Annotated in this window: 75 protein-coding genes, 1 tRNA gene and 1 pseudogene (2 of these 77 cut by a window edge); 32 read left to right on the forward strand and 45 right to left on the reverse strand. The window is 68.4% G+C overall.

Features of this window, described 5'->3' with window-relative positions:
- Window positions 1–1,247, reverse strand: the 5' portion of a protein-coding gene (locus ACOQPE_RS15870) for an ATP-binding protein (RefSeq protein WP_420609836.1). It extends 25 nt beyond the left edge of the window; only the first 1,247 of its 1,272 coding nucleotides appear in the window; it begins with the start codon at window positions 1,245–1,247; its stop codon lies off the left edge, out of view.
- 341 nt (window positions 1,248–1,588) lie between these two features.
- Between ACOQPE_RS15870 and ACOQPE_RS15875 the strand changes: the two genes are divergently transcribed.
- The 3 genes from ACOQPE_RS15875 to ACOQPE_RS15885 all read left to right on the forward strand — a co-directional run bounded on the left by ACOQPE_RS15875 (window position 1,589) and on the right by ACOQPE_RS15885 (window position 4,063).
- A complete protein-coding gene (locus ACOQPE_RS15875) occupies window positions 1,589–2,818 on the forward strand; it encodes an acetyl-CoA C-acetyltransferase (protein WP_420609837.1) in 1,230 nt (409 codons plus the stop codon).
- Window positions 2,819–2,891: 73 nt separating this feature from the next.
- Window positions 2,892–3,611 (forward strand): ribulose-phosphate 3-epimerase, encoded by a 720-nt coding sequence (gene rpe / locus ACOQPE_RS15880; protein WP_420609838.1) that lies wholly within the window; start codon window positions 2,892–2,894, stop codon window positions 3,609–3,611.
- A gap of 5 nt (window positions 3,612–3,616) precedes the next feature.
- Window positions 3,617–4,063, forward strand: a complete 447-nt coding sequence (locus ACOQPE_RS15885; protein WP_420609839.1) for a hypothetical protein — start codon at window positions 3,617–3,619, stop codon at window positions 4,061–4,063.
- Between the two features lie 29 nt (window positions 4,064–4,092).
- On the opposite strand, the gene ACOQPE_RS15890 is transcribed toward ACOQPE_RS15885, so the two are convergent.
- From ACOQPE_RS15890 to ACOQPE_RS15920, 7 genes are all read right to left on the reverse strand, one after another.
- Window positions 4,093–4,713 carry an ATP-dependent Clp protease proteolytic subunit gene (locus tag ACOQPE_RS15890; protein WP_420609840.1) on the reverse strand — a complete coding sequence of 207 codons (621 nt, stop codon included), beginning with the start codon at window positions 4,711–4,713 and terminating at the stop codon, window positions 4,093–4,095.
- 80 nt (window positions 4,714–4,793) lie between these two features.
- Window positions 4,794–5,375, reverse strand: coding sequence for an RdgB/HAM1 family non-canonical purine NTP pyrophosphatase (gene rdgB, locus ACOQPE_RS15895; RefSeq protein WP_420609841.1), 582 nt, complete (start codon window positions 5,373–5,375; stop codon window positions 4,794–4,796).
- 44 nt (window positions 5,376–5,419) lie between these two features.
- On the reverse strand, window positions 5,420–6,148 hold the full coding sequence (rph, locus tag ACOQPE_RS15900; protein ID WP_420609842.1) for a ribonuclease PH: 729 nt from the start codon (window positions 6,146–6,148) through the stop codon (window positions 5,420–5,422).
- A gap of 34 nt (window positions 6,149–6,182) precedes the next feature.
- Window positions 6,183–6,932 carry an MBL fold metallo-hydrolase gene (locus tag ACOQPE_RS15905; protein ID WP_420609843.1) on the reverse strand — a complete coding sequence of 250 codons (750 nt, stop codon included), beginning with the start codon at window positions 6,930–6,932 and terminating at the stop codon, window positions 6,183–6,185.
- Between the two features lie 60 nt (window positions 6,933–6,992).
- On the reverse strand, window positions 6,993–7,778 hold the full coding sequence (locus ACOQPE_RS15910) for a hypothetical protein (RefSeq protein WP_420609844.1): 786 nt from the start codon (window positions 7,776–7,778) through the stop codon (window positions 6,993–6,995).
- A gap of 59 nt (window positions 7,779–7,837) precedes the next feature.
- The gene (locus tag ACOQPE_RS15915; RefSeq protein WP_420609845.1) at window positions 7,838–8,785 is read right to left on the reverse strand and encodes a PLP-dependent cysteine synthase family protein; all 948 of its coding nucleotides are present in this window, start codon (window positions 8,783–8,785) and stop codon (window positions 7,838–7,840) included.
- 42 nt (window positions 8,786–8,827) lie between these two features.
- Window positions 8,828–9,103 carry a ubiquitin-like small modifier protein 1 gene (locus tag ACOQPE_RS15920; protein WP_420609846.1) on the reverse strand — a complete coding sequence of 92 codons (276 nt, stop codon included), beginning with the start codon at window positions 9,101–9,103 and terminating at the stop codon, window positions 8,828–8,830.
- A 199-nt stretch (window positions 9,104–9,302) separates the two neighbouring features.
- On the opposite strand from ACOQPE_RS15920, the gene smpB reads away from it, so the two are divergent.
- The gene (gene smpB / locus ACOQPE_RS15925) at window positions 9,303–9,800 is read left to right on the forward strand and encodes an SsrA-binding protein SmpB (RefSeq protein ID WP_420609847.1); all 498 of its coding nucleotides are present in this window, start codon (window positions 9,303–9,305) and stop codon (window positions 9,798–9,800) included.
- Window positions 9,801–9,811: 11 nt separating this feature from the next.
- On the opposite strand, the gene ACOQPE_RS15930 is transcribed toward smpB, so the two are convergent.
- The 5 genes from ACOQPE_RS15930 to ACOQPE_RS15950 form a co-directional block, all read right to left on the reverse strand.
- Window positions 9,812–10,624 carry an alpha/beta fold hydrolase gene (locus ACOQPE_RS15930; RefSeq protein WP_420609848.1) on the reverse strand — a complete coding sequence of 271 codons (813 nt, stop codon included), beginning with the start codon at window positions 10,622–10,624 and terminating at the stop codon, window positions 9,812–9,814.
- On the reverse strand, window positions 10,621–11,916 hold the full coding sequence (locus ACOQPE_RS15935) for an LLM class flavin-dependent oxidoreductase (RefSeq protein WP_420609849.1): 1,296 nt from the start codon (window positions 11,914–11,916) through the stop codon (window positions 10,621–10,623). Before ACOQPE_RS15935 ends, ACOQPE_RS15930 begins: the two co-directional genes overlap by 4 nt.
- Before the next feature lie 171 nt (window positions 11,917–12,087).
- Window positions 12,088–13,653, reverse strand: coding sequence for a 4-hydroxyphenylacetate 3-hydroxylase family protein (locus ACOQPE_RS15940; protein ID WP_420609850.1), 1,566 nt, complete (start codon window positions 13,651–13,653; stop codon window positions 12,088–12,090).
- Window positions 13,654–13,694: 41 nt separating this feature from the next.
- The gene (locus ACOQPE_RS15945) at window positions 13,695–14,267 is read right to left on the reverse strand and encodes a VOC family protein (protein ID WP_420609851.1); all 573 of its coding nucleotides are present in this window, start codon (window positions 14,265–14,267) and stop codon (window positions 13,695–13,697) included.
- Between the two features lie 104 nt (window positions 14,268–14,371).
- Window positions 14,372–15,097: a hypothetical protein gene (locus ACOQPE_RS15950; RefSeq protein ID WP_420609852.1), complete on the reverse strand. Its 726-nt coding sequence runs from the start codon at window positions 15,095–15,097 to the stop codon at window positions 14,372–14,374.
- Window positions 15,098–15,327: 230 nt separating this feature from the next.
- Between ACOQPE_RS15950 and ACOQPE_RS15955 the strand changes: the two genes are divergently transcribed.
- Window positions 15,328–16,635, forward strand: a complete 1,308-nt coding sequence (locus tag ACOQPE_RS15955; protein ID WP_420609853.1) for an alkyl sulfatase dimerization domain-containing protein — start codon at window positions 15,328–15,330, stop codon at window positions 16,633–16,635.
- A 760-nt stretch (window positions 16,636–17,395) separates the two neighbouring features.
- On the opposite strand, the gene ACOQPE_RS15960 is transcribed toward ACOQPE_RS15955, so the two are convergent.
- Entirely contained in the window at window positions 17,396–18,265 is an 870-nt protein-coding gene (locus ACOQPE_RS15960) for an IS3 family transposase (RefSeq protein ID WP_420609180.1), read from the reverse strand.
- Window positions 18,262–18,570: a transposase gene (locus tag ACOQPE_RS15965; protein WP_420609181.1), complete on the reverse strand. Its 309-nt coding sequence runs from the start codon at window positions 18,568–18,570 to the stop codon at window positions 18,262–18,264. The genes ACOQPE_RS15960 and ACOQPE_RS15965 overlap by 4 nt, the downstream gene beginning before the upstream one ends.
- A gap of 67 nt (window positions 18,571–18,637) precedes the next feature.
- Here ACOQPE_RS15965 and ACOQPE_RS15970 point away from each other — a divergent pair, with 67 nt between their 5' ends.
- The 3 genes and pseudogenes from ACOQPE_RS15970 (at window position 18,638) to ACOQPE_RS15980 (ending at window position 21,801) form a co-directional block, all read left to right on the forward strand.
- Window positions 18,638–19,849, forward strand: coding sequence for a hypothetical protein (locus ACOQPE_RS15970; protein ID WP_420609854.1), 1,212 nt, complete (start codon window positions 18,638–18,640; stop codon window positions 19,847–19,849).
- Window positions 19,850–20,119: 270 nt separating this feature from the next.
- Complete coding sequence (locus ACOQPE_RS15975) at window positions 20,120–20,638, forward strand: hypothetical protein (RefSeq protein ID WP_420609855.1); 519 nt, start codon at window positions 20,120–20,122, stop codon at window positions 20,636–20,638.
- Between the two features lie 9 nt (window positions 20,639–20,647).
- A pseudogene (locus ACOQPE_RS15980) lies at window positions 20,648–21,801 on the forward strand (IS3 family transposase).
- Window positions 21,802–21,879: 78 nt separating this feature from the next.
- On the opposite strand, the gene ACOQPE_RS15985 reads toward ACOQPE_RS15980, so the two are convergent.
- Entirely contained in the window at window positions 21,880–22,074 is a 195-nt protein-coding gene (locus ACOQPE_RS15985; RefSeq protein WP_420609856.1) for a transposase, read from the reverse strand.
- 133 nt (window positions 22,075–22,207) lie between these two features.
- On the opposite strand from ACOQPE_RS15985, the gene ACOQPE_RS15990 reads away from it, so the two are divergent.
- The 3 genes from ACOQPE_RS15990 (at window position 22,208) to ACOQPE_RS16000 (ending at window position 24,731) form a co-directional block, all read left to right on the forward strand.
- Window positions 22,208–22,573 (forward strand): hypothetical protein, encoded by a 366-nt coding sequence (locus ACOQPE_RS15990; protein WP_420609857.1) that lies wholly within the window; start codon window positions 22,208–22,210, stop codon window positions 22,571–22,573.
- A gap of 174 nt (window positions 22,574–22,747) precedes the next feature.
- Window positions 22,748–23,680, forward strand: a complete 933-nt coding sequence (locus tag ACOQPE_RS15995) for a DMT family transporter (RefSeq protein WP_420609858.1) — start codon at window positions 22,748–22,750, stop codon at window positions 23,678–23,680.
- 220 nt (window positions 23,681–23,900) lie between these two features.
- Complete coding sequence (locus ACOQPE_RS16000; RefSeq protein WP_420609859.1) at window positions 23,901–24,731, forward strand: MT-A70 family methyltransferase; 831 nt, start codon at window positions 23,901–23,903, stop codon at window positions 24,729–24,731.
- 11 nt (window positions 24,732–24,742) lie between these two features.
- Here ACOQPE_RS16000 and ACOQPE_RS16005 read toward each other — a convergent pair whose 3' ends face one another.
- The 5 genes from ACOQPE_RS16005 to ACOQPE_RS16025 form a co-directional block, all read right to left on the reverse strand.
- Window positions 24,743–25,648 (reverse strand): BglII/BstYI family type II restriction endonuclease, encoded by a 906-nt coding sequence (locus ACOQPE_RS16005; RefSeq protein ID WP_420609860.1) that lies wholly within the window; start codon window positions 25,646–25,648, stop codon window positions 24,743–24,745.
- A 133-nt stretch (window positions 25,649–25,781) separates the two neighbouring features.
- Complete coding sequence (locus ACOQPE_RS16010) at window positions 25,782–27,284, reverse strand: amidase (RefSeq protein ID WP_420609861.1); 1,503 nt, start codon at window positions 27,282–27,284, stop codon at window positions 25,782–25,784.
- 106 nt (window positions 27,285–27,390) lie between these two features.
- The gene (locus tag ACOQPE_RS16015) at window positions 27,391–27,804 is read right to left on the reverse strand and encodes a type II toxin-antitoxin system VapC family toxin (RefSeq protein WP_420609862.1); all 414 of its coding nucleotides are present in this window, start codon (window positions 27,802–27,804) and stop codon (window positions 27,391–27,393) included.
- On the reverse strand, window positions 27,801–28,043 hold the full coding sequence (locus ACOQPE_RS16020; RefSeq protein ID WP_420609863.1) for a FitA-like ribbon-helix-helix domain-containing protein: 243 nt from the start codon (window positions 28,041–28,043) through the stop codon (window positions 27,801–27,803). Before ACOQPE_RS16020 ends, ACOQPE_RS16015 begins: the two co-directional genes overlap by 4 nt.
- 126 nt (window positions 28,044–28,169) lie before the next feature.
- Window positions 28,170–28,985 (reverse strand): enoyl-CoA hydratase-related protein, encoded by an 816-nt coding sequence (locus ACOQPE_RS16025; protein WP_420609864.1) that lies wholly within the window; start codon window positions 28,983–28,985, stop codon window positions 28,170–28,172.
- A gap of 151 nt (window positions 28,986–29,136) precedes the next feature.
- Between ACOQPE_RS16025 and ACOQPE_RS16030 the strand changes: the two genes are divergently transcribed.
- The 3 genes from ACOQPE_RS16030 to ACOQPE_RS16040 all read left to right on the forward strand — a co-directional run bounded on the left by ACOQPE_RS16030 (window position 29,137) and on the right by ACOQPE_RS16040 (window position 31,382).
- The gene (locus ACOQPE_RS16030; protein WP_420609865.1) at window positions 29,137–29,877 is read left to right on the forward strand and encodes a dienelactone hydrolase family protein; all 741 of its coding nucleotides are present in this window, start codon (window positions 29,137–29,139) and stop codon (window positions 29,875–29,877) included.
- A 109-nt stretch (window positions 29,878–29,986) separates the two neighbouring features.
- A complete protein-coding gene (locus tag ACOQPE_RS16035; RefSeq protein WP_420609866.1) occupies window positions 29,987–30,721 on the forward strand; it encodes an SCO6745 family protein in 735 nt (244 codons plus the stop codon).
- A gap of 7 nt (window positions 30,722–30,728) precedes the next feature.
- On the forward strand, window positions 30,729–31,382 hold the full coding sequence (locus tag ACOQPE_RS16040; protein ID WP_420609867.1) for a nitroreductase family protein: 654 nt from the start codon (window positions 30,729–30,731) through the stop codon (window positions 31,380–31,382).
- 7 nt (window positions 31,383–31,389) lie between these two features.
- Here ACOQPE_RS16040 and ACOQPE_RS16045 read toward each other — a convergent pair whose 3' ends face one another.
- From ACOQPE_RS16045 to egtB, 3 genes are read right to left on the reverse strand one after another with little or no spacing between them, the layout of a single operon-like run.
- Window positions 31,390–32,490: a zinc-binding dehydrogenase gene (locus ACOQPE_RS16045; protein ID WP_420609868.1), complete on the reverse strand. Its 1,101-nt coding sequence runs from the start codon at window positions 32,488–32,490 to the stop codon at window positions 31,390–31,392.
- Between the two features lie 54 nt (window positions 32,491–32,544).
- The gene (gene egtD, locus ACOQPE_RS16050; protein ID WP_420609869.1) at window positions 32,545–33,540 is read right to left on the reverse strand and encodes an L-histidine N(alpha)-methyltransferase; all 996 of its coding nucleotides are present in this window, start codon (window positions 33,538–33,540) and stop codon (window positions 32,545–32,547) included.
- Window positions 33,541–33,578: 38 nt separating this feature from the next.
- The gene (gene egtB / locus ACOQPE_RS16055; protein ID WP_420609870.1) at window positions 33,579–34,883 is read right to left on the reverse strand and encodes an ergothioneine biosynthesis protein EgtB; all 1,305 of its coding nucleotides are present in this window, start codon (window positions 34,881–34,883) and stop codon (window positions 33,579–33,581) included.
- Between the two features lie 248 nt (window positions 34,884–35,131).
- On the opposite strand from egtB, the gene ACOQPE_RS16060 reads away from it, so the two are divergent.
- Window positions 35,132–38,563 (forward strand): carboxyl transferase domain-containing protein, encoded by a 3,432-nt coding sequence (locus ACOQPE_RS16060; protein ID WP_420609871.1) that lies wholly within the window; start codon window positions 35,132–35,134, stop codon window positions 38,561–38,563.
- Between the two features lie 76 nt (window positions 38,564–38,639).
- Here ACOQPE_RS16060 and ACOQPE_RS16065 read toward each other — a convergent pair whose 3' ends face one another.
- From ACOQPE_RS16065 to ACOQPE_RS16075, 3 genes are all read right to left on the reverse strand, one after another.
- Complete coding sequence (locus tag ACOQPE_RS16065; RefSeq protein WP_420609872.1) at window positions 38,640–41,183, reverse strand: CaiB/BaiF CoA transferase family protein; 2,544 nt, start codon at window positions 41,181–41,183, stop codon at window positions 38,640–38,642.
- A 70-nt stretch (window positions 41,184–41,253) separates the two neighbouring features.
- Entirely contained in the window at window positions 41,254–43,791 is a 2,538-nt protein-coding gene (locus tag ACOQPE_RS16070; protein WP_420609873.1) for a CaiB/BaiF CoA transferase family protein, read from the reverse strand.
- A 99-nt stretch (window positions 43,792–43,890) separates the two neighbouring features.
- Entirely contained in the window at window positions 43,891–44,925 is a 1,035-nt protein-coding gene (locus tag ACOQPE_RS16075; protein ID WP_420609874.1) for a hypothetical protein, read from the reverse strand.
- 64 nt (window positions 44,926–44,989) lie between these two features.
- Between ACOQPE_RS16075 and ACOQPE_RS16080 the strand changes: the two genes are divergently transcribed.
- Window positions 44,990–47,023 (forward strand): polysaccharide deacetylase family protein, encoded by a 2,034-nt coding sequence (locus ACOQPE_RS16080; protein WP_420609875.1) that lies wholly within the window; start codon window positions 44,990–44,992, stop codon window positions 47,021–47,023.
- Between the two features lie 69 nt (window positions 47,024–47,092).
- Here the strand turns inward: ACOQPE_RS16080 and ACOQPE_RS16085 are convergent, their stop codons facing one another.
- Window positions 47,093–48,448 carry an LLM class flavin-dependent oxidoreductase gene (locus ACOQPE_RS16085; RefSeq protein WP_420609876.1) on the reverse strand — a complete coding sequence of 452 codons (1,356 nt, stop codon included), beginning with the start codon at window positions 48,446–48,448 and terminating at the stop codon, window positions 47,093–47,095.
- Window positions 48,449–48,574: 126 nt separating this feature from the next.
- Between ACOQPE_RS16085 and ACOQPE_RS16090 the strand changes: the two genes are divergently transcribed.
- Complete coding sequence (locus ACOQPE_RS16090) at window positions 48,575–49,366, forward strand: NUDIX hydrolase (RefSeq protein WP_420611410.1); 792 nt, start codon at window positions 48,575–48,577, stop codon at window positions 49,364–49,366.
- A gap of 145 nt (window positions 49,367–49,511) precedes the next feature.
- On the opposite strand, the gene ACOQPE_RS16095 is transcribed toward ACOQPE_RS16090, so the two are convergent.
- Together ACOQPE_RS16095 and ACOQPE_RS16100 are read right to left on the reverse strand one after the other, a co-directional pair.
- Window positions 49,512–50,822, reverse strand: a complete 1,311-nt coding sequence (locus ACOQPE_RS16095) for an NAD(P)/FAD-dependent oxidoreductase (RefSeq protein WP_420609877.1) — start codon at window positions 50,820–50,822, stop codon at window positions 49,512–49,514.
- Window positions 50,823–50,827: 5 nt separating this feature from the next.
- Entirely contained in the window at window positions 50,828–52,180 is a 1,353-nt protein-coding gene (locus ACOQPE_RS16100; protein WP_420609878.1) for an aminopeptidase P N-terminal domain-containing protein, read from the reverse strand.
- Window positions 52,181–52,239: 59 nt separating this feature from the next.
- Between ACOQPE_RS16100 and ACOQPE_RS16105 the strand changes: the two genes are divergently transcribed.
- The gene (locus tag ACOQPE_RS16105) at window positions 52,240–53,775 is read left to right on the forward strand and encodes an acyl-CoA carboxylase subunit beta (RefSeq protein WP_420609879.1); all 1,536 of its coding nucleotides are present in this window, start codon (window positions 52,240–52,242) and stop codon (window positions 53,773–53,775) included.
- Window positions 53,776–53,792: 17 nt separating this feature from the next.
- Here the strand turns inward: ACOQPE_RS16105 and ACOQPE_RS16110 are convergent, their stop codons facing one another.
- Genes ACOQPE_RS16110 through ACOQPE_RS16125 form a run of 4 tightly spaced genes read right to left on the reverse strand, consistent with a single transcriptional unit; the run spans window position 53,793 to window position 58,331 of the window.
- A complete protein-coding gene (locus tag ACOQPE_RS16110; protein ID WP_420609880.1) occupies window positions 53,793–54,881 on the reverse strand; it encodes a transglutaminase family protein in 1,089 nt (362 codons plus the stop codon).
- The gene (locus ACOQPE_RS16115; protein WP_420609881.1) at window positions 54,878–55,870 is read right to left on the reverse strand and encodes an alpha-E domain-containing protein; all 993 of its coding nucleotides are present in this window, start codon (window positions 55,868–55,870) and stop codon (window positions 54,878–54,880) included. The genes ACOQPE_RS16110 and ACOQPE_RS16115 overlap by 4 nt, the downstream gene beginning before the upstream one ends.
- Complete coding sequence (locus ACOQPE_RS16120; protein ID WP_420609882.1) at window positions 55,867–57,327, reverse strand: circularly permuted type 2 ATP-grasp protein; 1,461 nt, start codon at window positions 57,325–57,327, stop codon at window positions 55,867–55,869. The genes ACOQPE_RS16115 and ACOQPE_RS16120 overlap by 4 nt, the downstream gene beginning before the upstream one ends.
- A 59-nt stretch (window positions 57,328–57,386) precedes the next feature.
- The gene (locus ACOQPE_RS16125; protein WP_420609883.1) at window positions 57,387–58,331 is read right to left on the reverse strand and encodes a Gfo/Idh/MocA family oxidoreductase; all 945 of its coding nucleotides are present in this window, start codon (window positions 58,329–58,331) and stop codon (window positions 57,387–57,389) included.
- A gap of 60 nt (window positions 58,332–58,391) precedes the next feature.
- Between ACOQPE_RS16125 and ligA the strand changes: the two genes are divergently transcribed.
- The gene (gene ligA / locus ACOQPE_RS16130) at window positions 58,392–58,841 is read left to right on the forward strand and encodes a protocatechuate 4,5-dioxygenase subunit alpha (RefSeq protein ID WP_420609884.1); all 450 of its coding nucleotides are present in this window, start codon (window positions 58,392–58,394) and stop codon (window positions 58,839–58,841) included.
- Window positions 58,838–59,695: a class III extradiol dioxygenase subunit beta gene (locus ACOQPE_RS16135; RefSeq protein ID WP_420609885.1), complete on the forward strand. Its 858-nt coding sequence runs from the start codon at window positions 58,838–58,840 to the stop codon at window positions 59,693–59,695. The genes ligA and ACOQPE_RS16135 overlap by 4 nt, the downstream gene beginning before the upstream one ends.
- Window positions 59,696–59,784: 89 nt before the next feature.
- On the opposite strand, the gene pobA is transcribed toward ACOQPE_RS16135, so the two are convergent.
- From pobA to ACOQPE_RS16160, 5 genes are all read right to left on the reverse strand, one after another.
- Window positions 59,785–60,957 carry a 4-hydroxybenzoate 3-monooxygenase gene (gene pobA / locus ACOQPE_RS16140; protein ID WP_420609886.1) on the reverse strand — a complete coding sequence of 391 codons (1,173 nt, stop codon included), beginning with the start codon at window positions 60,955–60,957 and terminating at the stop codon, window positions 59,785–59,787.
- 91 nt (window positions 60,958–61,048) lie between these two features.
- Complete coding sequence (locus ACOQPE_RS16145; RefSeq protein ID WP_420609887.1) at window positions 61,049–61,924, reverse strand: amidohydrolase family protein; 876 nt, start codon at window positions 61,922–61,924, stop codon at window positions 61,049–61,051.
- A complete protein-coding gene (locus ACOQPE_RS16150; RefSeq protein ID WP_420611411.1) occupies window positions 61,921–63,006 on the reverse strand; it encodes a 4-oxalomesaconate tautomerase in 1,086 nt (361 codons plus the stop codon). The genes ACOQPE_RS16145 and ACOQPE_RS16150 overlap by 4 nt, the downstream gene beginning before the upstream one ends.
- Before the next feature lie 41 nt (window positions 63,007–63,047).
- Entirely contained in the window at window positions 63,048–63,731 is a 684-nt protein-coding gene (locus ACOQPE_RS16155) for a 4-carboxy-4-hydroxy-2-oxoadipate aldolase/oxaloacetate decarboxylase (RefSeq protein WP_420611412.1), read from the reverse strand.
- Window positions 63,731–64,786, reverse strand: a complete 1,056-nt coding sequence (locus tag ACOQPE_RS16160; RefSeq protein ID WP_420611413.1) for an amidohydrolase family protein — start codon at window positions 64,784–64,786, stop codon at window positions 63,731–63,733. The genes ACOQPE_RS16155 and ACOQPE_RS16160 overlap by 1 nt, the downstream gene beginning before the upstream one ends.
- Before the next feature lie 75 nt (window positions 64,787–64,861).
- Between ACOQPE_RS16160 and ACOQPE_RS16165 the strand changes: the two genes are divergently transcribed.
- Window positions 64,862–65,782: an alpha/beta fold hydrolase gene (locus ACOQPE_RS16165; protein ID WP_420609888.1), complete on the forward strand. Its 921-nt coding sequence runs from the start codon at window positions 64,862–64,864 to the stop codon at window positions 65,780–65,782.
- On the opposite strand, the gene ACOQPE_RS16170 is transcribed toward ACOQPE_RS16165, so the two are convergent.
- Window positions 65,756–65,829: transfer RNA gene (locus ACOQPE_RS16170), tRNA-Val, on the reverse strand. The two genes, ACOQPE_RS16165 and ACOQPE_RS16170, sit on opposite strands and share 27 nt — an antisense overlap.
- Window positions 65,830–65,909: 80 nt before the next feature.
- On the opposite strand from ACOQPE_RS16170, the gene ACOQPE_RS16175 reads away from it, so the two are divergent.
- The gene (locus tag ACOQPE_RS16175) at window positions 65,910–67,220 is read left to right on the forward strand and encodes a cytochrome P450 (RefSeq protein WP_420609889.1); all 1,311 of its coding nucleotides are present in this window, start codon (window positions 65,910–65,912) and stop codon (window positions 67,218–67,220) included.
- 34 nt (window positions 67,221–67,254) lie between these two features.
- Here the strand turns inward: ACOQPE_RS16175 and ACOQPE_RS16180 are convergent, their stop codons facing one another.
- Window positions 67,255–68,355 (reverse strand): 4-oxalomesaconate tautomerase, encoded by a 1,101-nt coding sequence (locus tag ACOQPE_RS16180; RefSeq protein ID WP_420609890.1) that lies wholly within the window; start codon window positions 68,353–68,355, stop codon window positions 67,255–67,257.
- A 75-nt stretch (window positions 68,356–68,430) separates the two neighbouring features.
- Entirely contained in the window at window positions 68,431–69,807 is a 1,377-nt protein-coding gene (locus ACOQPE_RS16185) for a TrpB-like pyridoxal phosphate-dependent enzyme (RefSeq protein ID WP_420609891.1), read from the reverse strand.
- Window positions 69,808–69,938: 131 nt separating this feature from the next.
- Between ACOQPE_RS16185 and ACOQPE_RS16190 the strand changes: the two genes are divergently transcribed.
- From ACOQPE_RS16190 to ACOQPE_RS16205, 4 genes are read left to right on the forward strand one after another with little or no spacing between them, the layout of a single operon-like run.
- Window positions 69,939–70,991, forward strand: coding sequence for an LLM class F420-dependent oxidoreductase (locus ACOQPE_RS16190; protein WP_420609892.1), 1,053 nt, complete (start codon window positions 69,939–69,941; stop codon window positions 70,989–70,991).
- Between the two features lie 13 nt (window positions 70,992–71,004).
- Entirely contained in the window at window positions 71,005–71,763 is a 759-nt protein-coding gene (locus ACOQPE_RS16195) for an SDR family NAD(P)-dependent oxidoreductase (protein WP_420609893.1), read from the forward strand.
- A gap of 55 nt (window positions 71,764–71,818) precedes the next feature.
- On the forward strand, window positions 71,819–73,444 hold the full coding sequence (locus ACOQPE_RS16200; RefSeq protein ID WP_420609894.1) for a sulfatase: 1,626 nt from the start codon (window positions 71,819–71,821) through the stop codon (window positions 73,442–73,444).
- Between the two features lie 11 nt (window positions 73,445–73,455).
- Window positions 73,456–74,301 (forward strand): VOC family protein, encoded by an 846-nt coding sequence (locus ACOQPE_RS16205; protein ID WP_420609895.1) that lies wholly within the window; start codon window positions 73,456–73,458, stop codon window positions 74,299–74,301.
- A 6-nt stretch (window positions 74,302–74,307) separates the two neighbouring features.
- Here the strand turns inward: ACOQPE_RS16205 and ACOQPE_RS16210 are convergent, their stop codons facing one another.
- Window positions 74,308–75,075 (reverse strand): J domain-containing protein, encoded by a 768-nt coding sequence (locus tag ACOQPE_RS16210; protein ID WP_420609896.1) that lies wholly within the window; start codon window positions 75,073–75,075, stop codon window positions 74,308–74,310.
- A 158-nt stretch (window positions 75,076–75,233) separates the two neighbouring features.
- Here ACOQPE_RS16210 and ACOQPE_RS16215 point away from each other — a divergent pair, with 158 nt between their 5' ends.
- The 6 genes from ACOQPE_RS16215 to ACOQPE_RS16240 all read left to right on the forward strand — a co-directional run bounded on the left by ACOQPE_RS16215 (window position 75,234) and on the right by ACOQPE_RS16240 (window position 84,576).
- Entirely contained in the window at window positions 75,234–76,712 is a 1,479-nt protein-coding gene (locus tag ACOQPE_RS16215) for a hypothetical protein (protein WP_420609897.1), read from the forward strand.
- A 197-nt stretch (window positions 76,713–76,909) separates the two neighbouring features.
- Window positions 76,910–79,012 (forward strand): polyphosphate kinase 1, encoded by a 2,103-nt coding sequence (gene ppk1 / locus ACOQPE_RS16220; protein ID WP_420609898.1) that lies wholly within the window; start codon window positions 76,910–76,912, stop codon window positions 79,010–79,012.
- Window positions 79,013–79,242: 230 nt separating this feature from the next.
- Window positions 79,243–80,970, forward strand: a complete 1,728-nt coding sequence (leuA, locus tag ACOQPE_RS16225; protein ID WP_420609899.1) for a 2-isopropylmalate synthase — start codon at window positions 79,243–79,245, stop codon at window positions 80,968–80,970.
- 8 nt (window positions 80,971–80,978) lie between these two features.
- Window positions 80,979–81,740 (forward strand): alpha/beta fold hydrolase, encoded by a 762-nt coding sequence (locus ACOQPE_RS16230; RefSeq protein WP_420609900.1) that lies wholly within the window; start codon window positions 80,979–80,981, stop codon window positions 81,738–81,740.
- 50 nt (window positions 81,741–81,790) lie between these two features.
- Window positions 81,791–83,422, forward strand: coding sequence for a Mur ligase family protein (locus ACOQPE_RS16235; protein WP_420609901.1), 1,632 nt, complete (start codon window positions 81,791–81,793; stop codon window positions 83,420–83,422).
- A gap of 29 nt (window positions 83,423–83,451) precedes the next feature.
- The gene (locus ACOQPE_RS16240) at window positions 83,452–84,576 is read left to right on the forward strand and encodes a D-alanine--D-alanine ligase family protein (protein WP_420609902.1); all 1,125 of its coding nucleotides are present in this window, start codon (window positions 83,452–83,454) and stop codon (window positions 84,574–84,576) included.
- Window positions 84,577–84,695: 119 nt separating this feature from the next.
- Here ACOQPE_RS16240 and ACOQPE_RS16245 read toward each other — a convergent pair whose 3' ends face one another.
- Together ACOQPE_RS16245 and ACOQPE_RS16250 are read right to left on the reverse strand one after the other, a co-directional pair.
- Window positions 84,696–85,010, reverse strand: coding sequence for a hypothetical protein (locus ACOQPE_RS16245; RefSeq protein ID WP_420609903.1), 315 nt, complete (start codon window positions 85,008–85,010; stop codon window positions 84,696–84,698).
- Window positions 85,011–85,225: 215 nt separating this feature from the next.
- On the reverse strand, window positions 85,226–115,343 hold the 3' portion of the coding sequence (locus ACOQPE_RS16250; protein ID WP_420611414.1) for a Calx-beta domain-containing protein. Its footprint extends 3,440 nt past the window's final position; 30,118 of the gene's 33,558 nt are visible here — the last part of the coding sequence; its start codon lies off the right edge, out of view; the stop codon is at window positions 85,226–85,228.

Raw genomic sequence — 115,343 nt, forward strand, 5'->3', positions numbered from 1 at the left:
AGGACTGTGGTGCCGTCGGGGCGGTCGTAGCCGTAGCCGGTGGCGGTGATGATGAGCAGCTTGGACGGCTCACCGACGCGTTCGGTGTCGACCTTGTTCTTGAGGCGGAGCAGGGACCGGGCGGCCTCTTCTATCCGCGCTTGGCCGCCGAGCTTGACTTCGACGGCTATCCATCGTCTGTCACGGGTCTCGATGATGGCGTCGGCCTCAAGCTCGTCGCTGTCGCGGTAGTGGTGGACGACGGCATCGCTGCTCTGGCCGTAGATGCGCAGATCACGCACCACCAGCGATTCGAACAGGAACCCGAAAGCTGTCAGCTCGGTGAACAGTCGGTCAGGAGTGGCACCAAGTGCTGCCGCCGCCAGAGAGGGATCGACAAAGTGCCGCTTGGGTGATTTCCTCAACGTCGCTTTCGATCGCAGGTGAACGGACCAGTGAGGCACTTGCTCTACCACGAAGAGGCGCTCCAACGCCCTCACGTACTCAGAGGCGGTTTCGCGGTCTACGCCCGTGTCGCCATCGATGTCTCTCGCCAGAGTTGCGAATGCCGCGGTGGTGGCCACGTTGCGCCCCAAGGACTCCAGCAACCGTCGCACCCTGATGGGGTCACGGGCCACTCCGTCAACTGCGGTGATGTCGGTTCGGCAGATCTCGTCGAGGTAGTCGTTCAGAAACCGCTGGCTGGTTCGCACGGATTCACCCAGCAGTCGAGGCCATCCGCCTCGGCAGACAGCATCGACGATGTCCCCGAAAGACACGTCGGGCCGAGCTACCGCAACCGGCTCCCCGGCAAGCAGGCTCCTAAGCGAAACCTCGCCAGCGGACTGCCCGGTCTCCAGCAGTGACATGGGGCGAAGCCGTACTCGCGAGACTCGACCCGCACCTGAGTGCCTCGTCGCATCATCGGGAGGGCTCGCTGAGCCGGTGAGGATGAATCTTCCGTTGCCGCGCCCCTCGTCGCTGGCGTGGCGCACCTGGTTCCAGACCTCGGGTGCGAGCTGCCACTCGTCGAGCAGACGAGGCTCCTCGCCTTGGAGGATCCGCCCCGGCGCGACCGACACCGAGGTTCGGGCATCTATGTCTTGGTCGAACAACACTTCGCTGCGGGCAAAGTGACGAGCAAGCCATGTCTTGCCGCAGCCTTTGGGTCCTTCGATCACCACCGTCGGCATGTACGACAGTGCTTCGCCGACCGCGCTCTCGGTGATGCGTGGCCGGTAACCAGCGGGTGTGAGAAAGCCAGACATTTCACAAGGAAATATACTGTAAAATCACGTTATTAGTATGACTCCGCAGATTGTGGAAGTATTGATCCGCAGTTTATGGAATAAATGGCCCGCAGATTATGCGACCAGCTCATCCGGCCGGAATCCGTTAGCCACGCTGTGGCTAGCGCGTTGGTCTTTCTTGCATGGACTACTCGAGGCGAGACTGGCGCAGGTGGTGGATGCGGGCGATGCGTGGCCGCTCGTCAGGCTCCGCTAGCAACTCAGCCAACAGCGGCGGCTATGACCTAGCCTCTGTGCTCGCACACGCAGCGTGACCGAGCCTGCAGACGGGTTCGGCGCGTCCTCAGAGGGGACACCACATGAGTACAGATGCAGCGACCGACCCAGTCATCGTCGCAACCACCCGCAGCCCGATCGGCCGTGCCTTCAAGGGCTCGCTGACCGAGATGCGGCCCGACGACATGACGGCGCAGATCGTCACCAAGCTGCTCGACAAGGTGCCCGAGCTGCCCCACGGCGAGATCGAGGATCTCATGCTGGGCTGCGGGCAGCCCGGCGGCGAGGCCGGCTTCAACATCGCACGCGCTTCAGCCATCCTGGCCGGCCTCGACGACGTGCCCGGCACCACGGTCAACCGCTACTGCTCGTCCTCGCTGCAGACCATCCGCATGGCCGCGCACGCCATCCGTGCCGGCGAGGGCGATGCCTTCATCGCCGCTGGCGTCGAGTGCGTCAGCCGCTACGACAAGGGCAACTCCGACAGCCTGCCCGGCACCACCAATCCGCAGTTCCGTGCGCCCGGCGAGCGGACCAAGGTGCGGTCCGAAGGCGGCCACGGCGACTGGGCTCCCGCACCCGGCCTGCCCGACCTGTACATCGCGATGGGCCAGACGGCCGAGAACGTCGCCGAGCACAAGGGCGTCAGCCGCCAGGCCATGGACGAGTACGGCGTGATGAGCCAGAACAAGGCCGAGGCTGCCATCGGTCGTGGTTTCTTCGAGATGGACATCACCCCGCTGGAACTGCCTGACGGCAGCGTGGTCAGCTCTGACGACGGGCCCCGCGCCGGTGTCACCTACGAAGCCGTCTCGCAGCTGAAGCCCGCGTTCCGCCCCGACGGCCGGGTGACCGCCGGCAATGCATGCCCGCTGAACGACGGCGCTGCTGCGGTCATGGTGATGAGCCGCAAGCGTGCCGAAGAGCTGGGCATCACGCCGCTGGCGCGCATCATTTCGTCGGCAGTATCTGCGCTGAACCCCGAGATCATGGGCCTCGGCCCGATCGAGGCGTGCAAGAAGGCGCTGGCACGTGCAGGCATGACGATGAGCGACATCGACATGGTCGAGATCAACGAGGCCTTCGCTGCCCAGGTGATCCCGTCGGCAGACGAACTGGGCATCGACATCGTCGACCAGCTGAACCTCAACGGCGGCGCCATCGCATTGGGCCACCCGTTCGGCATGACCGGTGCCCGCATCATGACGACGCTGCTGAACGGCCTCGCCGACCGTGACAAGACCTTCGGGCTCGAGTCGATGTGCGTCGGCGGCGGTCAGGGCATGGCCATGATCGTGGAGCGCCTCAACTAAATCGCTGCTTCAAACCAGCGGCTGAGCCGATAACTGCCGCGCTTCGGGGCGGCGCGTCGGCAACACTGGCCGGGTGAACACGTCCTCGCCGACGGCACCCGGGTCCATCCAGATCGTCCCGTCTGTCCTGCCTGCCGACTTTGCGCGCCTCGGAGACGAGTGCGCTGCCTTGGAGAAGGCAGGCGTCGACCGGATCCAGTGGGACGTCATGGACGGCGTGTTCGTGCCGAACCTGACATTCGGCCCCGACGTCATCGCTGCCTGCCGCCCGCACGCGGGCGTGATGTTCGAAGCACACCTCATGGTCGCCGACCCCGACCCGATGCTCGGCGCCTACGTCGACGCCGGGTGCGAGATGCTGATCGTGCACGCCGAATCGGTCACGCACCTGCACCGGACGCTCAGCCGGGTTGCCGAATTGGGCGCGCAACCTGCGGTGGCCATCAATCCCTCGACGCCGATCGACGCTGTGGCGCACGTGCTCGACCTGGTCGACATGGTGCTCGTCATGACCGTCAACCCGGGGTTCGGCGGTCAGGCCTACATCGCCGCGATGGAGCCCAAGATCGCTGCCCTGCGCCAGCTCATCTCGGGGAGCGGTGCAGCTGGGGCATCGGGCACGGGCATCGACATCGAGGTGGACGGCGGCATCTCGGCCGAGACCATCGGCGGTGCTGCTGCAGCGGGCGCCAACGTTCTCGTATCGGGCAGCGCGCTGTACCGCTATGACGAGGGGCTCGCGCACGGCGTCGCGGACCTGCGTTGCCGTGCGGAGGCTGCGTTCCGAGCGTGATGACCGTGACAGCTCGCCGGCGCTGGCTCCTCATCGCCGCCGCCGTCGTAGCGGTCGCTCTTGCCTTGCGACTCACGCTGTGGCGCGACAGCGGGGAACCCTCCGTCGAGGAGTTCTGCGCTGAGTTCGCCCACCTGCTGGTCGTGGATCAGCTCAGCCTGACGGTCAACCCGAACGATGACACGAGCACCCGTGAGGCAATGGATCGCACAGCCCGCCAGTTCGCAGATGCTGCGGCAGCGGCACCGGCGGATATCCGCCCCGACATGGTTCTGCTGGCCGACTTGACTGCGGCGCTCTCCGAAGCCGTCGCCGAGACAGCTTCACGCGAGACGTTCGACCGCGCCGCCGCGGTGATTGCGGCACAGGATCCGTTCCTCGAGACACAGGATGCCGCCACCCAGCGGGTTGTCGACTACGTCACCCGCCATTGCACTGCTGCGCCTGGCTAGACCAGGCGCACGAGCACTGCTGCGCCCGGCTAGATCATCTCGCCGCGCTTGACGATCACGTGATCGCACAAGCCGTAGGCCTTGGCCTCCTCAGCGGTAAACCAACGATCGCGTTCGGAGTCGAGCAGGATCTGCTCCACGTCCTGACCGCTGTGCAGCGCCGTGCGCTCGGCCATCAGGCGCTTGACGTAGGCCATCTGCTCGGCCTGGATGGCAATGTCCGATGCTTGGCCCCGCACGCCGCCCGACGGCTGGTGCATCATCACCCGAGCGTGCGGCAGGCAATAGCGCTTGCCCGGCGCCCCGGCGGTGAGCAGGAACTGCCCCATTGAGGCCCCCAGCCCCAAGCACACAGTTGCCACGTCGCAGGCCACGAACTGCATGGTGTCGTAGATGGCCATGCCGGCCGTGACGGAACCGCCTGGGCTGTTGATGTACAGCGAGATTTCGCGACCCCGATCCTGACCTTCCAGATACAGCATCTGCGCGCAGACAACGTTGGCGAGCTGATCGTCCACCTCGTCGCCCAGGAACACGATGCGGTCGTCGAGCAGCCGGTTCGAGATCTGGGTCCAGCCGGAGACGCCACTGGCGTCGAATGCTCGCTGTGCACCCGGCGCCGGGACGGAGATCGATGGAAGGTCGGTCATGCGCCGCAGGCTACCGACGACGCTTTCGAGCCCAGCCCGAGTGCAACCGCCGACTGCCGCCGGGCAGGGTTGAGACGAACTCAGAGTCGCACCGCCAGCGCGCGCAGGGCGCGACCGCGGTGGCTGATTTGGTTTTTCGCTTCGGCCGACATCTCGGCGAAGGTGAGCGGGGCTGCCTCGTCGGGGACAAACACGGGGTCGTAGCCAAAGCCGCCATCGCCGCGCGGCGCCGAAGCGATCGTGCCCTCGACAACGCCATCGGCCAGGATCTCGCTGCCGTCAGCCAGCACGACCGCTACCACGGTCCGGAAACGCGCTGTCCGCTGAGGTGGCGGTACCTCGCCCAGAGCAGCCATGAGCTTGGCCAGATTGGCCACCGGATCAGCTTCAGGCCCCGCATAGCGGGCGCTGTGCACTCCAGGGGCACCTCCCAGCGCATCCACTTCCAACCCGGTGTCATCGGCAATGGACGGCTCACCAGCCGCTGCGCACACGAACCTCGCCTTGATCAGCGCATTGTCCGCCAACGTCTCGCCGTCTTCAGCCACATCGCCGAGTGCTGACGGGCGCGGCACGATCTCGACTGCGGGCATCGCTTCGGCCAGCACCGCAGCGATCTCGACAGCCTTGTGCGGATTGGCCGAGGCCATCACCAGCCGCACTGCGTCAGGGCCTTCCCATCACAGACACCCTGGCGTGCCCGACGTCACGCCGGCGGCGTGGCCAGTGCCGCTCGCTGGAGATCGACGATCTCGCTGACGCCCGAGCGGGCCAGTGCCAGCATTGCGCCGAGCTGGGCGTCGTCGAACGGATCGCCCTCGGCGGTGCCCTGCACCTCAACGAAGCGACCCTGTCCCGTCATCACGACGTTCATGTCCACCTCTGCGCGCGAATCCTCCTCGTAGGGCAGATCCAGGCGGGCCTCGCCGTCGACAATCCCCACCGAAATGGCCGCGCACTCGTCGACGAGGGGATGCTGGCTGATGGCCCCGCTGCTGATCAGACGGGTGCATGCGTCGTGCAACGCCACATAGCCGCCGCAGATCGAAGCGGTACGGGTGCCCCCGTCGGCCTGCAGCACATCGCAGTCGACCGTGACCTCGCGCTCGCCCAGCGCCGCCATGTCGCACACGGCCCGCAACGCCCGCCCGATCAGGCGCTCGATCTCAAGCGTGCGGCCCTTCTGCTTGCCTCGCTTCGACTCCCGGCCGACACGCTCCCCACTCGAGCCGGGCAGCATCGCATACTCGGCAGTCACCCAACCGGTGCCGCGGCCGCGCATCCAGCGCGGCACGTCGTCGTCGATCGAGACGGTGCACAGCACCCTGGTGCGCCCGAAGGACACCAGCACCGAGCCCGGTGTCTGGTCGGTGAAGTCGCGTTCGAACGTGACGGGCCGCAGGTCGCCCGGCGCCCGGCCATCGGCGCGCGTCACGTCCGGCTCCTTGCATTCACAAAAGACACAGTGCTCACGCCCAGAAGGTTGCGCCGGTGCGTGCGACTGCCACGTCGCCGTTGAACACCTCGCCCGCCTCGGTCAGATGATCCTGCGGATCCGATCCGGGCGGTACATGGGTCACCACGAGCTGGCGCGCACCGACGTCGTTGGCGTCGGCTGCCAGCCAAGCTGCGCTGACATGCGGGATCTCGGGATTGTCGGTTGCGTGCAGCAGCGTGCCCTCACCCACCACGAGATCCGGCGACGGCCGGCCGACGTCACGGCTGAGCGCAGACAGTGCCCAGCCACGACCGGTGTCGGACGTATAGACGATCGACTTGCCGTCGCACTCGAAGCGCATCGCCAGCGTCTCCACCGGGTGATCGGTGCGGGAGAACAGCACGTCGATGTCGCCGACACGCGCCTCCGACGAGTCCTTCACCATCTCCCAGCCAAAGAGGTCCGAGCTGTCGCCGTACACCTCAGTGACCTCACGCACGCCTTCGGTGGCGAGCACCCGCATGTGCTCGATGCCCATGTACCACTTCGCTGCGTTGTAGATCACCGGCAGCTCCGCGCAGTGATCAGGGTGGTGGTGGCTCACCAGCAGCGCATCCACCGTTTCCAGCGGCACTTGGGATTGCAGGTTGGCGAAGGTGCCGGGCCCGCAGTCCACCCACAGGCTCGTGGCTTCGCTGCGCACGAGGTACCCGCTGCACGACTCGCCAGCGGCGGCGTAGCTGCCCGAACAACCCAACACCGTCACCGAGAGCTTGCTCACGGAGGCCGATACTACGCAGGTAGGCGAGGCTTCTCACATCGTGCCCAGCCCAACAGAACTTCAGCCGATCGGGCAGCGCGTTCCTGCTTCGAGCAACCGGAGGAGGCCGGCTTCGTCGAAGACGCCGACCAACCTCCCGCCGCTGGTTGCGAGCGATACCGAGGCCGGCTCACTGGCGGTTGCGGGGTGGAAGGTGGCCGCCGGGTACGCCTCCGCGACCTCGGCGCGCCCGGCACCGACACCGATCCCCTCGGCCGTTTGCAGCAGGTACGGGTCGGGTCCGAACGCTCCCAAGCGCCAGGTCATGAAGTGCTCGTCGCCGGCGTCGCGGTGCTGGTAGCCGTCTTCGGCATTCCCGAACAGAGCCAGGAGGCCGGGCCACTCCACGGCTCGCAGGCGGCTGCCGGGACAGTCTCCGTAGATGGAGAACGTGTCGGTCCAGCCGCTGTCGGCAACCGGCTGGCCGAGCGCGACGGTGAGCACGTCCAGGGCAGCCTGTGCGTCGGTGCCGAATGGCACGAGTCCGAGGCCGTCGCTCGCGAGCACGACGCCTTCGGGACGGGGCACTGCCGCCCCGCCCAGCCTTTCGGGCGCTGTGGTGGCGGACGCGGCGTCGGCGGATGTACCCGCATCGCCTCCCGCCGGAGCTGTCACCAGCACTGCCGCGGGACGTTCAGATGATGTTTGCGAGGGCAGCAGTGTCGTCGCTGTGATGTCGAGGGACAGAGCGCTGGTGGACGGCGGAGTCGGGGCCACCCGCAGCGGCGGACCCGTGCAGGCACCCGCAGCCACCGCCAGCACCACGGCCACCGCCGCCGCCCGGCATCGGGATCTGGCGCCCCTCATGCCGGCAACGGTACGACAGCGACTCGGGCGATCAACCGCCGAACTGCCTGCAGAGACGGTCAGAAGTAGATGACGTTCTCGGCCTGGGCAGCGGCAGCATCGAGGTCGTCGGTCCAGGCGCCGACCGACAGGTACTTCCAGCCATGGTCGCTCACGACGAACACGATGACGCCTTCGTCGATGCGGGCAGCCGCCTTGCGTGCTCCGGCCAGCGCCGCGCCGCCCGAGATGCCCGAGAACACCCCTTCGGCCGCCAGCATCCTCGTCGCCTCGATCGACTCCCGCGGGCGCACGATCATCTTGCGGTCGAGCAGATCGACGCCGCCCCACTGCTCGAAGATGGGCGGCACGTACCCGTCGTCGAGGCTGCGCAGGCCCTCCACCTGCTCGCCTGCCGGAGGCTCGACCGCCCACACCTGCACTGTCGGCGAGTGCTCCTTGAGGTACCGGCCGACGCCCAGCAGCGTGCCACTGGTGCCCAACCCCGCCACGAAGTGCGTGATGCCGGGAACGTCGGCGACGATCTCAGGACCGGTGGTGCGGTAGTGCACCTCGGGATTGGCCTCGTTCCCGTACTGGTAGAGCATCGTCCAGTCGGGGTTGGCCTCGGCCAGCTCCAATGCCATCCGCACAGCGCCGTTTGAGCCCTGTTCGGCCGGGCTGGCGATGATCTCGGCGCCGAAGATCTCGAGCATCTGCCGCCGTTCGGCCGTGACGTTGCCCGGCAGCACGATCTTGACCCGGTAGCCGCGGCGCTGCCCGAGCATGGCCAGCGCGATGCCGGTATTGCCCGACGAGGGCTCGATGATCACCGATCCGGGCGCGAGCTGGCCTTCGGCCTCAGCGCTGTCCAGCATCGCCAGCGCAACCCGGTCTTTGACCGAGCCGGTCGGGTTGTGCCCTTCCAGCTTGGCGTACAGCTCGACCGTCGGGTTGGGGCTGAGGCGGCTGACATCGAGGGTGGGCGTGGCACCGATCAGCTCGTCGACCGAGCGATAGACGGCCACGTGCCGGCTCAGCCGTAAGTGCTGGTGCGGGGCCGGACCGGCTCAGCCACCGGCGACGGCAGGCAGGATCGACAGCTCGTCGCCGTCGGACAGCGCAGTGTCCATCTGGGACAGGTAGCGCACGTCCTCGTCGTTGACATAGACGTTCACGAAGCGGTGCAGGCTGCCGTCTTCAGCGAGCAGATTGGGGGCGATGCCGGGGAACTCGCCGATCAGCCACGACATGGCCTCAGCCACGGTGCTGGCCTCGGCGTCAACCCGTGACTGCCCGTTGGCGTGGGGACGCAGGACGGTCGGCAAGCGGACGGTGACAGCCATCGGAGCTCCCGGTTCGGCGGCTAGCCATTTGCTGGCCAGGAACTTGCAAGCCGCCTCGGCGATTCCTGACCTGTTGACTCAGGATTCTACGGGCCGCGCCAGCCGTACCCTCGGGTCGATGGAGCAGAGGCTGAGCCGATAGGCGAAGCCGTGGCCCGAGCGGCCCGTGAGCGAAGCGAACAAGAGCGGGAGGTAACAGGTGACGCAACGAGGAGGCTCACCTTCGCTCGCGTCGTCGAGCGACCGGACCGTCGTGGCGTCAAATCGCCGTGCGCGCCGCAACTACGAGGTGCTCGACACCTTCGAGTGCGGCATGGTCCTGCGCGGCACGGAGGTCAAGTCGCTGCGTGCCGGGGGCGCCCAGATGGGCGACGCCTATGCCCGGGTGCGCGACGACGAGATGTGGTTGATGGGCCTGCACATCGCCCCGTGGACCCATGCATCGCCCACCTTGGGCCACGAGGTCGAACGCCCCCGCAAGCTGCTCATGCATCGTGCCGAGATCAACCGGCTGCGGGCGCGGTCTGAGCAGGACCGTCTGCAGCTCATCCCGCTCGAGATCTACTTCCGCGACGGGCGGGCCAAGCTGGAACTCGCCCTCGCCCGGGGCCGCCGGCTGTACGACAAGCGGCAGGCGATTCGCAAGCGAGAAACGGACCGCGAGGCCCGCCGGGCGCTGCGCGACCGATCTGTCTAGCTGCTGAGTTCTCAGGCGAAGGCAGCGGCGGCGATTCGGGCCACTTCGGCGGGCTGGTCGAAGTCGGCTTGGTGGCCAGCGTCGTCCAGCAGGTGCGTGCCGGCAACGTTCGGCAGTGCTTCGGCCCAACGCTCCAGGTATGACGCCGGGATGATTCGGTCCTTGGCGCCGTGCACCAGCGTCACGGGGTTGCGCACCCGGTGCAGTCGTTCGGCCAGTCCCCATTCGGGCAGCGGCCAGATCAGCTGCGCGGCGGCCGTGCGTGTGAGGTAGCGGTGCACGCCGTGCTCCACCACCATGTCAGCCGGCAGGTCGGCGGGGTCGTCGAAGAATGCCGCCGATGCCGCAGTGTCTTCGGTGAGCATCGCCCGCTGCACGCTCAACGTGGTGCCGAACGGGTCGGCCACCGGATCGCTGTCGTCCCAGAGGCCGAACGGTGCCACCAGCACCATCGAACCGAACGCCTCGGGCCGCACCGCCGCCAGCTCGAGCGCCAGCATTGCGCCCACGCTGGAGGCCACCAGCGGCGCACCGGCGAGCCCGGCCAGATCGACGACCTCGCTCGTCGCGACCACCCAATCGTGCAGGGTTCGCAGCCCCTCGGGTTCGCTGGAGCCGGTGAAGCCCGGCAGGCTCGGTGCCACCACGCGATGGCCCGTTGCGGCGAGCTCCTCGAGTACTGCGTGCACGCCGGGGTTGCCGAGCATCCCGTGCAGGTAACCCACGGTCGGGCCCTCGCCCAGCTCAACGATGCCGATATGGCCGTCCCGGTACGGCAGCGTGCCCGGTGCGAAATGGCCGGCCAGCGGTGCGCCTGCGTTCATTGGGCGCGGCTCCCGACAGGCGCGAGCTGGTGGTCGGTCTTCGGCCACCAGTGGTCCTCGTAGTCGTCCTCGAACAGGCCGGCAACCTCTGGCATCACCTTGGTGGCGTACATCTCGGTGTTCATCTTCACCAGCTCGGGATCCATGTTGCCGAAGTGGCTGAACACCATCAGGTGGCCGACATTCATAGTGGTGGCCAGCTCGTGCACCTGCTCGGTGACCTGGGTGGGATCGCCCAAGATGATGTAGCCCTTCTCCACCATGTCCTCGAAGGTCAGCTTCTTCGAGCCATAGGACGCCTTCGCGGCGCCCGCCTTGGCGGCATCGGCGGCGTTGGCCTCGCGCCGGGCGGTGGCTTCGCGCGCTGCACGCTCCACCATGCCCTCGACTCCTGCACGCACTGTGTTGGGCGTCTTGTAGCCGGGCGGGTCGGCGTAGCCGGCGTAGACGTGCAGGCAGGTGTTGAAGAAGTACTCGGCGGGCTCGCGGTACAGGTCCCAGGCCTCGGCCTCGGTGTCGGCCACGGCGATGAACTGGGCGAAGCCGCCCTGGAACGGGTTGGTTTCTTTGCCGAGTTCTTGAACCTTCTTCCAGAAGCCCTGCATGGTGCGCAGGCCGGCCTTGTAGCCGAAGTAGCTCAGGTAGCAGTACACGAGGTCTTCTGCAGCGCACCAGTCCCAGGTGTCCACCGAGCCGCCGCCGGGAATCCAGATGGGCGGGTGGGGCTGCTGCACCGGCCGGGGCCAGACGTTGACGTAGCGCAGCTTGTTGTAGTTGCCGTTGAAGCTGAACACCTCATCAGAGGTCCAGGCCTGCCGGATGAGATCGACACCCTCGTGGTAGCGCTCGCGCAGCGTGGCGGGGTTCTGGCCATAGGCGTAGATCGTGTCCATCGGCGAGCCCACCGGGAAGCCGGCGATCATGCGCCCGCCGGTGATCCCGTCGAGCATGGCGATCTCCTCGGCCACCCGCAACGGCGGGTTGTACAGCGCTACCGAGTCGCCCAGCACGACGATGTTGGTGTCGGGGCAGTTGCGTGACAGCGCTGCCGCGATGATGTTCGGGCTGGGCATGAGCCCGTAGCCGTTGGAGTGGTGCTCGTTGATGCCAACTGCGTCGAACCCGCACTCGGCCGCGAATTCGAGCTGGTCGAGGTACGCGTTGTAGGTCTGATGGCCGACCGTGGGGTCGTACAGCTTGGGGTCGATGTCGACCCAGACCGAGCGGTGCTGCTCGGGAAAATCCGGCGGGAGCTCCGGATAGGGCATCAGGTGGAAGAAGATCGACTTCACGGCGTGCTCCTTGCGGCTCGCCAGAAAATCTACTCCGCGTTCGACTCTGCGTAGTGATCGGGCGCGCCCGCTGCGGAGGCGCCAGAACCCTCTGCTCCCGCGATCCGGCAGGTCGCAACGTCGCAGAGTTTCCCGCCGCCTCCGCAGCTATGACGTCTGCGCTGCGCGTGCTCAGTCCCAGTCGTGGCCCACGAGAGAGACGTCGTCGGGGTTGAAGAAACCGGGAATCGTCCAGCCGTCGAGGTCATACTCGGACATGCACTGCTCGGCGAAACCCTCGAGCATCTCGGTGAGAGAAGGCTGACCGGGAGCAGCGACGTCGGCTGCCTGCAGATTCTCGTAGCGGATCTGCTCGTTGTTGCCGGCGTAGTTGCGCTCGTACAGCTCGTGGCGGCCGCCGAACTCGCTGCCCATCGCATCCCAGAGCAGCTTCATGATCTTCATCCGCTCCAACGCCGGCATGCCGTCCGATCCCCGCACGTAGCGCTCCAGGTAGGGCCGGATCTCGTCCGACGTGAAGTCGGCCGCATTCGAGTTCACGTAGATCAGGCCCGAGGCCACCACCTGCTCGACGATGTCCTTGATGCGGGGATAGAAGTACGGCGAGAACGTGCGGTAGGCCATGCCGTAGCTCCGTGACGGCTGCACGGCGCCGTTCTCCCACGGGTCGGGAGTGCGGCACATGGCGTCGCTGAGGCCCCACATCAGGTTGCGGATGGCAATCACCTCGCCCAGGTTGGCCTGCACGCCCCGGAAGTCCCGCGTGCCCGTCGCACGCACCGCCTTCGACAGCAAGCCAGCGATGAAGTCCAGCTTCACGCACAGGCGGGCCAGCCCGTGGAAGGTGAAACGCGGGAGAAAGCCGACCGAGTTGAGGAACCGGTTGGCCTTCGCCACGTCGCCGTAGAGGAACACGTTCTCCCACGGGATCAGCACCTCATCGAACACCAGGATCGAATCGTTCTCATCCAGCCGGCTCGACAGCGGATAGTCGAACACGCTGCCGGTGGCCGCCGCCTGCAGCTCGTAGGAGTTGCGGCAGATCAGCTTCACGCCGTCCGAGTTCATCGGCGTGGTGCAGACGATCGCGAACGCAGGGTCCTGAATGGGTATCGGGCCGTACTGGGCGATGAAGTTGTAGTGGGTCAGCGCCGAGCCGGTGGCAACCACCTTGGCGCCCGACACGACGAGGCCGTTGTCGGTCTCGCGCTCGACATGCATGCACACGTCGCGCACATGGTCCGGGCCCAGATGACGGTCAACCGGCGGATGCACGATGGCGTGGTTCCAGTACGACACTTCCTCCTGGCTGCGCTGGTACCAGTAGACGGCGTTGTCGCGGTAGTCGCCGTAGAACTCTGGCATCGCGCCGAGCGTCGCCAGGAACGAGGCCTTGTAGTCGGGGCTGCGGCCCATCCACCCGTAGGTCAGCCGCTGCCAGCCGACAATGGCGTCACGTGCGCCGATCAGATCGTCCACACTGCGCGGCACCCGGAAGAACTTGTGGGTCCGCCCGCCCGAGCCGGTGTCGGTCTCGCACGTCAGCACGTCTTGCTGGGCGGGGTCGCCGAGCGCGTCGTACAGCCGGGCGATCGACCGGACGCTGTTGCGGAACGCCGGGTGAGTGGTGACGTCACGCACCTTCTCGCCATGGAAGTACACCGTGCGACCGTCTCGCAGACTCTCGATGTACTCGTCGCCGGTCATCGGCGACCATGTCTCAACCGACTCGCTCATCTCATGTGCCCCCGTGCGCCTGCCCTCATCGGCCAGGCGGCTCAGGCTGGTGAGAAGTCGGTCTCGTAGTCGGTGTCGTCAACCAGCAGGTCTTCGGGAGGCAGCCGCTTGGCGTAGTTGAGGGCCCCGTTGATGTCGTGTTTCCAGACTTCCTCAGGCAGCTCGTACAGCACTTCCACGCCGTAGCCGTTGGGATCGTTGACGTAGACGCTGTGGGTCATGCCGTGATCGACACGGACGTTCATCGGCACTCCTCGCTCCTCGAGGAATTGCACCTGTTCGAGCCACGACTCGCGGTCGGGATAGGTGATCGCGATGTGGTTCACCGCGCACGCGCCTTCGACCATGCTCCATTTCTCGGGTGGCGCTGGCAGCTCCGGACGCTCCACGAGTGCGATGTCGTGGTGGTTCACGTCGTCGATGACGCCGCTGTAGAAGCGCATGTTCATGGCCGGCGGCTTGCCGCCACGCGGCTCGAGCTCGCCGACTTGCTGGAAGCCCAGCAGGTCGCACCAGAAGTGATGCGATTCCTCCATGTCGCGCACGTTCAGCACTAGGTGATTCAGGCCCCGCGGCGTGACTGCGCTCGTGCGCTTCTTGATCGCTTCGCTCATGGACTGACCGCCTTGTCGGATGTGTCGCCGGTGCCTCCAGCCGACCGCTGCTTCCTTCGCAGGAGCCTAGCCCCACCCGCATTTCGGCCTGTGGGCCGCCGAAGTCAGCCCTGGCGCTCGGCCAGCCACTCCTCGAACTCGGCACGACGATCCTTGGCGATGGGGAACGTGCCGATCGAGCTCTCACCGGCGGCGACCCGCTCGATGGCCCACTCCTCTTCGAGCTCCTGGGCGTAGGAGTCGTTGGCGATCTCCTCGGCGAGCAGCGCCGGGATGACCACGGCCCCCTCGCCGTCGCCCACGATGATGTCGCCCGGAAACACCGTGACGCCGGCGCAAGCGATGGGCACCTGGTGTTCGAGCGGCGTATGCACGCGGCCGAGGGTCGCCGCGTGGGATGACTGGTGATACACGGGCAGGCCGACATCGGCCACGGCCGGCGTGTCGCGCAGCGCGCCGTCGGTAACGAACCCGGAAGCGCCGAGGTGCTTGATGCGCATGGTGAAGATGTCGCCGATGGTGCCGGCATGCGGCTCTCCCCGGGCCTCCACGATGAGCACCTCTTCGGGCTCGATGGACTCCACGGCCCGGCGCTGCGCGTTCGGCCCCTGCAGCCGGCGTTCGAAGTCTTCGCGCTTGGGCACGAAGCGCAGCGTGTGGGCGTAGCCGACCATGCGCTGGCCCTCGTTGAGCGGTCGCAGGCCGTTGAGGAAGCTGTTCCGCATCCCCCGCCGCTGCATCTGGCCCGCAAGCGTCGCCGTGGACACCGCGTTGAACTTCATACGCATGTCGTCGGTGAGCGCCACTGGGCGGTGTTCTGCGTCGGCCATGGAATCCCCTTTTGCTGAGCCCGATCGCGCTGGGCTGTTCCAGCGTTGCGACGGGCCTCGCCAATGTAGCCAAGTCCCGTTTTCCGACAGCCGGTCTCACCTGCATGCTCCCGTCGCTGCTCGCTGGTGCTTCGCTCGGTGTCTCGGCGACAAGACTGGCAAAGCGGTGGCTGCCGTCGCCCGAGCGTCGGCGGAGCCGAGGTGTATTGCTCGAACCGGAAGGAAGCGTTGTGGCGCCTTCGAAGACAATCGACCCCATCGAGCTGTCGAGCCGGCTCATCGACACCGGCGTGGCCGATGAGCAGGTGGTGCGGGTCAACAACGCGCTGAGCGAGATCGACGACAACGTCGCAGTAGTCGAGGCGTTCAGCAACATGGTCGCCTTCGGCACCGACGACGGCCTGGTGTGTTTCGACGCCAGCGGCCCGTTCAGCGGCACAGCAGTGGTGGAGTCGCTGCGCGGCTGGTCCGCCGATCGGGTCAACACGCTGCTGTACACGCACGGCCACATCGACCATGTAGGCGGCAGCGGCGCGCTGGCGGCCGATGCGTCCGAGCGCGGCCAGCCGCTGCCCCAGGTGGTGGGCCACGACAACGTGGTCCCGCGATTCGAGCGCTACAACGCCACCAACGGCTACAACCTCATCATCAACCGGCGCCAGTTCGGCATCGGGCTGCGGCAGCGCGGGGTGGGCATCGCTTTCGACGACGATCGCTTCCTGCCGTCGGATGCACTCTGGCCGAGCCGCACCTTCAGGACGCACGACTCGCTGTCGGTCGGCGGGCTCGACCTCGAGCTTCACCACGACAAGGGCGAGACCGACGACCACACGTGGGCGTGGGTGCCCTCGCACCTCGCGATCTGCCCCGGCGACCTGGTGGCGTGGGTGTTTCCGAACGCGGGCAACCCCCAGAAGGTGCAGCGTTACCCGTTGGAGTGGGCCCGGGCGCTGCGCCACATGGACTCCCTCGAACCCGAGCTGCTGATCCCGGCGCACGGGCCGCCGGTGCGAGGCCGCGAGCGCATCGGCACCGTGCTGCTGTCGCTGGCCGAAGCGTTGGAATCCCTGGTGAGCCAGACGATCGAGCTCATGAACGCCGGAGCATCGCTGGATGAGATCCTCCAGGGCGTTTCGCTGCCCGCCGAATGGCTGGCGCGCCCGTGGATGCGGCCGGTCTATGACGAACCCGAGTTCGTCATCCGCAACATCTGGCGCCTGTATGGCGGATGGTGGGATCTGGACCCGTCGAACCTCAAGCCCTCCCCCAGAGCCGAGCTGGCCGGTGAGCTGGTGCGCATGGGCGGCGGTGCGGTGGCGTTCGCAACACGGGCGCAGGAGCTGGTTGAGGCAGGCGACCTCAAGCTGGCCTGCCACCTGATCGAGCTGGCCGTGGCGGCCGATCCGGCATCGACGAGCCTCCACGGCGTGCGAGCGGAAATCTACGAAACCCGGCGGACAGCGGAGCAGGGGCTCATGTCCATCGGCATCTTCAGCGCCGCTGCCGCCGAGTCGCGCGAGATCGCCGACGACAGCTAGGTGCCATGAATCCTGAATGCGTTTCGGTTTGACTTGTGAGGGGTCGGATCGGCTGCTTGGCCGGTCGGAATGGCTGCCGAAACGCTGTCGGGGAAAAGGCGATCCCGGGATTTCCTAGCCCCTGTTCGTTGTTCGGTTCCTACGCTCCTAGTGGTCTTGCTGTGCTGAGGATGCATCGAGCCGATTCGCCGCCGATGACGGATTCAACGCCCACGCCGCCAGCTACGGGCAGCGCAAGCGAACCCACTACCCCACCTGGCGGGAAGCATGCGTGCCGGCAGGCCTTCTCGCCGAATCTAGAATCGCACGGGGCAGCAGCCGAGGCGGGAATCTGCCAGCCAATTTGGGGGATTGCGCCTCGCCGAGAGGGTGCTGGGTCTCACCGCGGCTTGCTTCGACGTTTCCGTAGGCAGCTCTCGTCGCGCGGGTAGCGTCGCTATCGCCCTGACGGCTTGTCGGGCTGAGTCCTGCGGACGGAACTGACAGCACCGATGAGCACGAGCGACGAGACTCCAACTCGTGAAGGACGACTCAGGAGACTCATTCCCCGCAAGAAGTCGCTGACCGAGCCTCATGCGAGTGAGCGCGAGGGCGAAGTGGAGCGTTGGCGCGCCATCGACCCGAAGTGGAACGAATCGTCTTCAGTACCCGAAGGCGAGTGTGTCGACCTCCATTGCGTTTGGGGCGTCGAGTTCTACACGCCGTCGCATTTCGACGGCCTCGTATCTTTGGGCTTCCCCCCAAATTTAGGAGGGTTTGGTCAGTGGTTGTTGGCTTGTTCGTAGTCGGTCGGGCTGGTCATGTCGAGGGTGCTGTGGAGCCGTCGTGTGTTGTACCAGTCGGTGATCCATCTGGCGATGTCTCGGCGGGCTTGGCGTCGGGTGGCCCAGTGTCGCTTGTGGATGAGTTCGTGGGTGAGGGTGGAGAAGAACGATTCGGCGGCTGCGTTGTCCAGGGCGCAGCCGACCCGCCCCGTGGAGCGGGTGATGCCGAGCCTGTCGCAGGCCCGGGCGAAGTCGCCGGCGGTGTACTGGGTGCCTTTGTCGGTGTGGAAGATCACCCCGGTCACGTCGCCGCCTCGGGTGGCGACGGCCATGTCGACGGCGGCCTGGGCGAGCTGGGCTGTGGGATAGGAGTTCGAGGTCGCGAACCCCACGACGCGGCGGCTGAACAGGTCCATGACCGTGGCGAGGTGCACTTTGCCCTCGCCGGTGGGGATCTCTTTGAAGTCCCCGACCCAGCGCCGGTCGGCCGCGTCGGCGGTGAAGTCGCGTCCGATCAGGTCCTCGGGGGCGGCGTCGCGGTCGTCTGTGCGGGAGCGGCGGCGCTTGGTGGGGCGTGCGACCAGGCCCTGGCGGGCCATGGAGGCCTCCACGGACTTCTTCGACACAGCCCGGCCCGCTCGTCGCAGCTGCACCCGGATCCTGGGGGACCCGTAGGTCCCTTCTGAGTCCTCGAAGCAGGCCAGCACCGCAGCGTCGAGCTCCGCCCGGCGGGCCTCGATGCCCGACGGGGACCCGTGCCGCCACCGGTAGAACCACGACTCGCTGACGTCCAGCGCCCGGCACGCGACCGCGTGAGGGATGCCGTGATCGGTCCTCTGGGAAGCCACAAACCGCGCCAGGGTCACTTTGTCGCCTCGTTCACCCACAGGACCACGGATCGTTTGAGCACGTCGCGCTCCATCTCCAGCTCAGCGCAACGGCGCCGAAGCCGAACCAACTCGGCCCGCTCGTCCGCGTCCAGCGCCCCCTCGCCGGCACCGCGCTCGGCCTTCACCCAGTTGCCCAGCGTGCCCGCGTGAATCCCAAGATCGCGGGCGACCACAGCGATCGGCTTGCCCGTCTCTGTCACGATCCTCACCGCACCAGCGCGGAACTCCGGATCGAACCTTCTTCGTGTCTCTGGCACAGCTCCCCTTTCCTCAAAGAGCATGCCTCCCAGATTCCGGGGGAAGCCCACTTCATTCGAGCGGCTTGCTCGTGACATGCCGTGGCAAGGCGTGTCACGCCGCGATCCCGCTGACTGGCTGCGCAGTCTGCGCCCTTCGCGTTTCAGCGGCGGATGGCTCAACTTGGACCCCTTCGCTCCGACCGAGGAGATGATCTATGCCGTCGGCGCTCAGTACAGAGTGCCGATGCCAGAGCAGTTTCGGTACGCCAAAGCCATGATGCATTCGGTAAGCGCTTCGTTGACAGCGCTGGTAGTGGGATTCGTGCTCACCGACGAGCACTCGAAGTCCATTCACGAAGTACTGCAACAAGATCGTGAATCAAGCCTGATTCCGAAGGGTCTGGGCTACACCGTCTATGACCCGGCGAATCAGAAAAAGGATGATCTGAAACGGCTGAGAGATGAACACGCAGCGGCCATAACCGACTGGTTCGGGGACCAGTTTCCGGGAGTCTTCTCGTCGGGAACGCAGAACGGCAGAGTGCCGACCTGTGAACTCATCACGACACGTCAGGCTGTGCCGTTCCCGACCCAAGTTGAGCGTGAGGGTTCGATGGGCCACTTCATGGGGCTGCTAGGAATCGACATCGGCTGGTATGCGTGGAAGAGCGCGGGCACCGCTGGGCTTCGGTTCGGGACCATTTTCGGGTCCCGACATCACGCTGCCATAGCGATCCGAGACAACGAACCGACAGCCGCGATGGGTGAGGATCGAGAATCGAGCAGGTCCGCTCGCGTCCAGTACGTCCAGTTGGCGGCAGGAGAGGTCGTCTTGGCTTGGGCCATCACTGTGCTGATTGACGAATGCACGGCCCAACTAGTCAGGGCGCGCAACGCTCAATTGCAGGAAATCAAGTCACGGGATCGAGCCGTGGCTGCGCTCGATGACATCGAGAACGAAATGCTCGGCGCTGCCGACGTGGCCGCTGTCGCGGCTGAACTGGCCGAACATGCCGGTGCCCGGCGACTGTTCCGTGACAGCGTGCCCGAATTCATCCCCGTCGAGCCAAGGAAAGGCGAAGAGTCCGTCTCAATGGCTGATCGTCGTCACGAGGACATCCATGACAAGGCGTCTTGGCTCCAGCAATTCGAGCTAGCCACCCGAGAACGCGCCACGCAAATCGGCACCCTGATCGGCGCAAGCGAGAACGTACGGCTGCAGAAATCGATCAAGAGATTCACGATCGCAGTAGCAGCGATGACCGTTGTGACCGTAACCGTCGTGCTCATTCCCGTGGTGCGCTGGATTCTCGAAATATAGGCATGAAAACAGGCATGGAGTAGCCGTAGGTGCAAGACACCCGGCCTGCACACGCGATTTCGACAGTGCCGCGCGCTCGGTGAGCGGGGGTGTCCTCCCAGACGAGACCGAGGTCGTGCAGAACGACGCGCGGTGTCCACGCTTCGTTCTCCCTGCGCCGCGTCGGAACGTAGCGTCACAGGGCTTTCGGCGGCTCATCGGACGCGGGGACGATGAAGCATGCATCGCGTGACAGCGAAGATTCCGGCACGGCACAGCTAGCTTCGCGTGGTGCCCAGACCACGGCGGCGGCACTACATCAGCAAGTTCCTGATCAAGCGATGGGCCGACGATAACGGCGATGTCGGGGTGGTTTGCACGTACCACCGTGACAGCGCAATCGTGCCCGCCGACAAACTTCACCTGCTGCGCTTCCTGTCCTCAACAGAACAGGAAGACAAATGGGGCAATGACATCGAGAATCCGGCAAGCCTCGCCCTCGATGATCTGATGGACTCGCTCGGCCCGCAAGTGACGGACTTCGAGGTAGCACGAGATTTCCTGTCCGAATCAGAGAATCTCACGCCACTCATAGACCTAGCCCGGCTCCACTACGCACGCTCATTGGCAGTGCTCGCACAACGGTTCGCCGACTCGCGCAAAATGCCCAACAGCGCCGAAGCCGAAGCCATGATCCAAGAACGCTGGGACAGCACACACGACTACCGCGACTGCGGTGCGAAGATCACGGTTGGTGTTCCTTGGGTTGCGCGCGGGGGTGTTGCTGGATTCTGCTGTCATGAGCTGTGAGGAGGCTCTGTGGCACCGAGGGGATATCCGGCGGAGTTCAGGCGGCGTGTGATCGATCTGGTCGAGGCCGGCCGTCCGGTGGCGGCGGTCGCGGCCGAGCTGGGCATCAGCGGTCAGTCGATTTACACGTGGCGGCGCCAGGCGCGCATCGACGCCGGGATCGAGGCGGGCATGACGACTGCGGAGCACGTCGAGCTTGTGGCGTTGCGCAAGCGGGTGCGCGAGCTCGAGACCGAGCTGGCGATCCATCGTCGGGCGACTGAGCTGTTGAAGGGGGACGTCGGCCCAAAAGGAGGTTCGCGGCCATCAAGGTGATGGCCGCGGAAGGGCTGCCTGTCGAGCGGGCGTGTGCTCTGTTGGGTGTGTCGGTGTCGGGCTATTACGGCTGGGTGCGCCGTCCGCCTTCGGCTCGGTCGATCCGGCACGCCTGGCTGTCGGGCATCATCGGCGAGGTCCATGCCGGATCGCGCCAGACCTACGGCGCCAACCGGGTCCATGCCGAGCCGGTGCTGGGCCGGGGCATCGCGGTGTGCCGCCAGACCGTGGAGACCCTGATGCGACGGGCCGGGCTGCGAGGCGTCTCAGGACGGCCGAAGTTCCGCAGGGTCCCCAACGTGGCCACCGCAGCTGACCTCGTCGACCGGCACTTCGCCCGGGCCGAACCGGATCGGCTGTGGGTGACCGACATCACCGAGCACCCAACACGCGAGGGCAAGGTCTATTGCACCGTTGTGCTGGACACCTTCAGCCGGCGCGTCGTGGGCTGGTCCATCGACTCGCGGCCCGCCGCGTCGATGGTCACCAGCGCGTTGGGGATGGCGATCGACAATCGCAGCCCGGTCGCCGGCGAGACCGTGATCCACAGCGACCAGGGCACCCAGTTCACCTCCTGGGCGTTCACACAGCGAGCGGTCGACTCGGGGCTGCTTCCCTCGATGGGCTCGGTCGGGGACTGCTTCGACAATGCAATGGTCGAGTCGTTCTGGTCCCGGATGCAAGTCGAGCTGCTGGACCGAAAGCGGTGGCACACCCGCATCGAGCTCGCGAACGCGATCTTCGAATATCTCGAGATCTGGCACAACCGTCAGCGCCGCCACACCTCCCTTGGCATGCTCACACCCATCGAGTTCGAGACTCGACATCAACACCAACCCGCAGCATGAATCCAGAATCACGTCTCCACCAAAGTCAGGCACCCCAAGAGCCTGCGCAATAGTCGGTGAGGTTCAGTCCTTCGCTCGCTACCTGTACGGCATCGTCTTGTGCGCCGCGCCGGTCTGCACGTCATCGTGGCCGCAGTGCGGGCACGTCGGCCTGTCACCCCATCGCTGAGCGGCGAACCACGCCTCGGCGGTCTTGTCGTCGGGGAACTTGTCGAACAGTGCCGTCAGGGTCAGACCCTTGCGGTAGTGCTTGCCCGGAGCGCTCTTTGCCATGTGTCCATCGTGGCAGGGGGGTGTGACACGAATAGCGGCCTGACCTGCGGCTTGGCACTATCCCGCATAACCCCCCAGAGAAGACATCGCCACCGCCCGACAGCGCGCAACCCGTGGAGGCAGGCGCGCAGAAGTGCACGGCCGGGTCATCGCTGAGTTGAACTTCGGGTTCTGGCGCTACCTGTGCGAACCCCCGTACTTGACGTCTCTGTGGGTGCCCGCAGTCGCGTCGGCATTCCCGCTGCACCCCTCGACGCTCCACCCCGAACAAGTCCGAGTCGACGTGGCCGATCGCATGCAGCGCCTTCATTTCCTCCGGAATCGGATTGCCCACCATGAGCCGATCGATCGGCGCGACCTGTCCCGAGACCATGGGCAACTACTGGAACTGGTCGGTTGGATGTGCTCCGAATCTCGTTACTGGGTAGCTGCAACCAGCCGGACGCCAGAAGTGATCGCCGCCCGCCCCGAAGTGGCCAACGGCGAGGCAGGCCGCTAAGCCTCCGCCCGAGCGGTGGTTCTGAGCACGCTCAGTTCGAGGGGCTGGATGCGGGTCCGCAATCGCACTCGCCTGCTCGCCGGGGCGTAGTGTTCCCCGCAGCAATTCCTGGGTCGGCTCGGCATGCCCGCGGCCGTGACTTGCTAGCCGCAACGGCGGGGCTGGAGCACGCACATGGCCGACACTGGATCGGGCACGGCGCCCGGAGCGCCGTACGGCGGGCGCGGCGCACCTGCTCTGCCCGAACGTGCGCTCGGCGTGCCCGCCGCTGCCGTGGCGATGGTGGGATGGGCCGCTTCGGGCGTGATCGCCACGGGCATCTCCGAGCTGGGGCCGCTGGCGGTCGTGTTCTGGCGGATGTGGCTCTACACCGGGCTTGTCGCGCTGTTCCTGTGGGCCAACCGCACGCCGCTGCGGCTGTCGTCGATCAAGGTGTCGTTCTGGGGCGGGTTCTCGCTGGCGTTCGACATCATGCTGTTCTTCGTCGCGTTGCGGATGACCACGGTGGCCAACGCCACGGTGGTGGCTTCGCTGCAGCCGTTACTCATGCTGTTCCTGGCGCCCCGGCTCTTCGGCGAGCAGCCGGGCCGCCGCCATTGGGGACTGGCGCTGGTGGCGATTGCCGGCATCGCGATCGTCGTGTTCGGCTCGTCGGGGTTGACCGAGTGGAGCGTGTACGGCGATCTGCTGGCGTTCGGGGCATTGTTCGCCTGGACGGGCTACTTCGTCTTCTCGAAGCTCAGCACGCAGAAGATCGCGGCCGCGCAGTACACGGGGGGCAGCGCCTTGGTGTGCTCGCTGGTGGCCACGCCCTTCGCGCTCGCCTCGGGTCAGGTGTTCGACTGGCCGTCGGCGGGAGCATGGCTGTGGCTGGGCATCATGGCCGTCGGGCCCGGCGTCGCCAGTCACATGCTGATGAACTGGTCGCTGGTGCGCATCCCGTCGTGGCTGGGTTCCACGATGACACTGGCCATCCCCGTCACCAGCACGCTCATGGCCTGGGCATTCCTGGGCGATCGGGTGTCGCTGTGGCAGTTCGTCGGGATGGCGGTGGTGATGTTCGCGCTCTCACTCGTGGTGCTCGACCAGTCCCGCACCAAGCTGTAGCCGTCGCCGCGTCGGCCGGCAGCGGTGCCAGCCCTCAGGCGGCTGCGTGCCGTGCAGTCCGCGAAGCCCACCAGTTCTGATCACAACGGCGGTGCGAGGGACCGGTCGCCAGACGACGCAATGCCATTGGCGGGACTCGGTGTCACATCGAGAACGTATGTTCACAACTTGAAAGACACCCGATTCCGTAACACCTGTGTTACGTTCACGGAGGATTGACATGACTGATCTACTTGCTGAACTCGATGATGTGCGGAGACGCTCAGGCTTGTCCAAGGCCGATCTTGCACGACAGGCAGCCACGCAGCCAGCTTCGGTGCGCCGGCTGCTCGATGGGAGCCACCACAACCCGCAGATCTCTACCCTCACCCAGCTCGCTGACGTTCTCGGTCACGAATTGAAGCTCATTCCCAAGCAGCGAGAAGCCAAGGATCGCGGCTCGTGTGACGAGGCGATTGCAGACCTCCTAAGCGTGGCCGACCATCCGTACGCGACAGTCCTCGCCGACCCCCCATGGCGCTTCAACAACCGCACCGGCAAGGTTGCTCCCGAGCATCGTCGCCTTTCGCGCTACGACACGATGACAACGCGAGAAATCCAAGAACTGCCAGTTCAAGATGTCGTTGCTGAACACGCGCACCTCTATCTGTGGGTCCCCAATGCGCTGATAGCGGATGGCTTGCGGGTGATGGAGTCTTGGGGGTTCACCTACAAGTCGAATCTGGTCTGGGCCAAGCGTCGCAAAGACGGCGGACCGGATGGCCGAGGTGTCGGTTTCTACTTCCGCAACGTGACTGAGCTCGTCCTGTTCGGTGTCCGCGGAAGCATGCGGACGCTCCAGCCCGGTCGTCGGCAGGTCAACATCATTGAAACGCGAAAGCGTGAGCATTCCAGAAAGCCCGACGAGCTATACGACATCATCGAGAGTTGCTCACCAGGACCGTATCTGGAGATGTTTGCCCGCTACTCGCGCAGTGGATGGGCTTCTTGGGGCGTCGAAGCTGAAGAGGGCGTGGAGCCTCGCGGCAAGCGATATCCGACCTATGGCTAAGCGGCGCAGTCTCAGCGGCGGCGTTCGGCGCCAACCGGGGGCAGCGTGTCGAGCACTTGATTCCGGCGTTTCTTGAACTCTGCCTGTATTCGTTTCTTCGCCTCTGCCCGCTTCGAACTATCGGGAATCGCCGTCTTGGTGCAGCCGCCTAACGCCTCTCGTTCCTCTTCCTCGAGTCTCGCGAGTTCTTGACTCATCGCCTGAATGGTTTGAACACCATCAATCCGACCAGGCTCGATTCCGATTAGCAAGAGGGGGCACTCGCCGCCGCCGCCCAACGTCACCCTTGGCTCAAGCTTCGCCCAATGCGTCGACGACGGTCCGTACTTGAAGTTCCCCTGCCCGCTACGGATCGTCTTGGAGATCAGCTGCTGCAATGACGGGCCCCGAGTAACGATGACACCGACAGCGATCGCCCCCTCACGGTGCAGTGCCTGGAAGTTGATGAGGTCGCGGTCAAAGAAGGGGTCCTTGTTGTTCCACTCCATCTCAACCGCAATGCCGGGGAACGGTTGATCGAGAGAGCCAAGGCCGAACATGTCGATCTCATGGCCTCGAACGGTCGAAATGGGTTCGACGCGTTCACCGAAGCCCATCGCCTTGTCGATAGTGATGTTCTGCTTGCCCCACACAGACTGATCGTCTGGGCGTTGACTCCCAAGAGATTCGTCGAAGCGCTTGACGAATTCGGTTCTGCCCCCGCCTCCGGCACGCAACTCGTCCAACGTTGGCCGGAACGCACTCAGCGCAGCGCATACGTCGTCGAATCGTTCAGGAAAACCCTGCTGGAGGATGACGTCTGCATACCGCGTTACCCCGTAGCGGTAGCCGTCGGGTAATGAGGAGACGGTCGGAGGGCCGACACCACCGAGCGGTGCATCATCGGCTGGCAGCGCTGGTGGCTCTTCAAGTGTCATTGCATCACCGGGCATTCGCAATCCAGATCGCGGCTGCTTAGCTTCGCGCGCGTTGCCAGCTGCGACAGGGACTCTGCGTCGCCGGTCCTGACGAACTCGGCGACAAGCCGGCCCTACTTGGCAGGTCGCGCGCTCATTCGTCTGCATGCACGGGCGGGCGCCGCTGCGCCCATGGAGCTGCTTGTTCCATCTGCGCGGCGACTCGCAGCAGCACGTCCTCACGGCCGGGCGCTGCCACGAGCTGCACGCCGATGGGCAGGCCTTCGGGTGACATGCCTTCGGCTGTGCCCAGCGGCACCGAGATGGCGGGCTGCCCGCTGACGTTGAACTGCGGCAGGTACGGCGTCACCTTGGCCAGTCGCTTGGTGAGCGTCCGCTCGTCACCCTCGACGAGGTGGCCGACGCGTGGCGGCACAACACCGAGTGTGGGGGTGAGCAGCAGGTCGAAGCCGTCACCCTGTCCTGGCTCGGCGTTCCACCACGAGACCAACTTGCGGGTGAACAGGTGCAGGCGTTCCCGGCTGGCGAGCAGGTCTGATGCGCTGATCTTGGCGCCGCGCTGGTAGTTGATCCAGGCAACCGGCTCGACGTCGCCTTCGGCCCACGGGCGGCCGAGCACTCCTTCCAGGGATCTCAGCGTCGCCGTGGCGCTGGCACGCATGATCCGGACGTAGTCGTACATGTAGTCGTTGCGAGCCATGGGCTCGGGAAGCGCCTGGGTGACCCGGTGCCCAAGGCTGTCGAGCAGACCGGCTGCCGCTTCGGCCGCTTGCGTGCACAGCGGATCGGTTACCTCGAAGGGGATGGTCGAGCTCACGCCGATGCGCAGTTGGCCGGGGTGCTGGCCGACCTCAGCGACATAGCCGGCCGCAGGCGCAGGATGCGCCGGCACATACGGATCGCCGGGCTCGGGACCGGCAAGCACATCGAGTGCCAGCGCCGCGTCTCGCACGCTGAGTGCGACGGCGCCGTCGGTGGTGCCGCCTCCCCAGCCTTCGCCCGCCGGGGCGCTGGAGATGCGGCCACGCGAGGGCTTCAGGCCGACGAGGCCGTTGGCGCTGGCCGGGATGCGGATCGATCCGCCGCCGTCGCTGGCGTGGGCGATGCGCACGATGCCCGCAGCCACGGCGGCCGCCGCACCGCCGCTCGAACCGAGCACGGTGTGGTCGGTATTCCATGGATTGCGGCAGGGTCCGTACAGCGCCGTCTCCGCCGCTGCGGGACACTGCCCGCCGCCCAGCTCGGGACTGTGGGTGTGCCCGATGCTGATGGCACCAGCTTCGGCCAGCCGGCGAGCAACGGCGCCCGTCTCGGGATAGCGATGGTCGAGCTCAGCCAGCCGGCGGTTGCCCTGGTAGCCCGGCTCGCCCTCGGCCGGGCAGAAGAGGTCCTTCAGCGCAATCGGCACGCCGGCCAGCAGCCCTGTCGATGCTCCGTCGGCGTCGAGCCCGGCCGCTCGCCCTCGTGTTGCATCCCATTGCGCGGCTCGATGCCGCGCCATGTCATACGTTCGCTCGACGATCGCATTGATCGTCGGGTTCACCTGCTCGCAACGTGCAATGGCCTCCTCAACCGTCGTCACTGCGTCGGTCTCGCCAGCCCGCACGTGCTCAGCCAACGCCGTCGCGTCGCTCATCGTCACCCCTGTCACCGTCGGCCCCGGTGCTCAGGGCCCCGCCGTCAACGGCGCAGTCTCGCGCAGCCACCTGGCTGGTGGGCTGCTGACGACGGGCAGGCCCGCATCATTTGGCGGCCTCAGGGGGCGGATCGAACATCTCGATGTCGCAGCGAATGCCTGGAGCGCGGGCGAGGGGGGCATCGCTGGTGAGCAGTGTCGCTCCAGTCAGTTCGGCAAGCGCGACGTAGGAGGCGTCGTAGGGGGTCAGGTTCTCTTGCAGTTCCCAGCAGCGCTCGATCAGTGGGGTGTGGTCGACGCGTCTGATCCTGATTCGTGCCAAGTGGCGGAGGCCGCGGCGGACATTCGCATCCGACATCTCGCCGCGCCGGTGCATGCCGCGGAAGGCAGACGCGACCTCAAGGTCGAGCAGGTGTGGTGCCAGCGCCGGCTCTCGCAGGACACGATGCAAGGCTCGCTGAGAGCGCCCGCCGACTCCACCTAATGCGGGGACGGCAACGCTGGCGTCGACGACGATCAATGCGAGTCGCGATCTGCGCGGATGAGCTCGACGACCATGGCGGGATCGAGGTCGAGTTCGCCGTAGACGAGTGCCTCGACACGCTTGCGTGCCAGCAACTCCTCGGCCGCAGCGAGTTCGGCCTCCCGGCAGACGGCATCGAGCATGTGCTGCTGGAGCGATTGGCCTGCCGCCGCGGCGCGCTGCTGCAGCCGTTCATGCACATCGTCGGGCACGTTTCTGATCTGAATCGTGGCCATTCACGCAGTGTAGCGCTGGATAAGCGCTACTAGCGCTACTTCAGCGCAATAGATTTGTTACGCACCTGCGTAAACTTGCGCAGGTGCATGATCGGACGGCTGTAGCGCTCGCCGAGCGGGCGTCTGTCAGCGGCCTTGCCAGTTGGGCTGGCGCTTCTCGGCGAAGGCTCGGGGGCCTTCCTTTACGTCCTCGCTGGCCATCAGGCGGGCCACTGCCGGATACGGGTGGTGGAACGCCTCGCCCAGCGGCATGTCGAGCCCGCGCATCGCCGCCTGCTTGGTGGCCTGGATAGACAGCGGTGCGCACCGCATGATGTCGTCGATCAGACGGTCGGTTGCTGCGTCGAGTTCTTCGTAGGGCACCACGTCGTTGACGATGCCCAGCTCCAGCGCCCGCTGCGCGCTCATGGTGCGGGCCGTCAACAGGTACTCCATGGCCAGCTTCATGGGGATCTGGCGCGGCAAGCGGTGCACTCCCCCGCCGCCGGCATACAGGCCGCGCAACGGCTCGGTCAGACCGAACTGGGCATGATCGGCCGCCACCACCAGATCGCAGGCCATCGCCACCTCGAAACCGCCGCCGAGCGCCACACCGTTCACCTGGGCGATCAGCGGCTTGGGATAGTCGAAACGCTCGATCAGCCGGGTCACTTGGCCCATCAGCTCACGATCCGCGGCCTGGGTGGCCTCGTCGGACTGCCGGATCATCGACAGGTGCTTGAGATCGCGCCCGGCACAGAACGCCTGACGGCCCACTCCGGTGATGACCATGAGCCACACGTCGTCGTCAGCCGCAGCGTGGTCCAAGATGTCGGACCACTCCTTGTGCGCGGGTGTGTTGATGGCGTTGCGCACCTCGGGCCGGTTGATGGTGATGCGGGCCACACGCGGCCGGATCTCCTCGTAGACGAAGTACTGCGGTTCGAAGTCGAGTGCCTGCATGGCCCGGGATCGTATGCCGGTCACCGGCTGCGATCAGCGGAGGTCGCACCCAGAGCAGCACCGCCGCCCCGAAGGCATTACACAAGAGCCGGCGCACGTTGCCGCACGTTGGCAGGCGCGGCGCCGCCAACCGAGCTTCGAGGAGGCAGCAATGTTCGAAGACCACGTCTCGATCGACACCGGCGAGGGCGAGATGAGCACGTTCGTGGTACATCCCGAGCCGAGCGAGCGGCGTCCAGGGCCGTTTCCCACCGTGCTGTTCTTGATGGACGCGCCCGGCAAGCGCGAGGAACTGCACGACATGGCGCGCCGCATCGCCACCGTCGGGTACTACGTGCTGCTGCCGAACCTGTACTACCGCGACGTCCCCGGCTTCATCGTGCAACGTGACGACCCGGCCAGCCGGCAGTTCATGTTCGAGCTGATGACCAACCTGTCCAATGCGATGGTGTCGCGTGATGCCGCCGCCCTGATGCGATACGCCGACGCCGACCCGGCTGCCAGCATTGAACGGGTCGGCACCACCGGGTACTGCATGACCGGGCCGATGGCGATCTGGCTCGCCGCGGACTACCCCGACACCATCACCGCCGCCGCATCGATTCACGGCGTCCGGCTGGCGGTCGACGCCAGCGACTCGCCCCACCTGCGGGCGCCGGACATCCGTGGCGAAGTGCTGGTGATGTCGGCCGAGCACGACGACTACGTGGACCGGGCGCACTACGACCGGCTCTGCAAGGCCTTCGCCGACGCCGGGACCGACGCGCAGACCTACTGGGTAGATGGCACCCATCACGGCTTCGTGTTCCCGCAGCGTCCCGTGTACGACCAGCCGGCAGCAGAGCGCCACTGGGAGCTGCTGCTGGATATGTTCGGCCGCCGCCTGCACTGAGCGGCGAGGTCGCCGGCCCGCCCCGGTGCTGCCGGCCGAACACCCAATACCGCTGCCGCTGACCGCCTGCTCGGGCAGGGCCGACATGCCGATGCCACACTGTCGCCCCATGGAGACACGTGAACTCGTTCAAACGGTGTGCCCGCCCATCGCTGCGCTGGGCTCAAGGTTCTATTTCGACCCCGGAACGCTGGCCCGCGGCAAGGAAGCCGGCCTCGACGGCTTCCGCCTGTACGTGCTGGGCCGCGGCGGCGTGCTCGGCGATGTCGAGGCCACGGTGGTGCACAGCGCCTTCGGCTACTTCAACCCGGCTCTGGTCGCCAAGATCTGGAATTCGGCCAAGGAGACCATGGCGCCACGTGACGGAGGCCGTCTCTACATGGAGTGCGCGGGTGCGTTCGGCTCATCCAAGCTCAGCGATGTCGCAGGCCTCGACACGTTCAATGCCGCCGCCGACAAGGTGATCGACGCCGGACTCGTCGACAGTTCCGCACAGGCGCTCTTCGCAGCGATCGCGTCGGAGCCTCGCAGCGATGACGCCGCGGCCCGGGCGTTCCAGAACGTGGCCGTGCTGCGGGAGCTGCGTGGCAGCCTGCACCTCGTGGCCATCGTGGCTTCTGGACTGTCGACCGAGATGGCTCACCGGGTGCGTCGCCCCGACGACGTCGAGATGTTCGGTTGGACCAACGACGCGCAGGTCACTGACGAGCATCGTGCGAAATGGGAGACCGCCGAAGCGCTGACCGACGAGCTGATCGCGCCGATCTACGGCGTGCTCGACGGCGCCGAGGGCCAAGCACTCGCCGACGGCGTCGCCGCCATCGAAGCCGCGCTGGCCGAATAGCGCAGCCATGACACTGGCTCTCAGCGCCGACGAGGTGCTGGCCACCACCCGCGCAGTGCGGCGCCGGCTCGACTTCGATCGACCAGTCGACGACGCCACCCTGCGCGAATGCCTCGAGCTGGCGCTGCAGGCTCCCACCGGGTCGCTGCGCCAGGACTGGCACTTTGTCGTTTCGACCGATCCGGAACAGTGCCGTGCCGTCGGGACGATCTATCAAGAGATCTGGCTCGGCCGGATCGACGACAACTACCTGGCCAAGGCCGCAGCAGCCGAGAGCGACCCCACTGCTCGCGCCGACTGGCTGCGCATGATGGACTCAGCCCGGTACCTGGCAGAGAACTTCCCGCGCACGCCAGCGATCTTCGTGCCGTGCATCGAAGGCCGCCTCGACGGCGCTTCTGCGGGACTGCAGGCGCTGCGCTGGGGCTCGGTCATCCAGGCAGCGTGGAGCTTCAGTCTTGCCGCTCGCAATCGAGGTCTCGGCACCTGCTGGACCACCGTGCACCTAACCCGCGAGCAGGAAGTCGCCGAGATCCTCGGCATTCCCTTTGACGAGGTGCAGCAGGTGGCGCTGCTGCCCGTGGCTCACACCATCGGCACCGACTTCAAGCCAGGCCGCCGCAAGCCATTCGACCAGTTCGTCCACGTCAACGGCTGGTAGCCAGCGGTCAGTCGAACCTCAGGATCGAACGACCTGCGATCCTTCCATTCTCGAGGTCATCGACTGCCTGGCCGATGTCGTCAATCGGGTAGCTCTGCGTCACCAGCGAGTTGAGGTCGAGGTCTCCGTCGGCGTGCCACTGCAGGAAGCGGGGGAAATCGACGGCCGGCTCGCAGCTGCCGCCCAGGCTGGAGATGAACGCCCGCTCGCCGATGAACAGGTGCACGGTGTCGAGTTCGAGGTTGCGCTGGGGCACGCCCACGAGCACCGCTGTTCCGCCGCGGCTCTGGCCGAACTCGCCGGCATGAGTGGCCTCGTGGATCTGGGCCATCGTGCTCTGGTGCCCGATGCAGTCGAAGGCGAAGTCGACGCCGCGCAGCGGCTGACGCAGGATGTCGAAGCGGTGCTCGTCGGTCGTGAGCGCCCTGATCTCTTCGACGGGATCGCCGCTGGACGCGTTGACGCCGTGGGTGGCTCCGAAGCGCTTCGCGAAATCCAGCTTCTCCTCAGAGAGGTCGACGGCGATGATCGGATCGGCGCCGACGAACTTCGCCGCTGCTACTGCGGACAGTCCAACGCCTCCGACACCGAAAATGGCCACGCTGTCCCGGGCCTTCACTCCGGCGGTGTGGAGCACCGCGCCGGCGCCAGTAATGACCGCGCAGCCGATGATGCAGGTGGCTTCCACATCGATGCCTGCGGGCACCTTCACCACGAACATCTCATCCGCGATGGTGTGAGTGGCCCATGTGAACACGTTGATGGAGGTCGCCGTGCGGCCGTCGCCGAGATCGAGCCGCAGCGGTCCGCCCCGGCGGCGTGCGCTCGCCTGGTCCTTCGGCACCCAGGTGACCATCACGGTGTCCCCCGGCGCAAGGCCGGTCACGTCCTCGCCCACTGCGATCACCTCGCCAGTGGACTCGTGGCCCAACACTTGCGGCGCCGCCCGCGGGTTGTGAATGGTGTGCAGCTGGCTGTGGCAGACACCCGACGCGTACTGCTTCACCACAACTTGATGCCCGCGCGGATCGGGCAGCGTCACATCCATCACTTCAGGCCCTGCACCGGCCTCCTGCGGGATGACAACAACTCGGGCGTCGACGGGCATCGCATTCCCCTCCCTTGCGCTGCCCTGCTGTCTAGCTGGAATAGGCAGACCGTGTCACAGCACTCGCCGTGCGAGGGTGAGGGCGTAGTCACCGTCGGCGTCGGTCCACATCCGCTGCACGACGAGGCCTGCGGCGCCGAGTTCTGAGCGCACACGCTCGGGCCGGAACTTGGCGCTGATCTCGGTACGCATCCGCTCGCCCGCCGCGAAGTCGACCGTCATCTCCAAGGCTGGGATGTGCGCGGTCTGCGTTCGCAAGGAACGCAGGCGCATTTCGATCCACTCGTTGTCCGCATCGAATACTGCCTCGTGGGCGAAGGCATCGAGGTCGAAGTCGGCGCCGAGCCTGCGATTGAGCACCGACAGCACATTGAGGTTGAACCGCGCCGTGACGCCGGCGGCATCGTCATAGGCGGCGACCAGCCGGTCGACATCCTTGACCAGATCAGTGCCCAGCAGGAACGTGTCGCCGGTCCGCATCGCGCCGGCGACGGCGTCCAGGAACGCCGGCCGGCGTGCCGGCGAGAAATTCCCGATCGTGCCGCCGAGCAACACCACCATCGCAGGCGCACGGGGCGGCGAGTCGGGCGGGGCGGCGACGTCATCAAGCGGCAGGTGCCCCAGGTGGTGCTCGAAGTCGCCGACGACGCCGTGCACAGCCAGACCGGGGTACGCCCTGGCCACTTCACCCGCAGCGGTGCGCAGCGTCGCCGCGCTGTTGTCGAACGGCACGTAGCGTCGGAGCCGGCCGGCGGCCGCGAACGCATCAAGCAGGATGCGCGTCTTCGTCGAGGTGCCTGATCCCAGCTCGGCGATGCAGTCGGCCCCGGCAGCCGCTGCGATGGCACCGGCTTCCCGTTCGAGAATCTCCCGCTCGCGGCGGGTCGGGTAGTACTCGTCGAGACGGGTGATCTCGTCGAACAGCTCGCTGCCATGGTCGTCGTAGAACCACTTCGGGGGCAGCTCCTTGGGGCTCGACGAGAGGCCCACTGAGACATCGGCGCGCAGTTCCCGATCCGACCAGCCGGCGTCGAGCCAGTTGTCGATCACGGGGTCCGCGGCGGGAGGCGCCGCCCTGTCGGGGAGCATCATCTGGCGTCGACGGCCAGGCGCACGCCCGAGAAGTGCCAGCGGGTGTGGGGATGAAAGAAGTTGCGGTAGGTCGACCGGATGTGACCTTCGGGCGTCGCGCAGCAGCCGCCTCGCAGCACCATCTGGTTGATCATGAACTTGCCGTTGTACTCGCCCACGGCGCCGGGAGCGACGCGGAAGCCCGGGTATGCGCTGTAAGGGCTCGACGTCCATTCCCACACATCGCCGTACATCTGCAGCAACGGCGCTGACCCCGAGGCGCCTGCTTGCGGCACCGCAGGCGCCGGGGCGGGATGCAGCCCGGCACTGCTGCCAATGTTGCCGAAGATCGGCAAGCCGTCGGCAGCATGCTCCCACTCGAATTCTGTCGGGAGCCGGGCACCGGCCCAGCGAGCGAACGCTTCGGCCTCGTAGTACGACAGGTGGCACACCGGATCGCCCGGCGCCACGGCCTTGAGGCCCTCGAGCGTGAATACCTGCCAGCCGTCGTCGGCGAGATGCCAGTACGCCGGTGAGTCCCAGCCGTGAGCAATGCGTTGGCCCCAGCCGTCAGACAGCCACAGCGTCGGCGTGTCGTAGCCGCTGTCGGCCATGAACGCCAGCCACTGGGCGCAGGTCACCGGGCGGTCGGCCAGCCGGAACGACTCGGTCAGCGCCCGGTGACGGGGCCCCTCATTGTCGAACGCGAAGCCGCATCCGTCGTGACCAACGTCGATCTCGCCGCCGTCGAAGCTCACCCAGCAGGCTTCGGGGGCACAGGCCGCGTCGGCGCTGACCGCTGCTGTGTTGCAGGGCTGTTGGTACGCCGGCCACAGCGCCGGGTTGCACGACAGCACGTGCTTGATGTCCATGAGGATGAGCTCTTGATGCTGCTGTTCGTGATGCAGGCCGAGCGTCACCAGGTCCGCGATCTCGGGGGCGATGCCGCCGCAGAGCAGCCGTTCCATCGCCATGTCGACATGGCGGCGGTATGCCGTGATCTCAGCGCACGACGGGCGCGACAGGTTGCCGCGCTCCGGGCGCGGGTGTCGCTTCCCGATGGTCTCGTAGTACGAGTTGAACAGGAATCCGAAGGCCGGGTCGTGCTCGACGTAGCCGTCGAGGTGCGGTTTGCACAGGAACGTCTCGAAGAACCAGGTGACGTGCGCCCGGTGCCATTTGGTGGGGCTGACATCGGGCATCGTCTGGATGCACTGGTCTTCATCGCTCAGCGGTGCAGTGAGCGCATCGGTGTGCGCTCGCACCGAGCGGTAGCTCCCGAGCAAATCCGGCGACGTGTCGCTGGTCATGGATGTGGCCATAGGGCCCGCCGGAGGGTAGTGGACCTATATGAAGCAAATGCAAGCCTCAGATGGACGAGCGCTCATGTTTCTGGCGATCCTGTGCCGGAATCCGCATGGCCCTAGTACAGATCTGGGGCTCAATCGACGCGAACTGGGTGCTCTGCGGTAAACACGCGGGGCGGAAATGGCGCTCTGTGAGTGCCGCGACGGGTTCGCGGCCGTTTGTGCCGGCACCCAGCAGGGTTGCGAACAGGGAGACAGCATCGATGGGCCTCAAGAAGCTGCTGATAGCGAACCGCGGCGAGATTGCGGTGCGGGTGGCACGGGCGGCCAGCGAGCTCGGCATCGGCACGGTTGCGATTGCAGGTGACGACGACACTGCCTCGCTGCACACCCGGGTGGCCGACGAGTCGATCACGCTCGACGGCCGGGGTGTTGCGCCCTACCTCGACGTCGACCAGGTGGTCGGCGCTGCTGCGGGGGCTGGCTGCGACGCAGTCCATCCGGGCTACGGATTTCTGGCCGAGAACCCGGCCTTGGCGCTTGCCTGCAAGGCCGGCGACATCACCTTCGTGGGACCCAGCGCGCTCCAACTCGAGCTCTTCGGCGACAAGCTCGCCGCGCGGGCACTCGCACAGCAGCACGATGTTCCGCTGCTGCCCGCCACGTCCGAGCCGACATCGGTCGAAGCCGCTCAGGCCTTCTTCGACGAGCACGGGCCGATGATGATCAAAGCCCTCGCCGGGGGCGGCGGGCGCGGCATGCGCGTCGTGCGCTCGGCGGAGGAACTTGAGGCGGCATACGAGCGCTGTGCCAGCGAGGCTGCGGCCGCGTTCGGCAATGGCGATCTCTACGTGGAGCGGCTGATCGAGCGTGCCCGCCACATCGAGGTGCAGATCGTCGGTGACGGCGAGTCGGTCGCCCATCTGGGCGAGCGGGAATGCACGCTGCAGCGCCAGAACCAGAAGATCGTCGAGATCGCGCCCTCGCCCACCCTCACGACCGATGCCCGCCAGGCGGTGTGCGATGCCGCCACCGAGATGGCCAGAGCAGTCGGCTATCGCAGCCTGGGCACCTGGGAATTTCTCGTCGACGCCGACGACCCGAGCAAGATCGCCTTCTGCGAGGTCAACGCCCGCATCCAGGTCGAGCACACGGTCACCGAGGAGGTCACCGGTGTCGATCTTGTGGCCGCGCAGTTGCGGATCGCCGGCGGCGCCCGCCTTGCCGATGTGGGGTTAGCGCAGCCAGACGTGCCGTCGCCGCGCGGGTACGCCATCCAATGCCGCGTCAACACCGAGACGATGCAGCCCGACGGCACCTCGCGCCCGAGCGGCGGTGTGCTCGCCGCGTTCGAGCCTCCCACCGGTCCGGGACTCCGCACCGACACCTACGGCTACGTGGGCTACGGCACCAACCCCAGCTTCGACTCGCTGCTCGCAAAGGTCATCGCCTACAGCCCAAGCCGCGAGTACGCCGACGCGGTCCGCCGTGCGCGCCGGGCCTTGGGCGAGTTCCGCATCGACGGCGTGGCCACGAACCTGGGGTTCCTCGCCGCGCTGCTCGACCGGCCCGAAGTGACCAGCAACGAGCTCACCACCAGCTTCGTGGCCGATCACGCCGAGGCGCTATGCACGGCTGCCGCCCAGGCGGCCTCGGTCTGGGCGTCCGATGAGCCGGTGGCCGCCGCTAGTGCCGGCGGGCGGGCTGGTGCGACGGTCGGAAGCGATCCGCTGGCCGTGCTGCACCACGGCGACATCGACGACGCCCCTGCAGACCGGGCCGCATCTGACGCCGTCCGGGCCCAGGCAATGGCTTCAGGCACGGCCTCGCTCCACGGCGTGCCGGTGGCGACCGTGACCGGCCCCGACGGCAGCATCGCGGTTGCGGCACCGCTGCAGGGCACGATCGTCTCGCTCGCTGTCGCCGAAGGCGACCCCGTCGCAGAGGGCCAGCAGGTGGCGGTGATGGAAGCGATGAAGATGGAGCACGTCGTGACCTCGACGGTCACGGGCATCGTGCGGATGCTGGGCGTGGCGCCTGGCGACACGGTGTACGAGGGGCACTCGCTGCTGTTCGTCGAGGAAGCCGAGGTCTCCGTGGAGCTGGCCGAAGCAGCCTCCTCGGTCGATCTCGACTACATCCGGCCCGATCTGGCCGAAGTATTCGACCGCCGCGGCTTCGGCCTCGACGAGAACCGGCCCGACGCCGTTGCCAAGCGTCACGGTCGGGGTCACCGCACGGCGCGCGAGAACATGGCCGACCTCGTCGATGAGGGCACGTTCGTGGAGTACAGCCCGCTGATGGTGGCTGCGCAGCGCCGCCGCCGCTCCATGGAAGACCTGATCGCCAACACCCAGGGCGACGGCATGGTGGCGGGCGTGGCCAGCGTCAACGGCGACCTCTTCGGCCCCGAGCAGTCTCAGGCCATGGTGATGTCCTACGACTACATGGTGCTGGCGGGCACCCAGGGCGGGAACAACCACCGCAAGAAGGACCGCATGTTCGAGATCGCCGAGCACAACCGCCTGCCGGTGGTGCTGCTGGCCGAGGGTGGCGGCGGCCGGCCGGGCGATACCGACGGCATCGGCGGCTCGGGGCTGGACTGCTGGGCATTCACCTTCTTTGCCCAGCTCAGCGGCTTGGTGCCGCTCGTGGGCGTCACCAACGGTCGCTGCTTTGCGGGCAACGCGGTGCTGCTGGGCTGCTGCGACGTGATCATCGCGACCGAGGGCTCGAACATCGGCGTCGGCGGACCCGCCATGATCGAAGGCGGCGGCTTGGGCGTGTTCCGTCCCGAGGAGGTCGGCCCGGTCGACGTTCAGTGGCCCAACGGCGTCATCGATGTGCTGGTGGAAGACGAGGCCGAGGCGATCGTGGCTGCCAAGCAGTACCTGTCGTACTTCCAGGGCTCTGTCGACGAGTGGGAGTGCCACGACCAGCGCGAACTGCGGCATCTGGTGCCTGAGAATCGCCTGCGGGCCTATGACGTGCGCGACATCATCGACAAGCTCTGCGATGTCGATTCGGTGATGGAGCTGCGCCGCGGCTGGGGACCGGGATGCGTCACCTCACTGGCACGCATCGAAGGGCGCCCGATCGGCGTGGTGGCCAACAACAACCACCATCTCGGCGGTGCCGTCGATGCCGACACCGGCGACAAGGCCGCCCGGTTCATCCAGCTCTGCGACGCGTACGACATCCCGCTGCTGTTCCTGTGCGACACGCCGGGGATCATGGTGGGCCCCCAGGCCGAGTACGAGGCCACGGTGCGCCATGCAGCCCGCATGTTCGTGACAGCGGCCAATGTGACGGTGCCGTTCATGACCATCGTGCTGCGCAAGGGCTACGGGCTGGGAGCCCAAGCCATGGCCGGCGGCAGCTTCAAGGCGCCGACGTTCACCGTGTCGTGGCCGACCGGCGAGTTCGGCGGCATGGGCCTCGAGGGCTTCGTGAAGCTGGGCTACCGCCGCGAGCTCGAGGCCATCGAGGACCCCACCGAGCGCATAGCGGAGTACGAGAAGCGAGTGGCCCGACTGTACGAGCAGGGCAAGGCCGTCAACACGGCCACGTTCTTCGAGATCGACGACGTGATCGATCCCGCCGAGAGCCGCGACTGGGTCCGCATGGCGCTGCTGGCGGCCCCCAAACCGCCCCCGCGCACCGGCAAGAAGCGCCCCATGGTCGACACCTGGTAGGTGCCTGGACACTCGGATTCTCCGAGCATTTTGTACTCGGTTTTTCCGAGTATCGAAGTTGCTCTCGTCCGTTCGATCAGGCGAGGAGTTCGGCGACGGCGAGTTCGGCTATGCGGTCGCTGTCGTAGCCGAGCACCTCGGTGAGGATGTCGAAGGAGTGCTCGCCGAGCGTCGGACCGCCGTAGGTCACCTGCGCCGGGGTGCGAGACAGCGCGAAGCGCGACGCATCCACGATGGTGGTGCCCTGCTTGGCGTGAGGCACCTCGACCTGCTGGCCCCGGTGGATCACCTGCGGATCGGCGGTGTACTCCGGCGAGTTCTGCACGATGTGCGCGGCCACGCCGACGTCCTGCAGGCGGTGCATCAGCGCCACGCCGTCCTGTCCTCGGGCCCACCCGGCGATGATCTCGTCGATCTCGTCGTGGCGCTCATGGCGCTCGGCCAGGGTCAGATCGCCCAAGTCGCCCCGCCCCATCAGCGCGGCCAGCGACTGCCACTGGGTGTCGTCGACACACGAGATCGCGATCCAGTTGTCGTCGGGCACCACGGCGGGGAACCGGTCGCTGGCTGCCGTCTGGTACACGCCCTGGGGCGCGATGTGCCGGTCGCGGTTGCCCACCCGGTGCGCCACCCGGCCGTTCACCGTGCGATCGAGCACCGCCGGCGCCAGCAGGTGCAGCGCCGACTCGGCCTGGGACATGTCGATGTACTGGCCCTCACCGGTGCGGCGCCGGTGCTCCAGCGCTCCCATCACCGCCGCCACCAGCCAGCGAGGCGAGGTGTAGTCGGTGTAGGCGCCGAACGGCCCGCACGGCGCCCGATCCGGCCAGCCCACCGGATAGAAGAAGCCCGAGATCGCCGCGGCCATCGTTCCGAAGCCGGCGAGCATCGCCAACGGGCCGGTCTGGCCCATCAGGCAGCTCGACGCCATGATCACGTCGGGCCGGCGCTCGCGCACCTGCCCCCAGCCCATCCCGAAGCCGGCCATGCCTTTCGGCGAGAACGACTCCACGATCACGTCGGCCCAGTCGATGAGATCCCAGATGACGTCTAACGCAGCCGGCTTGGACATGTCGAGGCAGATGCCCCGTTTGCCGGCGTTCATGTTGTTGTAGAGCGCCGAGTACTCCGGGTCGCCGATGTCGTCACGGAACGGCTGCAGCGAGCGGGCCACTTCCAGTCGGGTTTCGGACTCCACCCGGATGATGTCTGCTCCGTAGTCGGCCAGCACCCGCGCCGCTGCGGGCCCTGCCATCGCCCACATGAAATCGAGCACCTTGACGTTCTCGAGAGGTCGTGCGGTCGAAGCAGTCTGGGCGCTGACGTCAGCGCCGGTGGCCTCGATTCGGGGCCGCGCCCGTGCCGGGGTTGCGTCCAGCTCGGCCAGTACCTCGTCGGTGTGCTGACCCAGCGTCGGAGGCGGGCCGAGCGGTCGCATCGGCGTGGCACTGAAGCGGGCATAGCGACCCGGGTAGCGCACCTCGGCCGATCCGTTTCCGTCGCCCAGATTCTGGGTGACAGTCTCCCAGTACTCACGGGCGGCCAGCTGGTGCGAGTTCACCACCTCGTCGGCGGTCCACACCGGGGTGATCAGCACCCGGCGGCTCATGGCCGCCTCCAGCAGCTCGGCCTTGGTCTTGGTGGCGAAGAAATCGTGCAGGATCTGCTTCAGCCGGTCGTACTCCGAGATCGGCTCTCGCCCGTCGAGCAGCATCATGGCGTACTCGGTCCAGTTCTTGTCCCGGGTGGCCTCGTCGCAGAAGCCCTCCTCGCACACCCAGTCCATGAGGCTCTGGGTGAACGCCCGGAAGCCCGGCCCGAACAGGAAGGTCACCGACGCATGCCCGTCCTTGCACGGCCACATGAGCTGGACATGCAGGCCCTCCACCAGCACGCCGCCGGCGTGGCGGGTCGGCGGCGTCGCGCCCAGCGGCGTGGACAGCGCGTACGACTGGCAGGCCTGGTTCATGCTCTGCTGGGCCGACATGTCCACGTGCTGGCCGAGCCCCGAGACGGTCTGCCGTTCCCACAGGGCGATCAGCGCAGCGCCCGCTGCCTCGGAGGCCGCGTTGTGGAATGCCTGCGGGAACAGGCCCCCGGTGCGCACCGGTGCCCGGTCGGAATCGCCGGTCATCGCCATATTCACCGCCGAGGCCTGCAGCGTCAGGTCCGAGACCGCCCAGTCGGCCTTGGGCCCGTCGGAGCCGAACGGCGAGATCGACACGTACACCAGCTCGGGATTGATCTCCGACAAGGTGCCGTAGCCGAGCCCCACGGCGTCCATCCGGCCCGGGCCGGCCGATTCGATCAGGATGTCGGCCGCCGCAGCCAGGTCTCGCAGCCGAGCCGCGCCGTCGTCGGCCGCCACGTCCAGCACCACGCTGCGCTTGCCCCGGTTGTAGGCCCAGTGGTGCAGGGACCGTTCGGGATCCTCGACGTCTCCGGCATAGGGCCCCATCCGTCGGGCCGACGACCCCTCCGGAGGTTCCACGGCGACGACATCGGCACCCATCTGGGCGAGGATCGCCCCGCACAGGTGACCCCGCTCGTCCGTCAGGTCCAGCACCCGGAACGGGCTCAGCATGGAGGCGGTCTCAGAATCAGACGGGGCGTCAGGCATCCGCACATTTCAGCACGGACGCGCAGTGTGCTCCGGGCTTGGTTGCCTGACCCCCGCAGAGACGCCGGACCTACTCCAGCAGTTCGGCTACGGCGAGCTCTGCGATGCGGTCGCCGTCGTAGGCGAGCGTCTCGGTGAGCACCTCGAACGTGTGCTCGCCGAGCGTCGGCCCGCCGCGGTCCACCTGGGCTGGCGTGCGCGACAGCACGAAGCGCGTGTTCTCGACCGTCGTGGTGCCCTGCTTGCCGTGCGGCACCTCGACCAGCGCGTTGCGGTGCAGCAGCTGCGGGTCCACGGTGAACTCGGGCGAGTTCTGCACGATGTGGGCGGCCACGCCCGCGGCTTGCAGCTCGGCCATCAGCTCGTTGCCGTTGCGGTCCCGGGTCCACGCTGAGATGGTGTCGTCCAGCTCGTCGTGACGTGCGTGGCGTTCGCCGACACTCAGCGACGCGAGGTCGTCGCGACCTATCGCGCTCGCCAGCGCGGCCCACTGACCGTCGTCGAGGCAGGAGATCGCGATCCAGTTGTCGTCGTGGTCCTCGCCGGCTGAGCTGCCTGCGGCGGTCTGGTACGCACCCTGGGGCGCGAACACCATGTCCCGGTTGGCCGCCGATTCCCAGATGCGGCCGTTGGTGGTCCGCTCGAGCAAGGCCGGTGCCATCAGGTGCAGCGCCGCCTCCGACTGCGACAGGTCCACGTACTGCCCACGGCCGGTCTGGCGCTTGTGCTCCAGCGCCCCCATCACCGCGGCCACCAGCCAGCGGGGCGAGGTGTAGTCGGTGTAGGCCGTGAACGGGCCGCACGGTGCCCGGTCGGGCCATCCCACCGGGTAGAAGAACCCGGAGATCGCCGCTGCCATGGTGCCAAAGCCTGCGAGCAGCGCCAGCGGTCCGGTCTGTCCCATCAGGCAGCTCGACGCCATCACGACATCGGGCCGCCTCTCGTGTACCTGTGACCAGCCCATGCCCCAACCCGTCATGGCTTTCGGGGAGAACGACTCCAGGATCACGTCCGCCCAGTCGATGAGATCCCAGATGACGTCCAGCGCCTCCGGCTTGGACATGTCGAGCGCGAGGCCGCGCTTGCCCGCGTTCAAGTTGCTGAACAGACCCGAGCCATCCGGGTCGCCGACGTCGTCGTGGAACGGCTGGATGGAGCGCACCGCGTCGAGCTTGTTGGCCGACTCCACGCGGATCACCTCGGCGCCGTAGTCGGCGAGCACCCGCGACGCCGCCGGTCCGGCCATCGCCCACATGAAGTCGAGCACCTTGACGCCCTCGAGCGGCGGCGAGGTGTGCGCCACCGGCGCAACCGACGCCGGCACCGCGGGCAAGCGCTCCCCCGCCTCCAACTCGGCCAGCACTTCGCCGGTGTGCTCGCCCAGCGTGGGCGGGCGCCGCAGGTTGACGAGCGGGGTCTCGCTGAACTTTGCAAACGGACCGGGATAGCGGACCGCGGCGGGATCAAACGAGCCCGCGCCGGCGTCGGGCACAACATCGCTGTGGTCGACGTCCTCCCAGTACTCGCGGACCGCCAGCTGCTCGGAGTCGACCACCTCGCCCGTCGTCGACACCGGCGTGATGAGCAGCCGGCGGCTCATGGCCGCATCGAGCAGCTCGGCCTTGGTCTTGGTGGCAAAGAACTCGGTCAGGATCTGCTTGAGCCGCTCGTATTCGGAGACCGGCTCGCGGCCGTCGAGCAGCATCATCGCGTACTCAGTCCAGTTCTTGTCCCTGCTGGCCTCATCGCAGAAGCCCTCGTCGTGCACCCAGTCCATGAGGTTCTGGGTGAACGCACGGAAGCCCGGCCCGAACAGGAATGTCACCGAGGCATGCCCGTCGGCACAGGCCCACATGAGCTGGATGTCGATGCCCTGCAGGCTGGCGCCGCCGGCGATCCGCTGCGTCACGGTGGCATTCAGCGACGTGTTGAGCGTCGACGACATCGATGCCTGACTCATCGACTGCTGGGCAGACATGTCGATGTGCTGACCGAGCCCCGAGCGCGTCTGGCGTTCCCACAGGGCAATGAGTGCTGCGCCGGCCCCTTCGGAGGCGGCGTTGTGCATGGCTTGGGGCAGCGTGCCGCCCGCTCGCAGCGGCGCACGGTCCTTGTCACCGGTGACGGCCATGTTCACTGCCGAGGCCTGCAGCACCAAGTCCGACGCCACCCAGTTGGCTTTCGGCCCATCGCTGCCGAATGGCGTGACCGAGACATGGATGAGCGCAGGGTTGAGTTCGGCCAGGACATCGCGGCCAAGGCCCAGCGCCTCCGCCTCGCCGGGATCGAAGCACTCGAACACGACATCCGCCCCGGCAATGAGCGCCTTGGCCTGCTCGACGCCATCGGCCGTGCCGAGGTCGAGCACCACGCTGCGCTTGCCCCGGTTGTAGGACCAATGGTGCAGCGAGCGCTCCAGGTCGGCGACATCGCCGGCGAAGGGGGCCAGCCTTCGTGCCGACGAGCCCTCGGGAGGCTCGATCGCAATCACATCAGCGCCCATCTGGGCCCAGATCGCCCCGGCTAGGTGGCCGCGCTCGTCTGTCAGATCGACGACCCGGTAGTCCGCCAGAACGCCCCGGGCATCAGTGTTCGTATCCCCACTCATGCGCACATTTCAGCACGCTCCCGCGGGGTGGATGGCCGGAGAACGGGCAACTCGGCCCAGCCGTCCGCGATCGGCTTCATCTGAGTGGCCCTGCCGTTGTCAGCCCAGCGACTCGATCTCCGCCGAGGCCGATTCCTCCCTGGTGAGCAGGTCGGCGTAGATCAGCAGGTGAAACACCGCACCCAGCACGAAGATGAGCGGGAAGATGACGGCATTGATGAAGAGATCGCCATACAAAGCGGGCAATGGCAGCGCGCCCAGGCCTGCGCCAAGCCCAAGTCCGACGATGTTCGCCGCGAACCCCAGCAGCATGACCCTCCCCCAGATGGCCGCTTTGCGGCCGCGGATCAGCCGCCACCAGCGCCGTGGTGAGGGAATGCGCGGTTCGACGTATGCCATTACGAAGTAGATGGCCAACAGCGGGAAGAACACCACTATCGCTGCGAGGTACGCCAGCATCCACACGATGCCGAGCGGCTCGGCGAGCAATAGCAGCAGCACACCGAGGCCGCACCCCGCCAAGCCCATAACCAGACCTATGAGCACGGACAGGCCGAAAACCTTGGGCATACGTCGCACGGACGCCGTGAGCGTGTCTCCGAAGTGGGTGGGCCGCCCTCGGAGGTCGTCAAGGGCCATACGCGAAATGGCGATGTCCTGCACCAGGAAGCCGAGGCAGCACAAGAACGCGAAAGCGAAGAGCAGGACGATCGCAGTGGTCGTTGGCGTGACGTCGAAAGACCTCAGCCAAGCCTCGAAGTCGAACACCGTGCCGCCTGTCGGGTCGGTCAGTTCGGAGATCTTGGAGAAGAACTTGCCGCCGAACAGTGCGTTCAGCCCCAAGAACAGCATCACGAACGCCACCAAGTAACCCGCGACGCCGATCAGGACGAACTCCCCGAAGGGCCGCCAGCGCCGACCGATGAGCGACAGCGAATCACGAATGAGGTCGGGAATGCGTCGGAGCTCGCCGGGCGCGAGCGGACGGTGGTGCCACTGAGGTCGTTCTGGGTTGGATCCGGGCGGCGGTGCAGGCCGTGGTCGCCCGGGAGGCAGTGGTGACCACATTCCGGTCTCGTCATCGTCCTGGGACGGCGGCGGCACGGATCGGGGTCGCTTGTCGCTCTCGGCCACGGTCAGATGTTAGGTCGGCCGCCACTCCTGTTGGTCGGCAAAGGACGCGCGTAGCGTCGCAGGCATGGACAACAAGTCACCTGGGTTGATTTCACCGTTGCCGGGCAGCTTGGCGCCGCACCGGGCGAGGTACCTGCCGATCGTGGACCGGCCGCGTATCCGGTGGCCGAACGATGCGCGGGTGGCACTGTGGATCGCTCCGAACGTGGAGCACTACGAGTTCCTGCCGCCGCGGGACCCCCAGCGCAACACCTGGACACGCTCGCCGCATCCCGATGTGCAGGGCTACGGCTACCGCGACTACGGCAACCGGGTGGGCTTCTGGCGCATGGCAGAGGTGCTTGACCGATTCGGCGTCGTCGCCACGGCCTCCACCAATCTCGCAGTGTTCGACCACTACCCCGAAGTCGGCGCTGCCATGGTCGAGCGCGGGTGGGAGATCATGTCCCACGGCATCTACAACACCCGCTACATCTCCTCGATTGACGAGACCGCAGAACGGGCGTTTTACATCGAGTGCATCGAGGCGCTGCGCAGCCACACCGGCCAGCAGTTGCGGGGAATGCTCGGCCCTGCCGTGTCCAACACCGCGGCGACGCCCGACTTGATGGCCGAGGCGGGTTTGATCTATCACGCCGACTGGTTCCACGACGACCAGCCCGTGCCGCTGGCAACCCGCAGCGGTCAGCGGCTGGTGTCGGTGCCGTATTCGATGGAACTGAACGACGTGCCGGTGTTCACCCAGCATTTCGACACCGACGAGTTCGTGAAGATGGCCAGGGCCCAGCTCGATGTTCTGCGGCGCGAAGCCGACGACGGCGCCGGCGGCCGGGTGATGTGCGTGGCGCTGCACCCCTACCTGATGGGCATGCCGCACCGGGTCGACGGACTCGCAGCGATGCTCGACTACCTGATGAGCCACGACGACGTGTGGCAGACCACCGCCAGCCAGATCGCCCAGCACTACCTCGATCATCACTACGACGATTTCGTCGCCCACGAACCTGAGCCGCCGACGGATCGCCCCAAGGTCGTGGCGCCTGCCGCGACCGGCTCGGCTGGCACCGCCGCTGCTAGCCCGGGCTCCGCCGGCCAGGTCGCCGGGGGCCCCGCTAGTGGTGACCGAGCCCAGGCCTACGAGTTCGGCCCGGCCCAGCACCAGCACGGCATGGACCACCCCTACTACGAGTGGTCGCCGCTACCGAGCCGGCCCCGATTCGAATGGCCCGATCGCAGCCCGCTGGCCGTCGGCGCGGTCATCGTGCTCGAGCACGTCGAGTGGGAGCCTCCCCCTGACGCCTACTCGCTGCGCCGTCGCAGCGGCGGTCTGGCACGGCTGCCCGCTCCCGACTACCCCCAGCTCACGATCCGCGAGTACGGCCACCGGGTCGGCATATTTCGCCTGGTTGACCTGCTGGAGCGGCACGGTGTCGCCGCCACCATCGCCGTGGATGCGCTGACCGCGGAGCACTACGGCTGGTTGGTCTCGCATCTGGCTGAGCGTGGATGCGAGATCGCCGGTCGGGGCGTCGCAGCCACCCGGCTCATCACATCCAAGAACACTGAAGAAGAAGAGCGGAACGCCATCGCCCGGAGCCTCGACGCGATCGAGTCGGCCACCGGCGCCCGCCCGACCACATGGTTTTCCGCCGAGGGGGTCGAGTCGTTCCGCACGCCAGCGCTGCTGGCAGAGGCAGGGGTCGACACCGTGCTCGATTGGCCCAACGACGAGCAGCCCGTTGCAATCACGACAGAAGGCGTGCTGCCCGGCGTGCAGCGGCCCGAGGGCGCGGCGCCGATGGTGTCGTTGCCGCTGTTCCTCGAAGCCGACGACGAGTTCGCACTGTGGCACCGGCGGGTGTCGCTGGAAGGCTGGCGCGACATCATCACCGGCGCCGCAGCCCGCATGCACCGCGACGGTGCCGAGCACCCGGCCGGAAGTCGCCTGCTGATGCTCACGCTGCGTCCTTGGCTTGCAGGTCAGCCCTTCCGGGCGCAGGTACTCGACGATGCACTCGCCCAGGTGACCGCACTCGGAAGTCTCCACACGGCCACCGCAAGTGAGCTGGCTGCCCACGCGCGTCCGACGCTGCGCTGAGCCAGCCGAACACTGCGGCTCATCTGCCCCTGCACCTGCACCATCCGACGTTGCTGCGAGCGGGAGCAGCTACTGCAGGCGCCAGGCTCCCGGCTCGGGAACGGGCAGGCCGAGGTGGTCGCGCAGCGTCGTGCCGTCGTACTCGGTGCGGAACACGCCGCGGCGCTGCAGCTCGGGCACGACCAGCTCGACGAAGTCCTCGAACGCTCCCGGCATGTGGGTGCCCGCAATCACGAAGCCGTCGACGGCGCGCTCGGTAAACCACTCCTCGAAGTGGTCGGCCAACTCGACCGGCCCGCCCACGGTCGGGTGGGCCAGCCGACCCCGGCCTGACACCTGCACGAAGTCGCGCACGGTGGGGTTGGCCCGCCCGGTGATCTGCAGCACTTGGTTGCGGATGCCCTGGATGCCGGTCATGGCGTCGAGGTCGTCGTCGGAGAGCGGCTCGTCCAGCTCACGGCTCGCGAAATCGAAGTTCAGCCCCTCCGACAGCAGCGAGAGGTCGTCCACCAGCGTCGGCAGCTCGTCGTAGGCGGCACGGCGGTCCTCGGCCTCAGACATGGTGCGGCCCACCACCGGGAATGTGAGGTTGGTGATCTTGACGTGGTCCGGATCGCGGCCGAGTGCCTCTATCTGTGATTTCACCGCGGCGTAGTGCTCCACGGCGGCATCCATCCGCACCTGGCTCACGAACAGCAGCTCGCCCCAGCGGGCGGCGAAGGTGGTGCCGCGGCCGCTCTGGCCGGCCTGGATGACCACCGGGTGCCCCTGCGGGGTGCGCGGCACCGTGAACGGCCCGCGAGACGTGAACCACTGGCCCCGGTGGTCGAGCCGGTGCACCCGATCGCCGTGCGCGTACAGCCCCGTCGCCCGGTCGGCGGCGATGGCGTCGGCCTCCCACGTGTCCCAGTGGCCGTGCACCACCTCCATGAACTCATCGGCCCGGTCGTAACGCACGTCATGGGCGGGGGCCTCCGCCAAGCCCATGTTGCGGGCTTCGTTGTCGTTAACTGACGTCACGACATTCCACGCCGCTCGTCCGCCCGTGAGATGGTCGAGCGTGGCGAACACCCGAGCGACATGGAAGGGCTCGTAGTAGGTGGTCGAGTAAGTGGCACCCAAGCCGAGCCGTGTGGTGGCCATGCCCATCGCGGTCAGCACCGTGACCGGGTCGAGCTTCACGCAACGGATGCCCGCCTCGACGGTGTGACGGTGGTCGCCACCGAGCATGTCGGGCATCGCCAGCCGGTCATCAAAGAAGCCAAGATCGAAGCAGCCCGCTTCGAGCACCTGGCCGATGTGCCGGTAGTAATCGAAGCTGGTGACGTCGTGGCGGGCGTCGGAATGCCTCCAGGCGGCGGGGATGGTCGTGCAGTTCTGCGCCTGCAGGAAGCCCACCAGCACGATCTGACGCTGAGCGTTCACGCCCAGCGATGGTAGAGAGCAATCGCACCCGAGGGCGGCTCACCGGCGGCTCCGCTTACAGATCTGACTGCATCCCGTGTTCGTCGGACAGGCAGCGGGAGAGTCGTGGTGTCAGACTCTGCGGCCATGTCGAGCGCTGCGTCGAGCCCGAGTCGAGCGGTGAGGCCGGCTGGCGAGATCGCGCACGACGCCGCGTTGCGGGAACGGCTGGTGGCCAACCTGGCCCGCCATGAGGTGCGGCAGCACCCGGGCGAGGGACGCAAGCATGCGGCGGTTGCAGTGATCGTGCTGGACAGCGACGCCGACCTGCACGGATCCGATCCCGCTTTCAGCGGCCTGGGTGCCGAAGAACGGCGCGAGCTGCTGGCGGACATTCCGGGAGCTGTCGACGACCCGACGCTGACCGGCGATGTCGAGGGGACAGCCGGGGGTGCATCAGTGCTGCTGACGCGGCGAGGCTCACACCTGCGGGGCCACCGCGGCCAGTGGGCGCTGCCAGGAGGCCGGGTGGACGACGGCGAGACCGTGCTCGAAGCGGCAATCCGGGAGTGCTCCGAAGAAGTCGGCCTGGAGCTGACCGGCGACGACCTGCTCGGCCAGCTCGACGACTACCCCACCCGCTCGGGCTATGTCATCAGCCCGTTCGTGTTCTGGCTGTCTGATGACCGTGAGCCGGTGGCAAATCCGGCCGAGGTGGCCTCAGTGCATCGGGTGTCCCTGCGAGAGCTGATCCGGCCCGACTCCCCCCGATTCGTGAGCATCCCTGAGAGCGACCGTCCCGTCGTGCAGGTCCCCATCGGCGGCGACCTGATCCATGCACCCACCGGCGCGGTGCTCTACCAATTCCGCGCCGTCGCCTACGACGGCCTCAACACCCGCGTCGACGAACTGGAACAGCCCGTATTCGCCTGGCGCTAGCGATGCGGCACGAATGCCATAGCTGCGGAGGCGGCAGGAGACTCTGCGACGTTGCGACCTGCTGAATCGCTGGTCGCTGGTCGCTGGTCGCTGGTCGCTGAGGGTCCTGCCGCCTCCGCAGCGGGCGCACATGCTTGAGGACCACCTAACCGAGCACGGACATTGACGAGCCGTGGAGGTCACGGTTGCGCGAGAACGTGCCCATGTCGATGTCGAAGCCGGTGTGCTTGCCGGTCACCACGACCGGATCCGCATCGTGGTCGTGGCCGGCCTCGACCGCACCGATCAACTCGGCCATGCAGTGACCGGCCACCGCAGCATTCTTGAACTGGTTGCCGCTGGTGCCGATAGCCACGTAGAACCCGTCCAGCGACGTGCGGTCGTAGATCGGGATCCAGTCGTCAGTCACGTCGTACACGCCCACGACGCCCCTCGGCTGGTGCGGCAATCCCAGGTCGGGCATGCGCCGGGCGAACCGCAGCACGTGGGTCTCCCACTGCTCACGGGTGAGATCCTGCGAGCAATCGTCGACCTCGTCGGCGGTGAGCCATTCCAGGTCCGCCATGTCGAGTTCGAGCGAGCCGATCAGGATGTTGTTGCCCACCTCGGGCCGCACGTAGCAGCCGCAGTCGTCGTCGGCCATGGCCGCGCCGACGTGCTCGAAGTCGACCCCAGCCGGTGAGGGCACGTGGTACACCTCCTTGCGCTGTGGCCGGGTGCTGACCGTCATGTCGTCAAGTACGCCCGCCAGTTCGTTGATGGCACTGCTGTGCGGACCGGCGACATTCACGACCACGGGCGCAGCCAGCACGTCGCCATCCGCCAGCACGACGCCCTCGGCTCGACCTGATCCGGCGATCCCCACCACGGTCTCGCCGAAGCGAAACTCTGCCCCGGCGGCTTCCGCCGCCAGCCGGAGATTGTGAGCCGCGAGCTGCGGGTCGCCGACATAGCCGGCTTCGGGCGTCCACAGCGCACCGTCCAGCTGCGATGTCGGCTCGGCCCAGAAGTCGGGATCGGCGATCTGCCGGGGCGGGCCGAATCGCGAGAGATCGAAGAATCCAAGCCGGGCGGCCGCCTCGTCACGATCCCAGACTTCGTAGGGCACGCCGAGCGCGTCGAAGTGCGGCACCGGCAGCAGGTGCGGGCCGTCGCCGCTGATCAGCGTCAGCATCCCGCACATCGTGAACGTGGAGTAGCCGGCCTCGTCGCAGTCGCCGATGTGATCGGGCCAGTTCAGCCAGTACTGCAAACCCTCGTACGACATCGCCACGCCCGCCCGGGTGGAGTAGGTGAACCGCACGATGGCCGAGGACGAGCTGGTGGAACCCTGGCCGGCGCCAGGGTTGCGATCCACACCCACTACCCGCCAGCCACGCCGGGCCAGCTCGCAGGTGACGGCGTTGCCGATGACGCCCGCCCCGATGACAACGGCGTCGTAGCTCTGCTCGCTCATCCGGTTCAGCCGATACGGATCGGCTTGCCGATAGCGGCGGTCAGCACCTCGGGATCTCCGTCGGTCACCAGCACGTCGTCCTCGATGCGGATGCCGCCGAAGTCCCGCAGCTCATCGACGCGATCCCACACGACGCTCTCGGCGAACTTCTCCCGCCGGGCCGGGTCGCCGAGCAGTGCGTCGATGAAGTAGATGCCCGGCTCGACGGTGGTGACCATGCCCGGCTCGAGGAGACGGTTCGGACCCAGCCTCGACAGCAGCGGATCGTCGCTGGGTTCGCGGCTGTAGGGGACGCTCGTGATGTCGTGCACCGACAGTCCCAGCAGGTGGCCGAGGCCGTGGGGGAAGAACAGGGCGACGGCGCCTTGGGTCACCAGCTCGACGGGGTCGCCGCGCAGCAGTCCCATCTCGACCAGGCCCGCACCGAGGATGCGGGCGGCAGCCAGGTGCACCTCCTTCCACACCATGCCGGGACGGCACATGTCGATGGTCTGCTGCTGGGCGCTGAGCACCAGCTTCCACAGGAACTCCTGCTCGTCGGTGGGATCAGCACCCACGACCATCGTGCGGGTGACGTCGCTGGCGTAGCCGCCGAACTGTGCGCCGGCGTCGATGAGCAGCAGGTCGCCAGCTTCAACTGTGCGGGTCGCGGGACGCAGCGGGTCGTCGCCTGCGTAGACGTAGTGCAGGTAGGCGCCATGCGGCCCGGAGGCCACGATGCTGTCGTAGGCCACCCGGGGTGCTCCTGCGGCGTAGAACTGCGCCTCCATGCCGACCTGGATCTCACGCTCGGTCATGCCAGGCGCCGCATGCTGGTACACCCACTCGAACCCCGCCGTACTGGCCGCAGCAGCCTGCCGGATGTCGTCGAGTTCCGCATCGTCCTTGGTCATGCGCTCGAGCGCGATCGCGGCACTCAGACGCAGCACGGCGTTCACAGGGTCTTGCGCTTCGCCGTCCTCTGACGTGGCCGGCGGGGGCAGCACCTCGGGCATGGTCGCGCCGGCGCCCAGCTCGATGACAGCGCGGTCGCTGCGCTGCTCCAGCCAGACCTCCAACTCGTCCAGCGGCTGACCGACCGGTGTCGGCGGTTGCTCCCAGACGAGCCGCTCGGGCGTGAAACGGGGCCCGAACAGCTCCCACTCGCCAGCGGCGGCGTCGAACGCCAGCGTCGTGCCGGGCGAGCCCACCGCCGCCAGATAGGCGACATCGGGATGGGGCAGGAACGCAAAGTGCTGATCGGTACCGGACCAGCCCGCCGGCTCGCCGGCGCGCAAGACCACTACTTCGTCGGCGAGCTCCCAGCGCTTGGCCACTCGCGCCCGCCGCTTCGCCAACACGTCCTCTGTCGGCTTCACGCCGCGCACCCTAACGCCACGGACGCGGCCCGCCCGCGCGATCTCTAGGTTCTTGCTGCGTGAGTGACGAAGCTTCTCCGGAACCAGATGTGCCGCCGCTGCTGGCTAAGGCCATGGCCGCAAAGGAGGCGACGCTGGACGAGGCGCGTCCCAAAGCGGTGGCCCGGCAGCACGCCCGCGGCCGGTGGACCGCCCGAGAGCGCATCGCCGCCCTGTTCGATCCCGGCACATTCGTGGAATACGGCCAGCTCGCACAGCCCCAGATCCGCTCACTGGGCGACGCGCCAGCCGACGGCCTCGTCATGGGCGTCGGTCTCGTGGACGGCGTTTCGGTGTGCGCCTTCACCTACGACTACACGGTGATGGGCGGCAGCCAGAGCCCGCACAACCATCGCAAGGTGGACCGGATGATGGAGGTGGCCGAGCGAAACCGCTGGCCGGTCATTTTCTGGTCCGAAGGTGCCGGAGCGCGCGCCACCGAGCTGTACTACGCGAGCGGCACGGTGACGACCTTCATACAGCTGGCAAAGATGTCGGGACTGGTGCCGATCGTCACGATCCTGTCGGGACCGAGCTTCGCGGGGCAGGCGAACATCGCCGGAACCTCCGACGTGGTGATTGCGACGAGGGACTCGACGATGGGACTGTCGGGACCCCCGCTGGTGAGGTCCGCCACCGGCGAGGACTTGACCCCCGAGGAACTGGGCCCCATGTCGTTGCATGAGCGGACCGGCACCGTCGAATTGGTAGTTGAGGACGAAGCGGAGGCCCTGCAGACAGCGCGCAGGTACCTGTCGTATTTCACCGACGTGGCAGCTCCTCCGCCGCCGGTCGCGCACGATCAGACGCCGCTGAGGTCCATAGTCCCGGAGAACCCGCGCCGCGCCTACGACGTGCGCAAGATTGTGGCGACGCTGGCCGACGAGGACTCTGTGATGGAGCTTCGCCCCCTCTTCGGCCGATGCCTGTCAACCTCGCTGTGCCGCATCGCAGGACACCCTGTCGGCGTGCTCGCGAACAACCCGATGTTCGGGGCGGGCGCCATCGATGCCGAAGGCTCGGCCAAGTTCTCGCGCTTCGTCGAGCTGTGCAACGCCTACGACCTGCCGCTGCTGTTCCTGTGCGACACACCCGGCTTCATGATCGGGACGGCTGCCGAGAAATCAGCAATCGTGCGTCACAGCGCCCGCACCCTGGTGGCGCTGAGCACCGCCGACGTGCCGATCCTCACCGTGATTCTGCGCAAGGCCTACGGCCTCGGCTACTACGCAATGGGCTGCGACGCGCTGGATCCCGACTTGTATGTCGGCTGGCCGACCGCCGAATTCGGCGGCATGGGCCTCGAAGGCGCGGTCAACATCGTGTTCCGCGACGAGCTCGAAGCTGCGCCCGACGAGGCTACGGAGCGTCAGATCCGAGACCGGCGCGTCGCGGAGTGGAAGGAGCGCAACACCGGCCTGGAATACGCTCGGTCGTTCCTGCTGGACGACATCATCGATCCGGCCGAGACGCGAGACCTGATCGCCCGCTTGCTCGCGACGTTCCCGACACCGGCACGGCGCGAGGGGCGCAAGCACCCCATCGATCCCTGGTAGCGGCGCCCCGGCCTTGACTATTGCTGCTGTTGCTGCGCTGCCTGTTGCTGGGCAGACGTATCTGTGGACGGGCTGACCGCCACGCGGGCCTGGCGGCGGATCGGCTCGGTGACCATCGAGACCGGCGCCGTGGGCTGGGCGATGATCACCTCGGCGTCCACTTTGGCATCGGCTGATCCGTTGAACACGCCGCGCACGGGTGGGACGTCGTTGTAGTCACGGCCGTAGCCAATCACCACATGCCGCTCGCTCACTGATCCGCCGTTGGTGGGATCGAGCGCATGCCAGCCGTAGCCGGGCACTGCGGCTTCGATCCACGCGTGCGTCTGCACCGAGATGGCGGCCGGGCTCGCAGCCGGTGCACGTTCGGGAGTGAACACGTCCTCGCCGACGAGCCCGTGGCTGTTCCCGTCGGCACCGGCGCCGCTGCCGGGCACTCCGTCGCCGGCTGCAGGTGCACTGTCACCGGGACTCTCGTCGAGCCGTGTCTCATCCAGCGCGAACAGGTAGCCGGAGACGTAGCGAGCGGGGATGCCGATGCAGCGAAGCATGCCCACGGCCAGATGGGCGAAGTCTTGGCAGACCCCTCGGCCGCCGTCGATCAGCTCCTCCAGCGTCACACCGATGGTGGTGGAGCCGCGCTCGTAGCTGAGCACCGTGGGCACTGCCTGGGCTACGGCCTGCACGCGCTCGCATACGTCATCGGCGGCGCCGCGGACGGCCCATGAGGCCACCTCGTTGACCAGCTCGTCCCACTGCACATGCTGGGACGGCGCCAGGTACTCGACGTGCTCGTTGACGAACTGCTGATCGCCCAGCCGCTCGCAGCTCACCGGTGCCGGGGCGCTGTCGGTCGGTGTGGTCTCCACGGAAGCCTCGGCAATCACCAGCAGATCGTCGTGCGATGCACGCATGCCCAGGTGGTCGACAGTCGTGCCGAAGTAATCGCGTGTCTGCAGCACACGGGTCGCCGGCGTGGTGGTCAGCCGGTACGACAGCACCTGCTGGCGCAGGTCGTCACGGGGCCGTACGCGGATCTCGTTCTGCGACTCCGAAACGGGCTCGGCGTAGGTGAAGTGCAACCGGTAGGCGATGTCGAGTCTCATTGCGGCCTGCCGTTCCCGTCTCCAGGTCGCACGAACTGCGCATGCACTTCGGCGAAACTCGATCTCGCCACCGTGCTGGCGTGCACATCGGCAGCTAGCTCGGCCAGCGCCGAGCCCAGGTACGCCAGCTCAGCCTCGGGTTGGGCCAGCAGCTCGTCGAGCTCGCCGTACTCCAAGTGCGCCCGCAGTGCTCCGGCGCGCCGGCGGGGTGTGGCGACGGCCCCCGCGGCCGCGGCGAGATCTTCCAAGCGCAGCTCCACCCGTCCGAGGCACCACAGCACCGAGCGGGGCATTTGCTCGTGCTGCAGGAGGAATTTCGCGACTGCATGCCACTGCGGCGAGTGCCCCAGCTCGCGCCGTGCGGCCTGCAGCGAATGCGTGAACGCCAGCAGACGGTTGCCGTCAAAGACGTCGGCCCCGGTGCCCAGACCCGATTTCAGCAGTTCGACAGTCAGGATCGACCGCTCAAGCAGCCGGCCGGCCTCCATGAACGCGTACCCCTCGTCGCGGCTCATCGACTCGGTCATGACGCCGCTGAGCGAGCGACACCCGCGCCGGGCCGTGATCACCGACATGCGCGACACCTCGCCGCCGGTCTGCTCCCGAGCGGCAGCGCCGACCGACTTGGCGCTCTGCATGAGAATGTGCAGGCTGTTGGCCTCCTCCCAGAGCTCCACCGGGATGCGGTCGCGCACGATGCGCAGGTTCTCCCGCACCGCCTCCACAGACGACACCACCGAACCCGGATGCGAGTCGTCAGAGACCAGAAAATCCATGACGGCATACGGGCCGGTGCCGACCTGGGCCGCCACGAACGCGTCCTGCAGCCCGAGCGCCTGCACCAGCCGGCGCGAGGCCAGACGTGCCTCGGTGGCCTGGCGGTGCATGACCGCGTTGGTCTCCACCGACACGCACCGTGCGATGGTGTCGGCCCGCTCCAGATAGCGACCGGCCCACAGCAGGGAATCGGCGTGCCGGGCGAGGATCATGTCTGCGATCCCTGCGGGGCAAGCACCCAGGTGTCCTTGGAGCCGCCGCCCTGGGAGGAGTTAACGATCAGCGAACCTTTGCGCATCGCCACCCGCGTCAAGCCGCCGGGAAACACCTGCGTGCGCTCCCCGGTGATCACAAAGGGTCGCAGGTCGAGGTGGCGCGGTTCGAGCACGTCGTCGCACATGGACGCCAGCGTCGACAGCTCCACCACCTCTTGGACCACCCAGTTGCGCGGGTCTGCCTCGATCTCGGCCCGTGCGTTCGCCAGCTCCTCGTCGGTGGCGTTGCGCCCGATGACGATGCCGTAGCCACCCGACTCGCCCACCGGCTTGATGACCAGCTCGTCGAGACGGTCGAAGGCCGCCGCGCGCTGATCGGGCTCCCACATCACGTACGTCTCGACGTTGGGCAGGATCGGCGCCTCGCCGAGGTAGTAGCGGATCAGGTCGGTCACGTAGGGGTGGATGGCCTTGTCGTCGGCCACGCCGTTGCCGACGGCATTGCAGACGGTGACCGTGCCGGCGCGCATGGCGCCGAGCAGCCCCGGCACGCCCAGCGTGGAATCGGGGCGGAACGACACCGGATCGAGAAAGGTGTCGTCGATGCGCCGGTAGATCACGTCCACCGGCACCAGGCCCTCGATAGTGCGCAGGTACACGACATGCTCGTCCACCACCAGGTCGGGCCCCTCCACGAGCTCCACGCCCATCTCCCGGGCCAGGAACGCGTGCTCGAAGTACGCCGAGTTGTAGATGCCCGGCGTCAGGATCACGATGAGCGGCTTCTCGCCGGCCCCCGTGGGCGCCACCGATTCGAGTGCCGTGCGCAGCATGCGGCCGTACTGGCCGACTGGCTCCACGGTGTGGTCTTCCCAGACACGGGGGAACGCTCGGGTCATCGCCGCCCGGTTCTCGATGACGTAGCTGATCCCGCTCGGGTTGCGCAGGTTGTCCTCGAGCACCCGGTACTGGCCCTCGGCATCGCGCACCAGGTCGATGCCGGCGATGACGCAGTGGGCGTCATGCGGCACGCTCACGCCGAACGCGTTGCGCTCGAAGCCGTCCGACGACTGCACCAGCCATGCGGGCACGACGCCGTCGGCCATGGCCGCTCCCTCGCCGGTGTAGATGTCGGCCAGGAACCGGTTCAGCGCGGTGACGCGCTGGGCCAGGCCCCGCTCGATCTCCTGCCACTCGGTTGCGGCGATCAGCCGGGGAAACAGGTCCATCGGCCAGGTCCGCTCGGTGCCCTGCGAATCGCCGTACACCGTGAACGTGATGCCCTGGCGGCGGAACTCCTCTTCAATGATGCCTTCGCGGCGCCGCAGCTCGGCCACGTCGAAGTTGGAGAAGCGCTCCACGATGGCGGCGTAGAGCGGCCGGACGTTGCCGTCACGATCGAACGCCTCGTCGTAGGCGAGCTGGTCGGCGTCAGACCTTCGTAGCTCCGCCATGGCCCATTTGATAGCGCGTCACGGGATATGGCGGTGCCATTGTCGGCCGAACATCGCAATCAGCGCTCGCTCATGGATTTCTCCAGCATGTCGATGGTCTCCATAGCGCCCAGGCATTGCGCGACCGACGCGTTGGGCTCACGGCCCTCACGGATGGCCGAGATGAACTCGCGGTCTTGCAGTTCGATGCCGTCGTCGGAGATCGCCACACCCGACAGATCCACCGGATTGTCATAGCCGTCCACGAGGTCGTCGTAGCGGGCGATGTAGGTGCCGTTATTGCAGATGTAGCGGAAGAACGTGCCGAGCGGCCCGTCGTTGTTGAACGACAGCGACAGCGTGCACAGCGCTCCCGACGGCACGCTCATGCCGATGGTCATGTCCATGGCGATGCCCAGCTCGGGATGGGTGGGCCCTTGCTGCGCCCAGCCTGCGGTGATGCGTTGGCCTGTCTGGTAGCCGAACAGGTCGACCGTGTGGCACGAGTGATGCCACAGCAGGTGATCGGTCCAGGTGCGCGGCTTGCCGAGCGCGTTGCGGTTCTCGCGCCGGAAGAAGAACGTCTCGACAACCAGGTGCTGCAACGTCAGCTCGCCGCGTTGGATGCGTTCGTGAATCCACTGATGGCTCGGATTGAAGCGGCGGGTGTGGCACACCATCGCGGTCACGCCCGTTTCCTGCTGCACACGCACCACGGCTTCGCTGTCGGCAAGGGTGTCGGCCATCGGGATCTCGACCAGCACGTGCTTGCCCGCGCGCATGGTCTCGATGGCCTGCGCTGCGTGCAGCTGCGTGGGCGTGGCCAGGATGGCCGCGTCAGCGTCGAGCGTCAGCGCCTCGCCCAAGTCGGTCGTCCACCGCTCGATGCCGAACTCGCTGGCGAAGGCCTCGGTGTCGTCGGCGATGCCACCAGCGAGGGCGACCACCTCGACATCGTCGATGCGCCGCAGCGCTGCCATGTGCTTGTGCCCGATAGCGCCCTCTCCGGCCAGGATGATCTTCACGACGCTCCCCTCTTCGGCTCCCGTGCTCTATCAATAGTCTCGGATGCGCAAGGAGGTGCCATGGCACGGGCACGTGACTACGACGACATCCCGGGCACCTACGTCTTCGACGGTCGCAGATCGCAGCAGGGTTACCAGCTGAACATGTTCTGCATGAGCCTGAACGCCGAAGCCAACCGGGAACGATTTCGGGCAGACGAGCGTGCCTACCTGGACGGCTTCGACCTGACATCGCAACAGCGCCGAGCGGTCCTCGAACGGGACTGGCTGGGCATGCTCCAGCTCGGCGGCAACATCTACTACACGTTCAAGCTGGCTGCGCTTGACGGCCTGTCCATGCAGGATGTCGGCGGTGCCATGTCAGGCGTCAGCGGCGGGGAGTTCAACCAGATGATGATCGACGGCGGTCGCCCGGTCGACGGCAACCGCCGCACCGGCGAGTTTCCTGCGGATCAGAGCCCCGAGCCGCAGAGCCCTGAAATACGCAGCACAGCGGGGCACAGCTCATGACCACAATCGTCGGTGGCATCGGCACATCGCACGTGCCCGCCGTCGGAGCCGCCATCGACAACGGCAAGCAGGAAGAGCCGTACTGGCGGCCGTACTTCGACAAGATCCAGCCTGCACGCGAGTGGATGGCCGCCGAGCAGCCCGACGTCTGCATCATCGTCTACAACGACCACGCCTCGGCCTTCTCGTTGCAGCTCATCCCGACGTTCGCTGTCGGCGTGGCGGCCGAGTACCAGCCTGCCGACGAGGGCTACGGCCCCCGCCAGGTGCCGGCCGTGCAGGGCCATCCCGAACTGGCTTGGCATCTCGCCGAATCGCTGATCGGCGACGAGTTCGACATCACCATCGTCAACGAGATGGACGTCGACCACGGCCTGACGGTTCCGCTCTCGGTGATGTACGGCCAGCCCCACGCCTGGCCATGCCGGGTCATTCCGATCTGCGTCAACGTGATCCAGTACCCGCCCCCGTCGGGCAAGCGATGCCTCAGCCTCGGGCGGGCCATCCGGCGAGCGCTCGACAGCTACGAGGGATTGGCTGCGGAAGGGCTGCGGGTGGCCGTTTTCGGCACGGGCGGCATGTCGCACCAGCTGCAGGGCGAACGGGCGGGCCTCGTCAATGCAGACTTCGACACAGCGTTCATGGACGAGTTGGTCGCCGAGCCCGACGCCGGCTGCCTGCGCCCGCACACCGAGTACATCCGCGAGGCGGGCTCAGAGGGCATCGAGTTGGTGATGTGGTTCGTGATGCGCGGCGTGCTCGACGAAAGGGTCGACGAGGTGTTCCGCATGAACCACGTGCCCACCTCCAACACCAGCAACGGCCTGCTGATCCTGCAGAACGCAAGAGGCTGAGCCGCTAGGCGAAGCCGTGGCCCGAGCGGCCCGTGAGCCCGTATCGAATCGAGACTGGGAACAAGAGCGGGAAGCAAGAGGCTGAGCGCCTAGCTCTCCAGCGGCAGGCCCACGTACTGCTCAGCGAAGGCGATCTGCGCCGATGGCGACGTGGACAGGTGGTACAGCTCCTGCTCCTGCGCGCGCTGGTCGAAGTCGCTCATGTCGGGGAACCGGTGCAGCAGCATCGTGAGCGACCAGCTGAACCGCATGGCCCCCCAAACGCGCCGCAGCGCCATTGCTGAGTAGCTGTCGAGGTAGCCGTCGTCGCCCCGCTCGTAGTGATCGGCGAAGGCTCGAGCCAGGTAGTGCACGTCGGAGATCGCCAGGTTCAGACCCTTGGCGCCGGTCGGAGGCACGATGTGCGCCGCATCGCCGGCAAGGAACAGATTGCCGTAGCGCATCGGCTCGGAGGCGAAGCTGCGCAGCGGCGCAATCGACTTCTCGATCGAGGGCCCGGTCTGGATCTGTGCTGCCTTGTCGGCCGGGATGCGAGCCAGCAGCTCGGTCCAGAAACGATCATCGGGCCAGTCGTCGACCGTGTCGGTGAGCGGGCACTGCACGTAGTACCGGCTCAGCATCGGGTTCCGCATGCTGCACAGCGCGAAACCCCGCTGATGGTTGGCGTACAGCAAGTGCGGCAGCGGCGGGGTTTCCGAGAGGATGCCGAGCCAGCCGAAGGGATAATCCTTCTCGAACTCGGTGCGGACGCCGGCCGGGATGACGGCGCGGCTCACGCCGTGAGAGCCGTCGCAGCCGGCCACGAAGTCGCAGTCGATGCGCTCGCTGACACCGTTGGCCACGAAGGTCACCGACGGCCGGCGGGCGGGGTCGCTGATCTGTACGTCGTGGGCCTCGAAGACGATCGTGTTGCCGGCTGCGTCCGCAGCCTCGTAGAGGTCTTCCTGGATGTTCGTCTGGCCGTAGGCCATCATCCGGCGCCCGATCAGCCGCTGCGAGTCGATCGACAGCATCTCCGAGCCGCGCCAGGCGATGTTGATCGTGTCGTGAACCTGTCCCTCGCGGTCCATGCGGTCGCCCAGCCCGGCGTTGCGCAGGATCTCCACCGAGCCCCACTCGAGGACGCCGGCACGGATGCGGCCCAGCACATAGGCACGCGACTGCTGCTCGAGCACGACGTGTTCGATGCCTGCCCTGCCCAGCAGGTGTGAGAGCAGCGTCCCGGCCGGGCCGGCGCCCACGATGATGACCTGGGTGTTCATCACTGCATCCTCGTCGCGGGCTTGCGTCGCTCGTCCCGCTGGATCGGTCAGTCGGGCGGAGAATAGTGGTGCTCGCTCGCGGGCTCAGCCGCTAGCCGAAGTCGTAGAGCGTCTCGGGATTGCTGACCAGGATCCGGTTGCGAGTCGACTCGTCGGGCGCGAACGCGGCCAGCACGTCGACGAGATCGCCGTCGTCAGGCATGTGGCGCACATTGGGATGCGGCCAGTCGCTGCCCCACAGGATGCGCTCGGGCGCGGCCGCGATCAGCGCCTGGGCATAGGGCACGACATCGTCGTACGGCAGGGTCCCCTCGGCAGTGAGCCGCTCGGCGCCCGACACCTTCACCCATGCCCGCTCGTCGCGCATCAGCTCGAGCAGGGCTTCGAACGGCTCCTGGCCGAGGCCGGCTGTTGCATCGACGCGGGCCATGTGGTCGATCACGTACGGGCAGGGCATCCGGTCGAGCAGTTCGCCGTAGTGCGGCAGGTCTTTCGCGTCGAAGTGCAGCACGATGTGCCAGCCGAAGGGCTGCACCCGGTCGACCAGCCGCCAAAACAGCTCAAGGTCGGGTGCGCCGCCGAGGTGGGCGACGAAGTTGAAGCGGGTGCCGCGCACCCCGGCGTCGTGCAGGGCACCGATGTCGGCATCGCCGAACGACTCATCGATCATCGCGACACCGGCATATCGGCCGTTTCCCCGCACGAGCGCATCCACCATGGCGGCATTGTCGGTGCCGTGGCAGCTCGCCTGCACGAAAACTGCTCGCGACAGCCCTAAGCGCTCCTGCAGCACCTCGAAGTCTTCGATGCCAGCATCGGGCGGCGTGTAGGTGGCCTCGGGGGCGAAGGGGAACCGGTGCGAGGGGCCGAACACGTGGCAGTGCGCGTCGGTTGCCCCCGGCGGCGGCGTGAACGCCGTCGGCGAATGCGGCGAGGGGTGAGGCGGCAGGATCGTGGGCGCTGTCACGCGCGCCCTTGGTGTGACGCGCTCGTCGGAAACGCTGGGCTCTTGGGGAATACCAGGCCGTCGAACAGCTTGCGGGCAGTGCGAACGATGCCGGACCGCCCCACGACCGGGCCTGCAGGGCCATCGGCAAGCTCGACTCGGGCGGCAAAGGTGCCCGTCGGGTGCTCGATCTGCACTAGGTCGGGGTCGTCGCCGGGTTCGAGCAGATCCGATCCGACGCCTCCCGGGAGCCGCAGCGCGGTGGCCACGCTTACCGCACCCAGCACGCCGATGGCGTCATGGCACCGGTGCGGGATGAAGGTGCGGGTGCAGATGCTCCCGCCGGCGCGGGGCGCGGACACCAGCGTCATCTTCGGCACGGTCATGGTGCTGACGTCGCCCAGGTTCATCAGCTCGCCGGCCCGCAGGCGGATGTTCTCCAAGCGTCGCCGGAACAGCTCGTTGGCCTCAAGCGCGGCTGGCGATTCGTCGCCGGCGATGCCCAGAGCAGCCGCCCGGAGCACAACCGTGGGCATGCCGTTGTCGATGCAGGTTGCTTCGATGCCGTCGATCACATCGGCGATGGCACCGGTTGGCAGCAGCGCCCCACATGTCGAACCCGCCGTGGCCTCGAAGTCGAGCTGGACCTCGGCCGCCGTTCCGGGAACCCCCGAGATCGCCGTGTCGCCGTCATAGGCGGGGAGGCCGGCGTCCAGCGGGAACGTGGCTGTCGCCACCGAGTCGCTGTTCACCATGCGTATCCGCACATGCGCCTCGTCGCCAGCGATTTCAATGAGCCTGCGCTCCATCGCGAACTGCCCGACTCCGGCCAGCAGGTTGCCGCAGTTCTGCTGATCACCCACCGAGCCGTCGTCGACACCGACCTGCAGGAACAGGTAGTCCACATCGATCTCGGGCTCTGCCGACCGTGACACCACAGCAACCTTGGAGGTCAGCGGGTGCGCGCCGCCGATACCGTCGATCTGGCGCGGATCGGGCGAGCCCATCACTCGCGCCAGCAGCGAATCACGCTCGTCGGGGTCGTCGGGCAGCTCGCCGGCGACGAAGTAAGCGCCCTTGGAGGTGCCGCCCCGCATGACCATGCAGCGAACGCCCGAGGCTGCCAGATCATGAGGGCCTGCGCTCACTCGATCCACTCCACGCCGAGGTCGATCAGCTTCTGGCGCAGCCCGTACATCTCGAGTCCCAGCTCGCCGGCTTGCAGGCGTGCCCGAGTACCGGCCTCGCTGTCGAGCCGGGCGTTGGACTGCTCCAATGCCCACGCTGCCTCGGCGCGGGGCACAGTCACCACGCCGTCGTCGTCACCGCAGATCACGTCGCCCGGCTCGATGATGACGCCGTTGATGCTGATCGGCACGTTCACCGAACCTGGCGTGTTCTTGACCGTGCCCTCGCACGAGATGTGCCGGGTCCACACCGCGAAGCCCATGGCCCGCAGATCCAGGGTGTCTCGGACGCCAGCGTCCATTACCAAGCCCACGACGCCGTGAGCCATGAGCGACGACGCCAGCAGATCACCGAACATGCCGTGTGTGGACGGCGCCGTGTTGGTGACCACGAGCAGGTCGCCCGGCTCGCATACCTCCACGGCGGCGTGAATCATGATGTTGTCGCCGGGATGCGACAGCACCGTCACTGCCGAGCCGGCAACCCGTGTGCCCTGCTGGATAGGCCGCAGATCGGGACCGAGATAGCCGCGGCGGCCGATTGCCTCGTGCACGGTGGCGGTGCCGGCCTTGCCGAGCCCCGCGATGACGTCGGGGTCGGCCCGCTCGATGGTGCGCTTCACGATGTGTTGGGCTGCCATCATCCCTCCCGGTCTGCCGCCCCAGCGGTGCTGCGCTGCGCGTCCAAGGCGCCAGCCAGCCGCGGGTACACCCGCAGGGCATTCTCGCTGAAGATCATGCGGCGGGCCTCGTCGCTGAGGTCTGCCGCGTCGATGTAGCGCTTGGTGTCGTCGTAGTTGAAGCCCGTGGTGGGGTCGATGCCGCGCACCGCGCCGACCATTTCCGACGCGAACAAGATGTTCTTGGCGGGTATCACCTTGACCAACACGTCGATGCCCGGTTGGTGGTACACGCAGGTGTCGAAGCACACGTTGTCCAGCAGCAGCTCGTCGAGCGGCCGCAGGCCCATGTCCTGGGCCATGCCCCGGAACCGGCCCCAGTGGTACGGCACTGCTCCCCCGCCGTGGGGAATGACGAAACGCAGCCCGGGATGGTCGGCGAACAGGTCGCTCATCATCATCTGGACGAATGCCGCGGTATCGGCGCCCAGGTAATGCGAGCTCGTCGCATGGAAGTTCGGGTTGCAGGTGCCGCTGACGTGGATCATCCCTGGCACGTCCAGCTCGGCCATGGCCTCCCACAGCGGCCACCAGTAGCGGTCGTTCAGCGGCGGGCCGGTCCAGAACCCGCCGGAAGGGTCGGGGCTCACGTTGCAGCCGATGAAGCCCATCTCTTCCACGCAACGGCGCAGCTCGCGCACCGAGCTGTCAATGGCCACGCCGGGCGACTGCGGAAGCTGGCAGACCGCCACGAAGTTCTCCGGGAAGAGATCGCACACACGTCGGATGAGGTCGTTGCAGTGCTCTGACCAGAAGCGCGACGTGTGCTCGTTGCCTTCGTGGTGGCCCATCCACGACGCCCGCGGCGAAAAGATGGTCAGGTCCGAGCCCCGCTCACGCTGCAGTCGCAGCTGGTTGTGCTCGATGCTGTGGCGGATCTCGTCGTCGCTGATGTCAAGCACACCCTTGGCGCCGACGTAATCCGGATCGGCCTCAAGCGCCGACCGCTGCGCGTCGCGGTACTCGCCGAGCTGGGGCGGTGCCGTCGTGTAGTGGCCGTGGCAGTCGATGATCACGTCGGCCTCCAAGCGGCGACCGTAGCCTCCGGGTGCTAGCTGTGTGCCCTTCGGCGGCAGGACTGGAACGACACCATGGCGAGGTCAACAACGGCTGACACCATCACGATCGAAGCGAATGGGCTTCGCTTCACTGCCGACGTGGCGGGGCCGGCTGACGGCGAGCTGGTGCTGCTGTTGCATGGGTTCCCGCAGACCCGGCACACCTGGCGTGTCGAGTTGCCGGCACTGGCGGCGGCCGGGTTCCGGGCGTGTGCTCCAGACCAGCGCGGCTACTCGACGGGCGCACGGCCAGAGGGCGTCGACAGCTACCGCAGCGAGCTGCTGGTGGCCGATGCGCTCGCGATTGCCGACAGCTTCGGCGCGGAGCGATTCCACATCGTCGGGCATGACTGGGGCGGCGCACTGGCGTGGTTCATCGCCGCGCACCACGCCGAGCGGGTCCACTCGCTGAGCGTCATCTCACGGCCGCACGCTGCGGCCTTCGTTGCGGCGATGCGCGACGACCCCGATCAGCCGCACCGCTCGCGGCACCATCCCGCCTTCCAGAAGCCCGAGGCAACCGACAACCTGCTCGCCGACAATGCAGCGCCCTTGCGACGGGCCATGGCTCACGGCAGGGTGCCTGACGCCGACATCGACGCCTACTTGGCCACGCTGGGCGAACGCGACGCCCTCGACGCAGCCGTGAACTGGTACCGAGCCATCGGGAGCTCGCAGTATCAGCCGGCCGAGACGCCCCCGGTGAGCGTGCCGACGATGTACGTGTGGGGGAATCAGGACGCCACGGTGGGCCGCATGGCAGCCGAGAACACTGCTGATTTCGTGACCGGCCCGTACCGCTTCGCCGAGCTGGGGGGCATCAATCACTTCGTCACCGACGAGGTGCCTGGGGCGTTCACCGGGTTGCTGCTGGCCCACCTCGCCGAGCACGGCGGCACCACGGCACGGCATCCTGCGTCGAAGGGGTGGGCGATACTGGACTCGAACCAGTGACCTCTGCCGTGTGAAGGCAGCGCTCTAACCATCTGAGCCAATCGCCCGCGGGGCGACGATGATAGGGCCTGCCGGCGCCGCCGAGCGCACGCCGGTTGCTGCGGCAGGGCCGAGACTGGGAGGTCCAGTGAGCGCCGACGACTACCACACCGCACCGGATCAGCTCTCGCCCCCGCCGCCGGGCTGCCCGGTGCACGACAGCTGGTCGCCGCTCAACGAGGAATACCTGGCCGATCCCTACCCGATCGCCGCCCAGCTGCGCGAAGACCACCCGGTCTTCTACGCCGCCGAGATGGGCCACGTCGTGGTGACCCGCATGGACGACATCGAGCGAGTCTTTATGGACCCGGATACATATGCCTCATCCAACGTGCAGGACCCCATCTTCCCCCTCGCGCCCGAGGCGGCTGAGGTGCTCTCCGCGTCCGACTACGACCCCCAGGCAGTCATGTCGAACCGGGCCGAGCCCGACCACGGTCGCATCCGCGTGCACACACGCGGCGGGTTCTCGGTGCGGCGGCTGCGGACGCTCGAGGACTACATGCGCTCACGGGCCACCGAGCTGATCGAAGAGATGCTCGCCGGCCCCAAGCCCGCCGACTATGTCAAGGCGGTCGCGTTCCCGCTGCCAGCAGAGATCGTGTTCCGCTTCATCGGCTTCCCGCCCGAAGACGACCTCATGCTGAAGTCGTGGTGCGTGAACCGCAAGGCGTTCGCCTGGGGCAAGCCGACGGCAGCCGAACAGGCACACATGGCCGAGGGAATGCTGGCTTACTGGCGCTACTGCCGTGAGTTCGTGGCCGAGCGCCATCGAAATCGCACCGACGACTTCTGCTCCGAGTTGCTCGACGCACACGATGCCGACCCCGACCCCGAGGGCGGCACCGGGCTCAGCTACCGGGAGGTCGAGTCGGTCATCTACGGGATCTCCTTCGCCGGGCACGATCCGGTCACGAACCTGCTGTGCAACACGCTGCGCTGCCTGCTGCCGCGCCGGGACCAGTGGGAGGCCCTGGCTGCTGACCCGTCGCTGATCCCCACGGCGGTCGAGGAGACGCTGCGGTTCGACTCCAGCCAGGTGGCCTGGCGCCGGGTGACCACCCGCGACACCGAGCTCGGCGGGGTGCAGCTGCCGGAAGGAACACGGGTATTCCTGAACTTCGCCGCAGCGAACCGCGAACCGTGCGCGTTCGCCGAGACCGACCGGTTCGACGTCGACTCCTACGACATCGCCCGGCCCGATCCCCACGGCCACATCAGCTTCGGCAAGGGCATTCACTTCTGCCTCGGAGCGAATCTCGCCCGCATGGAGGCCCGCATTGCGCTGGAGATCCTGACCCAACGGGTGCCGTCGCTGCGGCTGCCGCCGCAGGATTACCGGACCTTCCCGAACATCACCTTCCGAGGCCCCGAGGAACTCTGGCTCGACTGGGACTGAATCTGGCCGGCAGCGGCCAGAGCGCAGAATCAGCTCAGCCCGACCACACCTCGGCAGGCACGTAGACAGTGCCGGACATGATCTTGCGGGCAGTGCGTGTGACGCCGCCGGAGACGACCCGCACGTGACCGTCACGCCGATCTGTGCGAAGCGCGACCTCCAGCGAACCACTCGGATGCTCGATCTGGATGCCGATCAGCTCGGCGCCGTCCACCAGCGATGCGGCCACCGTGCCCGGCAACGCGATGGCCGCCGCTACGCAGATGCCGCCTGAGACTGCGTGAGCCGGGTGGCACTGGGTGGGCGTGAAGTAACGCGACGTGATCGTGCCGCCCTCGCGAGCGGCCGACAGCAGACCGAACTTGGGCACGACGCTGCGGGACACATCGCCGAGGCCCATGCGCGCGCCAGCCTCCCGGCGTATGGCCTCCATCGTCGCCATGAACTCGGCGTCGCCGTCCAGCTCAGGCGGCGACTCGTGGCCGGTCCGGTCCAAGTCGGCGGCACGCACCATCACCATGGGCATGGCCACGTCGATCAGCGTGGCCTCGACCGCCACGCCGCCGGCCGTGATCGTCTCGATGGCGCAGCCGGTGGGCAGCATCGAGCCGGTCACTGATCCCTCGATGCCCCGGAACCGCAAGTCAACGGGTGCGGCCGTGCCGTCTACCCCGTCGATGGCGCAGTCGCCGTCATGGGTCAGCTCGCCGCCGGGCGTGCAGCAGACGACATCGATGAAGCTGCCGGTATTGACGTTGCGCACGATCAGCGATGTCGTCGGATCGACAGCCTGCACTAGCCCCGTCTCGATCGCGAACGGGCCGACGCCGACCAGCATGTTCCCGCAGGTGGGTTTGGTGTCCACCGTGCCCCAGACCGGGTCGACCTGCGCGAACAGGTAGTCCACGTCGGCGTCTGGATGTGCCGACCGGCCGACCACCGCCACCTTGCTGGTGACCGTCGTGCCGCCGCCCAACCCGTCGATCTGGCGACCGGTCGGGCTGCCCATGACGGCAGCCAGCACCGCGTCACGCATCACCGGATCGTCGGGCAGATCCTCGGCTGCAAAGAACGGCCCCCGAGACGTGCCGCCACGCATCAGCACGCACGGGATCGAACGCTGCCCGGCAGTCACGGCTTCAGCCTGCCACCCGCAGCCGTGCGGCAGGCCGGACGCCGTGCGCCGTCGTTGGTGGTCGAAGCCTTCGGATCAGCCGACTGCGGGGACGCCGGCCATGGCGTCGGCGATGGCGTCGTCGCTCAGGTCGACATCGACCAGCGCGCCCGACAGGTACGCCTCGTAGGCCGGGAGGTCGAGGTGGCCGTGGCCGCACATGGCGGTCAGGATGGTGCGCTCCTCCCCCGCCTGCTTCGCCGCCTCGGCCTCGCGCAGGGCAGCGGCCAGCGCATGAGTCGGCTCGGGCGCAGGCACGATGCCCTCGCTGCGGGCGAACTGGATCGCCGCTGCGAAGCACTCCTCCTGCGGTATCGCCAGTGCCTCGACCAGGCCGAGCTCGTAGATGTGCGACAGCAGCGGCGACATGCCGTGGTAGCGCAGCCCGCCAGCGTGGATCGGCTGCGGGATGAAGTCGTGGCCGAGCGTGTGCATCTTCAGCAGCGGCGTCATCATGCCGTGGTCGCCGAAGTCGTAGCGGTACTCGCCCCGAGTGAACGTGGGGCATGCCGCCGGCTCGATGCAACGGATCGTGGGATCCATCCGGCCCGCCAGCTTCTCGCGCAGGAACGGGAACGACAGCCCGGCGAAGTTCGATCCGCCGCCGGTGCAGCCCACGATCACATCCGGCGTCTCGCCGATCTTCGCAAGCTGCAACAGCGCTTCCTCGCCGATGATCGTCTGGTGCATGAGCACGTGGGTCAGCACACTGCCCAGCGAGTAGCGGGCGTTGGGATCGCCAGCGGCGGTCGCCACCGCCTCGGAGATGGCAACGCCGAGTGAGCCGGGATGGTCGGGATCGGCGGCCAGCAGCGACCGGCCGTACTCGGTCGCCTCCGACGGGCTCGAATGCACCCGGGCACCCCAGATCTCCATCATCGTCTTGCGGTACGGCTTCTGGCGGTACGACGCCGCCACCTGCCACACCTCGCACTCGATGCCGTACTGAGCCGTGGCGAATGCCAGCGCGGAACCCCACTGCCCCGCCCCCGTCTCGGTGGTCAGCTTGGTGACACCCTCAGCGTGGTTGTAGAAGGCCTGCGGCACGGCGGTGTTGGGCTTGTGCGAACCTGCCGGGCTGACGCCCTCGTACTTGAAGAAGATCTTGGCGGGCGTGTCGAGCGCAGCTTCGAGCCGGCGTGCCCGGTACAGCGGGCTCGGCCTCCACAGCCGGTACACGTCGAGGACGCCGCCGGGGATGTCCACGTGGGACTCGCCGGTGACCTCCTGCATGATCAGTCCCATCGGAAACAGCGGCGCGAGGTCGTCGGGGCCGATCGGCTCGTGCGTGCCCGGGTGCAGCGGCGGCGGGGGCGGCGCCGGCAGGTCAGGGATCACGTTGTACCACTGGGTCGGCATCTCGGATTCGTCGAGATTCACCTTGGTCGGGCCGTCATCGCGTTCGGTGCTCATTGCGTGCTCCTTCCTGCAAGCTGCCGCGTGGCTGGGTGCGCGCGGACTGTACCCGCCCACTTCTGTGCCGCTGGCCGCCAGCGCCCATACTGGGCACTCTTGGATTCCCCGCAACGACAAGGCGATGTGACATGAAGCTTGCAACCGGCGTCGGCTACTGGGCGGCTGGCCCGCCGCCTGATGCATTGGAGACGCTGCAACTCGCCGAGCAGCTCGGATTTCATTCCTTCTGGACCGCGGAGGCCTACGGCTCCGATGCCCTGACGCCGCTGGCATGGTGGGGCAGCCACACCGAGCACATCGGGTTGGGCACCGGCATCATCCAGATCTCTGCACGCACTCCGGCCGCTGTGGGCATGGCGGCGATCACGATGGATCACCTCAGCGGCGGCAGGTTCATCCTGGGCCTCGGCGTGAGCGGCCCGCAGGTGGTGGAGGGCTGGTACGGCCAGCCGTATCCCCGCCCGCTGGCTCGTACCCGGGAGTACATCGAGATCGTCCGGGCGATCCTCGAACGCGACAAGCCGGTGAGCTTCAGCGGCGACCACTACCAGATGCCCTACCCGGGGGGCATGGGCCTCGGCAAGCCGCTGAAGTCCACCGTGCACCCGTTGCGAGCCGACGTGCCGATCTACCTCGGCGCGGAGGGGCCGCGCAATGTGGCGCTGGCGGCCGAGCTGTGCGAGGGCTGGCTGCCGCTGTTCTTCGCCCCCAAGGACAACCAGTTCTATGCCGATGCGCTGAACGCCGGCTTCGCCGCGGCGGGCAAGCCATTGATCGGCGATGACGGGCGAATCCCCGACGATGCCGATTTCGAGGTGGTGTGCCCGATCAGCGTGGTACCCGACGACGACATCGAGCGTGCGGCCAACCGGATCCGCCCCATGCTGGCGCTCTACATGGGCGGGATGGGTGCGCGTGACGCCAATTTCCACTACGACGTGTTCTGCCGGATGGGCTACCAGCACGTCGCCGACGAGGTGCAGGACATGTACCTCACCGGCCACAAGCAGGAGGCCGCGGCGACCATCCCGATCGAGCTGGTCGAGGAGGTCTCGCTGATCGGCCCGATGGACAAGATCGCGGCAGACCTGCGGCGCTGGGACGACACCGTGGTGACCGTGCTGCAGCTCTCCGGCCCGCCGACGCTGCTGGCGGCGATGGCCGAACTGGTCGCAAACTGAGAGGCATCTGATCATGGACTTGACAGGCAAGCTGTCGGTGGTCACCGGGGGCTCCGGAGACATCGGACGGGCGATCTGCGAGGCGCTCGCTGCGGCCGGCTCAGATGTGATCGTGACCTACGTGGGCGATCAGGAACGCGCCGAAGTCAGCGCGGGGCTGGTGCGCGACACTGGCCGACAGGCCAGCATCTTGCAGCTCGACCAGCGCGACGAGGCCTCGATCGACGCGGCCGCGGCGGCGATCGCTGCACACGGGCGCTGCGATGTGCTCGTCAACAACGCGGCATGGAACATCGGCATCCCGTTCAGACATCTCGAGACGCTCGACTCGGCGACGTGGGACCGGGTGCAGGAGACCAACCTGCGCGGTCCGTACCTGCTGACACGGGCGCTGGCTGAGCTGCTGGCTGCCGACGGCGGCGGGCGTGTCGTCAACATCGCCTCGGTGGGCGGTCTGTTCCCCGGCTCGAGCAGCATCGCCTACAGCTGCTCCAAGGCGGCCCTTATCCATCTCACCCACTGCCTGGCCGTGGCAATGTCGCCTTCGGTCACAGTGAACTGCGTGGCGCCGGGCCTGGTGGAAGGCACCCGCATGGCGGCCCGCCTGCCCGACGAGATCTCCGAAGGGGCTCGGCGCGCGTCGCTGCTCGGCCAAGTGGGCAGCCCGATCGACATCGCCAACGCCACGGTGATGCTGTGCGAGGCCGAATCGATCACCGGCCAGACCGTGGTGGTCGACGGCGGCAACCCAGCCGCCATGAACTTCGGCTGAGCCGCCTGCGCCGCCCCGGCTGCTCCGCCGCCCACACCATCGACGGGAGATCGCCATGACCGCAGCCGCCAACGGCGCTCCGGCGCAGCCGAATGTGCTGTTCATCATCACCGACCAGCAGCGCGCCGATCACACCGGCTTCGGCGGCAACGAGGTGGTACGCACGCCCAACCTCGACGCGCTGGCGGCCCGGGGAATGGTGTTCGACAACGCCTGGGTGGCCAATCCGATTTGCATGCCGAACCGCTCCACGATCATGACCGGGCGCATGCCCAGCGCGCACGGCGTGGTCTTCAACGACCGGTCGCTCGAGCCGGGCGCCAACACCCACGTCCGGCAGTTCCGTGCAGCGGGCTATCGCACGGCGCTCATCGGCAAGTCGCACCTGCAGCACGGAATGTCGCGTAACGCGGTGTTACCGACAGGTGCACCCGCCGGCGCAGTCGACCAGTACTGGCCGACCGGCTGGGACACGCTCGAAGATGCAGAGCGCTACGTGAACGGAGCGCCCGAATTCCCCGACAGCTTCTACGGATTCGAACACGTCGAGCTGGCCATCGACCACGGCGCACGGGTCAGCGGTCATCATCTGCAGTGGGCACTCGATCGCGGAGGCCGCCTTGAAGACCTCATGGTGCCGTTGACCGCGGAGTCACCGGCCCGCCGCCGCTCGGAACGCTGGTGGCAGGTGTACGAACCGCCCTACGGGCCGGAGCTGCACTCCACGACGTTCGTCGCCGAGCGCACGATCGCCTTCATCGAAGACGCAGTCAATCAAGGCGGACCGTGGCTGGCGTGGGCCTCCTTTCCCGACCCGCACCACCCGATGACGCCGCCCGGCGAGTGGTTCGACCGCCACCGTGCCGACGACATGGAAGTGCCCGTCTCGGTCGACGACGCCTTGGAGGGTGCCCCTCAATATGTGCAGCACATCAGCCGGCTACACCCGAGCAAACAGCGCGGCTGGGTCACGCCCTGCGGCGTGGCCGGCGACCACCAGATGCTGCGCGAGGCCCTAGCGGCCACCTACGGGATGATCGAGATGATCGATGACGGCATCGGCCAGATCCTGGCTGCGCTCGACCGGCTCGGTCAGGCCGGCAACACCATCATCGTGTTCACCAGCGACCACGGCGACATGATGGGCGACCACGGGCTGATGCTGAAGGGATTCATGCACTACCGCGGCACCCTTGCAGTGCCGTATGTCATCGTCGACCCGCGGCGCTCGCCGGGCCGCACCCAATCGCCGGCCGGCAGCATCGACTTGGGGCCGACGCTGCTGGACCTTGCCGATCTGCCCGGCTACGACGGCATCGGAGGCCGCAGCCTCGTGCCCATCCTGGACGACCCCGCGGCGTCTGTGCGTGACGATGTGCTCATCGAAGACGATTTCCCGGGAGCGCTCGCCTTGGACATCCTGACCCCAGTGAAGACCCGCACGCTCGTCACCGCGGATCTGCGCCTCACCCGCCACAGCGATGGCTCTGAGCAGCTCTTCGACACAGCGGCCGATCCCGACGAGGTAGCCCCGCTCGGCCACAGCGACCCGGCACGTCGTGCCGAGATGTACGAACGCCTGGCTGCTGCCCTCATGGAAGCTGACGACATCGCCCGCGGCATGCCTGTGCACGCGCCCTCTGCCTCGCCAAACGGGAGCGAATCCTCCTTTCGGGCATAGCCTGCGACGCCATGCCGACCGACACCCTCGTCATGGATCACGTTGCCGTGGTCAGCGAACGCGCTTGGGACAACGTGATCCGATACAGCCGCGACCTGGGCGGTCGCTGGATCGGCGGCCCCGACAACGACCCCGCGTCGCAGGCAGGCGACGATTTCTACTTCTGCCAGGTGTCGTTCGACGGCGGCGCAAGGGTCGAGATCCTCGAACCGCTCGAGCACCCCGGCAGCGATTTCCTGCACCGCTTCCTGGCCCGCAACGGCCCTGGGCCGCACCACTTCACCTTCAAGACGCCCGACTTCGTCGACACCGTCGGTGCGCTCGGCGACGCCGGCTACAACGTCATCGGGGTCAACGAAGAGAACCCGCTGTGGAAGGAAGCGTTCCTCCACCCCAAGGACAGCTGGGGCATGGTCATCCAGATCGCTTGGGCGGGCGGCGAAGGCTGGGACGACGCCCCGCCCCTGCCGCCCACTCGCCACGGGCGGTCCACATCGTTGGCGACCGTGGTCCACTTGACGTCCGATGTACAGGCCGCGGCCGCGCTGTTCCGAGGACCGCTGGGCATGGAGCAGACCGACGAGTGGAAAGACCCCAACGTCGGAACCGGGGTGGACCTGCGCTCAGGCCCGTGGAACCTCAAGCTCATCCAGCCAACCGACGCCAACCTGGCCCACTGGATGGGCAACCGGCCGGGCCGCCTGCAGCTCCTGCACTTCCAGCTCGACGACCCCGGCTTGGTTCCGGGCGCGCAACGGGTGGGCGTGTGCGGCGGAGGCGAGCAGCAGGACGCGATGTTCATCGTGCCGCCCGAGAACAACCTAGGCGTGCGTCTCATGCTCACGGAGCACGACTGACAGCAACTACTCCGCAGCAGGCGGCTCCCAGCGGTCTACGGGCACCAGGCAGAGGCGGCGTCCAGCGATCGGGGCTGGGTGGGCGGTGGCATCAGGATGACGGCAGCGGTCGCTGGCGGACGTTGTGATGATCTCATCAAGCACGCCGTCGGTCTGCGGCCAGTCGCACCCGACCGTGAACAGCGTGCCATCGGGATCAAACCAGAAGCACTCCCCCACCTCGAGCGCCGCAACCCTCGACTGATCGACGTTGTCGCTGGCGGTCATGTAGGCGCTGGCCACGAAGATCACCAGGCCCACCACAGCGATCGCCAGCCACGGCAGCACCCGCACCACCATCGCCGCACTGCGGTGGCGGACCACGAAGCCGCCTGGGCCGCCTGGCTCAACCGTGGCGCCGCTGCGTTCGTGAGCCCACGGATCACCCAGATCAGGCTCATGCGGCTCGGTTCCCGTGCTCGATGTCGGCCGGGCAGTGGGCGCCGCTCCGGCGGCATGGTCACCAGCGGCGGCGCCTGTTGGCCGACTGCGGGCCTCCAGTTCGGCTCGCTCGGCGTCGTAGGAGCGGCGCGTTTCGGCGGAACCGAGCACGCGCCACGCTTCGTTCACTGACCGCATCCGGCTGTCGGAACGCTCGCTCTGGGCCTCTGTGACATCACCACGCTGATCGGGATGATTGGCCCGCGCCGCTCGGATCCACGCTCGCCGTATCGCGGCGGTGTCGGCGTCCGGGCGTACTCCCAGCGTCGCGTAATGATCGGGCAGTTGGGCCACTGGTGGCCTCCTACCGGTGACGCTACTGCTGGCTGTCGAGCGCTACGCCGCTGCTCGGGACCCCTGTGCCCGTCCACCGACCCGGCCTCGCGACAACCCCGTTCGCTAACGTCGCGTCCCGTTCACCCCGCAGTTCCCGACCACGAGGTCGCATCGCCATGACGAACAGCCAGATCGATCCCCGCACCCCCGTTCTTGTGGGCGCTGGACAGTTCAAGCAGCGCCCTGAGGTTCCTGTCGAGGCGCTCGAACCAGTCGCCATGATGGCCGAGGCACTGGCCGCGGCTGCGCAAGATGCTGGCGCGCCGACACTGACCTGCCGGGCCACGCACACCTGGGTCGTAAAGGGCGCCTGGCCGTATTCCGACCCGGCCGCGTTGCTCAACGAGCGCTTCGGGGCCACAGGCAAAACCGGACTCTCCACCGACGGCGGCAACACACCGCAGTCGCTGGTGAATGAAGCCTGCCAACGCATCAGCGCCGGCGACGCCGACATCGTGCTGATCGCCGGAGCGGAAGGCATTTGGAGCCGACGCCGGGCGCGTCGGGCAGACCAGCGCATTCCCTACACCGACCAGACCGATGTGCGGCCCGACGAATATCTCGGCAAAGACGTCGTGATGAACAACAAGGTGGAAGCCGAACGCGGCCTGAGGGACCCGATCTGCCTCTACCCGGTCTTCGAGTCGGCCTTTCGGGCGTCGCGCGGCGAGTCGATGGACGGCCATCGCGACCGCGTTGCCGCGATGTGGGAGAAGTTCAACCAGGCAGCAGTGGCCAACCCGTACTCATGGGTGCGAACGCCCATGACGGCAGAGGAGATCCGCAACCCGAGCCCCGGCAACCGGCTCGTCGGCTTCCCCTACACGAAGTCGATGAACTCCAACTGGGATCTCGACTTGGCCGCCGCGCTCATCATGTGCTCCGCGGAGGCGGCGACGGCCGCAGGGGTGCCCACCGACCGCTGGGTATTCCCCCATGCCGGCACGGACGGGCGCGACACCGACTTCGTGTCCAACCGGGGCGATCTGCACAGCTCCCCCGCCATCCGGGTGGCGGGCCGGCGGGCGATGGAGCTGGCAGGCGTGGACGTTGACGACATCGACTACGTCGACCTGTACTCGTGCTTTCCCTCTGCGGTGCAGATCTCTGCCACCGAGCTGGGCCTCGGACTGGAGCGCGACCTGACGCTCACCGGCGGGCTCACCTTCGCCGGCGGACCGCTCAACAACTACGTCACCCACTCCATCGCCACGATGGCCAACACGCTGCGCGAGAACCCGGGCAGCATCGGGCTCTGCTCGGCGAACGGCGGCTACCTCACCAAGCATGCGTTCGGCATCTACTCGACCTCGCCGCCCTCCGACGGCTTCCGCCACGAAGACTGCCAGCACGAAATCGACCAGTTCCCGTCGGTCGAGTTGGATGACGACTACAGCGGCGACGCCACCATCGAGGCCTACACCGTCATGCACGGCCGGGAGGCGCCCGAAGTGGCCTTGGCAGCGGTGCGGACGCCGAACGGGCGGCAGTGGGCCCGCTGCAGCGACCCATCGCTCATGGACGAGATGACCCAGACCGAGTTCATCGGCACCGACGTGGTCGTCAGCGACTCCTTCGAGTTCGCACCGGCCTGAGCGCTGGCGGGGGCAGGTGTCCACAAGACGCTTGCCCGATGCTCACATGTTGTCCACAAGCCGCGCCTGCAGATAGCGGCGAGCTAGGGGACTTGGCCGCCCCCTTGTGGACAGTGACACCGATTGCGTACTCTCACGGGCGCAGGGTGCTTCGCCCCGCTGTGCCTTGCATTGACCGCACAGGGGCTTGAGCCGTCATGTCCGCCGCCAACGGGGCCCGATCACCCAAGCGCTACCTCAATCGAGAGTTGTCTTGGCTGGACTTCAACCATCGCGTCCTGGCACTCGCGCATGATCGAGAGCTTCCGCTGCTCGAGCGCATCAGGTTCGTGGCTATCCACGCATCGAATCTCGACGAGTTCTTCCAGGTACGGGTGCCCACGGTGCTCGACTCCATCGAGGCCGGAGTGCGCCAAGCCGGCTCCGACGGGCTGACCCCGCGGGCACAGCTCAAGGGGATCCAGGCGGCCGCGGCCGAACAGCTCGGTGACGCTTCGTTGCTGTTCGAGGACGAGCTGCGACCGGCGCTCGCTGCGGAGGGGATCTCCTTCGTCGAACCCGACGATCTCGACGCCACCAGCCGCGCCTGGGTAGCCGAGCTCTTCAGCGAGCAGGTGTTCCCGGTGCTGACCCCGCTTGCCGTTGATCCAGCTCACCCCTTTCCGTACATCTCTGACCTATCGCTGAATCTGGCCGTGTTCGTCGAGCACTCCCGCAGCGGTCCGTCGTTCGCCCGTGTGAAGGTGCCGCCGATCCTGCCGCGATTTCTGGCTCTGCCCGACGAGCACCGCTTCATCACGCTGGAATCGGTCATCGCCTGGCATCTTGACGACCTGTTCCCGGGCGTGAAGCTGCTGAGCCACAGCACGTTCCGGGTTACCCGCGACGCTGATCTCGACATCGACGACACCGAAACCGATGACCTGCTCAAGCACATGGAGCTCGAGTTGCGCCAGCGGCGCTTCGGCGGTGCAGTGCGACTCGAGGCCGCGCCCGACCTGGGCAGTGACGCGCTGGACATGCTGACTCGCGAGCTGAAGCTGACGCACGATGACGTCTACACCTCGAAAGGACTGCTCGGCCTGTCGGACCTGTTCGAGCTGTACGGCATTGATCGCGACGATCTCAAGACGCCGCCCCACAATCCGCGAACACCGCTGCCGCTACGCGCCTCCACTGAAGCCAGTGCGCTGCTCGCCAGCGGCACGGCGAGCCGGCGAGGCACCGCAGAGGAGTCCGAGACCGGCGCCGACTTCTTCGACGTGCTCAAACGCCAAGACGTCCTGGTGCATCTGCCGTACGAGTCGTTCACCACCAGCCTCGACGCGTTCATCCGCCAAGCCGCCGACGATCCGGACGTGCTCGCCATCAAGCTGACCATGTACCGGACTTCGGAGCGGACCCGACTCGTCGATTCGCTCATCCGGGCTGCGGAGCGCGGCAAGCAGGTCGTGGTGGTCGTGGAGCTGAAGGCCCGCTTCGACGAGCACGCCAACATCGAGTGGGCACGCATCCTGGAGCGCGCGGGCGTGCATGTGGCCTACGGCGTCGTTGGTCTGAAGACCCACTGCAAGCTGGCCATGGTGGTGCGGCGTGAGCCCCGGGGCATCGCCCACTACTGCTTCGTCGGCACCGGCAACTTCAACGCCGACACGGCCCGCATCTACGAGGACTTCGGCCTGCTCACTGCCGACAGGGACTTTGCAGCCGACGTGGCCGCGCTGTTCAACTCGCTCACCGGCTACAGCCGCAAGACCGACTACCGCAAGCTGGCCGTGGCACCCCACAGCCTCGGTCAATCGCTGGTCAAGCACATTGCAGCCGAGGCCGCCGAGCCCGATGGCCACATCTTCATGAAGATGAACGCCATCGTCGACAGCGAGGTGATCGACGCCCTCTATGAGGCATCACGGCAGGGCTGCCGCATCGACCTCGTCGTGCGCGGCATCTGCTGCCTGGTCCCCGGCGTCGAGGGCATGAGCGAGAACATCTCGGTGCGCAGCATCGTGGGTCGCTTCCTGGAGCACAGCCGGGTGTACCGGTTCGGGAATACCGACCGGGGCTACACGATCCTGCTGGGCTCGGCCGACGCCATGCCGCGCAACCTGCGCTACCGCGTCGAGGCTCTGGCGCCCGTGGAGGAGCCTGCACTCGTCAGCGAGCTTGTTGATCTCACCGACATGTACCTCGACGACGGCATTGCTCGCTGGGAGCTCGGCAGCGATGGCGAGTGGGCCAAGCACTGCGGCACCGATCTGCACGAATCGATGCTGAGGCTGCACGCCGACCGCCGCCCCTAGCGCCCGTGTAGACTGCTCTCCGTGATTCGCACCTCGACTCACACCCAACTGCTTTCCGCTACCGGACTGCTCCTTCTTACCTAGGCGAGGACCGCACAGGTCCTCGCCCAACCTCCTGCGCCTCCGGGCCAGGGGGTTTTTTCGTGGCCCGAACACGACCGATCCACCCGAAACCGACCGATCCGATTTCCCAGAACCCCAATCGACCGCCCCAACCGCAGGAGATTCCCATGGCAGACGTGAAGCGCATCAGCGCCCAGCAGCCGAGCTCGATGCCGTACAGCCTCTATGGCACCTACGCCTATCCCGCGCATCTGCCGGACCGCACCTGGCCCGACAAGATCATCTCGGAGGCGCCGCTGTGGTGCTCGGTGGACCTGCGCGACGGCAACCAGGCCCTCATCGACCCGATGGACGTGCCGCGCAAGCGCCAGATGTTCGAGGTGCTCGTCGAGATGGGGTTCAAGGAGATCGAAGTGGGGTTCCCGTCGGCCTCAGCGCCCGACTTCGAGTTCTGCCGCATGCTCGTGGAGGAGGACCTGGTACCCGACGACGTCTGGATCCAGGTGCTCACGCAGAGCCGGCCCGAGCTGATCGAGCGGACCTACGAGTCGATCGCCGGGGCCAAGAACGCGATCGTGCACCTGTATAACCCGACGTCGGAGCTGCAGCGCCGGGTGGTGTACCGGCTGGACAGAGAGGGCATCCGCGACATCGCCATCTCCGGCACCCGGCTCTGCAAGGAGCTGGCCGAACGCCATGACGGCGGGGCGATCCGCTTCGAGTACTCGCCCGAGTCGTTCACGGGCACCGAGATCGACTTCGCGCTGGAGGTGTGCAATTCCGTCAGCGCGGAATGGGGCGCCACCGCCGCGGATCCGATCATCCTGAACCTGCCCGCCACCGTGGAGATGGCGACCCCGAATACCTACGGCGACCTCATCGAGTACTTCCATCGAAACGTGGACAATCGCGACGCCGTCGTGCTGTCGCTGCATCCTCACAACGACCGCGGCTGCGGCGTGGCGGCGGCAGAGTTCGGCGTGATGGCCGGAGCTGACCGGGTGGAAGGCACCCTGTTCGGCAACGGCGAGCGCACCGGCAACGTCGACATCATCACGCTGGCGATGAACCTGTTCAGCCAGGGAGTCGACCCAGAGCTGGACATCAGCCACATCGATCACCTGCGCCGCATTGCCGAGTACTGCAACCAGCTGCCGGTGCATCCGCGCCATCCCTACGGCGGCGACCTGGTGTACACGGCGTTCAGCGGCAGCCACCAGGACGCCATCAAGAAGGGCTTCGAAGCGCTGGCCGACGACTACGACTTCTGGGAGGTGCCCTACCTGCCGATCGATCCGGCGCATGTGGGCCGCACGTACCAAGACGTCATTCGCGTGAACAGCCAGTCGGGCAAGGGCGGCGTGGCCTACGTGATGAAGAACAGCTTCGGCCTCGACCTGCCGCGCCGGCTGCAGATCGAGTTCAGCAGTGTGATCCAGGCGATCACCGACGAGGGCGGCGAGATCCTGCCGGAGGCCATCAAGAAGACCTTCGACGAGACCTACCTGCATGCCGAGTCGCCGTACGCCTACCTGGGCCATCGCAGCTACTTCGACTCGGAGTCGTCCGACGAGTCGGAAGTGGAGGCCACCATCAAGGGCCCCGACGGCGAGGTGCGCGCGAAGGGGCGCGGCAACGGCCCGCTGTCCGCGTTCAAGACCGCATTGGCCGACGCGCTCGGCGTCGAGGTCAGCCTCGTCGACTACCACGAGCACGCTGTGGGCGCAGGCGCGGATGCCACCGCCGCGGCCTACGTCGAGATCGAGACACCCTCTCGGGACGTGTACTGGGGCGTCGGGCTGCACCCGAACATCGTCACGGCCAGCTTCCGAGCGCTGCTGTCGGCCATCAACCGCTCGCATCCTGGGCCCGACTCGGAGGTCCTCGCCCGCTGAGTTCGCCGGTGCTGAGCAGCTTCGCCGGCGGCAGCCTCTTCGGCAGCCGTGTCGGTGATCCGCCAGCCGACGTGCTGGCGCTGCATGGCTGGGGCCGCAGCCACACCGACTTCGACACCGCCCTGACCGGTCTTGTCGAGTCGCGAGGAACTACCGGCGCCATCGCGGTTGACCTGCCCGGTTTCGGCGCCAGCCCAGCGCCGGAAGCGCCGTGCGGCGCCGCCGGCTATGCAGAGATGGTCCGTCCGGTCCTCGACGAATGCGGCCCGCGCGTCGTGCTGGTGGGCCACAGCTTCGGGGGGCGGGTTGCGGTCGAACTGGCAGCGCGATTCCCGGATGCTGTCGCGGCGCTGGTGCTGTGCGGGGTGCCGCTGCTTCGACGAGCCGACCGCCCCGCTGCGCGGCCAGCCCTGCGATACCGCCTGGCTCGCACGCTGCACCGGCGCGGCTTGCTCGGCGACGACGCCATGGAACGCATGCGGCAGCGCTTCGGCAGCGCCGACTACCGCAGCGCTACCGGAGTCATGCGAGATGTGCTGGTGACGGTCGTCAACGAGACCTATGAAGCTCAGCTCGGCGAGATCTCCCAGCCGGTGGAGCTGGTGTGGGGCCGCGAAGACGATTCGGCACCGATGGAGGTAGCACAGCGGGCCGGCGGCATCCTTGCCGACGCCCGGCTGACGGTCCTCGACGGCGTGGGCCACTTCGTGCCGACCGAGGCTGCACCGTCGCTCGCCGATGCCATTTCACAACGCCTCGACGTGCTGTGACAACCTCTGAGGCGCGTGCCTAGCGAACGACTGCCTGCGGGCGGGATCAGATGAACCAGATCGTGCTGTGGACGTCGGTCGTCGCCGGCATGATCTCGGCCGCTCGCTGGCTGCGAATCGCCCAGCGTGAGCACTATGGGGTTGGCCGAACGTCGCGATTCGCCCGGCGCTGGTGGCTGCTCGACAGGAACAATCGCGTGCTGGCATTCGCGGCCGCCGCCGGAGTGGTGCTGAGCGGCACGTTCTGGTGGGCGCCGGCGATCACTGCGGCCGCCGTCGCGGTCGGTCCGCAGGGCCTCGACATTCGGGGGCGGTCCAGCCCGCTGGCGTGGACCCGCCGGCTCGCCACCGTGGCCATCACCTTGGCGCTGCTGTGGTTGATCCTGGTTGGCGTGGGCCTCCTGGTGGGACTGGCCGAGCCCGTGGTGGCGGTGCTGCTCTTCGGCATGCCGCTGTGGGTGGACGTCTCGCTGGCGATCTTGACACCGCTCGAAGCCGTGCTGTCTCGCCGCTGGGTGCACCGCGCGCAACAACGCCTGGACGAGGTCGATCCGGTGCGGGTCGCGGTGACCGGTTCGTATGGCAAGACCACCATCAAGGGCTACCTGCGCCAGCTCGTGGAGGGATCCCGCGCGGTGGTGGCAACGCCCGCCAGCTTCAACAACACCGCAGGGATATGTCGCAGCGTCAACGAGCACTTGGTGCCCGGCACCGAGGTGTTCGTCGCGGAGATGGGCACCTTCGCCGCCGGCGAGATCGCCGCCATGACCCGCTGGGTGCGCCCGTCGGTGTCGATACTGGCCTCGATAGGCCCGGTTCACCTCGAGCGCTTCGGCAGCCTCGACCGCATCGTGGCCGCCAAGGCGGAGATCTTCGCAACGAGTCGCACGGCAATTCTCAACGTCGATGCCTACGGATTGAGCGCAGAAGCCGACCGGTTGGCCGCCTCGGGTCTGCGGGTTATCCGGTGTTCGACTCAGGACCCGAGCGCGGATGTGACCGTGCTGCCCGTCACTGCACCTGCCGACGCGCCGGCCAGCGCGTTCGTGAACGAGGCCACCGTCACGCGTCGCATCACTGTGTTCGGCAGGGAGATCGCCATCGGACCGCTCGGCGGCGCAGCGCCGGCGAACGTCGCTTGCGCTGTGGCTGCGGCATCGGTCCTGGGAGTCTCCGACGCAGACATCGCGAGCCGCTTGGGCGACCTGCCGACGCCTGACCACCGCCGCACCGCCGGGCGCAGCCCCGGGGGGGTCATGGTCATCGACGACACCTACAACTCCAATCCGGCCGGGGCGCGCGCTGCGCTGTCCATGCTGGCGAACACCGACGCCGGACGGCGCGTGGTGGTCACGCCGGGCATGGTCGAACTCGGCCGCAGCCAGGCGCACGAGAACCGCCAGCTCGGCGAGCATGCCGCCGAGATTGCCGACGACGTGCTCATCGTGGGCCGGACCAACCGGGTTGCGCTGCTGGGCGGCGCTGCCGGGTGGGACAGGGCCACCGCGCGCCGAGCGACGCGCGGACGCAGCGCACGCACCCTCGTCCACGACCGCACCGGCGACCGCGCCACGGTTCGCTGCATGGCAAGCCGCGAGGATGCGGTGAAGTGGGTGCGCGCGCATCTCGGCGCCGGCGACGCAGTCCTCTACGAGAACGACCTCCCCGACCACTACCCCTGACCGCCTCCCGTCCATGAGAACATGGCCCCATGACCCGTCCCGGCGTGTGTTTCGGCGGACCGTCGCCTGAGCACGACATCTCGATCCTCACGGGCTTGCAGGCGGTGCATGCGCTTGCCGATGCCGGGCGCAACCCGGTGGCGCTGTACTGGTCGCCCGTCGGCACATGGCACGAGGTGCCGCCCGACATCGAGGCGTCGGCCTTCGCCGAGGGCCTGCCGCGCTCGGCAACCGAGATCGAGCCCGCAGCACGCCCAGGCGGCGGATTTGTCCGTGCGGACCGGCGTCGCCGGCCAGTGCCGGTCGACGTCGTCGTCAATTGCTGTCACGGCGGCCCGGGCGAGGACGGCGGCTTGCCGGCCCTGTTGGACCTGGCCGGCTTGGCATACACCGGTCCAGGGCAGCGCAGCGCCGCTGTCTGCATGGACAAGCTGGCGTTCAGCGGTGCCGCCGAAGCGGCCGGGCTGCCCACGCTGCCGCTCTGGCTGCTCACCGAAGAGTCACCGAGCGATGATGCAGCGGCAGATCTGGCCGGCGTTCCGCTGATCGTCAAGCCGCGTTTCGGCGGGTCGTCCATCGGCATCGAGATTGTGGACGACCTCGCGACGGCGAGGGCGCTGGCGCGTTCGTCGCCGCTGCTGCGCGACGGCGCTGTCGTACAGCGCTACCTCAGCGACATCACCGACCTGAACATCTCGGTGCGCACCTGGCCGGAGCTGCGGCTGAGCGCCGTGGAACGGCCGCTGCGCAGCGACAGCACGATCTACACCTACGCCGAGAAGTACCTGACAGGCGGGGGCGGCATGGCCACGGCGCCGCGCGAGCTGCCTGCCGTGCTGCCGACAGCCATCGAGTCATCCCTTCGCGCGGCGGCGGCCCAGGTGAGCCGCCTCGTCATGGCCCGGTCGGTCATGCGCATCGATTTCCTCTGGGATGGCGGCGACGACCCGAGCGGGTTGTGGGTGAACGAGATCAACCCGATTCCCGGCTCGCTGAGCTGGTACTTCTGGTCGCACGAGGGCGACAGCCTCATCGAGCTGCTCGACGACCTCATCGCCGAGGCGCTTCACGGGCCCACACGCCGCTTCGTCACCCAAGGCGCCGACGGCACAGCCCTGCGCTCCGTGGGGTCCATCGCCGCGAAGCTGGCGTAACGGCAGAGACCACATCTGTCGGAGCGCGACGCGGACCGTCTGCGGGCTGCCCTCCCCCCAGATGGTGAGCAGGGTGCTGGAGAGTGCCCAAACCGCCGCGGCCGGCTCGCTGCGTCCTGTTAGGCGGCGGTGCCGTTCTGGCGGCCGATCTGCGACAGGATGCCGTCGTGGCGGGCAACCGTCTGCTGCAGCGCGGCAATGTCGCTGCGCATGCCTTGCATCTCACTTCGCACGGCTGCGAACTCGGTCTGCATCTCGGCTCGCACGGCTGCGAACTCGGTCTGCATCTCGGCTCGCAGGGAGCGGATCTCGGCGCGCATCTCGGTGCGCAGGTCGGCGATGTCGGCTCGGATGCCGCGCATGAAGAAGAACAGCATGGCCAAGAACCCGGCCCCGAGCACACTCACGATCGCTGCAATCACCGCAGAATCCATCGTAACCACTCCGCAGTCGGCGCTCCCGCAGCCCCACGGCCGCGAACCCCAACCTAGACTTGCCCGAAACGCAGTTTCAACTTATTTCAGTTGATCTCAAGCGATTTCAGTCATCGCAGGCTGCGACGCGGAAATTTCAAGACATCCGTCCGGCATGACGGCAACTTGTTGAGTTCACGAGAGTCCAAACGCACAGAACAAATTCGCGGCTGCGGTCAGCGTTCGAGGCATTGGAGGGCTTCGCGGATGGGCTCCCATCCTGCCCATTGCTTTCCGTCGCTGAAGTTCTTGACCTCCGCGGCCGTAATCGTCTCGGCAGTCACGTCGGACGGCTTGGCGGGCAGGTTGTCCGCGCCCAACGTGTTCAGGATGCGCCAGAACAGCGCCGCGCTGCCGCTGTTGGCGGCGATGTGCCACGTGTAGGCGGCGCGGGCTCGGTCGATGGCGTCGTTGACCTCGCATGGCGGGTCGGCCAACGCGGGCGCCGTGTCGGGATCGGTGTTGTCGGCGCCGTCATCGGGGTCGGTGTTGTCGGTGCCCGTGTCCGGCTGAGGATCCTGGTCGTCGACAGGATCGGCGCCGTCAGTGCCCGTGTCGGGCTGAGGGTCCTCTCCGTTGTCGGAGCCGGTGGCGTCGGGGTCGGGGTCGGTGCCGTCGGGATCGGGGTCGGTGCCTTCGGTGGCGGTGTCGGGCTGATCGCTGTCGGTGGCAGTGTCGGGGGGCGGCTTGTCGGTGATGGTGCCGGTGGCGGTGTGCTGGGTGGGATGAAGCCTGGCGCGGCCGGTGATGTGGGTGATGCGGATCCGGAAGGTTTCGGGGCTTTCGTCGAGATCGTCCCGGAGGAGGTACACGGTGACGGTCTGGGCGATCTGGCCGGGGGCGAACTCGACCTGCCAGGCGGAGGCGGCGTAGTCGCTGTCGGCTGTCGCGGACACGGGGCTGCTGTCGACGGTGCGGTAGGAGACGGTGACGGCGCGGTCCGCGGCCCGGTCCAGGGTGATGCTGAAGTCGATCCGGCGGTCGGTCTCCGCAGCGGCGGCGTCGTGGATGGACACGGTTGCTCTGGGCTCGTCGTTGTCGGCGACCGCGACAGCCGCGGCAGCGGCGGTGGCGGAGGTGTCGTAGTGGTAGGCGGCCTCGATTGCGGCGGTGACGGTGCCGTCGGGCTCGTCGTCGTCGTCGTTGCGGGTCTTGAGCCGCATTGTGAATGTGCCCGATACCGGGATGGTGACGGTGCGGGTTCCGGCGTCGATGCCGTAGCCGTCCGCGGCGGTGATTGCGAGTTCGACTTTCAGCGGCAGCGCCGGCGCGGGGTCCGCGGTGAGGGTGAACACCGCGTCGGCGCCTTCCACGATGTCGCCGCCGGCGGCGATGCTGACGGTGGGCGCGGTGCCGTTCGGGTCGTTGTCGGTGACCGTCACCGTCGCCGCCTTCGACGAGCCCAGCCGGTACGCGCCGACTGCGGTCACCCTCGCAGTGACCGTCCCGTCGGGCTCGCGGGCACCGTCGTCGACAGTCGCCAGCTTCAACGTGGCGATGCCAGTGTCGCCGACAGTCACCGTGCGCCGCCCGGCCTGTCCCGCGGCAAGATGCCCCGCCGCGCCCGACACGTCGACGGCCACATCGAGCGTCTCGCCCTGGGCAGGCGGCGGGCTCACCACCACCGCGAACTCCGCCGCGTCGCCCTCGACCGCGCCCGCCGACCGGGCGATCACCGACGCGGACGCCGCAGGCAACCTCGCCGCGTCGTGGTTGGTGATCGTATAGACGAACGTGTGCCCGCCGCCGCGGAACAGGCTCGTGCCGGCGGGGTCCTTGACAACCACTGTGAACTGCTCGCCGGAGTCCTCGTGGGCGTCGTCGACGATCTCGATGTAGAAGTGGGCGCGGTCTTGGCCCGCCGCCAGTGCAGTCCCTCCCGCCACGCTGTTGTGCAGCGAGCAGTTCGACTGGTTCGGATCCATCGCCAGCGGCCTGTTGGACCGGTCGCGCACCCGATAATCCACCCCCAGCACCGCGGAACGCTTGCCGCGGTCAGCAGCGCCCTCGAAGCACACCTGGAAACCCCACGCATCAGGGATCGGCACCCACGCGTCAGGATCGAACGCATCAGAATCGCCGGTGTAGGTGCGCGACCGGGTCACCGCGAAATGCGCCCCATGGCCGCCCTCAGGCAGCACCTCGCCGCGCCGATAATGCAACAGCGACAAGAAATCGGTCCAACTCTCAGGCCACACCGTGTCGTCCACGGTCACCGTCACCTCGCCGGCCACCGAGTCGTAACCGCCGCCCGACGCAGCATGGGTCAACGTGGCCGACGCGATGTCCGCGGTGTCGTCGTCGTCGAGCACCCGCACCGTCACCCGCTGGGGAACGTCCCAGTCCGACGGCAAGAAGAACAGCCCCGGCCTCGGCCTGTAGTCAGAGCCCACGAACAGGCCGGCTGTTGACACCTCCACCCCCGCAGGCACCTCGATCTCCACCGTCACCACACCCGACGGCTTCGACGCCAAGACCACTCCGTAGGACATCTCTCTGCTGTACGCAGGTTGCACGCCCGAATCAGGGTCACGGCGGGCCTCAGCCAACGACAATGACAACGACGCAGTCGACGATGTCGACAACTCCAGCAACAGCGGCGCATCGCCTTCAGAAATCGTCACCGTCGCCTGCTTGGGCACCCCCAAGTCGTAATCGGCGCCGTCGGCCAACGTCAGCACCAACGTCTCGGCGCCCTCTACATCGGAGTCCTTGATCAGCGTCACGTTCACCGTCGCCGACCCCTGGCCTCCCTTGATGGTCACGGTGCCGGTATTCGCCGGGCAGTTCGAGCCCCCGAACGCATAGTCCGAACCGCACCCGGCAGTGCCCGCCAAAGCGAACGACACCACCAGATCAGCCGCCGGGGCCGGATCCGCTTTCACCGTCACGCTCACCGTGCCGTCGTCCTCGTCCACGTTGTAGGCCCCCCGCTCGAACGACACCAGCGGCCCCCCCTGCGGCGGAGGCACCACCGTGTCGTTGATGGTCACCGACACCGATCCGTCGGCGGCGTCGGCGAGACCGAGACCCGATGGCAGCGTTCCCAGCTCAAGGACGAGGGTCTCGCTGCCTTCGGCCGATGCGTCGTCGATGGCCGACAGCATGACCGAGCCCGAGGTGCTGCCGGCTGCGATGGCGATGCTGCCGCTGTTCGACAGGCTGAAATCGGCCGCCACGGCAGTCGAGTCGCTGCTGCGCCGCCGCACCGGGATCGACACGTTCCCCGACTGGGCCGCAGCCAACTCCGCGGTGACCGTCAGCATGTCGCCCTCGGTGACGCTCGTCGCGTCCGCCGACAGGGTCACCGCGGTCTCGTCGTCGTCGACGGTCACCATCAGCGTGTCGTCGTGGGTCGAGGTGTAGCCGCCGCCGCTGGGAGAGTGCACCAGCGACACGGTCTCGTCTGCCGCGTTCGCGTCCTGGCCCGCGGACACCGCCACCTGCTGCGGCACATGCCAATTCGACGTGGTGAACGCCAGCGTGCTCTGGTCCCCGCCCTGGGTGCTGTCGGTGTCCACCGTCACTCCCGAACCGGCGCCGCTGACCGTCACCGTCACCGTGCCCGACGGCGGCGAGGCCAGCACCACCGAATAACTGCCCGAAGCCCCCTCAGCGACCGACAACGGATCGGGATCGAACACCAAGCCCTTCGGGCGGTCGTCGTCGACGATGCTCACCGTCGTCGAGGTGCGCGGCCCCAACGAGAACCGCGCAGACGGAACAGGCATGCGCATGGTCAGTGTGAAGGACTCGTCGGGCTCCGAAGTGCCGTCGCCGACGATCGTGACAGAGAAACCGTGCGAGGAGGTGCCGGCCGGGATCTCCACCGTCGCAGGCACACCGGTGTAGTCCCCGGGAGCAGTCGCGGTGCCGTCAGCAGCAGCCAGTTTGACTGTCACCGGAATCGCCGTCGTTCCCGACACCTCGGCGGTCACCGTGGCAGTGGCGTTGGCGCTGCCTTCCACGACGGTGAACTCGCTGCTGCTGAACTGCACCGTCGCCGTGTCGTCGTCGGCGATCGTGACCGTCGTCTCACTGGTACCCAGCGTGTAGCTCGAATCAGACGCCGGAGCCAACTTCAGCTTGATCGTCTCGTCGCCCTCCACCACCGTGTCATGGGTGACCGTGATCGCGATGTTGGCGGTGCCCGACGTCGGGACAGACACCGTCCTGGCCAGAGTGCCGTAGTCGGTCCCCTCCACAGCGCTGCCGTCCGCGCTGGCGTCCACCGTGAACGCCACGCTCAGACTCGCTGTCGGCGCGGGCGTCAAGCTCACCGACACGTTCGCGGTGCGACTGCCCGGCGCCTCGCCCGCCGAATAGGACGCCATGTCGAAGCTCAGCACGGGCACGGCGGCGGGTGTGGTGTCGGTGACTTCGACGTCGAGGTCGTCGATGTCGAGGGTGGTGAGGTACTTGCCGTCGGTGTCGGCGGTGGTGACGGCGTGGGTGATCTTCACATCGCGCTTGCCGTCCTTGTTCGCCGCCATGTCGTCGACGCCGCGCACCGTCACTGTCTGGGCGACGTCCCACCGGTCGGTGGTGCCCATCGGGTTGAAGGTGAGCGTCAGCATCTTGTCCTGCCATGAGCGGCCTGCTGCGGGGCCGTCGATCTCCACGCCTGCTGGGACGGTCACGGTGATCGTGACCGGGCTGAGCGGCTGGGTGTCGAGCACCACGGTGTAGGTGTCGGTGGTGCCGTCCTCGGACACGGTCGTGTCGCTGCCGACGTGGTCGACAGTGACCCCGGCGGTGTCGGTGTCGTCCGCGACCTCGACGTCCACGTTCTCCACCGGCGTCGTTGTCGTGTACTTGCCGCCGTCGCCGGAGTGCACCGACTGGGCGATCTCGACGTCGCGCTTGTCGTCGGCGTTGTCGATCTTGTCGTCGGTGCCGCGTACCGTCACTGTCTGGGGCGTGTTCCAGTTGTCGCCGGTGAACGTCAGGTCGAGGAAGCCGGGGCTGGTCACCCACGATCGGCCGTTTGCGGGGCCGTCCACGTCCGCTCCTGCTGCGGGAACCACGCGCACCACCACGGTCTGGCCCGCGAGCGGCGCCGAGCTCAGCTCCACCGTGTAGGTGTCGGTGTCGCTTGGGTCCTCGGACACCGCGGTGGCCGCGGGGGTGCCCGACTCGATCACGGTGACCCCGGCGGTGTCGTCGTCGGTGACCGTGACTGTGATCGGGGCGATCTCGCGGCCCGTGGGGAACCGTCCGCCGTCGCCGGTGGTGACGGCGTGGGTGATCTCGACATTGCGCTCGTCGCCGGCGTTGTCGATGTGGTCCAGCTCGCCTTGCACGGTGATCGTGGCAGGCTGGTTCCAGTCGGTGGTGGTGAATGTCACCGCGGCCGTGCGGGCATAGTTGGCGCCGCCGTCGGAGCTGACTTTGGCTCCCGCCGCGGCGGTGGCGGTGACCGTGACGCTGCTCGCCGGCTGAGATGCCAGCACCAGCGTGTAGCTGTCGGTGGTCGTTGTGCCGTCCTCGGACACGGTCGTGTCGCCGTCGGACTCGGCGACGGTCGCCACCGGCGTCTCGTGGTCGACCAGCGTGATCTGCGCCGAGGTCACCGCGAAGTCGTCGTCGCTGCGCAGCTCGCCCGACACCTCCACGGTGTCGTCGCCGGAGGTGCCGATGTCGACGACGGGGGTCAGCGTGAACGACTCCTGTTTCGACGCAGTGTTCTCGGCGATGGTGATGCCGAACGTCGCCGGGCTCGCCGTGAAGCCCACCACAGCGGTGCCGTCGGCGTCGGCCACGCTCACCTGAACGGTCTGCTCGGTGCCGAACTGCGTCGTACCCTGCACCTCGGCGGTCACTGTCACACTGACCGCGCCGGCGTCCTCGGCGATCACTGCACGGCTTACGGTCAATTCGATGCCCGTCGGCGCGATGTCGTTGTCGGCCACGTTCACCGACGCGTCGCCCGCGGTGGACAGCACGTTGTACTCCGGCAGGTCCTTGACAGTGGCGGTGACCTTCCCGTCGGGCTCGTGGCCGGTATCGCCGACCGTCGTCACCGAGAACTGCTTCGACGTGTCGCCGGCGGTGATGGTGACGGTCCGGTCGCCCTCGTCGGCGTCTGCCACGAAGTCCGACACCGGGTCGTCGGCCACTGTCACCGTCACGTTCAGATCGGCTGTCAGCGCATCGGGGATGCTGACGGTGAAGGTCGCCGCGGTGCCCTCGGTCACGTCGGCACCGGCGGCGATGGAGACCACCGGGCGGTCCGAGTCGACCTCGAACACCCCCGACAGGGCGAACATCGGGCGCTCCTCGGTGCGGGGCGACCCTTGGCAGGCACCGTTGCCCGGCGTGAAGTCGTTGAGGTCCGAGGTGGGACCCAGCGGGGTCTTGTCGTTGTCGCCGGACACGTTCAGATACCCGACCCGCACGCTCGACGCGCCCATCACCTTCAGGCTCTCGGGGTACACGCTCGTGGCGCAGCCCACGTACGCCCGCCGCCCGCCGGAGTCCACGTTGGCGGTGTTGGAGAAGCCGTCGCTGCTGCTGCCGGTCCAGTAGCCGTCTGCGTCGACCGTGGCCGCGGTGCCGTCGGCGTAGCGGGGGTTGGCCTCGTCGTCCCAGGTGCCGTCCATGAAGTCGGCGTTGTCGTCTGCCGCCTTGGCGCCGCCGACCCAGTAGACGGCGGCGTTGGGGTACAGCGTCGCGGCGTAGTCGATCGTGCGGCCCGGCCCGCCGCCGTCGAAGAACGCGTGGTCCGCTGCGTTGCCCGGGAACACCTCCACCGCGGTCGCGTCGGGGCCCAGCGTCACCGTCTCGGACGAGATGGCGCTGCGGGCGCCGCCAACGGGGTAGGGCTGCGCGGTGGACGCCACCGCGTGGAAGCCCGCCGCGTAGGGCTTCAACGCCTCGACCCCGCCCGCCTTGAGACCCGCCGCGGTGATCTCCGCCCGCACGAACGCGTCGTACGCGCTGGCCGCCTCGCTCACCGCCGTGGTCTCCGACGAGGTCACGAACAGCAGGCGGAACCTGTCGCCCGCGGACAGGCCGTCGGGCACGAACTCCCACCCCGCGGGCACCACCACCGTGGTCACCGGGTGCTTGGGCACCTTCTCCGCGATCACGATCGTCGCAGAGCGGGCCGCCGCGGCTGCGAGCGTGCCGACGCTGGTGGTGGGCCTCGGGTCGTTGAGCACCCGGGCGGCGTCGGGGATCTGCACCGTGACCGTCTCGTCGGTTGTGTCGCTGTCGCGGTTGGCCACCGTGAACGTGATCGTCGCCGCCCGGGCCTCCGCACCGGTGAACGTCAACAACAGCGCGGCCTGCCCGGGGCTGGTCCGCCCCGCCAGCGGGTCGGCGCCGAGCTTCGCGCCCGGCCCCGACACGGCCCAGTCGAGCGCACGACGCGACTTCAGCAGCCGGGCAGGACCCGACAGGATCGCCCCCGTCGAGGACGACAGTCGCACCGGCACCTGCGCCACTTCGCCCGCTATCAGCGCCCTGTCCAGCTCGACGGTCACCGTCACCGACGACGACGCGTCCGTCTCCACCAGCGTGCCGCCGCCCGACAGGCTCACCTCGACGGGATCGTCGTCCACCAGACGCACCGTCACCGTCGGCCCCGAGGTCACCGCCCCGTAACCCGACACCGTGTGGGTGACCGTCGCGGTGCGGTCCGGGACGTTGTCGGCGCCGTCGGCGGTCGCCGCGGAATGCACCGTCACCGTCTGGGGCACCCACCAATCCGACACGGTGAACGTCAACGTCGCCGATGCCGCCGCGCTGCCGCTGCCGACCGACACCCGCACATCGCTGCCGGCGCTCGCAGCGACCGTCACCGTGCCCGCCGGGGCGCTGGCCAGCCGCAGCGTGTAGCTGTCAGTCGTGCCCGACGCCGCCGTCGAGTCCTCGCTCACCGCCGTCTCGCCGCCCGAGTGGGCGATCACCAGCCCCGCCGGCGCGTCGTCGTCCACCACAGCCAACTCGAAGCCGTTCGCGCCGCCGCCCGCGGCGACACCGCCGCCCAGATTCGTGCCGTCCGTCTCGGCGTGCGACACGCCCAGCCGCACCTGCACCGAATCGCTGTCGCCCGCGGCGTTCTCATCGGCGCTGTCATCGACCACGGTCAGCGTCAGCGCCGCTGTGCGCGCCCCCGCGCCCGCGAACGTCACCGTCGCGTACAGCTCCCCTGCCAGCACCCCGCCCTGACCGTCCGCCAACGCGGTCACCGCGCCCACCGACACACCCGTGTTCGCCTCGCCCTGCTTCTCGCTCAACGCGAAATCGGCCGGCCGAGCACCCGCGCCGCCCGACAGCAACACCCGCACCACCGCCGTCTCGCCCGCCGCCAGCGCACGACCCAGCGTCACGGTGACTTCCACCTCGCCGCCCTCGACGACCGCGCCCGAACCGCCCGCACGGGCCAGGCCCACCTCTGTCGCGTCGTCATCGACGATCGTCAGCGTCGCCGATCCGACAGCGCCGATGCCGTGATCGTCGCTGGAGTCGATGCGGACGTCCACCGTCTCGGGCGGCTCGTCGTCGCTGTCGTCGAGCACGGCTACACCGATGTCCACGCTGGTCGCACCGGCGGGCACGGTCACGCTGCCCGACAGCGCCGCGTAGTCGTCGCCGACGTCGGCGGTGCCGGTCACCGTGTAGCTGACCGTCAGATCCGCCGTCGGCTTCGGCGACACAGCCAGCGTCAGCACGCCCGCCCGGTCCGCTGCCGCCTCTCCCGCGGAGTATTCGGCCAGGGAGAACTGCACGCTCGGCACCGGCTGGTCGTCGTCGAGGACTCGTGCTGTGACCGGCGGCACGCTCAGGGCCTGGTATTTGGCGTCGCTGCTCGACACCGTGAACCTGATGGCGGCTGTGCGCGCCCCGCCGGAGTTGGGTGCGCTGTCGTCGACCGCGGTCACGGTGACGGTCTGCGCGGTGTGCCAGTTCTGCGGGGTGAACGTGAGCTGTGTCGAGGCACCGCCGCCGACTTGCAACGTGGTCGTGTCGGCGGACGTGACCGTGACGGTCACGTCCGCGGTCGGCTGAGAGCCGAGCGACACTTCCAGCGTGTCGGCGCCGTCCGGCTCGGACACCGCCGTGACGCCGCCCGGCTCGGACACCGCCACGCCGGCGGTGTCGTCGCTCTTGATGACCACGCTGAACGTGTTGTCCGTCGTGGACGGGTTCCCGTCGTCGGACGCCGCCGCGCCGGCGGCGACGTTGGTCGCCAGGCCTGCGGCGGCCAGGTCGCCCAGCTCGACGGTCGCGGTCTCGTCGTCCTCGTCGACATAGTCGTCGGCCGCCCACAAAGACACCGCCGCGGTCCGCGCCCCCGCACCCGACAGGCGCACCCTCGGCGCCAGGCCGCTGGGATCGAGCACCGACACGCCCGTGTTCGCCTGCCCCGCTGTGAGCGCCGTGCTCACATCCGCCGCGGTGACCCCGGTGATCTCCAAGGGCACGTCCACCACCTCGCCTGCTGCCAGGGCGCGGCCGAGGGTGACCGTGAACTCCGCCGAACGGTTCGCGGCCTCGCGGTCTTCTGAGATGTCCCCGCTGTCGACGCGCGCCACCGTCACCGTCACCGGGTCGGGATCGGGCGGATCAGGCGGATCAGGCGGCGCCTGCGCGAACACCGTGCCGTCGCCCGCCAGCGCAGCCGACAGCGTTGTGCCCGCCAGCGACGCACCCGCCGCAGTCGGGCTGCCCGGCGCGACGGCGAGCTTCACGCCCACATCGTCCGCCGCGACCGGCGACACCGCCACCGACGCGCTGCTCGCCGCCGGGCCGGTGAAGACCACCGACGACCCCGACAGAGTCACCCCCGCAGGGCTGCCCGACAGCGCCAACGTGAAATCTGTGCCCAGCGTGCCGCCGGTGAACGCCAGCGGCACCGTCACGGTCTCGCCCGCCAGCACTGTGGTGTCGAGGCCGACCTCGACCTGTGCCGTGTCGGTGCTGTGGTCGGCGTCAGCGGCCAGCGCCCGCGTCGCCTCCACCGTGACGCTCAACAAGCTCAGCGTGCCGATCGGGCCCACAGCCGCAGAGGTGACCGTCCCGGGATTGCCGCCGCCGTCGGTGTAGCCCACTTGCAGCCGCACGTGACGGCCCACGTCCGACACTGCGGGGGTGTACGACGCCGAGTTGTTGCCCAGGCCCGTTCCGGTCGCCCAGTTGCCGTCAGGGCTGCCGCCGTCGTCTGCGGAGGTCTGCCACAAGAACGTGTACGCCGACCCCGCGGCGGGGTCGCCGTCAGGGTCGCCCGACACCTCGCCGAACCGCAGCGGCGACCGGCCCGCCACGCCTATCCCGATCACGGTCGCCGTGTCCGCGTCGCCCTCGTCCACGTCGGTCACCGTCACCGACACCGCCTGGCGCACACCCGTCGCCGTGCCGTCCGCCCCGACCGAGGTCGCCACCACGACCAGCACCACGGTCGGCGCAGCCTCGCGGTCCAGGCTGCTGCCGTCGCCGCCATAGGAGATCTGGCCCGACGACGCGTCGATCACGAACCCCGCCGCCGTCGGCGACGCCAGCGAATACGCCACCGGGTCGCCGTCCGCGTCAGAAGCAGTCACCGGCGACCCCACCGCGACCGCAGACGACGAACCGTCGGAGTTCTCCGCGATCTCAAGATCCGTCGGCACCGCGTCGAACACCGCATCCGCCAACGCCTTGGGCGCCTTGGACACGCTGTCGGACACGGTCACACCCACCGACGCGGACCCGTGGCCGGCCGCCGTGAACAGCACCACCGTCTGCTCGTCGTCGGTGTCCGCGTCGTCGGCCGCGGCGACCGTCGCCGTCTTGGGCTCGTCCCAGTCGGTGCTGTCGAACTCGATCGGCGCCGTCGGCACTGACACCGCCGAGGGGTCCGCGCTCGCCGCCGACACGGCCACCGCGCCCGACGGCTGCCCGCTGAGCCGCACCGACACCTCCCCCGACCCTTCGTCGGCGTCGCCCTCGACGAGCGCCACGTCCCAGGGCCGCGCCAGCACCGCCGGCGTCGCCGCGTCGTCGTCGACGATCTGCACCGTCGCCTGCGCCGACTCGACCCCCGACACCGGCCCGGCCCGCAGAAGCCCCGGCGCCAGATGCGCGTCAGCCGCCAGACCGATCCGCGCCCGCTCATGAACCCCGTCGGCGTCGTCGCCCGCAGCCACCGCAAGCTCGGCCGCCCCCACCTGCGCGCCCTGCACCCCGGTGAACACCACCACCGGCGACAGCGACGCGCCGTCGCGCACCGACACGCCCGCACGCCCGCCCGAAGGCTGCGACACCACGACGTCGCCCGCGGCCACACCGACGCCCGACACCGCCAGCGGCACCTCCACCGTCTCGCCCGGCTGCACCACACGGCCCAGCCACACCCCCAACGGCACAGACGACGACGAATCGCCCTCCGCCGCGAACCCGCCGCCGGACACGACCACGTTGGTCGGCTCGTCATCAGCCACCGCCACCGACCCAGGCACAACCTCCGCCGCAGCCGCCGCGCCGGACGCTGTGCCCGACAGGGTCACCACCTCAGAGGGGCCGTCGACGCTGTCGTCGACCGGCGCCAAGCTGAACCACTTCCGCCCCGACCCCGAACCCGCCGGGATCACCGCATCGAACCCGGTGATCTTCTCGCCGCCGACGCTCGCCGCATAGCCGACCGCGCCCGCGACGCCCGAGCCGGCCAGCGACACCGACACCGTCACGTCGTCCTCGAACCGCGACCCGTTCGACAGCGACGCGGTCACCCCCACATCCACCGGCCCCGAGCCTTCGGGCACCGCCGCGGGGTCAGCCGACAGCACGATGTCGGGCAGCGGATCGTCATCGGTGATCACCACCGTCACCGACGACCGCTCACCGACCGTGTAGCCGTCGCCGGGCAGCAGCGTCAGCACCACCGTCTCGGGGCCTTCCACCCACGCGTCGCCCAACGGACGCACGGCCAGCTCCGCCCGACCCGGCAGACGCGGATCCATCGGCACCGCCACCGAGTCCACCAACCCCCGATAATCCCTCCCCGCCGTCGCCGAGCCCCCCACCGACAGCCCCACCGACAACGGCTGCGCGCCCTGCGCGCCCCGCGCCGACGACACCACGCCCACCACCCGACGCGAACCCTCAGCCTCGCCCACGAACACCCGCAGCGGCCCGTCGCCCACAAACACCGCACCCGAAACGTCAAACGACACCACCGGCACAGCGGCGTCGTCGAGGGTGAACACGGGCGAGAGGCCGTAGAGGGGCCTGGCGGTGTCGACGGTGCTGAACGGCGGCGTGCTCTTGCTGATCGCCTGGTCGGCCGTGTTGGTGGCGTGGGCCGTGGTGATCCCGTGCGGGAATTGGGTGGCGGTGTTGCCCAGCGGGTAATCGCTGGCGACGCAGTTCACGTCCATCCCGGTCCACGGCGCGGTCTCGGACGGGTCGACCGAGCTCTGGGCGGCGCCGGACTCGACTTTGCGGGCGGCGTGGTTGTCCCAGGTGCCGTCGCAGAGATCCTCGTAGTTGTCCGCGACCCGCAGCCCGCCGAGCCAGTACGTCGGGACGCCGGTGGTGTCCGACGGCGACGTCGAGCCGTCTGACCAGGCGCTCACCGCGCCTGTGTCGGTAGCGGCGAGGCCGTTGTGGCGGCGCGCCGACACCGCGCTGGTCGACCCGAGCGCCTTGAACAGCCCGATGTAGGGCACAGCGCTCGTGTGGGCCCCGGCGAGCATCGTGCCGCGGACGAACGCGTCGTAGTCGGCGATGTCGGCCGAGGTGGCGTCGCGCTCGGCGGACGTGCGGAACACCAGCCGGAACTCGTCGCCGGGGTCCAGCCCCGACGGCGCCAGCGGCCAGCCCGCGGGCACCTCGACAGCGCCGGTCTCGTCGTCGGCGATCGCGAACGTCACGGGCCCGCCGCTGAGACCGCCGATCCTGGCGCCTCCCGCCGCGCTCGCCGAGCGGCCCGCGGTGCCGTAGCCGACGCGCACCACCGGCCGCGACCGGACCATGTTGTCGACCGGCACGAACCGCAGCGTCGCAGCCTGCGCGCCCGCCGTGAACACCACCGCCGGGTTCTGCGCGCTGTGCGAACCGGCCGTGTCCAGCGACACGCCCGTCTGGGTCGCCGGGTGCAGGCCGAACATGTAGTCGTCGCCGACCGTGGCGCCGTGCACGACCAGAGGCACGGTGACCGTCTGCGCGCCGGTCAGCGCACGGTCCAGCATCACCGTGATCGTCTTGCGGCCCGCTGCGCCCGAAGCGCCCTCCGCCACGTCGCCGCTGCCGTCACCGCCGGCCGCTGTCAGGGTCACGTCCACAACGGGCTGCACCGTCACCCCCACCGTCGTGATGCCCGTCAGAGTCGTGGGATACGCCGCAGTGCCGACGGTGACCGAATGGGCGATCACGGCGGCGCCCGCGGCGACACCGGTCACCGTCACCTGCTGAGGCGTCCTCCAGTTGCCGGCATTGAACGCCAACGGCCCGCTCACTGTCGCCTTGGACGCGTCGCCCGAGACGGGGGTGATCTCCACGGCGCCGCCCGGGTCGCTCGCGAGGCGCACGCTGTACTCCTTTGCGGCCTGCTCGGGCATCACGAGCTCCGCGGGGGCCACGATCACGCCGTGGCCGGCGTCGGCGGTGGTCACCGCCACGTCGGCGACGGCGATGCCGTGATAGGGATTCGCGGAGGGATCGTCGCCTGCCACCGACACGCTGTGGGACAAGTTGAACGACTCGCCGACGGCGTCGCCGTCGTTGAGCGCGCGCACCGACACCGTCTGGGGCACGGCCCAGTTCCCGTTGCCGTCGCCGGACCCCGAGCCGTCGCCGCCCGCGGTGAACACCAGCCTGCTGCCAAGCCCGGGCGTGGCCGGGGTGGTGTCCACCGACGCCGCAGTGCTGTCGCCGTTGGCCACCGTCACGGTCACCAGCGCGCCGGGATCGGCGCCGAGCACGACCGTGTACGTCTTGGCGGCGTCCGCGTCGGCGCCGAGCTCTGCCAACGCGAGCGCAGACGCCGACACCGTCACCTGCGGCGAGTCGTCGGCGTCGACCACCGTCACCGTCGCCGTGTCATTGGACCGCGCGCCCACCCCGCCGGGAACGTTGCTGTCAGAATCGCCGTCGGTCGCACTCTTGTCCAGCAGCACCGTCAGCGTCTCATCGGACTCGCTGTCGTCGCCGTCGTCGACCGCGGTCACCACCAAGGTCGCCTCCTGCGCACCCGCGCCGGCGAAAGTGATCACCGGCGCCAAAGTGGCCGCTCCCGCCAAGGCTGCGCCCGTCGCGCCCGCTTCGAGCGACAGCGACACATCACGGGAGGTCCCGTTGCCTGTGTCGGTCGCCGTGCCCGACAACGCGAGCGTCACGTCCACCCGCTCCCCCGCGGCCAGCTCCCTGCTCAGGCTCACCGGGAACCCGGCGCTGCGATGCCTCGCCGGCACCGCAGCCGGCTCGTACAGCCGCGACCCGTCCGCGCCGCTGCCCATCGTCACGGTGACGCCGGCCTCGACCGCGATCACGCACGCCCAGCCCGACGCCGCGCCGAACCCCAAAGGCACCGCAGCGGCCACATCGGTCACCTCGTTGTCCTCCACCACCCCATCAGCCGCCACCGACAGCACCACCTCCGCCTCGGTCGCCCCATAAGGCACGAACACCGACCCCGGCAGCGCACCGAAGTCCTCGGCGGACGCATCGCCCTGATGGGTGTACGCCAGACCGATGCGCGCCGGACCCACCGCGCCGCCGCCCAGCACCGCCCTCACCACCAGATCGTCGCCCTCGGGCACCGTCGGGCACACCAGCGCCGAGCCGTCAGCCCCCACAAAGGCCACCGTCCAGCCCCGATCCGCAGCGTCGTCGTCGAGCACCCGCACAGACGTCGTCACATCGTCCAAAGTGGCCGCGTCGCCGTCGTCGTAGCCCGCCAGCGTGATCCCCGTCGACGTCGCCGAGCCCTGCGCGGCCAGATCTCCCAGCGTCACCACCACCAGCTCGTCAGCGCTGTCGCCGTCGCCGCCGCCCGAACCGTCGCCGCCCTGCGTGCCCGCGTCACGCCCCGTCGACGCGAACGTGATCACCGCAGTGTGCACGTCGCCCGAACCGTCGCCGGTGAACGTCACCACCGGCGCCGCGGTCGCCAGACCGACAGCCGCCACCCCAGTACCCGACACCGCCACCGTGAGATCGCGTCCCGACGAACCCGCCAGCACCGTCCCCGTGGCGGTGGACAGAGCCAGCGGCACCTCCGCGACCTCGCCCACGCCCAGCGCCCGGCCCAGCGTCACCGTCGCCGTAACGCTCGAACCCGCCCCCGATGACAGCTCGCCCGCCACCGAACCGCCGCCGCCCATCCGCACCGCGATGCTCTTCGTCACCGCGGTCTCCGAGATCGTGATCGCTGCCTGTCGGGCGTCGCCCGCGGCGATCGCGCCGACGTTGGTGGTGCGCCGGGTGTGGTTCAGCAGGGTGTCTAGGGCGGGTATCTGCACCGTTACCGTGTCGTCGGTTTTGTCGCGGTCGGCGTTGGCCGAGGTGAACTCGATCTCCGCGGTCTGCGCTCCCGCGCCGGAGAAGGTCACCACCAGCGCGGCCTGCGCGGGCCGCAGCCGGCCCGCCAGCGGGTCCGCCCCCAGCGTCACCCCGGTGCCCGACACGGCCCACCTGAGCGCCCGCGCACTGCTGAACCTGGCGCCGCGGCCCGACAGCACCGCGCCCGTCGACGACGACAGCCGCACCGGCACCTGCACCACCTCGCCCGCGGCGAGTGCCCGGGCCAGCGTCACGGTCACCGTCGCCGACGGCGCCGAATTGTCGTTCTCCGACACCGTGCCGCCGCCTGTCAGACGCACCTCGAAGGCAGCGTCGTCGACCAGGCGCACAGCCAGGCCCGGTCCCGCTGTCACCGCCCCGTAGCCCGACACCGCATGAGAAACCGCGGCAGCGAGCTCGGGATCGTCGCGTGTGCCGTTGCCCGCGGTCGCGGAGTGCACGGTCACGGTCTGCGCGACCCACCAGTCCGACGGCGTGAACGTCAGCGTCGCCGACGACGCCGCCGCGCCGCCGGCCGACACCCGCACATCGCTGCCGGCGTTGACGGTGACGGTCACGGTGCCCGTCGGCGCGGTCCCGAGCCGCACCGAGTAGCTGTCGGTCAGCGGCGCCGACTCCGAATCGTTCGCCTCAGCGACCGCCGTGCCGCCGCCCGATTCGACGATCACCAGCCCCGCAGCAGCAGCCGGCTCGACCACCCCAAGCCCGAACACTGCCTGGTCCGGCGCCGTCTCCAGCCCGCCCCCGAGACTCGTGCCGTCGGACACCGCCTTGCCCAACTGCAACGACACCGACACCGAATCGCTGTCGGTCTCGACGACGCCGTCGGCGACCGCGGTCAGCTCCAGCACCGCGGTCTGCGCTCCCGCCCCGGCGAACGTCACCGTCGCATACAGATTGCCCTTCACGCCCGGCGACGCCGTCACGTCGCCCACCGACACGCCCGTGTTCGCCTCGCCCGACTTGGCGGCCAACCCGAAGTCCGCGGCCGTCACGCCTTCGCCGCCCGACAGGCCCACCCGCACCACCGCGGTCTCGCCCGCCGCCAGCGTCCGGCCCAGCTTCACAGTCAGCTCGGCTTTGCCGCCCTCGGGAACCGAGCCCGAACCCGCACGGGTCATGCTCACCGCCGTCGCGTCGTCGTCAGCGATCGTCAGCGTGGCCGTGCCGACCGTGCCGACGGTGTAGCCGTCGCCGTCGCCGATCTCGACGTCCACCGTCTCGGGCGGCTCGTCGTCGCTGTCGTCGAGCACCGCCACCGGAATGTCCACCGCGGTCGCGCCCGCGGGCACCACCACGCTGCCCGACAGCGCCGCATAGTCGGCGCCGGCGCCGGCGCTGCCGGTCACGGTGTAGCCGACCGTGAACGACGCCGGCTGCGCAGACGACACGCTCAGCGTCAACGCCCCCGCCCGGTCCGCTGCGGCCTCACCCGCGGAGTACACAGCCCCAGAGAACTGCACCTGCGGCAACTCCGCGGCAGGCCGCTCGTCGTCGAGCACCCGCACGGTGACAGCGGGCACGCTGAGGCCGTCGTAGCCGCTGTCGCTGCTGGCAGTCGTGAACCTGACGCTGGTCGTGCGAGCACCGCCGGAGTTCACCGCACTGTCGTCAACTGCGGTGACGGTGACGGTCTGGACGGTCCGCCAGTCCTGCGAGGTGAACGTCAGCTGCGTCGAGGCGCCGCCGCCGACCAGCAGCGTCGTCGTGTCGGCGGCGGCGACGGTGACAGTCACGTCCGCTGCGGGCTGCGACGCGAGCGACACCGACAGCGTGTCCTTCGCCGCCGACGGCAGCGGGTCAGCGCCCGATTCGGTCACCGCCGTGTAGCCGCCCGACTCCGACACCTTCACCCCCGCGGCGTCGTCGTCTGCGATCGTCACGTCGAACGCGTTGTCCGCCGTGGACGGATTGCCGTCATCGGACGCGACCGCGCCGCCCGCGACATTGGTGCCCAGCCCTGCGGCCGTCAGGTCTCCCAGCCTGACCGTGACGGTCTCGTCGACGGGGTTTTGCGGGTCGGTCTTGTCGGTCTCGTCGACGTCGTCGTCGACTGCTGCCAACGTCAGCGCCGCGGCCTGCGCGCCCGCGCCCGACAGGCGCACCGTCGGCGTCAGCGAGCCGCTGCCCGCCACGCCCAAAACCACACCGGTGTTGGGCTGCCCAGATGTGAGCTCCACCCTCACATCGGCCGCGGTGACCCCCGTCCCGGAGATCACCAGCGGCACGTCCACCACCTCGCCCGCGACCAGAGCACGGCCGAGCGTGACCGTGAACAGCGCGGACCGGTCCGCCGCTTTGGGATCCTCAGAGATACTGCCGCTGTCGGTGCGGGCCAGGGTCACCCCAACCGGGACAGGATCAAGCGGAACGGGCGGATCGTCGGGCGCGTCGGCGAACACCAGCCCCCCGCCGGCCAGCGCAGCCGACAGCTTCGTGCCCGCCAGCGACGCGCCCGTCTTGGTCGGGCTGCCCGGCGCGACGGTGAGCTTCACGCCCACATCTGCGGCGGACACCGCCGACACCGCCACCGACGCGCTGCTCGCGGCCGGGCCGGTGAACACCACCGACGACCCCGACAGAGTCACCCCCGCCGCGCTGCCCGAGGCCGCCAGCGCGAAATCTGTGCCCAGCGTGCCGCCCGCGAACAACAGCGGCACCGTCACCGTCTCGCCCGCCAGCACCGCGGTGTCGAGCCCGACCTCGACCTGTGCCGTGTCGGTCGTGTGGTCGGCGTCGTGGGCCAGCGCCCGCGTCGCCTCCACCGTGACGCTCAACAAGCTCAGCGTCCCGATCGGGCCCACCGCCGCAGACACGGCCGTCCCGGGATTGCCGCCGCCGTCGACATAGCCCACCCGCAGCCGCACGTGACGGCCCGCGTCCGACACAGCCGGCGTGTACGACGCCGACGTGGCGCCCGCACCCGTCCCCGCCGCCCAGTTGCCGTCAGGGCTGCCGCCGTCATCAGCGGACGTCTGCCACACGAACGTGTACGCCGACCCCGCGGCGGGGTCGCCGTCAGGATCGCCCGACACCTCGCCGAACCGCAGCGGCGAACGGCCCGCCACCCCGACGCCGATCACGCTCGCCGTGTCCGCGTCGCCCTCGTCCACGTCGGTCACCGACACCGACACCGCCTGGCGCACACCCGTCGGGCTGCCGTCCGCGCCGACCGAGGTCGCCACCACCACCAGCACCACGGTCGGGGCGGTCTCGCGGTCCAGGCCGCTGCCGTCGCCGGTGTAAGAAATCTGGCCCGACGACGCGTCGATCACGAACCCCTCCGCCGTCGGCGCCGCCAGCGAATACACGACCGGGTCGCCGTCCGCGTCAGAAGCCGTCACCGGCGACCCCACCGTGATCGCAGACGACGAGTTCTCCGCGATCTCGAGATCGCCCGGCACTGCGCCGAACACCGCATCCGCCAACACCTCGGGCGCCTCGGGCGCCTTGGACACGCTGTCGGACACGGTCACACCCACCGAAACGGACCCATGACCCGCAGCCGTGAACAGCACCACCGCCTGCTCGTCGTCAGTGTCCGCATCGTCGGCCGCGGTCGCCGTGAACGCCTCGGGCGCATCCCAGCCGGTGCTGTCGAACTCCAGCGACGCAGGCGACACCGACACCGCCGAGGGATCCGAGGACACCGCCGACACAGCCACCGAACCCGACGGCTCGGCGCTCAACCGCACCGACAGCTCCCCCGAGCCGTCGTCGGCGTCGCCCTCCACCAGCGCCGCGTCCCACGGCCACACCAGCACCGCCGGCGACGCTGCGTCGTCATCGACCACCTGCACCGACGCGTGCGCCGACTCGACGCCGCCCACCGGCCCCGCCCGCAGCGCCAGATGCGCATCAGCAGCCAGACCGATCCGCGCCCGCTCATGAACCCCGTCCGCGTCGTCGCCCGCCGCGACCCTCAGATCCGCCGCGCCCACCTGCCCGCCCTCGAACCCGGCGAACACCACCACCGGCGACAGCGACCCACCATCGCGCACCGACGCCCCCGCAGGCCCACCCGGCCGCAACGACACCACAACATCGCCCGCCCCCACACCAGCACCCGACACCGACAGCGGCACCTCCAACACCTCGCCCGCCGCCACCGCACGGCCCAGCCACACCCCCAACGGCGCCGACGACGACGAAACCCCCTCAGCCGCGAACCCCCCACCCGACACGACCACGTTCGTCGGCTCCACGTCAGGCACCGCCACCGACCCCGACACCACCACCGCCGACGCCGCCGCACCCGACGCCGCACCAGACAAAGTCACCACCTCAGACGGGCCGTCAACGCCGTCGTCAGCAGCAGGCACCAGCCTGAACCACGCCCGCCCCGACCCCGAACCCGCCGCGATCACCACATCGAACCCGGTGACCGTCTCGCCGCCGACACGCGCCTCATAGCCCACCGCGCCCGCCACGCCCGAACCCGCCAGCGACACCGCCACCGTCACATCAGACTCGAACCGCGACGCGCCCGACAGCGACGCCGACACCCCCACATCCACCGCCGCCGTACCCTCCGGCACCGCCCCCGGATCAGCCGACAGCACAATCTCGGGCATCTCGTCGTCGTCAAGAATCACCACCGTCACCGACGACCGCTCACCCACCACATAGCCGTCGCCGGGCAGCAGTGTCAGCACGACCGTCTCGGGGCCTTCCACCCACACGTCGCCCAACGGACGCACCGCCAGCTCCGCCCGACCCGACAGACGCGGATCCATAGGCACCGCCACCGCATCCGCCAGCCCCAGATAATCCGAACCCGCCGTCGCCGTGCCGCCCACCGACAGCCCCACCGACAACGGCGCCGCGCCCTGCGCGCCCCGCACCGAAGACACCACACCCACCACCCGACGCAAACCCGCAGCCTCCCCCACGAACACCCGCCGCGGCCCATCACCCACGAACACCGCACCCGAATCGTCGAAGCTCACCACCGGCAGATCGTCGGCGTCGATGTCCACGTCGAACGAGTTGGCCGTCGGGTGCGGGTCGGCGCCGCCGCCGACGTTCGTGGCCCGCGCGGCGAGGTCGAACCCGTTCGTGCCGGTGCCGTCGGGGCCCAGCGCCACGGTCACCGTCTCCTTGGTCTCCGTCGCCAAGTCCGACAGCGCTGTGAGCAGCAGCGTCGCGGTCTGCACCACGTCGGTGTCGTGTCCGGTGAAGGTCACCGTCGGCGTCAACGTGCCCGGCGGGGAGACGCCCACCCCGCGGTTGAGCGACCCGCCCGACTTCTTCTCAACCCTCACATCGGACGCGGTCACATCCGACCCTGACAGCACCAGCGGCACCTCCACCGTCTCGCCCGCAAACAGCCGCCGGCCCAGAGCCACCGTGAACTCCGCGTTCTCCTCCGCCCCCGAACCGTTCTCCGCGATCAAGCCCGAGTCCACACGAGCCAAGCTCACCACCGTCGCGTCACCATCAGTGATCTTCACCGTCGCCTCGGTCGGCGACCCGAGCGTGTAGCTCGAATCAGAGGGGTCATCCAGCTCGAGGGTGAACGTCTCGTCGGGCTCGTCGTCTGTGTCGCGGACGACCTCCACGTCGAAGGTGTGCGACGTGGCGCCGGCGGGGAACTCGAACGTCGGCTCGGCCGGCAAGGTGTAGTCGCCGACGGTGGCGGTGCCCGGCGCGGCCGAGTAGCTCACCGTCAGCGCCGCGGACGGCGCCGCGGACGAGGTGACCGTCACCTCGGCTTTGCCGTCGCTCTCGCTGCCGCTGTAGGAGCCTTTCGAGAAGCTCAGCTCGGGCGTGGTGGAGGTGACAGCGGTCTCCGAGATCGTGATCGCTGCCTGGCGGGCGCCGCCCGCGGCGATCGCGCCGACGTTGGTGGAGCGATCGGCGTGGTTCAACAGCACGTCCGAGGCAGGTATCTGAACCGTGACCGTGTCGTCGGCGCGGTCGCGGTCGGCGTTGGCCGAGGTGAATGTGATCGTCGCGGTCTGCGCCCCGGCGCCGGAGAAGGTCACCACCAGCGCGGCCTGCGCGGGGCTGATCCGTCCCCGGAGCGGATCAGCGCCCAACGTCACCCCGGTGCCCGCCGCCGCCCACCTCAGCGCCCGACGCGACGCCAGCAGCCGAGGGGGCCCCGACAGGATCGCCCCCGTCGGCGACGACAGACTGACCGGTACCTGAACGATCTCGCCCGCCGTCAGCGCCCGCTCCAGCTTGACGGTCACCGTCGTGGACGGCGCCGATTTGTCGTTCTCCGACACCGTGCCGCCGCCTTCCAGGCTCACCTCGAAGTGAGCGTCGTCCACCAAGCGCAGAGCCACCCGAACCACCAAATCGCCAAGATTGGTGCGCGCATCGGACCAAAGGTTGTACACACTGATCTGCCTGATCAGATCCTCCGGATCGTCCCTGATGCCGTTGCCAGCAGTGACGGAATGCACCGTCACGATCTGGGGCACCCACCAATCCGACGGCGTGAACGTCAGGCTGCGGGTGCCCGACGGTTCGCCGCCCGCTACGGACAACGCCACATCTGCCTCCGACTCATCTGCCTCAAAGAGATTTGCGACTTGAACACCGACCACTGCCTGCTGGACCGTCGGGGGGGTCGCCAGCCGCACCGTGAAAGTGTCGGTTGTGCCCGAGGACGCGCCCGAGTCCTCAGCGACCGCTGTCCCGTCGCCCGACTCCACGACCACTATCCCCGGCTCGACCACCGTCAGCCCGAAGCTCGACTGTCCCTCCGCCGCCTCCAGGCCACCGCCGAGGTTCGTGCCGTCGGACACCGCTTGGCCGAGCTGCAGCGACACCGACACCGAGTCGCTGTCCGCGGGTTCCACGAGGGTGCCGGCGACGGCGGTCAGCTCCAGCACCGCGGTCTCCGCTCCAGCCCCGGCGAGCGTCACCGTGGCATGCAGATTGCCCGCAACGCCCGCCTTGGCTGTCACAGCGCCCACCGTCACGCCCGTGTTCGCCTCGCCCGGCTTCGCGACCAGCGCGAAGTCGGACGCGAACACGCCGTCGCCGCCCGACAGGCCCACCCGCACCACTGCGGTCTCGCCCGCCGCCAGCGCCCGGCCCAGCGTCACAGTCAGCTCGGCTTTGCCGCCCTCGGGGATCGAGCCCGAACCCGCACGGACCATGCGCACCGTGGTTGCGTCATCATCAGAGATGATCAGCTTGGCCGTGCCGTTCGTGCCGACGCTGTAGCCGTCGCCGTCAACGATCGTGACGATCACCGTCTCGGGCGGCTCGTCGTCGCTGTCGTCGAACACCGCCACCGGAATGTCCACCGCGGTCTTGCCAGCGGGCACCGTCACGCTGCCCGACAGCTCCGAGTAATCCACGCGCGGCACGTCGGCAGCGGCGCCCGGCTTCGCAGTGCCGCCCACCGTGTAGCTGACCGTCAGATCCGCCGCCGGCGCAGGCGACACCGACAGCCGCAGCACCGCCGAGCGGACCGCCGCCGCCTCCCCCGCGGAGTACGCGGCCTGCGCGAACTGCACCTGCGGCGTCTCCGCGGCGGGCTGGTCGTCGTCGAGCACCCGCACCGTGACCGACGGCACGCTGAGACTGCCGTAGCCGCGCTCGCCTGCCGACGCCGACACCGTGAACCTGACCCCCACCGTGCGCGCCCCGCCGGAGTTGGGTGCGTTGTCGTCGACCGCGGTCACGGTCACGGTCTGGGCCGCCCACCAGTTCTGCGGTGTGAACGTCAGCGACACAGACGCGCCGCCGCCGACTTGCAGCCTCGTCGTGTTGTTGGTGGTGACGGTGACGGTGACGTCCGCTGCGGGCTGAGAGGTCAGCGACACCGACAGCTCATCGTCGCCGTCCGGCTCGGACACCTCCGTGTAGCCGCCCGACTCCGACACCTTCACGCCCGCGGTGTCGTCGTCGACGATCAGCACGTCGAATGCGGTGTCGTCGGAAACCACCACCGCTTGCGCGATATAGGTGCGCAGACCAGCGGCGGCCAGGTCGCCCAGCTTGACTGTCACGGTCTCGTCGCCCTCGTCGACGCGGTCATGGGCCGCGGTCAGCGTCCACGCCGCGGTCTGCGCGCCCTGCCCGGACAGGCGCAGCGTCGGCGTCAGCCCGCCGGTGCCGGCCACGCCCAGCGTCACGCCGGTGTTGGCCTGCCCCGCTGTGAGCGCCGTGCTCACGTCAGCGGCGGTGACGCCGGCGCCGGAGATCGCCAGCGGCACGTCCACCACCTCGCCCGCCGCCAGAGCACGGCCCAGCGTCACGGTGAACACAGCCGAACGGTCCGCCGCCGTGGGATCCTCAGCAACACTGCCGCTGTCAGAACGCGCCAAGGTCACCTGCACCAGGCTCGCCTCCACCGGGTCGGGCGGCGCCTGCGCCTGCACGAACACCACACCGTCGCCGGACAGCGCCGCCGACAGCTTCGTGCCCGCCAGCGACGTGCCCGCCGCAGTCGGCGTGCCCGCAGCAACGGTGAGCTTCACGCCGACGTCGGCCGCCGCGGCCGGCGCCACCGCCACCGTTGCGGCGCCCGCTGCGGGGCCGGTGAACACCACCGACGAGCCCGACACCGACACCCCCGCAGGGCTGCCCGACAGCGCCAGCGTGAAATCGGCGCCCAGCGTGCCGCCGGCAAACACCAACGGCACCGTCACCGTCTCGCCCGCCAGCACCGTGCCGTCGAGGCCCACCTCGATCAGCGCCGTGTCGGCGGCGTGGTCCGCGTCGGCGGCCAGCGCCCGCGTCGCCTCCACGGTGATGCTCAGCAGGCTCAGCGTGCCGATCGGGCCGACCGCCGCAGAGGTGGCCGTCCCAAAAGTGCCGCCCCCGTCGACATATCCCACACGCAGCCTCACGTAGCGGCCCGCGTCGCCGGCCGCGGGCGTGTACGACGCCGACGCGCTGCCCGCACCGGCGCCGGCCGCCCAGCCGCTGCTGCCGTCCGCGGAGGTCTCCCACGCGAATGTGTACGCGGCGCCCGCGGCCGGGTCGCCGTCGGGATCGCCCGACACCGACACGAACCGCACCGGCGAACGGCCCGCCTCCCCCGCACCGGCCAGCGTCACCGTGTCCGCGACACCCTCCTCCACGTTGGACACCACCACCGTGACCAACTGGCGCACACCGGTCGCCGTGCCGTCCGCGCCCACAGACGTCGCCACCACTGTGAGCACGACGCTCGGCTGGGCCTCACGGTCCAGACCAGTGCCCACATAGGAGATCTGGCCCGACGCGGCGTCGATCACGAACCCCGGCGGCACCGGCGATCCCAGCGAGTACGACACCGCGTCGCCGTTCACGTCAGAAGCAGTCACCGGCGACCCCACCAGCACGGCAGCGGAGGACCCGTCGGATTTCTCCGCGACCACCAGGTTGGCCGGCAGCGGGCCGAACACCGCGTCGGCCGGCGCCGGCGCCGACACGCCGTCCACCACGTCCACGGCCACAGTCTCCGCGTCGTGGCCCGCCGCGGCGAAGGACACCAGCACCGCCTCATCGTCAGTGTCGGCGTCGTCGACGGCGCTCACCGTCGCGGTGGCGGGCTCGTCCCAGCCGGTGCTGCCGAACACCAACGACACAGGCGACACCCGCACCGCCGACGCATCGAACGACACCGCCGACACCGTCACCGTGCCCGACGGCTCAGCGCTCAGTCGCACCGCGAACTCCGCCGACCCCCCCTCGGCGTCGCCTTCGGCCAGTTCCGCCTCCCAGGGCAGCGCCAGCACTGCCGGGCGCGCCGCGTCGGCGTCGACGATCTGCACCAGCGCCTCAGCCGAGGTCGTCCCGCTGACCGGCCCGATCGCCAGACCGGCGGCGTGCGCGTCGGCGGCCAGCCCGATCCGCACCCGCTCATGCACCCCGTCCGCGTCGCTGCCCGCAGCCACCGCAAGAACCGCCAAGCCCACCTGCTCGCCCTCGGCGCCGGTGAACACCACCACCGGCGACAGCGAAGAGCCACCACGCACCGACACCGTCGGAGGCGGCGCCGAAGGCTCCACCGGGACGCCCACCACCGGCCCCACCGGGACGCTGTCACCCGCCGACACGCTGTCGCCCGCCGACACCCCCGAACCGCCATCGGCATGCACCGAGAGCACCACATCGCCCGCCGCCGCCCCGGTGATCGACAGCGGCACCTCCACGGTCTCGCCCGGCGCCACCACCCGGCCCAGCCACACCCCCAGCGGCGCCGACGACGACGAGTCGTCCTCGGTCACGAACCCGCCGCCCGAGACGACCACGTTCGTGATGTCGTCGTCGGTCAGCGTCACGGCGGCGGACGTCACCGTCGCAGCCGACGCCACGCCAGACGCCGAACCCGACAGGGTCACCACCTCGTCAGGCCCGTCCGCCTGATCGTCCGCCGGCGCCAGCACGAACGACTCCGCTCCCGACGAGCGGCCCGCCCGGACCGTCACATCGAGCGCAGTGATCTTCTCGCCGTCGGTGTTGCGAGCCTCATAGCCCACCGCCCCCGCGGCGCCCGAGCCGGCCAGCGACACGGTCACGGTCACGTCGGACTGGAAACGCGACTCGCCCGACAGCGACGCCGTCACCGTCACGTCGGCCTCCCCGCCGCCCTCGGGCACCACCGCCGGGTCAGCCGACAGAACGATGCCGGGCAGCGGATCGTCATCGGAGATCGTCACCGTCAACGACTCCTGATCGCCGAGCCGGTACCCGTTGCCGTCGAGCAGCGTCAGCACCACCGTCTCGGCGCCTTCGAAGAGGGCGTCGTGCCTCATGAACAGCACGATGTCGGCACGCGACGCGCCCTGGGGCACCCGCAGCGTGCCTCGCTGCGTCTCCGCATCGACCCCTGGCGCCTGGTAGTCGGCCCCGACCGTCGCGGTGCCGGCCACCGAATAGTTCAGCGACAAGCCGCCCTTGGGCGCCGGTCGCGACAGTGCCACGCCGAGCCGCGTCGGCGGGCGCCTCACGGCGGAGGCGCCCAGTTCGGGCGCGGTGACTCCCGCCTTCTGCTCGAAGCCCGCCAGCGGGCTCGTGTGGTCTGCCACCTCGAACAGCGGCGAGAGGGCGTAGAAGAAACGCGGGACGGTGTTCGCCCCCTCGACGCCGCGGTCGTATTGCTCCTGAGACGGGTCGGGCCGCTGCCTCAGCTCGGAGAGGTACAGGGGGCTGACGGTCAGCGCCGGGCTGTTCGTCGCAGGGCGCAGCGCCGCCTGCCGGGGGTTGGCGGCGCCCAGTTCGTGGTTTTCGTCGGCTGTTCCGTCGGTGCTGCTGCCGGTCCACAGGTGCCGTGAGGAGTCGGCGTCGGTTCCGGGGTCGAAGGCCTGCCCGGTCTGCGTGGTGGCCGCGAGGCTGTCCCAGGTGCCGTCGTGGAAGTCGGCGTAGTCGTCGGCTGCCTTGGCGCCGCCGCCCACGGCGAGCCAGTAGATCGGCACGCCCGTCCCGGTGGTGATCGTGTTGTCGCGGGCGTCGGCCGCCGGCGTGGAGGCGATGGCTCGGAACTGGTCGCGGTAGGCCCTGATGGCGGGGTGGCCGTCGCCGGCGCTGTCGCGCGCATGGGCGTTGTAGTCGGCGATGTCGACCGAGTCGGCGGCGCGGGCTTGCGAGGTCACGAAGATCAGCCTGAACTGATCGCCGGCGTCGAGCCCGGCGGGCAGCAGCGGCCAGTCCTTGGGCACCGGGTTGGGCGCCTGCTCGTCGTCGAAGATGGTGAGGGTGTGGGTGCTGGTCGACCCCAGCCGGTACCCGGCGCCGTCGAGCAGCGTCAGCTTCAGTGTCAGCGGCTGCTCGATGGCGTCGTCGTCGTCGATGATGTCCACGGGTATGTCCACGCTCGGCGTCCCGGCGGCCACATCCAGCGTGCCGCCGAGCCGGGCGTAATCGACCCCGGCCACTGCCGTGCCGTCCGCCTGGTAGGCCAAGGTGATGTCGACTGCGGGCGCGGCATCGAGATTGACGGTGATCTTGTGGGCGCCGGCCGACTCAGGCGCCGCTGAGACCGTCGTGTCGAACGACGCCACGGTCGGCACTGCCGTGAACACCGGCGAGAGGCCGTACAGGTATCGGGTCTGCGTGTTGGGTTGACGGACACCGTTCTGAATATCGAGGCGAAGCGGCCTGAGGACACGATGAGAACCGGGCTCCAGCACCCCGAGACGCGGCCTGCTCGTGCCCAGCTCGTGGTTGTTCTCGCCGGTGCCGTCATCGTTCGTGCCGGTCCAGATGCCGTTGGCGACCGTGCTGTCGCTACTGATGGTGTTGATCGTTCGGCCGAGCTCGTCTGTGCCCGCGACGCTGTCCCAGGAGCCGTCGTAGAAGTCGGCGTAGTCGTCGGCGACTTTGGCGCCGTTCACGAAATAGATCGGCACGCCCGTGCCGGTGGTGGAGGTGTTGTCGCGGGCATCGACCGCCGCAGTCGACGCCACCGCGGTGAACGCCGCACTCCAGGGCTGCAGGGCTGCGTGACCGGCCGCGGCGCGGGCCGCGACGAAGGCGTTGTAGTCGGCGATGTCGGTCGAAGTCGCGGCGGTTCGGGTGGAGCTCACAAAGAGCAGCCGGAACTGCCCGCCCCCGGCCAGGGCCGACGGCGCGAGCGGCCAGTCGGCGGGCACCGGCGGGGACTCGTTGTCGACGATGGTGAGGGTGAACGATGCGATCTCGCCGACGCTGTAGGCGCTGCCGCCGTCGGACAGCGTGAGGATCAGCGTCTCGCTCGTCTCGACGGCGCTGTCGTCGCTGAGCGCGACCTGTATCGACGCTGACGTGTCGGTCGCAGCGACGGTCGCCGAGCCTGACAGCGCGGTGTAGTCGGCTCCGGCCACCGCCGTGCCCCCCACTCGATAGCTCACGGTGAGGGGCTGGGCCGGCGCGGCGTCGAGGCTGAGCATGATGTCGTACGTGCCTGCCGCCTCGCCGGTCTGAGCGCCCGCAGCGGCGAAGGAGACCTCAGGGCCGTCGGGCAGGTCGTCGTCGACGATGGTGACGGTGACCACGCCGAGATCGCCGCCGTCGGTCTGCTGGTCGGCCTGTGCCGCCGAGAGCCGGGTGTGATCCGAGGTCAAGGCGACGGTGAACGTCTCGTCGCCCTCTGGCACGCTGTCGTCGTTGATGGCGAAGGTGACGGTGCCGGTGCTGCTGCCCTCGGGGAAGGCGACGCTCGCGGCGCGGCTCTGGTAGTCGATGCCGTCGCCCATGCCGTCGTCGTCGCCGACAGCGGACACGTCGGTCGGGGTCAGCGTCGCCGCCGGGTGCCGGAGGCCGACATGGTCTCTTTGGACCGTGATCGACACCGTGCCGGCATCTTCGGGCACCCGGATCGCAGTCTGCGGAAGGCTCAGCGTGAAGTCGTCGTCGTCTTTGACGATCAGCGCGGTGGTCTTCTTGGACCCGTCGACGGTGTAGCCGTCCCCGGGGGCGAGGGAGATGTGGAGCAGTTCGTTGTTCTCCGTCACTTCGTCGTCGACGAGCATGACGTCGAAGGTGCCGCTGGTCTGCCCGGCGGAGAGCACGAACGACTCGGTCTCGGTGTAGTCGCCGCCGCTCGTGGACGTCAAGTCCTGATAGGTCAGGCCGACGGTGATGTCCGACGTCGGAGCGAACGAGGACTTCACCGTGATCGACACCGTGCCGTCGGCCTCGGACGCTGATATGGAAGACACGGCGAACGACAGCTCGGGCGTGGGCACGGTGAACACCGGCGACAGGCCGTAGTAGCTGCCGGCACGCTGCGTGCCGAGCCGAGAAAAGGAACCCGTCGGGCTGGCGGTGGACTGCGCTCCGGGCAGGGTCGTGGCCCAGACATAGAACTCGTGGCTCAGCGAATTGTTGGCCGGCGAGCAGTCGTCGAACATCCCTGTGTAGACCACCTCCTGGATCGACGACCTGGTGTCGATCTTGCCGTCCTCGGTGGTGCCTGCCCCCACACGGTTGTCCCAGTCGCCGTCGCAGAAGTCGAAGTAGTTGTCGGCTGCCTTGGCGCCGCCCAGCCAGTAGACGGGGATGCCCGCATCGTCGGCCGATGCAGACCCGTCCTCCCAGGCGGCGCCGTCCCACAGGCCGGTGTGGACGCGGCCGTCGGTACCGGTCTTCTGTGCGGGCTGGTAGGTGTTGCCCAGCACGGTGAAGAACCCGGCATAGGACCCGATGGCGGGGTGGCCGCTGCGGACGGCCAGGCCGCGCACGAGCCTGTCGTACAGGGAGATGTCGGCGTCAGCCGTCGTGGTCTGCTGCTCGGAGGTCACGAACAGCAGCCGGAACTCGTCGCCGCCGCTCAGCCCCGACGGGATCAGCCCCCAGCCGGGGGGCGCCACGATGGGGCCGGTGTCGTCGTCGATGAGCGCGAACTCCACCGTGTCGTCGGTGGGCGCCGGGCGCACCCGGAACCCGGTGGGGTCGCGGTCGCCGAAGGCCACGACCGCGTAGGGCTGGGAGCGGTCGGAGTTGTTCACCGGGGTGAAGCGCAGCGTGGCCCCGCTGGCGCCGGCGGCGAATGCCACTGCGGGGTTCTGGGCGCTGTGGGGGCCGCTGGTGAGCAGCGTCACCCCGGCCTGGGTGGCGGGGCTCAGGGCCACGGCGTAGTCGGCGCCGGCGGCGGCGCCGTGCACGGTGAGCGGCACCGTGAGCGTCTCGTCACCGGTCAGCGCCCGCCCGAGGGTGAGCGTGACCGTGCGATAGCCGCTGGAACCCGCTGCGCCCTCCACTGCGTTGCCGTCGGCGTCGCCGTCCGACGCGGCCATCGACACCGACACCTCGGGCGCTTCCACCGTGAAGACCGGCGACATCGCCAACAACGAGAGGACGTTCGTGTTGCGGACCGCGAGAACGCCCCCCGGAGTGGTCCTGAGCACGCCGATC

The organism is Candidatus Poriferisodalis sp., assembly GCF_965219595.1.
GTDB lineage: Bacteria > Actinomycetota > Acidimicrobiia > Acidimicrobiales > Poriferisodalaceae > Poriferisodalis.

What these genes read in the sequence shown, in the direction of transcription:
- ACOQPE_RS16135 (WP_420609885.1), top strand. Translation starts at nt 58,838, where the DNA reads ATGACCACAATCGTCGGTGGCATCGGCACATCGCACGTGCCCGCCGTC.
- ACOQPE_RS15950 (WP_420609852.1), bottom strand. Translation starts at nt 15,097, where the DNA reads ATGGCCGACGCAGAACACCGCCCAGTGGCGCTCACCGACGACATGCGT.
- ACOQPE_RS15875 (WP_420609837.1), top strand. Translation starts at nt 1,589, where the DNA reads ATGAGTACAGATGCAGCGACCGACCCAGTCATCGTCGCAACCACCCGC.
- ppk1 (WP_420609898.1), top strand. Translation starts at nt 76,910, where the DNA reads ATGTCCGCCGCCAACGGGGCCCGATCACCCAAGCGCTACCTCAATCGA.
- ACOQPE_RS16010 (WP_420609861.1), bottom strand. Translation starts at nt 27,284, where the DNA reads ATGAGCGACGCGACGGCGTTGGCTGAGCACGTGCGGGCTGGCGAGACC.
- ACOQPE_RS16020 (WP_420609863.1), bottom strand. Translation starts at nt 28,043, where the DNA reads ATGGCCACGATTCAGATCAGAAACGTGCCCGACGATGTGCATGAACGG.
- ACOQPE_RS16165 (WP_420609888.1), top strand. Translation starts at nt 64,862, where the DNA reads ATGGCGAGGTCAACAACGGCTGACACCATCACGATCGAAGCGAATGGG.
- leuA (WP_420609899.1), top strand. Translation starts at nt 79,243, where the DNA reads ATGGCAGACGTGAAGCGCATCAGCGCCCAGCAGCCGAGCTCGATGCCG.
- ACOQPE_RS15940 (WP_420609850.1), bottom strand. Translation starts at nt 13,653, where the DNA reads ATGAGCGAGTCGGTTGAGACATGGTCGCCGATGACCGGCGACGAGTAC.
- egtB (WP_420609870.1), bottom strand. Translation starts at nt 34,883, where the DNA reads ATGGCCACATCCATGACCAGCGACACGTCGCCGGATTTGCTCGGGAGC.
- ACOQPE_RS16115 (WP_420609881.1), bottom strand. Translation starts at nt 55,870, where the DNA reads ATGATCCTCGCCCGGCACGCCGATTCCCTGCTGTGGGCCGGTCGCTAT.
- ACOQPE_RS16110 (WP_420609880.1), bottom strand. Translation starts at nt 54,881, where the DNA reads ATGAGACTCGACATCGCCTACCGGTTGCACTTCACCTACGCCGAGCCC.
- ACOQPE_RS15920 (WP_420609846.1), bottom strand. Translation starts at nt 9,103, where the DNA reads ATGGCTGTCACCGTCCGCTTGCCGACCGTCCTGCGTCCCCACGCCAAC.
- ACOQPE_RS16200 (WP_420609894.1), top strand. Translation starts at nt 71,819, where the DNA reads ATGACCGCAGCCGCCAACGGCGCTCCGGCGCAGCCGAATGTGCTGTTC.
- ACOQPE_RS16245 (WP_420609903.1), bottom strand. Translation starts at nt 85,010, where the DNA reads ATGGATTCTGCGGTGATTGCAGCGATCGTGAGTGTGCTCGGGGCCGGG.
- ACOQPE_RS16205 (WP_420609895.1), top strand. Translation starts at nt 73,456, where the DNA reads ATGCCGACCGACACCCTCGTCATGGATCACGTTGCCGTGGTCAGCGAA.
- ACOQPE_RS16045 (WP_420609868.1), bottom strand. Translation starts at nt 32,490, where the DNA reads ATGCCCGTCGACGCCCGAGTTGTTGTCATCCCGCAGGAGGCCGGTGCA.
- ACOQPE_RS16000 (WP_420609859.1), top strand. Translation starts at nt 23,901, where the DNA reads ATGACTGATCTACTTGCTGAACTCGATGATGTGCGGAGACGCTCAGGC.
- ACOQPE_RS16095 (WP_420609877.1), bottom strand. Translation starts at nt 50,822, where the DNA reads ATGAGCGAGCAGAGCTACGACGCCGTTGTCATCGGGGCGGGCGTCATC.
- ACOQPE_RS16155 (WP_420611412.1), bottom strand. Translation starts at nt 63,731, where the DNA reads ATGGCAGCCCAACACATCGTGAAGCGCACCATCGAGCGGGCCGACCCC.
- ACOQPE_RS15985 (WP_420609856.1), bottom strand. Translation starts at nt 22,074, where the DNA reads ATGGCAAAGAGCGCTCCGGGCAAGCACTACCGCAAGGGTCTGACCCTG.
- pobA (WP_420609886.1), bottom strand. Translation starts at nt 60,957, where the DNA reads ATGAACACCCAGGTCATCATCGTGGGCGCCGGCCCGGCCGGGACGCTG.
- ACOQPE_RS16065 (WP_420609872.1), bottom strand. Translation starts at nt 41,183, where the DNA reads ATGCCTGACGCCCCGTCTGATTCTGAGACCGCCTCCATGCTGAGCCCG.
- ACOQPE_RS16070 (WP_420609873.1), bottom strand. Translation starts at nt 43,791, where the DNA reads ATGAGTGGGGATACGAACACTGATGCCCGGGGCGTTCTGGCGGACTAC.
- ACOQPE_RS16005 (WP_420609860.1), bottom strand. Translation starts at nt 25,648, where the DNA reads ATGACACTTGAAGAGCCACCAGCGCTGCCAGCCGATGATGCACCGCTC.
- ACOQPE_RS16150 (WP_420611411.1), bottom strand. Translation starts at nt 63,006, where the DNA reads ATGGTCATGCGGGGCGGCACCTCCAAGGGCGCTTACTTCGTCGCCGGC.
- ACOQPE_RS15930 (WP_420609848.1), bottom strand. Translation starts at nt 10,624, where the DNA reads ATGAACGCAGGCGCACCGCTGGCCGGCCATTTCGCACCGGGCACGCTG.
- ACOQPE_RS16025 (WP_420609864.1), bottom strand. Translation starts at nt 28,985, where the DNA reads ATGCAGGCACTCGACTTCGAACCGCAGTACTTCGTCTACGAGGAGATC.
- ACOQPE_RS16235 (WP_420609901.1), top strand. Translation starts at nt 81,791, where the DNA reads ATGAACCAGATCGTGCTGTGGACGTCGGTCGTCGCCGGCATGATCTCG.
- ACOQPE_RS15910 (WP_420609844.1), bottom strand. Translation starts at nt 7,778, where the DNA reads ATGAGGGGCGCCAGATCCCGATGCCGGGCGGCGGCGGTGGCCGTGGTG.
- ACOQPE_RS16190 (WP_420609892.1), top strand. Translation starts at nt 69,939, where the DNA reads ATGAAGCTTGCAACCGGCGTCGGCTACTGGGCGGCTGGCCCGCCGCCT.
- ACOQPE_RS16240 (WP_420609902.1), top strand. Translation starts at nt 83,452, where the DNA reads ATGACCCGTCCCGGCGTGTGTTTCGGCGGACCGTCGCCTGAGCACGAC.
- ACOQPE_RS16185 (WP_420609891.1), bottom strand. Translation starts at nt 69,807, where the DNA reads ATGAGCACCGAACGCGATGACGGCCCGACCAAGGTGAATCTCGACGAA.
- ACOQPE_RS16030 (WP_420609865.1), top strand. Translation starts at nt 29,137, where the DNA reads ATGTTCGAAGACCACGTCTCGATCGACACCGGCGAGGGCGAGATGAGC.
- ACOQPE_RS16060 (WP_420609871.1), top strand. Translation starts at nt 35,132, where the DNA reads ATGGGCCTCAAGAAGCTGCTGATAGCGAACCGCGGCGAGATTGCGGTG.
- ACOQPE_RS15945 (WP_420609851.1), bottom strand. Translation starts at nt 14,267, where the DNA reads ATGAGCGAAGCGATCAAGAAGCGCACGAGCGCAGTCACGCCGCGGGGC.
- ACOQPE_RS16035 (WP_420609866.1), top strand. Translation starts at nt 29,987, where the DNA reads ATGGAGACACGTGAACTCGTTCAAACGGTGTGCCCGCCCATCGCTGCG.
- ligA (WP_420609884.1), top strand. Translation starts at nt 58,392, where the DNA reads ATGGCACGGGCACGTGACTACGACGACATCCCGGGCACCTACGTCTTC.
- ACOQPE_RS15965 (WP_420609181.1), bottom strand. Translation starts at nt 18,570, where the DNA reads ATGCTCTTTGAGGAAAGGGGAGCTGTGCCAGAGACACGAAGAAGGTTC.
- ACOQPE_RS16195 (WP_420609893.1), top strand. Translation starts at nt 71,005, where the DNA reads ATGGACTTGACAGGCAAGCTGTCGGTGGTCACCGGGGGCTCCGGAGAC.
- ACOQPE_RS16040 (WP_420609867.1), top strand. Translation starts at nt 30,729, where the DNA reads ATGACACTGGCTCTCAGCGCCGACGAGGTGCTGGCCACCACCCGCGCA.
- ACOQPE_RS16215 (WP_420609897.1), top strand. Translation starts at nt 75,234, where the DNA reads ATGACGAACAGCCAGATCGATCCCCGCACCCCCGTTCTTGTGGGCGCT.
- ACOQPE_RS16080 (WP_420609875.1), top strand. Translation starts at nt 44,990, where the DNA reads ATGGACAACAAGTCACCTGGGTTGATTTCACCGTTGCCGGGCAGCTTG.
- ACOQPE_RS16120 (WP_420609882.1), bottom strand. Translation starts at nt 57,327, where the DNA reads ATGGCGGAGCTACGAAGGTCTGACGCCGACCAGCTCGCCTACGACGAG.
- ACOQPE_RS16090 (WP_420611410.1), top strand. Translation starts at nt 48,575, where the DNA reads ATGTCGAGCGCTGCGTCGAGCCCGAGTCGAGCGGTGAGGCCGGCTGGC.
- ACOQPE_RS15995 (WP_420609858.1), top strand. Translation starts at nt 22,748, where the DNA reads ATGGCCGACACTGGATCGGGCACGGCGCCCGGAGCGCCGTACGGCGGG.
- ACOQPE_RS15890 (WP_420609840.1), bottom strand. Translation starts at nt 4,713, where the DNA reads ATGACCGACCTTCCATCGATCTCCGTCCCGGCGCCGGGTGCACAGCGA.